Here is a 115293-nt window from a genome sequence, read left to right as displayed (position 1 = left end):
CGTCGATGGCTTGCTTGCCCAAAATGATGAGGCCGGGTTGCTCTTTGTCCACCAGCGCCTTGAGCAGCTTGGCCACGGCCAGCGGTTGCAGTTCGGCCTCGGTTTCGACCAAGATGGCGCGGTCGGCGCCGATTGCCATGGCCGTGCGCAGGGTTTCCTGGCACTGGGCGGTGCCGCAGGAGACGGCGATCACCTCAGTGACCAAGCCTTTTTCTTTCAGGCGCACGGCCTCTTCGATGGCAATTTCGTCAAAGGGGTTCATGCTCATTTTGACGTTGGCAATGTCCACGCCGGTGCCATCGGATTTGACACGCACTTTCACGTTGTAGTCCACCACGCGCTTGACCGGTACGAGAATTTTCATGGTTGGGGGTTCTGTATTGATTAAAAATAAAAGTGCAAGCTCTGTTTAATCCAGCTTGGCACCGGAGAGCTTGACCACCCGCTCCCAGATGGGCGCATCTTTTTGAAAGGCGGTGGAAAACTGCTCGGGGGTATTGCCCACCGGAATAAACCCCATCGTCTGGATGCGCTGGCGGATCTCTGGCAGGGCAATGATGGCCCGCACTTCTGCCGTGACCTGTTGCAGCACATCAGTGGGTGTGCGTGCTGGGGCACTCATGCCAAGCCAACCACTGATCCGAAAAATTTCGTCTTTGATGCCTTGCTCAATCAAAGTCGGTGTTTGGGGCAATGCCGCCATGCGTTGTTCGCCAGTGACGGCCACGACCTTGACCCGGCCCGAGTCAATATGGGGCTTGGCCGCTTGCAAACTGGCAAAGGCCATGTCGATTTGGCCTCCGGCCAAGTCTTGCATCATGGGGGCTTCGCCTTTGTAGGGGGCATGGGTCATATCGGCCGCCAGGTTGTGGCTGATCCACGCACAAGCCAAATGGGAGTACGAACCACTGCCCCAGGAGCCATAGGACAGTGCGCCCTTGTTGCGCGTGATATGGTTCCACAGGTCGGTGGCGTTGTTCACTGGCAGCTTGGGATTGACCAACAAGGTGACGGGGGCCAGCGCAATTTGTGTCATCAGTGCCTGATCGCGCTGTGGGTGGTAGGGCAGCTTGGTATACAAAAACTGGTTGATCAACATGGTGGTGCCCAGCGAGATCAAGAAGGTGTAGCCATCAGGCGCAGACTTGAGGGCAAAGTCCGTCCCGGTCACGCCACTGCCTCCGGGGCGGTTGTCTACCAACACGGGCTGCCCCATCCGGGTGGCTAATTTTTCTCCGATAGAACGGGCCAAGATGTCGGTGGCCCCACCGGGGTTAAACGGCACAATCAGTTTGATCGGTTTGTTGGGGTAATCGGTTTTTGCCCAAACGGGAACGCCCAGCAGGCTACTGCCAGCCAAAGCGCCCGCTTGCAACCATTGGCGGCGGCGGATATTGAGATGTTCCATTTTTGTCTCCTTGGGATTTTTATTACAGGGGGCCGTGAGGGTGTCACCTGAAGGTGCAGGCGAGCAGAATCAGTGCGTTTGCGTTCAGCGCAGCATGGTGGTGAGCCGCTCGCTGATAAGTGCATGCGCTTGGGCCATGATGTCGTCGATCAGTTGCTGGACGGTGGGTATATCGTGGATGAGTCCGGCCACCATGCCGCAAGACCAAGCCCCCGCCTCCATCTCGCCTTGCTGCATGATGCGGGGATAGACCCCTGCTACTTCGGGCAAGATGTCTTCAAACCGCAGGCTGGCCCCCAAGGCACGTTCTTTGTCGAGCAGACGTTCCACGGCGGCGTTGTTCAACACCCGCTCGGTGTTGCGCAACGGACGCATCACCAAGCGGGTATCGAGCTCGGTGGCAGCCACAATGGCTTGCTTGACATTGGCATGCACCGGCGCCTCTTGGGTGGCAATAAAGCGGGTGCCCATGTTGATGCCCTCGGCCCCCAACGCCAGTGCCGCCACCAAAGAGCGGCCATCGGCCATGCCGCCAGAGGCAACAAACGGGATCTTCAGTGCCTGTGCCGCACGCGGCAACAAGATGAAGTTGGGCACATCGTCCTCACCGGGATGACCGCCACACTCAAAGCCGTCTACGCTGATCGCATCGCAACCAATAGCCTGCGCCTTCAGTGCATGGCGCACCGAGGTGCATTTGTGAATCACCTTGATGCCGGCCTCTTTCAGTGCTGGCAACCATTGCTGTGGGTTGTTGCCTGCCGTTTCCACCACCTTGACGCCGCCATCGATGATGGCACGCACATAGCCCGGATAGTCTGGCGGCTGCACCGAGGGCAAAAAAGTCAAGTTGACGCCAAAGGGCTTGTCGGTCATAGCGCGGCAGCGCGCAATTTCTTGGGTGAGCAACGCTGGGGTGCGTTGGGTCAGGCCCGTAATGATGCCCAGCCCGCCCGCATTGGACACCGCTGCTGCCAGCTCGGCCAAGCCCACATGGTGCATTCCGCCCTGGATGATGGGGTGTTGGATGCCCAAAAGTTCAGTGATGCGTGTTTTCATGGCGGGTTACTCCACGGCAATGTGTTGTGCATGGGCCGTTGGCGGCAAGGTCAATATGCCTTGGGCCTGCAATGTTTGTAATTGTTCTTCTGGTAGTTGCAGCAGTTGTTGCAGCACTTCGCGCGTGCCTTCACCCAGCGTGGGCGGCGCTTGGCGAATAGGCAGGCGCTCGCCATCGAGCCGATAGGGTGGTGCAAACACTGGGGTACTGCCCACCACCGGGTGTGGCATATCACGCAACAAGCCGCTGCGTCGGGTGCGCTCGCTGGTGAGGGCTTCGTGCAAACCCACCACCTTGCCGCAAGGAATACCCGCTACTGTCAGGCGCTCGAGCAGCACATCGCGCTGGCCGGTACGGATGATTTCTTTGAGCAAGGGCAGCAACTCACGCCGGTTTTGCGCCCGGTTGACATTGGTGGCAAAACGCGGGTCGTCCACAATGTCGGGGCGCAAAATCACTTGGCGGCAAAACTTGTCAAACTGGGCATTGGTGCCCACGGCGATGATGAGCGGCCCATCTGCTGCGTCGTACATGCCATAGGGCACGATGGAAGGATGGGCATTGCCGTAACGCTCCGGGTCGTGGCCCAACTCCAGGGCATCTAGCCCGTAGTAGCCTGTCACAGTGATGCCGCAGTCGTACAGCGCCATCTCAATCAAGCGGCCCTTGCCCGTGCGTTCGCGGCGAAACAAGGCCGCCAACACCGCTTGGGCTGCATACATGCCAGTCATTAAATCCACCACCGCCACGCCAAACTTCAACGGCGGTTGGCTGGCCTCGCCATTGAGGGCCATGAGCCCAGCTTCGGCCTGAATCACCAAGTCGTAGCCAGGGCGCTTGGCCTCGGGGCCGCTGCTGTCGTAGCCGCCCACCGCGCAATACACCAAGTCGGGCTTGATGGCCCGCAGTTGCTCATAGCCCAAGCCGAGCTTTTCGGCACCGCCAGACTTGAAGTTGTGGATCACGACATCGCACTGTGGCAACAGATCGTGGATGATTTTTAGCCCTTCAGGGCTTTGCAAATCCAGCGTGATCGACCGCTTGTTGCGGTTCATGCTGTTGTAGTAGGTGGTTTCGGTTTTGCCAATGCGCAAGCCCCAGTCGCGGGTGTCGTCGCCCCGCCCCGGATGCTCTACCTTGATGACCTCCGCGCCAAAATCGGCCAGCACCATACCGCACATTGGCCCGGCAAAGACGCGCGAAAGATCCAGCACGCGCACCCCGTCCAGAGGGAAATCCATATCGGTCATCACAGTTTGTCTCCTATAGCCTGCCAGCCCCTTGCTGGCGTAGGCGGGTGAAATCGGGTTGGCGTTTTTCTAGAAAGGCCTGAATGCCTTCGTGCGACTCTGCGGTCGCTTGCGAATGCACCATCGACTGCGCTTCCAAATCCAGTTGTTGCTCCAGGGTATTGCGTGGTGCTTGGCGGCACAGTTCTTTGATACGCCCCATCGCCCACTCTGGGCCAGAGGCTACTTGACGGGCCAATGCCAAAGCATCTTCCAAGGCACGACCGGGCGGAGCCAGCCGATTGACGGCCCCCAGTGCATGCAGGCGCTCACCACTGAGGCGCTCGCCCGTCAGGCACAACTCGGTCAGCACCTGGCGCGACACCAACTCGGCCAAAAAAGCGGTAGCCCCACCATCAGGGGTGAGGCCCACCTTCACATAAGCCACCGAGAACACCGCATCGCTGGCGGTCACCAGCATGTCGCACGCCAGCGCCAATGACAACCCCGCACCCGCCGCAGCCCCTTCCACCGCAGCAATCAGGGGCTTGGGGCAATCACGCATCGCTCGGATCAGGTCGTGTAACCCCTCAATTCGGGTGCGGCGCTCCTGGGCTGGCAGTTCGCGGCGCGTAGCCAACTGACGCAAATCTCCGCCAGAGCAAAAATGCCCGCCCTCGCCAGTCAAAACAATGGCGCCCACAGTGGTATCGGCTGCCGCTTGGCGCAGGGCCGCGATCATGGCCGTGTAAAAATCCACCGACAGTGCATTGCGGGCGGCCACATTGTTGTTAGACAGTACCCACACTGCCCCCTCACGGCGGCTCAACAGGGCTGGACTCATGGCAATGCTCCAGTTCAGAGCGACTGGCCCAAAGCCATAAAACGTGCCAAATGGTGGTCTTCATCGCCCAATTGGTGGTCGATCATCACCAACCGTTTGGCATAGTGGGACAGGGGCAACTCCCACGTCATGCCAATTCCACCATGCAGCTGGATGCTCTCTTGAGCCACCAGAGTGCCGATGCGGCCCAGCGTGTATTTAGCCGCCGACAGCGCCCGCTCACGCTGGATGCGATCATCCTCGTCAATGGCCGCTGCCGCATTGATCACAGCAGAACGTGCCTGCTCCACTTCAATGAGCACATCCGCCATGCGGTGTTGCAGCGCCTGAAAGCTACCAATGGGCTTGCCAAACTGCTTGCGGGTTTGCAGGTATTCGAGGGTGCTTTTTTTCGCCACATCCATGGCGCCCAAGGCTTCGGCACACAGGGCCAGAATGCCGTAGCCCACGGCCCGCTCCAGCAGAGCCATGCCCTGATTGGGCGCCCCTAACAGGGCGTCCGCCCCCACCTGCACGTTGCTCAGTGTGATTTCTGCGGCACGGCCCCCGTCCATACGGCCATACCCTCGGCACGCCAAACCCACAGCATTGCCGGGCACCAGAAACAGCGAGATACCCGCTTCGCTGTCGACTGCGCCCGAGGTGCGGGCCGACACCAGCAATAAGTCGGCCTGATCGCCAAACAACACCACTGCTTTTTGGCCTGTCAGCAACCAGCCCTTGTCATTGGCAATCGCTTGGGTGGTGACATAGGCCAGCTGGTAATGCGAACCAGGCTCATCGTGTGCCAATGCAGCCACTGTGCTGCCACCCATCAGGCTGGCAAGGTGTGCTTTTTGGGCCGCAGTACCTGCGGCCACCAGCGCCTGCCCCACCATCAGCGCCCCCAAAAAAGGCTCCACCACCAGCCCTTGCCCCAAAGCCTCAAACACCACAGCGATGTCAAAGCCTGCCCCGCCAAAGCCCCCATCGGCCTCGGGAAACAAAGCGCCAATGGCCCCCAACTCAGCAAATTGCTGCCACAGGGCTGGGCTATGGCCTGTCTCGCCATAGGCGACCGTGTTGCGGGTCTCAATACCGTATTGTTCGGTCACAAAACGGTGCAGGGTATCCGCCAGCATGCGGCGGTCTTCGGTGTGTTCAAAGTTCATCGCAACAGCCTCACAGTCCCAAAATCATCTTGGCGATGATGTTTTTCTGGATTTCATTGGAGCCGCCAAAAATCGACAGCTTGCGGTAGTTGAAATAATTGGCCGCTGCCGTGGCAGCTTCCTTGGGCCCCACGGGGGTGGCGCTGTCGTCTGTGTACTGAGCCTCCTCCACAAATGGCAGCGCATACGGCCCCATGGCACGGCGAATCAGCGACAGCAGTTCTTGGCGGATCTCGGTGCCCCGAATCTTTAGCATCGAGCTTTCGGCCCCTGGCACACCACCACCGGCCACAGCCGCAATCACGCGCAGGTTGGTGGTTTTCATGTTCTCCAGATCAATTTCCACCTTGGCCATGCGAGCGGCAAACTGTGGGTCTTGGGCCAAGGGTTTGCCGTTTTTATGCACTTTGGCAGCAATCACCTTCAGTTTTTCCAATGCTGCAACAGAAAACCCAACCCCGGCAATGCCAGTGCGCTCGTAGGTGAGCAGGTATTTGGCGTAAGTCCAGCCCTTGTTTTCTTCACCCACCAGGTTTTCTACCGGCACTTTCACATCGGTAAAAAACACTTCATTGACTTCGTGGTCGCCATCGAGCGTACGGATGGGGCGCAACTCCACGCCGGGTGTGTTCATGTCTACCAGCAAAAAGCTGATGCCTTCCTGTGCCCGTGCTTCCCGGTTGGTACGCACCAGACAAAAGATCATGTTGGCGTGCTGGCCCTGGGTCGTCCAGGTTTTCTGACCATTGACGATGTAATGCCCGCCTTGGCGCACGGCAGTGGTCTTGACCGAGGCCAAATCGGAACCAGCACCGGGCTCAGAATAGCCTTGGCACCACCAGTCCTCGCCACTGAGAATGCGCGGCAACCAGTAACTTTTCTGTGCTGCATTGCCAAACTTGATCAGCACGGGCCCCAGCATATTGACACCAAAGGGCACAATGCGCGGGCCACCAGCGAGTGCGCATTCGGTGTCAAAGATGAACTTCTGCACGGCCCCCCAGCCGGGGCCGCCGTACTGTACGGGCCAATGGTTGGCATACCAGCCCCGCGCATTGAGTATGGCGTGCCAATCGTCCTGATCTTGCTTGCTCAGGCGTTGGCCTGCCTTGACCTTGTGGGAGATGCGGGCGGGCAGTTTTTCTTGTAGGAAGGTTTGCACTTCGGTGCGAAAGGCTTCCTCGTCGGGGGTGAAATGCAGATCCATGTGGGGTTCCTCAGAAAATTTCGAACAGGCCAGCCGCACCCATGCCACCAGCGATGCACATCGTGACCACGGCATACTTGGCCTTGCGCCGACGCCCCTCCAACAACACATGGCCCACCAAGCGTGCGCCAGTCATGCCAAAAGGGTGACCGATGGAGATGGCACCACCATTGACGTTCAGGCGCTCATCGGGAATACCCAGCCGCTGCTGGCAGTAGATGGACTGCGAGGCAAATGCCTCGTTCAGCTCCCACAGGTCAATGTCGTCCACCTTCAGGCCGTGGCGCGCCAACAACTTGGGCACGGCAAACACGGGGCCAATGCCCATTTCATCGGGTTCACAACCAGCCATGGCCATCCCCCGAAAAGCACCCAGTGGTTGCAAACCCAAACGCTCGGCCTGTGTGGCCTCCATGAGCACGCAGGCGGCAGCACCATCAGACAGTTGCGAGGCATTGCCCGCCGTGATGAACTGCCCCGGCCCTTTGACCGGCTGGAGCTGTGCCAAGCTCTCATAGGTGGTGCCGGGGCGGTTGCAATTGTCGGCAGTGGCCGTCACTTCGCGCTGGCTGACGGCGCCGGTGGCCTTGTCGGTCACGGCCATCACGGTGGTGCAGGGCACAATCTCATCGGCAAAGCGGCCTGCCGCTTGGGCCTGTGCTGTTTTGCGTTGGCTCTCCAGCGAGAAACGGTCTTGGGCTTCACGGCTGATGCCGTAGCGGTGGGCCACCACATCGGCGGTGTCGATCATCGCCATATACAAATCCGGCTTGTGCTCGAGCACCCAAGGATCGATGCCCGTGTCCACACCAGTGCCCTCGCTGCGGCGCAAGCCCGAAATACTCTCCACCCCTCCGGCAATCATGGCCGGGGCACCGTCCACCATGATGTGGTGGGCGGCCATAGCAATGGCTTGCAAACCCGAGGCACAAAAGCGGCTGACCGTTGCTCCGGCAATGCTCAGGGGCAGCCCGGCGCGCAACACACTGGCACGTGCCACATTACGGCCCGTGCGTCCCTCAGGGTACCCACAGCCCAAAATGGCATCTTCAATGAGGGCAGGGTCTATACCCGAACGCTCTACTGCGGCCTTCACGGCATAAGCGGCCAAGGTGGTGCCGGGGGTAATATTGAACTCACCCCGGTGCGACTTGGCTAGGGGCGTACGGGCGGTAGAGACGATGACGGCTTCACGCATGGGATATCCTTTTCGTTTATTCGCGGTGGTTCAGGCTGTCAAAGTTGGCCCCTTGGGCCACCAAGGTTTCCAACAGTGCTGCGGGCTGCCAAAACCAAGCATCCTCTTGGGCAAACTCACGCAGATCGGCCAATACCTTGTCCAGCCCGACCATGTCGGCGTATTTCATGGGGCCACCACGAAAGCGCGGAAAGCCATAGCCCGACAAAAAGGTCACATCCACATCCAACGGGCGCAGGGCAATGCCCTCTTGCACCACCTTGGCGCCTTCGTTGACCATGGCAGCCATGTAGCGGCGGATGATTTCGTCCGCCGTGAATGGGCGTGGGGTTATGCCCTTTCTGGTCCGTTCGGCATCGACGATAGCCAGCACTTCAGGGTCGGGTACCCCCGTGCGCGCCCCCTGTGGGTACAGATAAAACCCCCGCCCGGTTTTTTGCCCAAACCAGCCGCGCTCACACAGGCGGTCACTGATTTCTACATAACGGGCGCGCGGATCACGGGTGGGGGCACGGCGCTTGCGGGCCGCCCAGCCAATATCCCCTCCGGCCAAATCCACCACCTGAAACAACCCCATGGGATAGCCAAAGGCCCGCAACGCCTCATCAATCTGGTAGGGGCTGGCACCATCTTCCATCAAGTAATCTGCGGCTTGCCGATACACCGCCATGATGCGGTTGCCAATAAAACCATCGCACACCCCAGCCCGCACAGGGGTTTTCTTCATCTTTTTAGCCAATGCAAAGGCGGTGGCTACTACGTCAGCCGCCACCTTGGCGGGCACCACAATCTCCAGCAGCTTCATGATGTTGGCCGGACTGAAAAAGTGCAACCCAACCACATCTTGCGGACGGCTGGTCACAGCGGCAATCGCATCAATATCAAGGTAAGAAGTGTTGGTAGCCAACACGGCACCGGGCTTACACACGCGATCCAACTCCTGGAACACGGTCTTTTTGACGTCAAGATCCTCAAACACGGCCTCAATCACCAGATCTACCTGCCCAATGTCGTCATACGAGGTGCTCGGGGTGTAACGTGCCATCACCGCGGCTTTGGCCTCTGCGCTCAGGCGGCCTTTGGCGATCAGGCCGTCATAGACCTTTTCCACATGGGCCTGACCACGGGCAATGGAGGGGGCATCGCGTTCAATCATGGTCACCTGCAACCCTGCATCCAGCGCCGCCACCGTGATGCCCGCCCCCATCGTGCCACCACCAATAATGGCAATGTGGGCCAAGGGGCGCGGGGTTGCTGCCTTGGCTTCTGGGATCTTGGCGGTTTCACGTTCCGCAAAAAAGGCGTGGATCAGGCCCGCACGCTGGGGGCTGTCTAGGCATTGCAGAAACAAGGCTCGCTCTTGCTTTAACCCCTCGTCAAAGGGCAAATCAATGGCCCCTTGAATGGCCTCCAGAATTTTCAGTGGAGAGAACAACCCCGGTGTCTTTTTGGCGGTGTGGGCCTTGAGCACATTCAGCGCCGCTTGGCTGGCAGCCTTGTTGATCAGCGCGCCTGCATCACGGGTACGGCGCACCGGGGCTTTTTGTGCCAACAGGGTCTGGGCATAAGCCAGCCCGGCAGCGCGCACATCGTGGCCCCCATCCAAATCATCGATCAGACCCACCGCCAAGGCTTCTTGGGCTCCCATGTGGCGACCACTGAGCATCAGCTCTGCTGCGGCCTGCACACCGATCAGGCGCGGCGTGCGTTGCGTGCCCCCCGCACCGGGCAACAGGCCCAAGTTCACTTCTGGCAGCCCCAATTTGGCGGCAGACAAACCCAGACGGTAGTGCGCAGCCAGCGCCACCTCCAACCCACCACCGAGGGTTGGGCCATGCAATGCGGCAATCACCAGCTTGGGGCTGGCTTCGATTCGGTTGCAAAGGTCGGGCAGTAGCGGGGGCTGTGGGGGTTGACCAAATTCACGGATGTCAGCCCCAGCAATAAAGGAGGTGCCTGCCCCCAATAGCAACACGGCCTGGACAGCAGCATCCTGTTCCGCCTGCTCTAGGGCAGCCCATAGCCCTTGGCGCACCGCCACGCCCAAGGCATTGACGGGTGGGTTGTCAATGGTCACCACCAGCACGCCACCTTCGCGGGCCGTGGTGACAACGCAAGCGGGAATGGCAGTGCCCATGCAGATGTCTCCTGTATTGATGTTCTGGAGAGTGATTGTTGATGCGCGAGCCAGTCTTGACAATCACAGCATCCATTGACAGACTGTCAAAAATTTTTTGACAAATAAAACCATGGACTTGGCCTCTCTGACCTTGCTGGTCGACATCATTGATGCGGGCAACTTGAGCCAAGCGGCACGCAAGCTCAAAATGACCCGGGCCAATGTCAGCTACCACCTGCACCAATTGGAAAAATCGGTGGGAGTGCAATTGGTGCGGCGCACTACCCGCCGTGTAGAGCCCACCGAGTTGGGCCTGCGGCTGTATGCACATGGCCGCAGCATTCACAATGAGCTGCTGGCCGCCCGCGAAACCATCACCACTTTAGGCCAGGGGCTGCAAGGGCGGGTGGGCTTGAGCGTGCCCAGCGGCTATGGGCAAATGGTGGTGTCTGACTGGTTGATTGACTTCAAACGCCTGTACCCCGGCATCGTGCTCGATGTGCTGTTTGAAAACCGGGTCGATGACCTGATCCGCGATGAAGTCGATATTGCCATTCGGGTTTTGCCAGAGCCGCCCGACGCATTAGTCGCCCGAGAACTGGGGCTGGTGCGTTATCTGGCTTGCGCCTCGCGGGGGTTTGCCCAGCAGCACGGCCTGCCAAGCACGCTTGAGCAATTGCGCACCATGCCGTTGATTACTTCGGCGGTGGTGGGGCGTCAGTTGCGCCTGCGCGCCTATCGTGGTGGCACCCGCGAAGAAGTGATGCTTGAGCCCACGCTCATCTCTGAGCATTTTCCATTTTTGCGCCAAGGCATTTTGGCCGGGCTGGGCATAGGGCTGGTGCCCGATTATGTGGTGCAAGACCAGATTGCTACCGGCGACGTGCTCACCATGCTGGACGACTACCGACTGAGCATTTTTGGCACCCGTATGTACCTGCTCACCATGCCCAATCGGCACCAGACGCGTGCCGTGCGTACCTGTATAGACTACCTGTTGGGCCGGGCCTTGCCGGCCCCTTCTCAGGCTGCTGGGCGAGCGTAGGTTGCCGTAAAGGTGGCCTTTTCTAGCGTGTGCGCATTGATCATAAAACCAGCCAATGCTGCAGAGGCATCGTCTGGAATGTCCAAACGCGGCACGCTCAATGCGTGAACGGTGAAGATATAGCGGTGTGGTGCATCGCCGGGCGGTGGGCACATGCCACCCCAAGCATAGGCACCATAGTCATTGCGTATCTGCCGGGCTGGAGCGGGCAGGTTGGCACCACCTTGGGCGCCAGCATGGGCTGCCAAAGTGGTTGTGCCCGCAGGCAAATCCACCACCAACCAGTGCCACCAGCCCGAGCCGGTGGGGGCATCGGGGTCATACACCGTGAGGGCAAAGCTTTGGGTGCCCACTGGGGCGCCGCTCCACTGCAACACCGGCGACTGGTTCTGGCCCGCACAGCCAAAGCCATCAAACTCGAACTGGGGTGGCACGCTGCCACCGCTGGGAATGTCGGGGCTGCTCAGGGTAAAGCGGGTCATGGGCTACTCCTTGAAAAAGTCTGAGATTCGGCAATTTAACGCACAATTGAGCCACCTTTTCAGCGGAATTTTTCTTATGTGTGGCATCGTTGGCGCCGTCTCCTCGCGCAATATCGTTCCTGTGTTGGTACAAGGGCTGCAACGGCTGGAATACCGGGGCTACGACTCCTGTGGCGTGGCCGTACACACGGCCAGCCTAGACGGTGCCACCAGCGGTGGTTTGCAGCGCGCCCGCAGCACGGCTCGGGTGGCCGAGTTGCTAGAGCAGGTGCAACAGGTGCCGGTGCAGGGCGCTACGGGAATTGCCCACACCCGTTGGGCTACCCACGGCGCTCCAGTAGAGAGCAATGCCCATCCCCATTTCAGCTATGGCCCCACCGCCGAGGCCCACCGCCAGCCCACAGCCTTGGGCCGAGTAGCCTTGGTACACAACGGCATCATTGAAAACCATGAGCCGCTGCGCGCCGCCTTGCAAGCACAGGGGTATGTGTTTGCCAGCCAAACCGACACCGAAGTCATTGCCCACCTGATCGACAGCCTGTATACCGGTGATTTGTTGGCTGCGGTGCAAGCCGCCGTGGCGCAGTTGCACGGCGCTTTTGCCATCGCCGTGCTGCACCACGACGAGCCGCACCGCGTTGTGGCAGCCCGTGCTGGCTCACCCTTGGTACTGGGTGTAGGACAAGAAGGACAAGAGCATTTTGTTGCCAGCGATGCAATGGCCTTGGCCGGAGTGACGGACCAGATCATCTATCTGCAAGAGGGAGATCTGGTCAATTTGCAACCAACCGGCTACAGCATTACCACCCGGGATGGACAGCCACTGACAACGGCAGAGCGCCCCGTGCGTACTGTCCATGCCCACAGTGGTGCCGCAGAGTTGGGGCCATACCGCCACTACATGCAAAAAGAAATTTTTGAGCAGCCCCGTGCCATTGCCGACACCCTGGACGGCATCACCCGCATCGTGCCAGCCCTGTTTGGCCCAGAGGCAGCGCAGGTGTTCCGTCAGATTGATTCGGTGTTGATTTTGGCCTGCGGCACCAGTTACTACAGCGGCTGCACGGCCAAATACTGGCTCGAATCTATCGCCCGCATTCCGACACAAGTGGAAGTAGCCAGCGAATACCGCTACCGAGACTCGGTGCCCAACCCGCGCCAACTCATCGTCACTATCAGCCAGTCCGGCGAAACCGCCGACACCTTGGCGGCCCTGCGCCATGCGCAAAGCCTAGGCCACCCACATACGCTCACCATCTGTAACGTGACCACCAGCGCAATGGTGCGGGAATGCGCGCTGGCCTACATCACCCGTGCTGGGGTAGAAATTGGTGTCGCCAGCACCAAAGCCTTCACCACCCAACTGGCTGGGCTGTTTTTGCTCACCTTGGTGCTGGCCCAAACCCAAGGCCGCCTCAGCGCCGAACAAGAGGCGGCGCATTTGCAAGCCATGCGCCACCTGCCGGTGGCCTTACAGGCGGTGCTGGCACTGGAGCCACAGCTCATTGGCTGGGCCGAAGACTTTGCCCGCATGGAAAATGCGCTGTTTTTGGGCCGAGGGCTGCACTACCCCATTGCCCTGGAGGGAGCACTCAAGCTCAAGGAGATCAGTTACATCCACGCCGAGGCCTACCCCGCCGGGGAGCTCAAACATGGCCCGCTGGCCTTGGTGACCAGCGCCATGCCGGTGGTCACAGTAGCCCCCAACGATGCGCTACTGGAAAAGCTCAAAAGCAACATGCAGGAGGTGCGCGCGCGCGGTGGGGTGCTGTATGTGCTGGCCGATGCCGATACCCGCATTGAGAGCAGCGAGGGTATCCATGTCATCCGCATGCCCGAGCATTACGGTGCGCTGTCTCCGCTCCTGCACGTCGTGCCGCTGCAACTACTGGCCTACCACACCGCCTGTGCCCGTGGCACCGATGTAGACAAGCCACGCAATCTGGCAAAAAGCGTGACGGTGGAGTGAGCAGACCCCAAGGGCAAAAGGATGGGTGATCATAGGCTGGCCGCTCTTGTCTCATCGCCTGGAGAAGCCCCCACAGGCGCAGCCACTTGCCCTGGATAGACGCCCTCTTGATACACCTCGTCAATCAGCGTGCGCAGCAGCAGCAAGTCGGGGGAACGGTCATGCAACCGGGTGCTCATGATGATGGGTGAGACGGCACTGGGCTCCATCAAGGGCCGGTAGAGCACATCCTCACGGCGCAGCTTCTGCACCCCTGATGGCACCACACACAGCCCCATTCCAGAGGCCACCAGCCCCAGCGCCGTCTGCATTTCATTGACTTCATGCACCGTGCCCGGCTCAATGCCCAAGTCGTGGCAAATGGACAACACCTGATCGGCATAGCTGGGCCGGGGTTGGCGCGGGTAAATCAGCAAGGGATAAGGCTTGATAGCGGTCAGACTCAGGGGGCTGCTGTCGCTGGCCAGCGGGTGTTCGCAGGGCATCGCCAACACCAACGGTTCTTTGCGCAGCACCTCACGTTTGACATTGGGGCTTTCCAGCCGAATGCGCCCAAAACCCACATCAATGCGCCCGGCATTGAGGTCTTCAATTTGCTGCACTGACGTGCGCTCCAACAACACCAGCTCGGTATGTGGTTGCGTGGCCCGAAACATGCGCACGATGTGCGGTAAGGCGCCATACATCGTGGAAGCCGCAAACCCCAACACCAACCGTTTATCGGTTTGGGCAATGCGCCGCGTCATGGCAATGGTCTCGTGGAACTGCTCCAACAGCCGCACTGCACGGGCATAAAAGAACCGCCCAGCCTCGGTCAAGTGCAGTGGTCTGGCCTCACGATCGATCAGGGGCTGACCAATCGCTTCTTCTAGCTGCTGTATCTGCCGACTGAGCGGCGGCTGCGAGATATGCAACCGCTCAGCCGCACGGGTAAAGCTGCGCTCTTCAGCCACAGCCACAAAGTATTTGAGGTGTCGTAAGTCCATGCGATACCTTTTAGGTATGAAGTCGGTTGAAAACAGTCTTTGCCCTGTTTATATCTTTATTCATAAGATATTTACTGCGCGCATTAACTTTGATCAAAAAAAGCAATAGTAAAGATCGTATCAGGGTAAACCCTGCACTGATCTGACCATGCGGCAGGAAGCCCCCAGACAAGCACAAAAGGAGACACGATGAGTACCCCTGCACCCAACGCCAGCGTGCAAGAGCGATTGGATCAAATGTTGGTGGAAGACCCCAGCCAGCATATCTACAAACTGCACCGCTCTGCATTTACCGATGCAGAATTGTTTGATTTGGAGATGAAGCACATCTTTGAGGGCAACTGGATTTATCTGGCCCACGAGAGCCAAATCCCCAACCCCAACGACTACTACACCACCTATATTGGTCGCCAGCCCATCATCATCACCCGCAACAAACAAGGTGAGTTGAATGCGGTGATCAACGCCTGCTCGCACCGTGGTGCCACACTGGCCCGCAGCAAAAAGGGCAACAAAGCCAATTTCACCTGCACATTTCACGGCTGGACATTCAATAACAGCGGCAAATTGCTCAAGGTAAAAGATTCGGCAGACGCGGGTTATCCCGAACATTTCAATAAAGAAGGTAGCCACGACCTGAAGAAAATCGCTCGCTTTGAAAGCTATCGCGGTTTTCTTTTTGGCAGCCTGAATGAAGATGTTAAACCCCTGACCGAGTTTTTGGGTGAATCCACCAAAATCATCGACATGATTGTCGACCAATCCGCCCAAGGTTTGGAAGTGCTGCGCGGCTCCTCCACCTATACCTTTGACGGCAACTGGAAACTGCAAGCCGAAAACGGTGCCGATGGCTACCACGTCACTTCGGTGCATTGGAACTACGCTGCCACCACCAACCACCGCAAGCAAGCAGCAGCCGGTGATGGCATCAAAGCCATGGATGCTGGCAACTGGGCCAAAAATGGCGGTGGCTTCTACTCATTTGAGCATGGTCACATGCTGCTGTGGACACGTTGGGCCAACCCGCAAGACCGCCCGGCCTACCAGTACCGCGATGACCTGATTGAGCGTTGCGGCGAGGCCCGCGCCGATTGGATGATCAGCCACTCGCGCAACCTGTGCCTGTACCCCAATGTCTATTTGATGGACCAGTTCAGCTCGCAAATTCGTGTGCTGCGCCCCATCTCGGTGGACAAAACCGAAGTGACCATCTACTGCATTGCCCCCAAGGGTGAATCGGCAGAAGCGCGTGCCCACCGTATCCGCCAGTACGAAGACTTCTTCAACGCCTCGGGCATGGCCACCCCCGACGACTTGGACGAGTTCCGCGCCTGCCAAGAAGGCTTTGCCGGTATCGACCTGGCTTGGAACGACATGACCCGTGGGGCCACCCACTGGGTGCATGGCCCCGATGAGGCCGCCAAAGAGATCGACCTGCAACCCAAGCTCAGCGGCATCAAAACCGAGGACGAAGGCTTGTACACCGAACAGCACCGCTACTGGCTCGAGGCCATGCAGCGGGCCGCAGCCGCCGAGAAAACCCAGAAATAAGCGCAGACGGAGCCATTGACATGACAATGACGACAGAACAAGTCCAAGCCTTTTTGTACCGCGAAGCCCGCCTGCTCGATGACCGCCAATGGGACGAATGGCTGGCCTGCTACAGCGAGAATGCCGAGTTCTGGATGCCCTCGTGGGACGATGACGGCGAGTTGACACGCGACCCACAAAGCGAAATCTCGCTCATTTACTACCCCAACCGCAGTGGTTTGGAAGACCGCATCTTCCGTATCCAAACCGAGCGTTCTTCGGCCAGCACCCCGCTGCCACGCACGCTGCACCAAACCAGCAATGTGGAAATCCTGTCGCAAGACGGCCAGCAACTCAAGGTGCGTTTTAACTGGCACACCCTGAGCTTTCGCAACCACACCACCGACAGCTACTTCGGCACTTCGGAGTACACCTTGGACGTGTCGGGCGCGCAGCCAGTGATTCAGCGCAAGTACGTTGTTCTGAAGAACGACTACATCAGCCACGTCATTGACGTCTACCACATTTGAGCCTTGGGCCGGGGCTTGGCCCCGGCCTGTCCAATACCATGAGCCACCATATTGCGCTTCAATTTGAAGATGGCGTGACCCGCTTCATTGAAGCCTCGCCCACCGAAACCGTTGCCGATGCCGCCTACCGCCAAGGCGTGAACATCCCCCTCGATTGCCGTGATGGTGCCTGTGGCACCTGCAAGTGCTTTGCCGAATCGGGTCAATACACCCAAGGCGAATACATTGAAGATGCCCTGACCGACGAAGAAGCGGCCCAAGGCTATGTGTTGAGCTGCCAAATGCGTGCCGCCAGCGATTGCGTACTGCGCATTCCGGCTTCGTCAGCAGCTTGCCGCACCCAGCAAGCACACTACGAGGCCCACATCCGCGAAGTGCGTGCGCTGTCGCCCAGCTGCATCAGCCTGACCATTGAGGGCGAAAGCCTGAAAAAACTGGCTTTCTTGCCGGGGCAGTACGTCAATTTGCAAGTGCCCGGCACCGAGCAGACACGCGCTTACTCGTTCAGCTCGTTGGTGCAAAACGGTGCGGTGTCGTTTTTGATTCGCAATGTGCCCGGTGGCTTGATGAGCAGCTACTTGAGCCAGCAAGCCCAACCTGGTGCGGCCATCAGCCTGACTGGCCCGCTTGGCAGCTTCTACCTGCGCGATATTCAACGTCCGTTGTTGCTGTTGGCCGGTGGTACGGGCTTGGCACCGTTCACGGCCATGCTAGAAAAAATTGCCGAGCAAGGGGGCAGCCCGCATCCCTTGCACCTGATTTATGGCGTGACCCACGATGCCGATTTGGTGGATGTGGACAAGCTGCAAGCCTTTGCCGCCCGCATCCCCCACTTCACTTTTGCTACCTGCGTGGCCAGTGCCGAAAGTGCCCATCCACAAAAAGGCTATGTGACGCAATACATCACGCCCGCGCAATTGCACGACGGCAATGTGGATGTCTATCTGTGTGGCCCACCGCCGATGGTGGAGGCGGTGAACCAGTTCATGCGCCAACAAGGCATTCAGCCCGCCAACTTCTATTACGAGAAGTTCTCCGCCAGTGCCTAAGCACCCCGTGCTTTTCTTTCTGACCAGGCCCGCACTGTGGGCCTTTTGGTGATGGAGTGTGTAATGAGCCTACGTTTTCAGGACAAAGTAGCGGTAGTGACGGGAGCTGCCCAAGGCATAGGCCGGGGTGTGGCCCTGCGCTTGGCAGCTGAAGGGGCTGCGCTGATGTTGGTAGACCGCTCTGAACTGGTCTATGAGCTGCGCGACGAGCTGGCCCACCGTTCCCCACAAACCAGCGTGCAGGTACTCACCGCCGACATGGAGCAAGCGCAGGACTGCCAACGCACCATGCAAACAGCCAAAGCGCATTTTGGCCGGATTGATGTGCTGGTGAACAACGTGGGCGGCACGATTTGGGCCAAGCCGTTTGAACACTACCAAGTGAGCGAAATTGAGGCCGAGGTGCGCCGCTCCTTGTTCCCCACGCTGTGGTGCTGCCATGCCGTGCTGCCTTATATGTTGGAGCAAGGCCAAGGGGCCATCGTCAATGTGTCGTCCATTGCCACGCGCAGCATCAACCGCGTGCCCTATGGCGCGGCTAAAGGCGGCGTGAACGCCCTGACGGCCTGCTTGGCCTTTGAAACCGCGCAACGGGGCGTGCGCGTCAATGCCATTGCCACGGGCGGCACCGAAGCCCCACCCCGGCGCATTCCGCGCAATGCGGCGGAGCAGACCGAGCAAGAAAAGATTTGGTACCAACAAATCATCGACCAAACCGTGCAGTCCAGCCTGATGAAACGCTACGGAACCATTGATGAACAAGTGGGTGCCATTTTGTTCTTGGCCTCGGACGAGGCAGCTTACATCACCGGAACCACCCTGCCAGTGGGGGGCGGCGACTTGGGCTAAGTCCACTGCATAGGTTTCGTTTGATACCGGGGCTGTGCGCCAAGGCTCCGGTTTTTTTCATGTGCATAAACTTTATAAAGAGAGACAAACATGCAAAAAGTTGATGTCCACAGCGTCGTCGACCATGCCAAATTCAATGGCTTTCACTGGATGGTGATGTGCCTGTGTGCTTTGGTACTGATTTTTGATGGCTACGACCTGTTCATCTTTGGCGCGGTGTTGCCTGCCATCATGAAAGAGTGGGGTTTGACGCCCTTGCAAGCGGGTGCTTTAGGCAGCTACGCCTTGTTTGGCATGATGGCTGGGGCCATGTTTTTTGGCCCTTTGGCCGACAAAATTGGCCGTAAAAAGGGCATTGCCATTTGCTTTGCGCTGTTTTCTTGCGCCACCATCGTCAACGGCTTTGCCCGCACCCCGACCGAGTTTGGCATTTTTCGTTTCTTGGCCGGGCTAGGCTGTGGTGGCCTGATGCCCAATGCCGTGGCACTGATGAACGAGTATGCGCCCAAGCGTCTGCGCAGCACGCTGGTAGCCATCATGTTCAGTGGCTACTCTTTGGGTGGCATGTTGGCCGCCGGGGTGGGCATTTATGTGCTGCCCGAGTTTGGCTGGCGCTCGATGTTCTTTGTGGCTGCCGTACCGCTGATTGCACTGCCCTTCATCATGTTGATGCTGCCCGAATCGTTGGGATTTTTGGTGCGCCAAGGCCGCCACGACGAAGCGCGCCAACTGCTGGGCCGGGTCGAACCCAGCCGCACTTTTAACACCCAAGATGAGTTGGTACTGGTAGGCGGTGGCAAGGGGGGTAGCGCCTCGGTGCTGGAGCTGTTCCGTGAAGGTCGTTTGCTGGGCACACTATGCCTGTGGCTGGCGTTTTTTTGCTGCCTGTTGATGGTGTATGCGCTGGGGTCTTGGTTGCCCAAGCTGATGGCCAATGCCGGTTACAGCCTGGGCTCTAGCCTGAGCTTTATGTTGGCGCTCAACTTCGGCGGCATGGCTGGCGCCATTTTGGGTGGCTGGCTGGGCGACCGCTTCAACTTGAGCAAAGTGATGGTGGGCTTCTTCTTGGCAGCAGCTGTGTCTATCAGCTTACTGGGCTTCAAGAGCTCTATGCCAGTGCTGTATCTGTTGATCTTTGTGGCCGGTGCTACCACGATTGGTACGCAAATCCTGTTGTACGCTGGCACGGCCCAATACTATGGCCTGTCCATCCGCTCTACCGGGCTGGGTTGGGCCTCGGGCATTGGCCGCAATGGTGCGATTGTTGGCCCCCTGTTGGGCGGTGCCTTAATGACAGCCCAATTGCCACTGCAACTCAACTTTATTGCCTTTGCCATTCCGGGGGCCATTGCGATGGTGGCAATGGTGGTGTTCAGTGTGCGTGAGAGCCGCCAGCCCCACGGCACACTGACTGCTGTGCCTGCCACAGCCAACTAACTGGCCCAGCCCAACGGCAGTTGGGCTTTGCATCCTTGCCCCCACCCGTTCAGCGGCTGGGGGTTTTTTCTTGGGTTCTTGCCGGTAGGTATGTCCGGCGACAGGACGGGTCAAGTGAGCTTACGTCAGGATTTTTCTCTCTCTGCTTTGACTGCCGGTTTGCTGGCGGTCATCATTTCTTATGCCGGGCCGCTGGTCATTTTTTTCCAAGCCGGGCAAAGCGCACAGGTGTCGCCTGAGATGATGTCCTCGTGGGTCTGGGCCATCTCGTTTGGCGCAGGCTTGTCGGGGCTGTTGCTGAGTTGGTGGCTCAAAGTGCCGGTGGTCACGGCGTGGTCGGCACCGGGCACAGCGTTGCTGGTGACGCTGTTTCCGGCCATCACGCTAGAGCAAGCGGTGGGGGCTTATTTGTTGTCGGGTCTGGTGATGTTGCTGATGGGCTTGTCGGGTTATTTTGACAAGCTCATCCAATCGATTCCCAAGGGCATTGCCAGCGGCATGATGGCGGGCATTTTGTTCCAGTTTGGGGTCGGGGCTTTTCAGGCCGCCAAAACAGCCCCAGTGCTGGCACTGTCCATGATTGGCATCTACTTGTTGTTTCGGCGCTTGCTACCGCGCTATTGTTTGGTGATTTTGCTGCTGGCGGGTTTGGGCCTGGCGGTGCTGCTGGAGGGGGTGAGCCTGTCGGGGGTACCGTGGGCTTTGGCACAACCCACCTTTATCACCCCAGAATGGACTTGGGAAGCCACCTTGAGTTTGGCCGTGCCCTTGGTGCTGGTGAGCGTGACCGGGCAGTATTTGCCCGGCATGGCTATTTTGCGTAGCGCGGGTTACAGTACGGCTGCGCGGCCCATCATCGTGTCTACCAGCATGGCCTCTTTGGTAGTGGCTTGTTTTGGTGGCATCAACATTGTGATTGCAGCCATTACGGCGGCCCTGTGTACCGGCAAAGATGCCCACGAGCAAGCCAATCAACGTTACATCGCCGGTATGGCGAATGGCCTTTTCTACCTGATTGGGGGCAGTTTTGCCAGCAGCATCATTTGGCTGTTTGCTGCTTTGCCCCAAACCTTGATTGCCGTGCTGGCCGGTTTGGCGCTGATGGGAGCCATTGCTGGCAGTTTGGTCAATGCCATCAACGAGGTTGACCACCGCGAAGCCTCCATCATCACCTTTTTAGCCACCGCCTCAGGCATGACGCTATGGGGTTTGGGTTCGGCTTTTTGGGGGGTGTTGATTGGCGGCGTGGCCTACGTGCTCTTACACCAACCTTGGCAGCAAAAGCCTGCCCGTTAGGTGGGCAGGCGCATGGCGTACAAGCTGTGCAGCACAGCGCGCAACTTGGCTGGCTGCACAGGTTTGTGCAACAGCAGAAAACCGCTGGCACTGGCTTCGCGCAGGCGTTCAGGGGCAGTATCGCCGGTCAGAATGGCCGCTGGTATCGGCAAGCGCAGTGCCTGCCGCACAGCGGCAATGGCCTCACTGCCTGTATGGCCCGCTTGCAGCCGGTAGTCGGCCAGCACCATATCGGGCGCGTGGGCCTGCTGCTGTAGTAACGCCACGGCCTCTTGGGCGCTGGCGGCCGTCCAGACCATACAGCCCCAGCGGGCCAAAACATCTGTCATGGCCTGCCGGATAGCGGGCTCATCATCAATCACCAGCACCGTACACTGGAGCACGGGTGTATCTCCATCTGGCGCGGTGGCAAGCGGCAGTGGCAGGGCCGGCTGCACCATGGGCACACTGACCCAAAAGGCAGAGCCCCGGCCCACACAGGAGCGCAACGTGATCGGATGGTCCAGCACGCGGCACAAACCACGCACAATCGCCAGCCCCAGCCCCAAGCCCTTGCGCTGGTCTCGCTCGGGGTTGCTCAGTTGGTAAAACTCCCGGAAGATGGCCTGATGGTATTGGGCAGGAATGCCCGGCCCCGTGTCATAGACCACCAACGCGACCCGCCCCTGTTGCTGGCGGCAACCTACCAGCACACGGCCCCGCTCGGTATGGTGAATGGCATTGATGATCAGGTTGCGCAAAATACGCCCCAGCATCTGGGCATCGCTGTAGGTGTGCAATCGCGTGGTGGCAAAGTTGAGTCGAATGCCCTTGTCCTGCGCAATCGGCCACAGTTCTTGCTCTAGGGCATCAAACAAATCTTGTACCGCCAACACCTGCCGTTGCGGCTCAAACAGCCCAGCCTCCAGTTTAGAAATTTCTAACAGGGCATTGAGCAACTCTTCCAACGATTGGGCCGAAGTGCCCAGATACTCCACCACCTGTTGCGCCCGCACAGGGTCGCGCTCGTGGCGCAGTGCCTCCACAAACAGCCCCACCGCGTGCAATGGCTGGCGCAGATCGTGGCTCGCAGCGGCCAAAAATTTGGATTTCGCCAAATTGGCGTCTTCAGCCCGGCTGCGGGCCTCTTCGGCCACTTGTTTTTCGGCCATCAGTTGTTGCACCAGCTCCTGCTTCTCCAGTTGCAAGCGGATAGAGCGAATCAGCACTTTGGAGATCTGGCGTGCCCCCAACAAAATGTTGGCTAAATAGAGCACACAGATCAACCCCATGATGAAAAAGTCCCCGCCTTCCACCATGAAGCGACAGGCCATCGGCAACACCGTGGGAATCACCGAATACTGTGCGGGCGGCCAAGAAGCATAAGCCGGTATCGAACCTGCGGCCAGCCCGGCCAAAATCACCGTGAGAAAAATCAGCGCCAGCACCGACTGTGGAAAAAAGAAAAACCACCCGGCCAACCCCCAGATCAGCCCAGAACACAACGTGGCACTGGTGAGCACATAGCGCCAAGGAGCCTCGTCGCCCTCGGTATCTCGGTGCCGATAGGCCAACACCACAGCAGCCCGCACCAACGTAATCAAAAGCAGCGTTCCCCACCATCCCCAGAGCAAGGCATGGTCTGCAAGGTGGCGCAAACTCCAAGCCACTGCCGTAGCCAACAGCACGTTGGTGCTCAGCGTCGCGGGGGTATTGCGAAAGAGGACTTGGATCTGCTCTGCCAACACCTGTTGTGCCACCACAGGGCTGCTGGCCGGCTCAGTACGCATCAATACTCCATGCGGGCATTGACCACCGCAGTTGCGGGCTTGCCAGATGCACTCGCCCGTGGCAACACTGGGGCGGCATACAGGCGTAGCGATAGAGACATGGGACAAAAGGCATTCCACCACCGATTATCCGGGGATTGCTTAGGGTAGCTTGGCGCACCCACCCCAGACAGGCGGAGAAAATGGCTGCTTATTGCCACTTTTACAGTAACTCACCATTGCCACTGCCCACCATGTCTGAAGCTTCCAACCTCCGCCCCCTCTGGCTCAACCAACTGTTACAGGGCACCCATGCACTGGCCCCAGAGGCCACCTGCACCGAAACCCATATCTCTTGGGTCGTGCTGGCTGGCGGGCAGGCCGTCAAGTTCAAAAAGCCGCTCGATATGGGCTTTTTGAATTTCAGCACACTGGAGCTGCGCCGCCATGCCTGCCTAGAAGAGCTGCGCATCAATGCCCGCACAGCCCCCCAGTTGTACCAATCCGTGGTGGCTGTGCTGGGGCCACAAACCTCTCCTCGCTTGGTGCCATTGGCACAACTGAACGCACAAGAGCAAACCGAGGTGCTGGAGTACGGCGTGCAAATGCAGCGATTTGGTGCAGACCAGCTGCTGGCCCAGCAACTGGCAGCGGGCACCTTGCACACCAGCCACCTAAACGCCCTGGCCGAACAGGTTGCACAATTGCACCGCCAAGCCGCCGTGGCGCCAGCAGGCAGCCACTGGGGCAGCCCCATGCTCGTGCGCCAACAGTCCCAGGCCAATCTGGACGCCTTGGCCCGCCTACCACTGAACGAAGCCGACCGGGCTACTCTGGCCGCCCTGAGCGATTGGACGCAACAAGAAGGCGAGCGCCTGATGCCCCTGTTCAGCCAACGCCAAACCCAAGGCCATGTGCGTGAGGGCCACGGTGATCTGCACTTGGGCAATTTAGTGCTGTTGCATGAAACACCACAACTGTTTGATGCCATTGAGTTCAGCGAGGCGCTGCGCTGGATCGATACCATGGCCGATGGTGCTTTCTTGGTCATGGATCTGCACGCCCAAGGCCGCCCCGATCTGGCATGGCACTTCCTGAACGCCTGGCTAGAACAGTCGGGCGATTACGCAGGCTTGCCACTGTTGCCGTGGTATCTGGTCTATCGGGCCTTGGTGCGGGCGATGGTGGCAGGGTTTCGTCTGGGGCAAGTCCAAAGCGAGGCAGCCCAAGCCGAAGTTTGGCAAGAAGTGCGCCGTTACATGGCGCTGGCCGATCAGCTGCGCCAGCCGCGTGCGCGCTGGCTGTGGCTGGCCCACGGTGTCTCGTGGTCAGGCAAAAGCCGCCACAGTGCGCAACTGGTAGCCCAGCGCGGCATGGTGCGCCTGCGCGCCGATGCCGAACGCAAACGCCTGTTTGGGCTGGCGCCCACCGCCTCCAGTGCCGGTGCCACACCCCAAGGCATCTACACCCCCGACGCTACCCAGCGCACTTACGAACAATTGGCACTGCTGGCGGCACAAGTGTTGCAGGCCGGCTTTCCTGTGTTGGTAGATGCCACCTTTTTGGCACAACGCCATCGGGCACAACTGGTCGCAGTGGCCGCGCAGCAACAGGTGCCTTGTCGCATTTTGGCCTTTGATGCCCCGGCGGAGGTGCTGCGCGAGCGCGTACAACGGCGTCTGGCCAAAGGCGGCAACGCCTCTGAAGCCACCGTAGAAGTGCTGCAAGCCCAACTGGCTGCTCGTGAGCCCTTGGATGCCCAAGAACAGGCGCTGGCCGTGTGGGCTGACACCACCCAAACCTTGGACTGGAACGCCTTGTTGCCTGGTACTGACTGAGCCAGCGTTCAGCCAACCCCCAGCGTAGGAAACAGGTAGAGCAAGCCGCTGGTCATCACGACATAACGCAGCAGCTTGCCCACCGCCATATAGGCTACACAGGGCCAAAAGGGCAAGCGTAGCCAACCGGCCAATAGGCACAGCGGGTCACCCACTGCGGGCAGCCAACTGAGCAGGCAAGCCTTGGGGCCAAAGCGGCGCAGCCAGACACGGGCAATACGCTCGTGGCGTGAGCGGGGCTGGCGTTTGTCTGGTGCAGCGGCCTGCCCTGCGTGGTGGTGCTGGCGTGCCAAACGCCACGCCTTGTGCGCTCCCAAGCCCAACCACCAGTTCAAGGCTCCCCCCAGCGTGTTGCCCACTGTAGCCACCGCAATGGCCGGCCAAAACAGTGCTGGATTGAGCTTGATCAGGCCAAATACCACCGGCTCCGACCCCAATGGCATCAGGGTGGCCGAGATAAACGAAACCACAAAGACCGTGCTCAGCCCCAACTGTGGCAGCGCCAACAGTTCCAACAGGTGTTGCAGCCAGTTTTCCATGATGGGCGCGAGTGTAGTGGCGTGCAGTGCCCGCTTCTGCCCAAAATTTAAGCAGCTACAATTCTGCCTCCTTTTTCAGCAGATGCTGCCCGATTCTTCCTGCCATCCCCCCCATGCACATTGGCCCCATTCCTTTGGAAAACCGTCTGTTTGCTGCCCCGATGGCAGGCGTGACCGACCGGCCCTTTCGCCAACTCTGCCGGGCCTTGGGGGCAGGTTATGCGGTCAGTGAGATGGTCACATCGCGCAAAGACCTCTGGAACAGCCTGAAAACCTCGCGCCGGGCCAACCACGACGGTGAACCCGGCCCCATTGCAGTGCAAATTGCAGGCACCGATGCCGCCATGATGGCGGAGGCCGCCGTCTACAACATCGACCGTGGCGCGCAAATCATTGACATCAACATGGGCTGCCCCGCCAAAAAGGTGTGCAACAAATGGGCTGGCTCAGCATTGATGCAAAACGAAGCCCTGGCGGTAGAAATTGCGGCTGCCGTGGTGCAGGCCTGCCTGCCACACGGCGTGCCCGTGACGCTCAAGATGCGTACCGGTTGGTGCCAACAGCACAAAAATGCCGTGGCGTTGGCGCGCCAGTTGGAGGCCGTGGGCATCCAAATGCTGACGGTGCATGGCCGCACCCGCGAGCAAGGCTACAAGGGCGTGGCCGAATACGACACCATCGCAGCCGTTAAGCAGGCGGTGCGGGTGCCAGTGGTCGCCAACGGCGACATCGACAGCCCAGAAAAAGCCCGCGATGTGTTGGCGGCTACGGGTGCCGATGCACTGATGGTGGGCCGTGCCGCCCAAGGGCGGCCTTGGATCTTTCGCGAAATCGGCCATTTTTTAGCCACCGGCCAACACCTGCCCCCCCCCACCGTGGCCGAGGTGCGCCACCTTCTGCTGGAGCACCTGCAAGACCACTACCACCTCTATGGTGAACTGACAGGCGTGCGCAGCGCGCGCAAACACATTGCCTGGTATGTGCGTGGGCTGCCCGGTGGCGAGGCACTGCGCCAGCACATCAATACGGTGGACGACTGTGCCACGCAAGCGCAGGCCGTGGCCGATTATTTGGATGCCTTGGGCCAGCAGATGGAGCATCTGCCGGTGGCCTGTGCCTCTCTTTCCGAACCCGAAGAACTGCCTGCATGAGCAAACCTACCATTGAAGAATGCGTGCGCGACAGTCTGCAAGACTACTTTCGCGACCTCGACGGCGAAACCCCGGTCAATGTGTACGACATGGTGCTACACCTGGTCGAGAAACCCCTGTTAGAGGTCATCATGGCGCAAGCCGAACAAAACCAGTCGCGCGCTGCCCAATGGCTGGGCCTCAACCGCAACACCCTGCGCAAAAAGCTGGTAGAGCACCAACTGCTTTGAGCCCTCAGGCTCTGATTTTTTGATTTTTTATTCCCAACCCCTGACGCCCAAAAACCATGAGAGCACTCCTTTCCGTCTCCGACAAAACCGGCATTGTCGAATTTGCCCAAGCCCTGCACACTTTGGGTGTGCAACTGCTGTCCACGGGTGGCACAGCCAAACTGCTGGCCGATGCGGGCCTGCCTGTGACCGAAGTGGCCGAAGTCACCCAATTTCCAGAAATGCTCGATGGCCGCGTCAAAACCCTGCACCCCAAAGTGCATGGTGGCCTGCTGGCCCGCCGCGACTTGCCCGCCCACATGGCGGCACTGCAAGAGCATGGCATCGACACCATCGACCTGCTGGTGGTCAACCTCTACCCGTTTGAAGCCACAGTCGCCAAAATCGGCTGCACACTGGCCGATGCCATCGAGAACATCGACATTGGCGGCCCTGCCATGGTGCGCTCGGCTGCCAAAAACTGGCAAGACGTGGGGGTTGTGACCGATGCCAGCCAATACCCCGCCGTGATTGACGAGCTGCAAAAGCTGGGCAAGTTGTCTAATCAACTGCGTTTTGGCCTGTCGGTGGCCGCCTTTAACCGCATCAGCCAATACGATGGTGCCATCAGCAACTATCTGTCGAGTGTGCAGTTTGAAGAAGAAAAACTGAGCGAAGACTATGTGCCACAAATGGCGGTGTTCCCCGGCCAAGCCAATATGTACACCGTCAAGGTACAAGACCTGCGCTATGGCGAAAACAGCCACCAGCAAGCCGCTTGGTACCGCGATGTGAATCCCCCCGTCGGCTCCTTGGCCACTGGCGTGCAATTGCAAGGCAAAGAACTGAGCTACAACAACATTGCCGATGCCGATGCGGCTTGGGAATGCGTCAAGAGCTTTGACGAGCCTGCCTGTGTGATCGTCAAACACGCCAATCCCTGCGGCGTGGCCGTGGGCCAAGACCCGCTGGAGTGCTACACCAAAGCCTTCCAAACCGACCCCACCAGCGCCTTTGGCGGCATCATCGCCTTTAACCGCCCAGTCGATGGCGCTGCCGCCCAGGCCGTGTCTAAGCAGTTTGTCGAAGTGCTGATGGCCCCTGGCTTCACTGCCGAGGCGCTGGAAGTGTTCAAGAGCAAAGTCAATGTGCGCCTGATGCAAATTACCCTGCCCAACAACTATGGCAGCGTGCGCAACGCCATCGAAACCAAGCGTGTGGGTTCGGGCCTGCTGCTGCAAACGGGCGACAACCATGTGCTCACACTGGCCGACCTGAAAGTGGTCACCATCAAGCAACCCACCCCCAGTGAGCTGCAAGACCTGCTGTTTGCCTGGAAGGTGGCCCAATACGTCAAGAGCAATGCCATTGTTTTCTGCAAAAACGGTATGACGATGGGCGTAGGCGCAGGCCAAATGAGCCGCCTCGACTCGGCCCGCATTGCCAACATCAAGTCCCAAGCCGCCGATCTGTCGCTGGAAGGCACCGTGGTCGCCAGTGATGCCTTCTTCCCGTTCCGCGATGGTCTGGATGTGGTGGTGGAAGCCGGTGCTACCTGCATTGCCCAGCCCGGTGGCTCCATGCGTGACCAAGAGGTGATTGATGCTGCCAATGAGCACGGCGTAGCCATGGTCTTTACGGGCGTGCGCCACTTCCGCCACTGAGCGGACGGGCCATCGCTGCCCTACACTCGCACGCATGAGTTCACTGATTTTGGGAATCGAATCCTCGTGCGACGAAACCGGGGTGGCCTTGGTGCGCAGCACCCCCGGTGCGGCGGTGCCCACCTTGCTGGCCCATGCCCTGCACAGCCAGATCGACATGCACCAAGCCTATGGTGGCGTGGTGCCCGAACTGGCCAGCCGCGACCATATTCGCCGTGTGTTACCCCTGACCGATGCCGTACTGACCGAAGCTGGGCACCGGCTGGCCGGTATAGATGTGGTGGCCTACACGCGTGGCCCCGGCTTGGCCGGTGCGCTCTTGGTAGGGGCCGGTGTAGCCTGTGCGCTTGGTGCGGCACTGGGCAAACCCGTGCTGGGCGTCCACCACCTAGAAGGGCACCTGCTATCGCCCTTCTTGAGCGCCGACCCTCCAGAGTTTCCTTTTGTGGCACTGCTCGTGTCGGGTGGGCATACCCAATTGATGCGGGTAGATGGTGTGGGCCAATACACGCTGCTGGGCGAAACCATTGATGATGCTGCTGGCGAAGCCTTTGACAAGTCAGCCAAACTGCTAGGCTTGGGCTATCCTGGCGGGCCTGCGTTATCGCGTTTGGCAGAACAAGGCCAAGCCGATGCCTTCAAACTGCCACGTCCACTGCTGCACAGTGGCAACCTCGACTTTTCTTTTGCAGGCCTGAAAACCGCCGTACTGACCCAAGCCAAAAAACTGGGCCACGATCTGGAGGCCCGCAAGGCCGATCTGGCTGCCAGCACACAGGCCGCCATCGTCGATGTGTTGGTCAAAAAATCCCTCACGGCGCTAAAAGAGTCGGGGTTGCGCCGTCTGGTGGTGGCTGGGGGCGTTGGTGCCAACCGGTTGCTGCGTCAACAGCTCGATGCGGCTTGCTCCCGACTTAAAGTGCGCGTGCATTACCCCGAACTGCACCTGTGTACTGATAATGGCGCAATGATTGCTTTGGCTGGTGCCATGCGCTTGCAAGCCGGTCAACAGCAAGCCACCACCGTCTACGCTTTCGATGTACGGCCCCGCTGGCCTTTGGATGCGCTGCAGGAGACAGCCTGATGCCCGATCCCACCCCCATGCAGTTGGTGGGCACCATACTGTTTGCGCTGGCGGTACTGCACACCTTTTCCACCAAGTTCTTTGAGCACCTGGCACACACCCAGCCGCGCCATGCGGGCATCTGGCACCTGCTAGGCGAGGTGGAGGTGGTGTTTGGCTTTTGGGCCATGGTGCTGATGGTGTGTATGTTTGCCATGAACGGGCAGCACGAGGCCACACAATACCTAGATACGCGCAACTTTACCGAGCCGATGTTTGTTTTCGCCATCATGGTGATTGCTGGCACCCGGCCCATACTGCAATTTGCCGCCATGCTCGTGCAATGGGTGACACGGTTCATTCCACTGCACCATCGCATGGCGATGTATTTTGTGGTGCTAACGCTGGTGCCGATGCTCGGCTCTTTTATCACCGAACCGGCAGCCATGACGTTGGCTGCGCTGATGTTGCGCGACATGGTGTTTGCACGCAACGTATCGAGCAGGCTCAAATATGCCACGGTGGGCGTGCTATTTGTCAATATCTCTATTGGTGGCACCCTCACCCCATTTGCGGCACCGCCTGTGCTCATGGTTGCCAGTCAGTGGAACTGGGATTTGTGGTTCATGATCGGGCATCTGGGCTGGAAGGCTGCCGTGGCCGTGCTCGTCAATGCCGGTTGCGCCATGCTGTTGTTTGGCCGTGAACTGCGTGGCTTGGGCAAGTTAACGGCATCCACCACGCCTGAAGTGCCTTGGCAGGTGGTTCTGGTGCATCTGGCTTTTTTGGTGGGGGTGGTGGTGTTCTCACACCATCCTGCGGTGTTTATAGGGTTGTTGCTGTTTTTTCTGGGCTTTACCACCGCCTACCAGCGCCACCAAGACCCTTTGATCCTGCGTGAAGCCCTGCTGGTGGCCTTCTTTCTGGCCGGGCTAGTGGTGCTGGGTGGCTTGCAACAATGGTGGCTCCAGCCTGTGCTGATGGGGATGGATGCCACTACGGTCTTTTTTGGCGCCACCGCCTTGACCGCCATCACAGACAACGCAGCCCTTACCTACCTTGGCTCACTGGTAGAGGGTTTGAGCCAAGAGTTCAAGGTGGCGCTGGTAGCGGGGGCAGTGACTGGGGGCGGCCTCACCGTGATTGCCAATGCACCCAATCCAGCAGGGGCATCCATCCTGCGTGGCTACTTCGAGGACAACGCCATTCATCCTTTGGGGCTGCTGGTGGCAGCATTACCCCCCACACTGGTGGCGGTGCTGGCCTTTCGGGTGCTTTAATTGCCCCTCGCCTTTGCGTTGCCATAGGCGGGGCCGTGCTTTACCGCAAGTTCATCCGGGTATTGTGCAGCCGACAACATGGCACCGCACAATCAACGCTCTTGCAACGGCAGCCCGCACCTCCATGACCTTGTTTCCTCCTAGTTGCGTTTTCCGTCCTGTGGTGTGCTGGACAGGTGCAATGTTGCTGTCTGCCACATTGGCAGGCTGTGCCACCACCACAACGACATGGCCCACCGGCCTACCCGACTCCCCCCTGCCCACAGCCTGGGGCAACGCCGCCACAGCCACCACAGCCCCCCCCTCAACACCAACCTGGTGGTGGCAGCAGTTGGGCGACACCTCGCTCAACGCACTGATTGAGCAAGCTCTACAGGCCAACCCCAGTGTGCTGCAAGCCCAGGCTGCGCTGCAACAAGCCCGCGCCCAAGCGCAGGTGCAAGGCGCAGGCTTGGCACCCAGCGTGGATGCCAGTGCCTCTGCACAACGCAGCAAATCCAACGGCAACACCAACAACCGTTTTCAGGTGGGGCTGGATGCCAGTTGGGAATGGGATGTGTGGGGCCGACTGGAGGCTGGCCTGCAGGCCAGCCAAGCCGATGCCCGTGCCAGCCAAGCCAGCTTGGCCCAAACCCAAGTCACACTGGCTGCCGAGGTGGTACTCCACTACATCAATGTGCGCAGTTTGCAGGCCCGGCTGGGCATTGCCCAGCGCAACCTGGCAAGCCAGCGTGAAACCTGGCAACTGACCGACTGGCGTATGCAAGCGGGCCTAAGCACCTCACTGGTGCTGGAGCAAGCCCGGGCCAGCATGGAGCAAACCGCCGCACAAATTCCACAACTCCAGACCGACCTGGCCCAAACCCAGCACAGTCTGGCGGTACTAACAGGGCAGCACCCCACCGCACTCCACACACTGCTGGCCGATGTTCGCCCCGTGCCCCAACCTGCGGAGGATCTGGCACTGGCCCTGCCCGCCGAAACCCTGCGCCAACGCCCCGATGTACGGGTGGCTGAAGAGCGCATTCGCGCTGCTTTGGCCCGCGTGGAGCAGGCCGATGCCGCCCGTTACCCGAGTTTTCGCCTCGGTGGCTCCATTGGCCTGAGCGCGCTCAGCCTGGGCTCGCTGGGCAGCGGCGCTGCTGTTACCAACGCGCTCTTGGCCAGCATATCGGCACCCTTATTGGATGGAGGCGCAGCCCGTGCCCAAGTGCGCGTGCAAGCAGCCGCCTTAGAACAAGCGCGTAGGGCTTATCAAGCCACGGTACTCACCGCACTGCAAGAGGTAGAAGACGCGCTGGTAGCCCTGCGTGGCGACCGCGAACGTCTGCAACGCCTGCAAGCGGCTGCCGAGGCCGCACAAAACGCTGCCCTGCTGGCCCAGCAACGCTACGGCAGCGGCCTGATCGATTTTCAATCGGTGTTAGAGACCCAGCGCACCCTGCTCTCTACCCAAGACAGCGTAGCCAGCACCGAAGCCAGCGTAGCCGCTGACCACGTACGCCTATACAAAGCACTGGGCGGCGGCTGGACACCCTCCTGAGCGCCACAAAAGACCCTTGCCCTGCTTCTGTTGTTCTGCACTGCCCCTTTTTGCCTACCGCCATGACTGCCCCTAACGCCCACAGCACCGTGACACCCCCACCCCCCGCTGCGGCTGCCCCTGCCGTTTCTGCCACAGGCCTACAAGCCCTGCTGGGCGCCCGTGCCAGTCGCCGCTGGTGGCAACGTGCCCCACTGTGGCTGGGTTTAGCCGCTGTGGGGCTGGCTGCACTGGGCTACCCATACTGGCAGCAACGCCAACAGGCCCAAGCAGCACCCCGCTTTGTCACGGAAGAATTGCGCCGGGGCGACATCACCTTGAGTGTGGCTGCCAATGGCACTTTGCAGCCCACACGATCGGTCAACATTGGCAGCGAACTGTCGGGCACCGTGCGCCGGGTGCTGGTGGATGTGAACGATCAAGTGAAAAAAGGCCAGTTGCTGGTAGAGCTGGACACGGCCAAACTCTCAGCCCAAGTGCTGCGCTCTCGGGCCAATTTGGCCTCAGCCCACGCCCGTCTAGCCCAAGCCAGCGCCACCGTACAAGAGGCCCGCGCCAATCTGGCCCGCCTAGAGGAAGTGGCACGGCTGTCTGGGGGCAAAGTGCCCTCCGAGGCCGAACTCGACACCGGTCGGGCCAACCTTGCCCGTGCTCAAGCAGAAGAGACCAGCGCCCATGCCAGCGTTGAAGATGCCAAAGCAGCCCTGTCTACCGACGAGACCAACTTAGGCAAAGCATCTATCCGCTCGCCCATTGATGGCGTAGTGCTGTCACGCACCGTAGAACCGGGCAATGCGGTGGCAGCCTCGCTGCAAGCCGTCACCCTGATGACTGTGGCCGCAGACCTGACGCAGCTGGAATTGCAAGTCAATGTAGATGAAGCCGATGTGGGTGCAGTACGCGTGGGCCAAAAGGCCAGCTTTACCGTCAGCGCCTATCCTTCACGCAAATACCCCGCCAAGATCACCCGTGTGGCCTATGGCTCCACCAAAACCGACAACGTTGTCACCTACATCACTTGGCTGGATGTGGACAACCACGACCTGAGCTTGCGTCCGGGCATGACAGCCGCCGCCACCATCACCGCCACCGAACGCACCGAAGTGCTGCTGGTGCCCAATACCGCCCTGCGCTTCACCCCCCGCACCCCCGACAGCAACACCGACAAACCCGCAGGCAGTGGTGGTGGGCTGGTCTCGCAATTGATGCCGCGCCCCCCCCGCCCTCAGGGCCAGGGCGGCGGACGCAAGGCGGGTGAGGCTGGGGGCAATGCTGGACGGATGCGCCAGATCTGGATTCTGAAAAACGGCGTGCCCGAAGCCGTGCAAGTACGTGCGGGCATCAGCGATGGCCGCCTCACAGAAGTCAGTGCCGAGGGGCTGGAGCCGGGCATGGCCGTGATCACCGACCAGCGCAGCAGCAAGGCCGCGCCATGAATGACCACACCACCAGTACACCCCTGATCCGGCTGCGTGGCATCACCAAGGTCTATGGTGAAGGGACGCTGGCCTTTCAGGCTCTCAAAGGGGTAGATTTGGATATCGCCGAGGGCGATTTCGTTGCCATCATGGGGCCCAGTGGCTCGGGCAAATCCACCGCCATGAACACCCTAGGCTGCCTAGACCGGCCCAGCACTGGCGAGTACCTGTTCCGGGGCGAGCATGTAGAGGCTCTCAGCCGCGACCAACGTGCGCTGCTGCGACGGCGTTATTTTGGCTTTGTGTTTCAGGGCTTTAACTTGCTGGCCCGCACCTCGGCACAAGAAAACGTAGAGCTGCCGCTGCTTTACCGGGGAGAAAATGCCGCCACCCGCCACACGGCCGCACAGAAGGCGCTGGCCTCGGTGGGGCTGGCAGGCTGGGAACACCACACCCCCGCCGAACTCTCCGGTGGACAGCAGCAACGCGTGGCCATTGCCCGGGCCATCGTCACGCAACCTGCCGTGTTGTTGGCCGATGAGCCTACTGGCAACCTCGACACCCAACGCAGCCACGAAATCATGGAGCTGCTCTGGCAGCTCAACCACGAACAGGGCATTACGGTGCTGATGGTGACGCACGAGCCCGACATGGCCGCCTATGCCCGGCGCATCGTACATTTTGTCGATGGTCTGGTAGCCAGCGATACGCCCAATGCGCACCCCGCTGGACTGCGTGCCACGGAGGCTTGCTGATGCTGTTCAATACCTTGCTGCTGGCCTTGCGCTCTATCCGGCGCAACCTGATGCGCTCCTTTCTCACCATTCTGGGTATCGTCATTGGTGTCAGTGCCGTCATTACGATGGTGACGCTGGGCAATGGAGCCACGTTGGCAGTCCAGAACCAAATTGCTGGGTTGGGCACCAACTTGCTGCAAGTGCGCCCCGGCCAACGCATGGGGCCGGGTGGCAACTGGGGCGTGCCCTCGTTTAAAGATGTGGATGCCGATGCCATTGCACAGCAAATTGGCGGCATTCTGGCCGTGGCCCCCGAAGGGCGCACCAACACCACCGTGGTGGCCGGGGGGCGCAACTGGACAAGCAGCGTCATTGGCAGCACCAATGCTTGGCTGCAAACGGGCAACTGGAGCGTGCGCTGGGGCCGCGAGTTTTCTGAGGATGAACTGCGCGCCGGGGCGGCGGTGTGCTTGATTGGTGAAACCATTCGGCGCGAACTGTTCGGCACTGGTGATGCCGTGGGTGGGCAATTGCGCGTCAAGCAAATGTCATGCGAAATCATTGGCGTGCTAGCCGCCAAAGGCCAAGGTGCTTTTGGCAATGACCAAGACGAAGTGGTGCTGCTGCCCCTCAAAACGCTGCAACGGCGTGTGACGGGCAGCACGCGCGTGCAGACCCTGCTGGTATCGATGCAAGACGATAGCGACCCCGAGCGCGTCAAATCCAGCCTCACACAACTGCTGCGCGAACGGCGCAAGCTGGCCGCTGCCGACGAAAACAACTTCAACATCCTCGACACCCAGCAATTGGCCGAAACCATGTCGGGTACCACCAAGGTCATGACCATGCTACTCGGCGCAGTGGCCGCCGTCAGCCTGCTGGTGGGCGGCATTGGCATCATGAACATCATGTTGGTGAGCGTGACCGAACGTACCCGCGAAATCGGTCTGCGCCTAGCCATTGGTGCCCTAGAGCGCGAAGTGCTGCTGCAATTCCTCATCGAAGCCGTGGTGCTGTCCAGCCTGGGCGGCATCATCGGCATCGTGCTAGCTACAGGTGCTTCGCTGGTGTTGGCGGGGGTGATGGACGTGCCCTACGTGTTCAATCTGGGTGTGAATGTGCTGTCGTTTGTGTTCTCGGCAGGTATCGGGGTGATTTTTGGCTACTTCCCAGCCCGGCGGGCAGCACGGCTTGATCCGATTGATGCCCTGCGCCACGAATAGACACCGTATTGGCACAAAATCGCCCCTGCTGCGGCACTAACATCGCCGCCAGCTTCCCCTGCTGTGGTTGCCACCAAGCACCCACGCTCTCCAGACCACCAAGAAAGCCATTCTCATGCCCTCTCCGGTTTATGCTCCCTTGTCTTTGTCTGCGGGTGCCTTGCGCGGCACCATTGCATCTGCCCTGGCAGCTCTGACACTGGCGGCCCTGCCCACCGCCTCTTGGGCGCAAACCACCCCCACCCGACCCGTGGCCCCCGCCAGCACGGCCGCGCCTATCAAACTGGCACTGATCGAAAGCCTCTCTGGCCCCTTTGCCAACACTGGCGAGGCCGTGTTTCGCAATATCGTCTGGGCAACCGAGCGCGTCAATGCACGCGGCGGCGTGCAGCTGCCCGCCAACGCCGGAGGCCCGCGCCCACTGGCCATACAACGCTATGACAGCAAGGGCCAGAATGAAGAAGCCCTATCGGCCCTGCGCGCGGCGATTGACGATGGCGCTCGCGTGATTTTGCAAGGTAACTCCTCCGCCACGGCAGCCGCGCTGCTCGATGCCATCAACAAGCACAACAGCCGCGAGCCCGACAAGCGGGTGCTGTTTTTGAACTACTCTGCCGTCGATCCGGTACTGACCAACGAAAAATGCAGCTTCTGGCATTTTCGCTTTGATGCCCATGCCGATATGCGCATGGCGGCGCTGATGGACGTGGTGCGCGCCGACAGCGCCCTAAAAAGCGTCTACCTGATTGGTCAAGACTACAGCTTTGGTCAGGCCGTGCTGCGCGAAGCCAAGCGCCAACTGGCTGCCCAACGCCCAGAGGTTGCCATTGTGGGTGACGAACTGCACCCAATAGGCCGCGTCAAGGATTTTGCCCCCTACGCCGTCAAAATCAAATCCAGTGGCGCGCAAGCGGTCATCACTGGCAACTGGGGCAATGACCTGACCCTGCTGGTCAAGGCAGCACGCGAGGTGGGATTCAATGGCACGTTCTACACCTTCTATGGCAATGCACTAGGGGCACCAGCCGCTTTAGGCGATGCGGGTGTCGGCAAAGTGGTAGCCGTAGCCGATTGGCTGCCCAATGTGCCCGGTGCCGCCAGCGAAGGCTTCTACCAATCTTTTCGCCAGCGTTTCCCACAGCCACAAGATGACTATGTACACATGCGGATGCAGCTGATGGTCGAGACCTTGGCCCAATCCATCGAGCGCGCCGCCAGCACCGACACCGTAGCCGTGGCACGGCAAATGGAAAATGCCAGCGTGCAACTGGCAGGCCGCAGCGGTGCCATGCGTGCCGCTGACCACCAGTTCCAGCAGCCTCTGGTAGTGGGCCTGATGGAAAAACAAGGCCAGTCTGGCGTCAAGTTTGATGTTGAAGGTTCGGGTTATGGCTTTCGCGTGCTGCGCGACATACCCGCCAGCCAGACGCAGCAACCACACCGCTGCACCATGCAACGCCCCTGACGCTATTATTTTCTTACCAAGTGGTTTTTGATTTCTTATAGTGAAAAGATAAATTCTTGGGAGTAAAAAAAATTCCCATATCACGAAAATGTCATGCCACTATGAGAAAAACAATTCTAAGCCATTGATTTTTATTAGCAAATTCTTATGTCTTGTATAAGACATAAGAATTGCACAAGTCTTCTATAAGACTTAAAGTAAACCCCAATGGCCCAGCAATGTAAGCCAACCCCTTTTAACCCGATTCAATCAACCCTTGGAGTTCACTCATGTCCCAAAACCTGACCCGCGAACAGCAAATTGCCGCCCTGGAAAAAGACTGGGCCGAAAACCCCCGCTGGAAGGGTGTCAAGCGTGGCTACAGCGCCGCTGACGTGGTTCGCCTGCGCGGTAGCCTGCAACCAGAATACACATTGGCCCAACGCGGTGCCAAGGTGCTGTGGGACAAAGTGAACGGCGGTGCCAAGAAGGGCTACGTGAACGCTTTCGGCGCCATCACTGCTGGTCAAGCCATGCAACAAGCCAAGGCTGGTTTGGAAGCCGTGTACCTGTCGGGCTGGCAAGTCGCTGCCGATGGCAACACTTCCGAAACCATGTACCCCGACCAGTCGCTGTACGCTTACGACTCGGTGCCCACCATGGTGCGCCGCATCAACAACACCTTCAAGCGTGCTGACGAGATCCAATGGTCGCGTGGCATCAACCCCGGCGACGAAGGCTTTATCGACTACTTCCTGCCCATCGTGGCAGACGCTGAAGCCGGTTTCGGTGGCGTGCTCAATGCCTTCGAACTGATGAAGAACATGATTGCCTCCGGTGCCGCCGGTGTTCACTTTGAAGACCAACTGGCTGCTGCCAAGAAGTGCGGCCACATGGGTGGCAAGGTGCTGGTTCCTACCCGTGAAGCCTGCGAAAAGCTGATCTCGGCCCGTTTTGCCGCTGACGTGATGGGCGTGCCCACCCTGATTCTGGCCCGTACCGACGCAGAAGCCGCCAACCTGATCACCTCCGACTACGACGAAAACGACAAGCCCTTCCTGACTGGCGAGCGCACCCAAGAAGGCTTCTTCCGTGTCAAGAACGGTCTGGAGCAATCCATCAGCCGTGGCGTGGCTTACGCCCCCTACGCTGACTTGGTGTGGTGCGAAACTGGCGTGCCAGACATCGGCTTCGCCCGCGAATTTGCCCAAGCCGTGCTGGCTGCCAACCCTGGCAAGCTGCTGTCGTACAACTGCTCGCCTTCCTTCAACTGGAAGAAGAACCTCAACGACAGCCAAATCGCTTCCTTCCAAGAAGAACTGTCGGCACTGGGCTACAAGTACCAGTTCATCACCTTGGCTGGCATCCACGTCAACTGGTACAACACCTTCAAGTTTGCCAAGGCCTACGCTGGCGGCGAAGGCATGAAGCACTACGTTGAAATGGTGCAAGAGCCTGAATTCGCAGCCCGCGAACAAGGTTACACCTTCGTGTCGCACCAACAAGAAGTCGGCACTGGTTACTTCGACGACGTGACCACCGTGATCCAAGGCGGCTCTTCCTCCGTCAAGGCCCTGACTGGTTCTACCGAAGAAGAACAGTTCCACTGATCTGAGTCGTCTGCCCTGCTTGCCTACCAGCAGGGCGGAAGAGACAGCCACAGCAAGCCACCCCTTGGGGTGGCTTTTTTCTGCACAATGCAACCATGAATCGCTTGCAAACATCGAGTGTTGTTGGGGGGCTGCTCATGGGGGCTTGGGCCGCCGGGCTATCGCCAGCATGGGCAGCCACCCAGTTGGAATGCCAAGTCACCTACGCCGGCACCACAGAAACCATCATCGCCCAGCCCACCGACAACCCTTACACAGTCGCCGCAACGGACATTGCTGGGCGTTTTCGTTTCAAGCCGGTACTGGTAGCCCAAGCCAACCAACTGCGCTATGTGAGCATTTATGTCTATCAGCAAACTAGGCACCAGCCCACATTGATACAACAAGCCAAATACCTCCCCCCCTACCCGCTCCCTGGGCCTACGGGGCACATCGCCCTCACAGGTGAACAGCGCCTGTATGCCGGAACAATGGAGCGTGAACTAATGTACCAATGCACCTTGGCGGAGGCGAAGCCATGAAATGGGCACTGGCTTTGCTATTGGGCATAGCGTGCGGTCTGGCACGGGCAGAGACGCCTTCGTTTTCTTTGGTGTTTGCGGGCGATACCACCTTGGACGATGCAGCCGGGGCTTTGATTGCACGCGGGGGTGATCCACTGGCCCATGTCGCGCCACTGTTTGCCAAGGCCGACTTGCGTATTGCCAATTTGGAATGTGTGGTGGCCACCACCGGCGAGCCGGGGGATAAAAACTACACCTTCCGCGCCCACCCACGTGTATTGCCGGTATTGCGCCGCCACTTGGATGGGGTCACGTTGGCCAACAACCACTCGGGCGACTATGGCCGGGCAGCCTTTGCCGAAATGCTGGGCTTGCTCAAGGCGGCTGACTTGGCCCAAACAGGGGGTGGTCACAATTTAGGCCAAGCCCATACACCGTGGTTGGTAGAGCGTGCTGGTTTGCGCATAGCCCTGTTCAGCTACAACGAATTCATGCCGCGCAGTTTTGAGGCCGACCACGATGCTCCCGGCATTGCTTGGAGCGAAGACGAGCAGGTGGTGGCAGATATTGAGCGTGCACGCCAACAGCATCGGGCCGATCTGGTTTTAGTCTTCATGCACTGGGGCTGGGAAAACGAGTTGACGGCCAACCACCGGCAACGGCAACTGGCCCGTTTGCTGATGGATGCCGGGGCAGACGCCATCATTGGCGGGCACCCCCATGTGACCCAAGACGTGGAGTTGTACCAAGGCAAGCCTATCATCTACAGCGTGGGCAACTTTGTCATGAAAGAAACCGACAACGAACGCCAGCGCCAAGCATGGGTGTTGCGTATGACCTTCGATGCGCAAGGAGCCAGCGGATTTAGCACCCACCCGGTGCGACTCGATGCCAACGGCATTCCGCACCCGGATCACCCACACCCCAGCCCCTGCTGGCAGCGGGGCCAACACCAGCCGGGGTGGTGCATGACTCCCCAGCACTGAGCCTTTTCATCATAGGCAACGGCGGTGGATTTAACGCTGCGCCAGCAAGTTGGTCATCGCTTGGTCTTTTTCTTGCCACACACCATCAAGCCAGGTCTGCAACTGCGCCCGCTGTTTACCCCCGGCTTTGAGCAATTCGGGCGGAATAGGTCGCAACTGCACCTGCACCACCACATCGCCCAAACGGCCACACATGGCATCGACAAAGCTGGGCACCTTGTCTGGATAGACAATGGTGACGTCGATCAGACCATCCAACAGATCACCCAATGTGCCCAATGCCATCGTCACCGCCCCCGCTTTGGGCGCGAGCAGGTGCTGGTAGGGTGATTCTTGCTGTGTCTTTTTGGCTAACGTAAAGCGCGTACCCTCGGCAAAACTGGTCACGGTGGTGGGTACATGGCGAAACTTTTCGCAGGCCACCTTGGCATCGCGCAAGTCTTTGCGCGCCGTACCACCTCCACTGCCCCGGCGCATGAACGGAAAATCCAGTGCCCACCAAGCCAAATTCAAAATTGGCACATAGAGCAATTCACGCTTCAGAAAGAACTTCAGCATGGGCACACGCCGGTTGAGCACCCGTTGCAACACCAAGATATCCATCCAACTTTGGTGATTGCACACCAACAGATACCAGCCGTCTGCACGCAAACCCGGTGCCAACGCTACCTGCCAGTGGCTACGGTTAACGCTGCCGAGCCAAAAATTGTTTAAATCAATCCACAACGCTGGAATACGGTTCAAGATACGATCTGTCCAGCGGCGTACTGGCGCTAAGGGCACCAAGAGCTTGAGCAGGGCCAGTGGCACCATCAGGGCACAAAAGAGCAGGCTGTTGCACACCAGCACCAACGCGGCAAAACAGAACTTCAGGGCAGCAAGCATGGCAGAACAACACAGAAAAGGCACCACAGCCGCAAGCACCACAGCGGCACCTGCACAGCGGGGCATCAAAGAAGGTTAAGGCAGGCAGCCACCGTCACTCCGGCAGGCCTGCACCCACACTCAAAGGGTCTTGAACACTTCGCGGGCCACGGCGATGGTGTCGTCAATGTCTTGGGCTGTATGGGCCGCACTAACAAACCCGGCCTCGTAGAGTGCGGGGGCAATATAAACACCCCGATCCAACAAACCATGGAACAGCCGATTAAAGCGTGTGCCATCACTGCGCATGACTTGACCATAGTTGCTGGGCAACTCGGGCAGCAAGAAAAAGCCAAACATGCCGCCTTCACAATCGGCACTGAACGGTACGCCTTCGGCAGCGGCAGCAGCCGTCAGCCCATCGACCAAACGGCGCGTGGATGCAGACAAGGCATCAAAAAACCCTGGCTGACTAATGGCGTGCAGCGTGGCCAGCCCGCAAGCAGTAGCCACCGGGTTGCCCGACAAGGTGCCCGCTTGGTACACCGCACCCAATGGGGCCATCTGCTCCATCAGCGCCCGCTTGCCACCAAAGGCCGCCAGCGGCATGCCGCCACCAATCACCTTGCCCATCACCGTGAGATCGGGTTCAAAACCCGGAATGTCGCGGGCATACACGCTTTGCGCCCCGCCCAATGCCACCCGAAAGCCGTTCATGACCTCATCAAAGACCAGCAAAGCCCCATATTGCGTACACAACTCACGGCAACGGCGCATAAACGGCACGCTCGCACGGACAAAATTCATATTGCCCGCAATGGGCTCAATCATCACGCAAGCCAAATCGGCACCGTGCAGTGCAAAGGCTTCTTCCAGTTGGGTGATGTTGTTGTACTCCAACACCACCGTGTGCTGCACCACTTCAGGCGGGACACCGGCGCTGGTAGCACTGCCAAAGGTAGCCAACCCCGAACCGGCCTTGACCAGCAACGCATCGGCATGGCCGTGGTAGCAGCCTTCAAACTTGATGATTTTGCTGCGCCCAGTGGCACCACGGGCCAGCCGGATGGCACTCATGCCCGCCTCAGTGCCTGAGCTGACCAGCCGCACCATCTCCAGCGAAGGCACAAGGGCAATGATGGCCTCGGCCAGTTCAATCTCGCGCTCAGTGGGCGCACCGAAAGAAAACCCTTCTAGCACCGCCTTTTGTACGGCCTCCAGCACCGCTGGATGACCGTGGCCCAAAATCATCGGCCCCCAAGAGCCGATGTAATCGATAAATCGCTGGCCATTGGCATCCCACATATACGCCCCCTGGGCGCGTTCGATAAAGCGAGGGGTGCCACCCACGGCCTTGAAGGCACGCACAGGCGAGTTCACGCCCCCTGGGATCACGGCCTTGGCGCGTTCAAACAGGGGCAAATTGCAATCAGTGTTGTGTGTCATGGGAAGGAAAGACAAAGCCATCGACAGAGTGAGAATCGGTGCCGTCGCTATCGGCATCGGCGGGCGTTGTATCGTCGTCGGTCACCACCCAAAACAGCCGGTCGGGCACGACATGTCCCATGCCAGGACGAAAGCCATTTTCTAGGCACTGGTCTAGGTAACCCAGTGCCTCACCACAGGCTTCGCCCAAATCGCTGCCCGTGGCCAGCAAGGCGGCCAGTGCCGCCGACAGCGTATCGCCCGCACCAATAAAAGTGCCATCAAACAGCTCAAAGGAGCCACTACCCAGCACTACCTCGGGCGAGGCCAGCACGTTTTCTACCATTTGCTGGGGTTGTGGGATGCCAGTCACTAGCGTAAAGGGTGTCCCCATTTGGGCCGCAGCGGCCGCAATGTCGCGGGCGCTGGGGCTGTGCTCACCCTCCCAGTCAGGCAGCAACCAACGCCACAACGTACTGTGGTTGCCCACCAGCACCGAAGTCTGGGGCAGCAACAATTCCCGAAAGGCATCCAGATAACTGTCTATCAAGCTCTCCTGCCACCAAGACAGATCGGGCAAATAGCACACCAGTGGTACTTCAGCATAGTCGGCAGCCAGTGCCGCAATGGTGCCGATGTTCTCGGGGCTACCCACAAAACCAACCTTGATGAGGCGGATGGGCACATCCTCCAGCACGGCGCGGGCCTGCTCTAACACGGCCTCATCGTCCAGACTGAAGTGATCAAAAATGTTGCGCGTGTCGCGGGCATAAGCCCCCGTGAGCACCGCACAGGGATGGCAGCCTACCGAGGTCATGGTGCTGATGTCAGCCGCCAAACCACCGGCACCGCTGGGATCGCTGGCGTTAAACACCATGACGCAAACCGGATGCTGTGCCAAGGCCGAAGGATCGCTTTCAGGAGGGGGAGATGCTGTCATAGGCCCGTTTCACAAAGGGTGGCACGGAAACTGCAATCCGCAGGATGGACTAGATACAATCATTGCATTCTACGTGAATGCCCTTTAAGCTGTGCCCGCCCTCCAGTGGACGGGTGCGGGGGCTGTAGCCCTCATTACCACGGTGTTACAGCTTGGTTTATTTTTCCATCGGGAGCGGTGACAATTGACTACAACTGGTACAACTTTCAAAGTGCTCGTGGTGGATGACAGCAATACCATTCGGCGCAGTGCAGAGATATTTCTCAAGCAAGGTGGTCATGAGGTTTTACTGGCCGATGACGGTTTTGATGCCCTGGCCAAGGTCAATGATTACCAGCCGCAGCTGATTTTCTGCGATATTCTGATGCCCAAGCTCGATGGCTACCAGACGGTGGCTATCATCAAGCGCAATGCCCGTTTTGCCAACACGCCTGTAGTGATGTTGTCCTCGAAAGACGGTGTTTTTGACAAAGCACGCGGGCGCATGGTGGGCTGCCAAGAATATCTCACCAAACCCTTTACCAAAGACCAGCTGCTGCAAGCGGTGCAACAGTTTGGTAATTCCAATCAAGGAGCGATCTAATGCCCATCCAAAAAGTGCTGGTTGTCGATGATTCCAAAACTGAATTGATGTTCCTGTCAGATTTGTTGCACAAAAAAGGCATGCAGGTTCGCACGGCAGAAAATGCCGAAGAAGCCTTCCGGCGCCTGGCAGAGGAAAAACCCGACCTGATTTTGATGGATGTGGTCATGCCTGGCCAAAATGGCTTTCAGCTCACACGGGCGATCTCGCGCGACCCACAATATGCCGAAATCCCAATCATCATGTGTACCAGCAAGAACCAAGAAACCGACCGCGTCTGGGGGATGCGCCAAGGCGCCCGTGGCTACATTACCAAGCCAGTAGATGCCGCCGAGTTGCAGGCCAAAATCGACGCCCTGAACTGACCATACCGCGTCGCTTATGGCCAACAGAGAAGCCCTGCGCGATCTCCAGACCCGACTCGCCACCCGCTTACAGGCAGCCAAAAACGAGGAGCTTGCTGTCTCCTCTTGGTTGGCTGTGCAATCTGGTGGGCAGTTTTACCTGCTCCCACTGGGCCATGCCGGGGAAATCTTTCCTTGGTCTGCACCACAGATGGTGCCTTACACCCAGCCCTGGTTTTTGGGCGTTGCCAATCTGCGCGGCAGCCTTTTTGGCGTGGTCGACTTGGCCATCTTCCTCGGTGGCAACCCCGTACGCACCGAGCAGGCCCTGACCGAAACCAGCCTGTTGGCGTTCAATGCCGCACTGGAAGTCAATGCAGCACTGCTGGTAGACCGACTGGCTGGGCTGCGGGGTCTTGATGCCTTCGTGACCTCAGAGCCTCCACCAGACGATGCACCGGCTTTTTTGGGCAACCTCTACACCGATGCCCACGGCACTCGCTGGCAGGAGTTGAACCTGCAACAGTTATCGCAATACCCCACCTTTTTGAGCATCAGCGCTTGAGTCTTACTTGAAGGTTTGCCCCCATGTCCGTCGTCACCAAACTTGGCAGCATGTTCAGTCGCCCGCCTGCAAAACCTGATGTAGCTCTGGAGCAGGATTCACTGGCTGGGGCCTCACTCGACAGCAATCTGCGTGAAGTCTTTCCGGGCGAATCGCTCAACAGCGTCCAGGTAGACCACGATGGAGGGTTCGCCCCTGAGGCCGACCATGCCCATTCTGGCGAGCTCATCGAGCTACCGCTGTTGGGCAAGGCGGTCGCCGCCAGTCATCAACGCCGCTTGCTGATTTTGCTGGCCATTGGTGTGGTGGTGGTGGCCTTGATTGCAGGCTGGGTGCTACGCCAGGCAGACCGTGCAGCACAACAGCTGGCCGCTACGGGGCAGGCGCTGATGCAGTCGCAGCGGCTCGCCAAGTCGGTGTCGCAAGCCTTGGTGGGCAGTACGCAGGCTTTTCCGGATGTGCAAGAAAGTGCGGGCGTGCTGGCGCGCAACGTGCGCGCCCTCAATGAGGGCGATGGTGAATTGGGCGTCCAGTCTTTGGGTGAGCCATTCAAACCAGAGTTGGAAGCCATCGCGCCGCTGATTGAGCGGGCAGATCACAATGCTGCTGTGGTGATGGGCCAGCAAAAGATCCTGACCCAAGTGGGTGATGCGCTGCGTACCGTCAACCGCCAATCGTCCGATTTGCTGGAAATTGCCGAAACCATTGTGGCACTCAAAATTCAGCAAAATGCTTCGGCTGCAGAAGTGTTTGGCGCTGGACAGCTGGTGATGTTGACCCAGCGTATTGGTAAATCGGCCAACGAATTCCAGACCACCGAGGGCGTCAGCCCAGAAGCGGTGTTTCTGCTGGGCAAAGACTTGAACTCCTTCAAGGAAATTTCCCAAGGTCTTTTGGATGGCAGTGCTGAATTGCGCCTGCCTGCCTCTCGCGATGGTCAAACCCGCGAACATCTGCAATCGCTGATCAAGTTATATGAACAGACACGGGTGCAGGCCAGCGCCATTCTGGGTAACTTGCAAGGTTTGGTGTCGGCCCGTGAAGCCCAAACCGCCATCATTGGTGACAGTGAACCCCTGCGCCGTCAGTTGGAAGCCCTACAAACCAAACTCTCGGCCCAAACAGGCATGGGTATGGGCCAATTGGCTGCGCTGGTGCTGGCCGGTGTGTTCGTGCTGCTGTGCGGTGTGGGTATTTCACGGGTGCAACTGCTAGACAGCCGCAACCGCCAGTTGGCCGCTGAGCAACAAAACAAAAACGCCCAACGCCAAGAACAAGAAGCCAAGCGCATCAACGATGCCAACCAAGCTGCTACTTTGCGGCTCATGAACGAGCTGCAATCGGTGGCTGAAGGGGATTTGACGCAAGAAGCGACTGTGACCGAAGACATCACAGGCGCGATTGCCGACTCAGTGAACTACACGGTGGAAGAACTGCGCGTGCTGGTGGGCAGCGTACAAAACACGGCCACCCGTGTGGCCCAAACCACAGCCCAAGTCGATAGCACGTCCACCGAGCTGCTGGCCGCCTCCACCGAACAGCTGCGCGAAATCCGTGAAACAGGCCGCTCGGTACTGGAGATGGCCTCGCGCATTAACGAAGTGTCCACGCAAGCGCAAGAATCGGCCACGGTGGCGCGCCAATCGCTGCAAGCGGCTGACTCGGGTTTGCAGGCGGTACAAAACGCCATTGGCGGTATGAATGCCATCCGCGACCAGATTCAAGAAACTTCCAAGCGCATCAAACGACTGGGTGAATCATCCCAAGAGATTGGTGAAATCACTGAACTGATTTCTGACATTACCGAACAAACCAACGTGCTGGCCTTGAATGCTGCTATTCAGGCCGCGTCTGCTGGCGAAGCAGGCCGAGGCTTCTCGGTGGTGGCAGAAGAAGTGCAGCGTCTGGCGGAACGCTCCGCAGATGCGACGCGCCAGATCTCGGCGCTGGTGAAAGCCATTCAGACCGACACCCAAGATGCGGTGGCAGCTATGGAACGCTCCACCCAGGGTGTGGTGGAAGGGGCACGTTTGTCCGACAGCGCCGGTACTGCACTGTCTGAAATTGACCATGTGTCACGCCGTCTGGCCGAGCTGATTGAGCAAATTTCTTCAGCAACCTCCAGCGAAGCCACGCTGGCTAACGAGGTAGCCGAGAACATCCAGCACATCTTTGCCGTGACCGAGCAGACCGGTGAGGGCACGCGCACCACCGCCCAGCAGGTGCGTGAACTCTCGCACATGGCGGAAGAACTGCGCCAATCGGTTGCCCGGTTCAAGATCGCTTGAGCTCCAAGGCCAGCTGTTGAACATCCCCTGAACAACCCTATGGCTCTGTGTGGCCGGGAATGAATGCATGTCAATGATTGAGGCCAACCAAGCACCGGCCACAGAAGTGAGCCAAGGCGAACAAGATTTAGGGCCATTGGCCTGGGTGCTAGAAGAGCTACGCAAGTCTCTGGATGGTGCTGTCAAGGCTTTGCGCCGGTTTGTCCATGATGCCGAAGTAGCCCAAGAGTCTGATCTGGCGGCACTCGATGCCAGCTCGCTGCGCATGGCTCGCCAGCAATTGCACCAAGCCAGTGGCGCGCTGGAAATGATTGGCATGGCCCCACCAGCACTGCTGTTGCGCTCTATGGAAGCAGCTGTGCAACGCTATGTGCAGCGGCCCGAGTTGTGCAGCGATGAAGCGGCGGCCACCTTGGAACGCGCCAGCTTTGCGCTGAGCGAATACCTCGATACGGTGCTCACGGGCAAAGTGGTGTCAGCGGTGGCCCTGTTTCCCCAGTACCGTGATGTGCAAACGCTCGCGGGTGCCGAACGCTCTCACCCTGCTGATCTCTGGCCAGTAGAACGGCGCTTTCGTGAGCCAGCCACCGCCGTAGAGGCTGCGCCTATGGGCTATGGGCCAGAGGCACGCTCACGCCTTGACCAAGCCGTACTCAAAATAGTCAAAACCGGCAGCCCCGAGGCGGCACGCGATCTGCGCCATCTGTCCGTGGGGTTGGCTGCAGGAAGCACCGACAAATCGGTGCGTACCTTCTGGAAGATCTTGCGCTGGCTTCTTTGAGGCCTTTGCCTTGGGCCTGTTTGCGGCAGATGTGTATGCCAAGCGGGCTGCCTCGCGGGTGTTGATGCAATACGCCACACTGGCCAAGGGAGACACCAACCTCACCGACAGACTGGTGCAAGACCTGCTGTTCTTCTGCGCACAGGCCAAGCCCTCGCCAGCAGCCCAAACCCCTGCCTTGGAAGCGGTGCGCCAAACCTTTGCACTCCACCGTTTTGTCCCTGTCGATTACGAAACCCGGCGGTTTGGTCACTTTGATCCAGCAGTGTTGGCACAGGCACGCAAGCGCATTGCCACTGCCACTGAAACCTGGTCGGCACTGGCCGGTGGTGATCGCAACAAGCTCAAGCCTGCCGCAGACCAATTTAGTCTGGTCTGCGACTCGCTGCGCAAACTCCATCCCAAGAGCGAGCCTTTAGCCCAGGCACTTTCCAAGGTGGTGGAAGGCACCCTGCGTTCTGCCGAACCCCCTCCACCAGCTCTGGCTATGGAAGTAGCCACATCGGTGTTGTACCTGCAAGCCACCTTTGAGGAGCTCGACACTGCCGAAGAGCACATGGCGCAACGCGCACGGCGGCTGGCCGAACGGCTGGACAATGTGCGTGCGGGTGCCGAACCAGAGCCCCTTGAACACTGGATGGAAGAACTGTACCGCCGTGTCAGTGACCACCAAACGATGGGCAGTGTGGTCGATGAACTGCGCGTGACGCTGGGCGAGGCCGAGCGGGCTATGGATCAGTTCTTCCGCAAGCCCGAAGACACCAGCCCACTGACCGTAGTGCCCGGACAGTTGTCACAAATGCGTGGCGTGTTGTCAGTGCTGGGTCTAGACCAAGCATCTCTGGCGGTGGTGCGGATGCGCGACACCATCGAACGTCTGCTGCTCAAAGAGGTGCCCGACCCCACCGAGCGCAGCCAAATCTTTGAAAAGCTGGGCAACAGTCTGGGCGCCTTGGGCTTTCTGATCGATATGCTCAGCTACCAGCGCACCTTGGCGCGCAAGCTGTTTGTCTATGACGAAGAACTGGGCGAACTGCGCTCCCTGATGGGACGCACCCGCACCCGTGCCAACGACGACGACGACGAAGAAACCACACACAAAATCGAGGAACGCGCTCCGGTACCGCTGCCTGATGTGGTGCCCAGAACCCCCCCCGTTCTCCAAGCCGTGGCACCTGCACCCAGTGCCCCAGTGGCTGCCGTTACATCCCCCCCCACCCCGGTTGCTCCCCCTGCAACGGTCAACCCCACCCCACCCCCCGTATCTGCCCCCACAGCGGCTGCTGCGCCTATAGCAGCACCTGCCCCAGCCACAGTGATTGCTGTGCGCGCTCCAGTGGATATGGACGACGAGTTGCTGGACGTCTTCCTAGAAGAGGCCAAAGAAGTGGTGGGCAACGGTCTGGCCGCTATCACGGCGTTGGCAGACAACCCCGGAGACTTGAGCGAACAAACCACCCTGCGCCGGGCATTCCATACCCTCAAGGGCAGCTCACGCATGGTAGGGCTGAACGATTTCGGCGAAGCTGCCTGGTCCATGGAGCAACTGCTCAACGCTTGGCTGGCCGAGCAAAAGCCGGTACAAGCACCGCTATTGCAACTCTCAGGGGATGCGCTGCGCGCCTTTGATCGCTGGGCCAGTGATATTAGCCAAGGGCGCTTTGATGGTTGGCAAGCAGCACCGTTCTGTGCCTCTGCCGATGCGCTGCGACTGGAAAACAAAGTCATCCCCCTGACCCTCTCCACCAATAGCCCAGCGGATGCTGCGCCCGCATTGGTGACAGAGCCTACCGTAGACAGCACAGCGCCTGTCCCACCAGTACAGGCAGCCACCGCCACACCAGAACTGCCGACACTGACCCTGGAGGCATTACCGGAGGCTTGGCCAGAACTGTCGGTCACGATGCCACAAGCTACGGCTTCGGCCTCTGCAGGCCCGTTGGATTGGGCCACCACCGAGCCAGCACCGCTGACCACCGACCTAGCTGCCGCAGAACCAGCATCGGCAGCCTTGCCAGAGATCGTGGCCGAAGAGATCGATTTCTCGCAATTCGCTGCGGCCCTCGATGCCACAAACACAACACCGGCCACGTCTCACACCAGCGCAGTGAACCAAGCGGCAGCAGAGGCCCAAGCCCGTGCGGAAGCCGAGGCCTTGGCCCGCGCCGAAGAGGAACAAGCCCGCGCTGCCGCTCAGGCAGCGGCAGAAGCCCAAGCCCGTGCCGAGGCTGAAGCCTTGGCCCGCGCCGAAGAAGAGCAAGCGCGCGCTGCCGCTCAAGCAGCGGCAGAGGCCCAAGCCCGTGCGGAAGCCGAAGCCTTGGCCCGCGCCGAAGAAGAGCTAGCCCGTGCTGCCGCTCAAGCAGCGGCAGAGGCCCAAGCCCGTGCCGAAGCTGAAGCCTTGGCCCGCGCCGAAGAAGAGCAAGCGCGCGCTGCCGCTCAAGCAGCGGCAGAGGCCCAAGCCCGTGCGGAAGCTGAAGCCTTGGCCCGCGCCGAAGAGGAACAAGCCCGCGCTGCCGCTCAGGCAGCGGCAGAGGCCCAAGCCCGTGCGGAGGCCGAGGCCTTGGCCCGCGCCGAAGAAGAGCAAGCGCGCGCTGCCGCTCAGGCAGCGGCAGAAGCCCAAGCCCGTGCCGAGGCTGAAGCCTTGGCCCGCGCCGAAGAAGAGCAAGCGCGCGCTGCCGCTCAAGCGGCGGCGGAGGCCCAAGCCCGTGCCGAGGCCGAGGCCTTGGCCCGCGCCGAAGAAGAGCAAGCCCGTGCTGCCGCTCAAGCGGCGGCAGAAGCCCAAGCCCGTGCCTTGGCCCGCGCCAAGGAAGAACAAGCCCGCATTGAGGCGGAAGAACAAACCAAGCAGATTGGCTCGCTACGCATAGGCACAGCCCTATACAACGTCTATGTTGGCGAAGCACAAGAATGGGTGCGTCGCCTGACCAGAGGACTGCAAGATTGGGCCCAAGCGTTGGATGAGCCCATCTCTGATACCGCAGTGGCCTTGGCCCACTCACTGGCTGGCAGCTCGGCCACGGTTGGGTTCTCATCGTTGTCAGAAACAGCCCGGCTGCTCGAACATGCCATATCGCATGTACAACTGCAACACAAGGGCGAGCCTGAACAGGCCCAAGCATTCTTGGCGGCAGCGCAAGACATAGACCGCATGTTGCAACAATTCGCTGCCGGTGTGTTGGAAACGCCCAACCTGCAGGTACAAGAAGACTTGCGCCATATCCTAGAAACGGAAGTCATCAACACCCTGTCGCCCCCACTGGAGGATGCACTGGCCGCGCTGGCCGAATTGGAAGAACAAGAAGCCCGTGCCGCCGCAGAACAAGCACAGGCCGACGCGCGCGCCCGCAGCTTTGCCAATGACACCAGCGCCTTGACACAAGTGCCATTGCAGGACTTTGAACTGGAAGCAACACCAGCACCAGAGCTACAGACACCTGCACTGCACACCCCAGATGGCGATCAACAGGTCGATGATGCGATTGCCAACGCCATGGCGCTGGATACCGAGCACGACGATGATATTGATGTCCTCGACGTCATTGACCCTGACCTGTTCCCCATCTTTGAAGAAGAAGCACAAGAGTTGCTGCCACACTTGGGAGCATCTCTGCGGCAATGGTCGGCACGCCCTGGCAACATGGCCGCCCGCAGTGAGTTGCTCCGGGCCTTGCACACCCTCAAAGGCAGCTCCCGACTGGCAGGAGCCATGCGCTTGGGTGAGATGGCGCACCGTCTGGAGTCGGCCATCGAACAACTCGATGTAGAAACTGTCACCAGCGAAGAAATTGAGCCTATGCTGGCCCGGTTGGACAGTTTGCAGGCCAACTTTGAGGTATTGCGCGTCATCAGTGCCCAAGGGCCAGCCGAAGCGGTGGTTGTGCCAGCCCCTGAAATCACAACCAGTGCAGCCACACCACCAAGCACCACAACGCCCACAACCCCTGCCGCACAGCCACTGGCGGCACCAGCGCGCCTGCAAACGGTCAAAGCGGCTCCATTGCGGGCTGCGGCACAACAGTCGGTGCGTGTGCGGGCCCAGTTGCTAGATCGATTGGTCAATCAGGCGGGCGAAGTCATGATCAGCCGCTCGCGGCTGGAATCACGCATTGGTCAGATCAAAGGATCGTTGGCAGATCTCTCGGTCAACCTCGACAAACTGCGTCAGCAATTGCGTGACATTGAATTGCAGTCCGAATCGCAAATGCAATCTCGGTTGGCACAAACCAAAGAGATGGCAGCCGGGTTTGACCCCTTGGAGTTTGACCGCTTCACCCGTGTGCAGGAATTGACCCGGATGATGGCCGAATCGGTCAATGACGTGGCCACCGTGCAGCGCAATTTGCAACGCTCGATGGATGGCGCCGAAGACGAGCTGATTGCCCAAGGCCGCCAAGCACGCGAGCTGCAACGCGACCTGCTGCGCACGCGGATGATGGAGTTTGAGAGCATTGCCGAACGCCTGTATGCCGTTGTGCGCCAGGCGTCCAAAGAAATGGGCAAGCAGATCAAGCTCGACATTACTGGCGGCTCGATTGAAATGGACCGGGGGGTACTCGACCGTATGACCCCAGCGTTCGAGCACTTGCTGCGCAATTGTGTGGCCCACGGCATTGAACTGCCCGAACAGCGCCAAGCTGTAGGCAAACCGATGATCGGCACCATTGCCGTGCATTTACGCCACGAAGGCAACGACGTCTCGGTCGAGTTCCGCGACGATGGCGCAGGTCTGAACCTGCCACGCATCCTCGCCAAGGCCCAAGAGCAAGGGCTGGTGGCCCCCGGTGCCCAAATCACCGACAGCGAAGCCGCCAACCTGATTTTTATGCCCGGCTTCACCACAGCGGTCAGCCTGACCGGCATTGCTGGGCGTGGCATTGGCATGGACGTGGTGCGCTCCGAGATCAAAGCGTTGGGTGGCCGCATTGAAACCAGCACCGAAACGGGCAAAGGCACTGCCTTCCGCATGGTGCTGCCGCTGACGACTGCGGTGACGCAGGTGGTGATGCTGCGTGCGGGCAACCTGTCGTTTGGTGTGCCTGCCAACTTGGTCGAAGTCGTGCGCCGCACCACAACCACCGACCTAGAGCAGGCTTACCAGCATGGCCGCTTCGATGTTGCCGGGGAACAGGTGCCCTTCTTCTGGGCCGGTGGTTTGCTGCAAGCCTCTTTGCATAGCGAAGAAACCCACGGCAAAACCCGTCCAGTCGTGGTGTTCCGCAGCGCCTCACAACGGGTAGCCTTGCATGTGGACGAAGTGCTGGGCAACCAAGAAGTAGTGGTGAAAAACCTAGGGCCACAACTGGCCCGCTTGCCTGGCTTGGCCGGCATGTCCGTGCTGGCCTCGGGTGCCGTGGTACTGATTTACAACCCCGTGGCGCTGGTCACAGTGTATGGCGATCAGGTTCGTACCGCTTTGCAAGCCGTCTCTCCAGCCGTGCAAGCCGGTACTGCCGCAGCGCCAACCATCGCCAAGCCTGTGGCAATGGCTGCCACCCATCAAGTGCCACTGGTGCTGGTGGTGGACGACTCCATCACGGTGCGCCGCGTGACACAGCGCCTGTTGCAACGCGAGGGCTACCGCGTCGCTTTGGCTGCCGATGGCTTGCAAGCATTGGAGCGTTTGCAGGAGGAACGGCCCACGGTCGTGCTGTCCGATATCGAAATGCCGCGCATGGACGGTTTCGATTTGGCACGTAATATCCGCATGGACGAGAAGTTGCAAGACCTACCGATCATCATGATCACTTCACGCATTGCGCAAAAGCACCAAGAACACGCGATGGAACTGGGCGTGAACCACTATTTGGGCAAGCCCTACTCGGATGAAGAATTGCTGAGCCTGATCAAGCACTATGCCCAACTGGCAGCAGAGGCCCAAGTGGTGGTGAGTTGAACAACGTAGCTTTGGTGCTCTTGTCGCTGATCGCGGTTGGTGGACTGGTCTTGGTGGGGTTCACTTGGCTACTGCAAAGGGCTTTGCCTGCGTCATGGCCCCAAGCCAAACGCTGGAGTGTGGCTATGGTCACCACTCCATCGGTTTTTTTTCTGGTGATTTTGCTGTTGTCTGGCTCGGGCTTTTTACAAGAGCAATTGGGCCAGTGGCTGCTGCCTTAAAGGCAGCACAGGTTACCCAGCAGCCTTCACCACCGCATAACGCGCCAAAGTGCGCAACCGAGCAGCATCATGCTGCACCAAGGGCCATGGGTAGGTGTGCCCCAGCACCACACCGGCTTGTTCCAACTCTAAGGGGCGAGCCAACCAAGGGGCATGCAGAGCCGCAGTGGGCAAGTGGGCCAACTGGGGTATGTAGCGGCGAATGAACTTGCCATCAGGGTCAAACTTTTGGCTTTGACTGACCGGGTTGAAAATGCGAAAGTACGGCTGGGCATCACAACCGCTGGAGCTGGCCCATTGCCAGCCACCATTGTTGGCGGCCAAATCAAAATCGTTGAGCTGCTGGGCAAAGTAGCGTTCGCCCCAGCGCCAGTCCAGCCCTAAATCTTTGGTGAGAAAGCTAGCCACCACCATGCGCAGGCGGTTGTGCATGTAGCCCGTTTGGTTGAGCTGGTGCATGGCGGCATCCACCAGCGGATAGCCAGTGCGCCCTTGGCACCAAGCGGCAAACTGTGCTTGGGCCTGGGGGCCAGTTTCCCATTCAATCGCATCGTAGGCTGGCTTAAAGCTGCGTTGTACCACCTGTGGATAGTTGGCCAAAATCTGAAAGTAAAAATCGCGCCAAATCAGCTCATTCAACCAACTGGCCGCTCCTGCATTACCTTGGCTAGCCAGTGCATGGGCCGTACGGGCCAATTGCCGAATGGAAATGGTGCCAAAGCGCAAATGGGTGCTGAGGTAGCTTGGCCCTTTGAGGGCAGGAAAATCCCGCGCCGTAGCGTAGTGGTGGATGCGCTGCAAAAAATCGTCAAACAATTGTTGAGCACCACTGCTTCCTGTGGGCAGGCGGAGTTGGGCCAACCCTGCTGGCGCAAACCCCAGCTCGGCCAAACTAGGCACAGGCTGGCAATAAGACGCAGGCCGGGGCACCAAGGCTTGGGCATAAGGTTGCACCGGATGGTCGGCCAGCCGTGCCGCATCCACCCGGCGCAGCCACGCATTTTTGTACGGCGTAAACACGGTATAGGGTGTGCCGCCTTGGGTGAGCAACTCGGTGCGCTCAAAAATGCTGTGGTCTTGAAAGGTGTGCATAGCCCGACGTTGCAAGATCAGGGCGGTGCGTACTTCAGCATCACGGGCTAGAGCGGCGGGTTCATCATCGTGGTGGGTAAAGACAGCGTCGGCCTCTAGCGCCTGCGCCAATGCCGGAATCTCAGTGCGGGCGCTGCCGTGGCGCACGATCAGACCGCCCGCAGCCTGCCCGGACAAGGTACGCAACTGCTGATCTAACTCCCGCAGAGATGCCTGAATAAACTCCACCCGGCGGTCAGCACGGGGCAGGGTATCCAGAATATCGGTATCAAAGACAAAAACGCAATGCACCTGTGCACATTGGCACAAGGCGTGGTGCAGGGCAGGGTGGTCTTGCACGCGCAGATCGCGGCGGAACCAGACCAATCCAATAGAGTAAGGGGTAGGCATGTTCACCGTTAAAATCGGGGGTATATGTCCACCGATTTTGCGCCTACCAACCTGACGCACCATTTCCTGATTGCAATGCCCGGACTGGACGATCTGGCCTTTGGCCGCAGCGTGGTCTATCTGTGCGAACACAGCGATCGCGGCGCCTTGGGGCTGATCATCAACAAACCCACAGACCTCACCCTACAAGGGCTCTTTGACAAGATCGACTTGGGCTTGCAACGCAAAGACTTGGCAGATACCCCGGTGTTTCTGGGCGGGCCTGTACAGACCGACCGGGGTTTTGTGCTGCACGACCCCATGCGCCAAACGGCCCCTCCCAATGACGAGTCGGCCTATGCGTCCACCCTGCACATTGCCGCCGGGCCAGTGGATATGACCACCTCGCGCGATGTGCTGGAGGCGCTGTCCAACGGGGCCGGGCCACGCCGGGTGTTGGTGGCGCTGGGCTACTCTGCTTGGGCTGAAGGCCAACTCGAAACGGAGCTGGCCGAAAACAGCTGGCTCACCGTAGAGGCGGATTTGTCCATCATTTTTGACACCCCGGTAGAGCAGCGTTATGACCAAGCCCTGCGCCTATTGGGCATGCAAGCCTGGCAATTGGCACCGACTGCGGGGCACGCATGAACAACCCGGTAGTGCCCATACCGGCACAACTGCAAACCTTTTTGGCGTTGGATTTGGGTCTCAAGCGCACGGGGGTGGCTGTGGGCAACCGCTTGTTGGGCACCGCCACACCGCAAACCACTATCCGCGCCGAAGGCGATGCCCGCTTTACCCAAGTGGCGCAGCGCATTGCTGAATGGCAACCCGATGCGCTGGTGCTTGGGGTGCCCTACCATCCTGATGGAGCCAGCCACGACAACACCGCCCGCGCCCTCAAATTTGGCCGCCAGTTGCGCGGTCGATTTGGCCTGCCAGTGTTTGAAGTGGATGAACGCTACAGCACCACTGAGGCCCATAGCAGCGGTGCGCGCGATGCCGATGCGGCCTCAGCCTGCATCATCTTGGAACAATTTTTCCGGAGCCTTGCATGACCCATTCCCCTGCTGCGACCAATGAGGGCAGTTTGCTGCTGGATGCCGAAGCCCTGTACACCGAACTGCTGCGTGGTGTGCGCGCCCTGTCTGGCCCGCACACCCGCTTAGTGGGTATTGCCTCGGGTGGTGTCTGGCTGGCGCAACGCTTGCAAGCCGATTTGGGCTTGGATGGCCCGGTAGGAGTGCTGTCTTCGGCATTGCACCGCGATGATTTTGCCCAGCGCGGGCTAGCCACCAGTGCCCAAACGCAACTGGCTTTTGACGTCAATAAAGCCGACATTTTGCTGCTGGATGATGTGCTGCACACGGGCCGCACCGTGCGTGCCGTGCTCAATGAGCTGTACGACTATGGCCGCCCAGCGCGGGTGCGTTTGGCGGTGCTGGTCGAGCGCAGCGGGCGCGAACTGCCCATCCAAGCTGATTTTGCTGCGGCCAAGGTGGCCCTGCCCCCTACCCAGTCGCTGGCGCTGGCGCAAACCGACAGCGGCAGTTTCCATTTTCATGTTCAAGAGGTCTGAGCCGTGCTGCACAAGCGCCATCCCCAACTCAATCGCCACGGCGAACTGATGCATCTGCTCTCTATCGAGGGCTTGCCACGCGATATTCTCACGCACATCCTCGACACCGCTGCCAACTTTGTGTCAGTGAATGACCGCGAGGTCAAAAAAGTGCCGCTGTTGCGCGGCAAAAGCGTGTTCAACCTGTTTTTTGAGAACAGCACCCGCACCCGCACCACCTTTGAGATTGCCGCCAAGCGCCTGAGCGCCGATGTGTTCAACTTGGATATTGCCCGCAGCTCTACCGCCAAGGGTGAAACCCTGCTCGACACCATCGACAACCTGTCGGCGATGGCGGCCGATATTTTTGTGGTGCGCCACAGCGAATCCGGCGCGCCCTACCTGATTGCCCAGCATGTAGCCCCGCATGTGCATGTGGTCAACGCGGGTGATGGCCGCCACGCCCACCCCACGCAGGGCTTGCTGGACATGTACACCATCCGGCACTACAAAAAAGACTTCAGCAACCTCACGGTGGCCATCGTGGGCGATGTGCTGCACTCGCGTGTGGCCCGCTCCGACATCCACGCCCTGACCACCTTAGGTGCGGCAGAGGTGCGCGTGGTGGGGCCGCGCACCTTGGTGCCGGGCGATTTATCGCACATGGGCGTGCGCGTGTTCCACACGCTAGAAGAAGGCATTAAAGATGCCGATGTCATCATCACCTTGCGCCTGCAAAACGAGCGCATGAGCGGTGCGCTGTTGCCATCGAGCCAAGAGTATTTCAAGAGCTTTGGTCTGACCCCCGAGAAGCTGCGCTTGGCCAAACCCGATGCCATCGTCATGCACCCCGGCCCTATCAACCGAGGGGTAGAAATTGACTCAGCGGTAGTGGATGGGCCACAAAGCGTCATCTTGCCGCAAGTTACCTTTGGTATCGCAGTGCGTATGGCAGTGATGTCGATTGTGGCGGGCAACGACGCTTGAGGAAACAACCATGAAGATCCTGATTCAAAATGGCCGCGTCATCGACCCCGCCAGCGGCTTGGACAAACAGTGCGACATCGCCATTGCCGCTGGGCGCATCATTGGCGTGGGCAAAGTAGCCCCTGATTTTGCCCCGCACCGCGTCATCAACGCCAGCGGCTGCATTGTGCTGCCCGGTTTGGTCGACTTGGCCGCTCGCCTGCGCGAGCCCGGTCAAGAACACGCGGGCATGTTGGAATCTGAAATGGCTGCGGCGGTGGCCGGGGGCGTGACCAGCTTGGTGTGCCCACCCGACACCGACCCGGTGCTGGACGAGCCGGGCTTGGTCGCCATGCTCAAGTTCCGTGCCGAAAAACTGCACCAAGCACGCCTGTTCCCACAAGGTGCGCTCACACGCAATTTGGCTGGTGAAGTGCTCACCGAAATGGCCGAACTGACCGAAGCCGGTTGCATTGGTTTTGGTCAAGCCGAGGTGCCGCTGGCCAGCACCCAAGTGCTGCAACGGGCGTTGCAATATGCCGATACTTTTGGCTATACCGTTTGGCTGCGCCCCCAAGAGATGCACCTGGGCAAAGGCGTGGCCGCCAGTGGCCCACTGGCGACGCGCTTGGGGCTGTCGGGTATCCCGGTCGCGGCAGAAACCATTGCCTTGCACACCATTTTTGAATTGCTCAAAAGCACCGGAGCACGTGTGCATTTGTGCCGCATCAGCAGTGCGGCGGGGGTCGAGTTGGTGCGCCGTGCCAAGGCCGAGGGCTTGCGCGTGACTTGCGATGTCAGCATCAACTCGCTGCACCTGAGTGACCACGACATTGGCTTTTTTGACAGCCGCGCCCGCCTGTCGCCCCCCCTGCGCCAGCAGCGCGACCGCGATGCACTGCAAGCGGCGCTGCTCGATGGCACGATTGATGCGCTGGTGTCTGACCACAACCCCGTGGACGAAGATGCCAAAACCCTGCCCTTTGCCGAGGCCGAACCCGGCGCTACTGGGCTAGAGTTGCTGCTCAGTTTGGCGCTCAAGTGGTCACGCGACAGCGGCGCTCCCTTGGCGCGGGCACTGGCAGTAGTCACCAATGAGCCAGCCCGCGTGCTGGGCCATGCCTTGGGCACGCTGCAAGCCAGCGTAGGCCAGCTGGTAGAAGGCGGCGTGGGTGATGTGTGTGTTGTCGATCCAGAAGCCTACTGGTCAGTGCAGGGTACTGCTTTGCGCAGCCAAGGCAAACACACCCCCTTTGGGGGCTACGAACTGCCCGGACAGGTGCGCTATACGCTGGTGGGCGGTCAAGTGGCCTTTGAGCGCGGCTAACGCTGCTCAGGCCTCTCGCGCAAAAGTCACCACATGGTCGGCTTGGGCGCGAATGCCTATCCACTCGCCCAAAGCATGGTTGTGGTGGCTGGGCACATGGGCCAGCACGGTCTGGCCGCTTTCCAACCGCAGGGTGTAGAGAAATTCTGCACCCCGAAACGCCTTGCGCACAATTTGCGCCCTGGCCAAAGCGTGGTCATCGTGGACGATATCGTCGGCACGCAACAACACATCACACTGACCGTTGGGGTAGCTCGATGGCAAAGGACATTCGGTCAGATTGGCTAAATCGCCCAACGGCGTATGCACCACCACGCCGCTAGACTGTTGCTCTAGCGTGGCCGGAATAAACACCCCATGCCCAATAAAATCTGCCACGAAACGGGTGGCAGGACGATGGTACAGGGTGTAGGCATCATCCCATTGGTGCAGTTGCCCTTGGTGCATCACACCAATCACATCACCAATGGCAAAGGCTTCCAATTGGTCGTGGGTGACAAACAAGGCGGTGGCCCCTGCTTCCTTCAAAATGGCACGCACCTCATGGGCTAACCGCTCGCGCAGCTCTACATCGAGATTAGAAAACGGCTCATCCAACAACATGAGCTGTGGGCGCGGAGCCAAAGCACGGGCCAAAGCCACACGCTGCTGCTGTCCGCCCGATAGCTCATGCGGAAACCGCTGCTCGCTGCCTTCTAGGCCTACCAATTGCAGCACTTCTTTGACCCGTGCCTCCTGCTCCGTACGGGGCAACGTATGGATTCCAAAAGCTACATTGCGGCCCACATTGAGGTGGGGAAACAACGCATAGTCCTGAAACACCATGCCCATGCGGCGCTGCTCGGGTGGTAAGCTGCACGCAGGGCTGCCCACCAATTGGCGGTTGAGATGGATACTGCCCGCACTGACTGGCTCCAGCCCCGCCACTGCCCGCAGCAAGGTGGTTTTGCCACAGCCCGAAGGGCCAATCAGCACGCCAATATCGCCAGCGCGCAGGCCCAAGGTGACACCGCGCACCGCAGCCTGTGCTTGGGCGCCGTAGCGCACCTGAAGTTGGGAGAGGGCCAAAAACATGCTGTCGATTGTAGGCGGGCCAAATGCTTAAAATTCGCATTTGCATTGCTGCGCGGGCCTGTAGCTGCCGTCCGCTTCTCCACAGGATTCCACCTTGCACCGTTTTATTGCCTCCCTGCGTTCTTTTCCTTTGCTGGTGCTGGCAATCTGGCTAGCCTTGCCAGTGCTGGCCTTGTTGGCCGCTTGGTGGCCCTGGGCAGGGCAAGCCGGTGCCACAGCGACTGTGCTGCGCGAGATGGCCTCGACCGTATTGCCCGGTTATGTGGGCACCACCGCTTGGCTGGCCTTGTGGGTGGGTATCGGTGCAGCGGTGGTGGGCACAGCCACCGCTGCGGCTGTGACGCTGTTTGAGTTTCCGGGGCGGCGGCTGTGGGAGTGGCTGCTGCTGCTGCCCTTGGCCATGCCCGCTTACGTCACAGCCTACGCCTATACCGACTTCTTGCAATTTAGCGGCCCGTTACAAGTCTGGCTGCGCGAGACCTTGGCGCTAGAAGGCCGTTTGTTGCCAGAAGTGCGCAGCGTGTGGGGAGCTATCTGGGTCTTTATTTTTGCGCTCTACCCCTATGTGTATCTGCTGGCCCGCACTGCACTGAGCGAGCGGGCAGCACACCTGATGGAAGCAGCACGTCTGCTGGGTGCCCCGCTTTCCCGACGCATTGCCACCATTGCCCTGCCACTGGCTCGCCCAGCCGTGGCAGCCGGGGTGGCTCTGGTGCTGATGGAGACTTTGGCCGATTTTGGTGTGACCAGCTACTTTGGCATCCAAACCTTTACCACCGGCATCATCAAGGCATGGTTGTCGCTGGACAACCGTTTGGCAGCAGCCCAATTGGCCACCATGCTGCTGGCGATGGTGCTGCTGCTGTTGTGGCTGGAGCACCGCGCCCAACAGCGCATGCGCTTCACCACCAAAGGCGTTGGGCGGGCGGGTTCTGCCGAGGCCCAGCCCGTGGCCTTGCGCGGCGCAGCTTTGGTGCTGGCTTGGATGATTTGCGCCGTGCCAGTGTTCATGGGATTTTTTGCCCCTGTGGCTTTTATGCTGCGGCCTTTGGCGTCAGACTGGTCGGTGCTGCCGTGGGAACGATTTTTGGAATGGGCGTGGAACAGTGTGCGCTTGGGAGGCATCACAGCAGGGCTGGCCGTGGCCGTAGCACTGGCCTTGGCGTTTGCCGTGCGCCGCCGCCCTGATAGGCTCACACGCGGCGTGGTGCAACTGGCCAGTTTAGGCTATGCCGTGCCGGGTGCGGTGGTGGTGGTGGGCCTGTTATTGCCCGTAGGCTGGTTACAAGCCGCTTGGCCCCACCTGGGCTTGGGTGCCGTGCTCACCACCACGGCTGTGGGCATTGTGTGGGCTTATCTGGTGCGCTTTTGCGCAGTGGCCTTGCAGTCGGTGCAAAGTGGCTATGCGCGCATTCCACCCAGTCTGGATGACTCGGCACGAATGCTGGGGGCTGGCAGTCCACGGCTGCTGTTGCAAGTGCATTGGCCGCTGTTGCAACGCTCTACAGCCGCGGCAGCCTTACTGGTATTTGTCGATGTCATGAAAGAATTGCCTGCCACTATGGTGCTGCGCCCGTTTAACAGCGACACCTTGGCCGTGGTGGCCTACCAGTTGGCACGCGACGAGCGTCTGGGCGAGGCAGCCCTGCCCTCACTGGCGTTGGTGGCCGTAGGCTTGGTGCCAGTGATTTTGCTCAGTCGCACTTTGCGTGCACGAGAGGCTGTTGCTCCACCTTGCTAAACACAGGGGGGGTTGGGTCATCAGCGCCCGCGTTGCGTGGCAGGCGCAATGGCATCAGCACGCACCCCAGCACCGCGCACCTCAATGCGCACTTCATCCAACAGCGTGCCACGGGCATCGGTCAGGGTGATGCGGTGCCGCCCTGGCCACGGCATCCAATTCCAAGATGGGCCTTGGCCCAGCGGTTTATCGTTAAGGTGCCAGCGCAGTTGAGCGGCATTTTTGCCCGCAGCCGAGGCATTAAGGTGCAGGCGCTGGTGCTTCGGGGGAATATCTGGGTCTAAGGCCAAGATGGTGCCCGCTACCGGGTTGGTGATGCGAATCGCCTGGTCTGGTAGTGCCAGCGCACCAGCAGCGCCAGCACCGGTATCTACCGCAAACAACGCCTGCTGTGTACCTGCCACAAACCATTCTGACCGAGCAGCCTCTAATGGCGTGCTTGCAGCCCCGCCCGGCAGCAGGCCAAACTGCACAGGCACACGCACCACGCCCGCAGGAGGCATGGGGGCCAAGCTGGATTGACGCTGGTGCAAATAGCCCATGATGGCCGCCCAAATCGGTGCTGCGCCACTGCTGCCACTGACATCGTGCATGGCTACGCCGCTGGCGTTGCCCACCCAAACCCCCACGGTGTAGCGTGCCGACCAGCCCACTGCCCAGTTATCGCGCATATCCTTGCTGGTACCCGTTTTCACGGCGCTCCAAAACCGGGTAGCTAACACGCTATCTGTGCCAAAGGTGCGGGCGCGGGCATTGTTGTCCGACAAAATATCGCCAACAATAAACGCCGCCTTGGCATCCAACGCCTGCTGCCATGCAGGGGTCTGAGGTTGCCTGGGCAGTAAGGCAGAAGCCACCGGGCTAGAACGCCCACCATTGGCCAACGTACGAAAGGCATTGCTCAAGTGCAACAACGCCACTTCACTGCTGCCCAAGGCCAAGCTATAACCAAAATAGCCGCCACTTTCACGCAGTGGTAAGCCCACGGCCTGCAACTGCGCAAAAAATGCATCCGGCGACACCATCACCAGCGTACGCACGGCTGGCACGTTCAGCGAGGCAGCCAACGCCGTGCGCACCGACACCCAGCCTTTGAACTGGCGGTCGTAGTTTTGCGGGATATACAAGCCACTGGCGGTGGGGAGATGCGCAGGAGAGTCTTCAATCAGTGAGGCCGCTGTCAACCGCCGCTGGGCAATGGCCTGTGCATACAAAAATGGCTTGAGCGTAGAGCCCGGTTGACGCAGGGCCAGCACGCTATCCACCTCCGCCGCTTGGCTCAATGGGCCTGAAGATCCCACCCACGCCAGCGCCTGCCCGCTGGCGTTGTCCAACACTACCACAGCGCCATCCTCCACATTGCGACCTTGCAACTCGCGCAGGTGCTGGGTCAGGGTGTGCACAGCAAAGCGTTGCAAGGAGGCCCGCAGGGTCGTAGTGAGTTGGGCAGGCACTGGGCCCGTGCTGGCCGCTTGGGCCACAGCACGCCGGGCAAAGTGCGGCGCCACCCCCTCACTGGCAGCCCAACTGCGCCGTGACAGGCTGGCACTGGCAAGCAACTCCAACCCCAGGCAATCTTGCTCGGCTGCCGACTTGAGCGGTGTGTGGGCCTGCATAGCCCGCCAAACACCACAGGCACGCTGCCCCACCAACGCAGCTTTGGCGTTGGGCGCACGCACCAAGGCCGCTGCAATGGCAGCCTCACGCTCATCCAGCCCATGTGCGGCCTTGCCAAACAGGGTGCGACTCAGGGCGTCAATGCCCACCACTTCACCACGGAAGGGCACCAAATTGAGATAAGCCTCCAAGATTTGGTCTTTGCGCCAGCGCCGCTCCAGCACCTGGGCTGCCACGGTTTGACTGAGCTTTTCGGTCACGGTTCTGCGGCCTGCACCGGGCGGCCCCTCGGCATCGAGCAATCCTGCCAGTTGCATGGTGATGGTGCTAGCGCCCCTGGTGCGCCGATGCCAGAGATTGCCCCAAGCGGCCGCCGACACCGCTTGCCAGTCCACCCCACTGTGCTCATAAAAACGCCGGTCTTCTGACAGCACCAAAGCCGTACGCAAAGCAGGCGAAACATCCGCCAGCGCCAACCATTGGCCTCGACGGACTTGGTGGTCAGTACGCAGGCGTTGCAGCACCTCTCCTTCCCGCGAGAGCACCAAGGTTTCTGAGGGCCGAAACTGGCGCTGCACTTCATCAAAACTGGGCAGAGCGCAGGCCGCTCCAGAGCACAGGCCCGCCAACAGTAAGGCGGCCACACGGCCCACCACATGAGGGCTTAATGGGTGGAATAGGTGCAGCAGCTTGAGAATGAGAAAAATAGCAAACAAGATGGCGCGGCGTGAGGGATTCGAACCCCCGACAGCCCGGGTAGAAGCCGGGTACTCTATCCAACTGAGTTAACGCCGCAGCAGGCGGGATTCTACGGCCTTGTAGCCCCAGTTGGATGGAGGTCACAAAATTGTTGCAGTGCAACAAAAAATGCTTGGAAAGTTGCCGGAAAACACCTAAAGTGGCAGCCATGATCTCGACCAAAGACTGGCTCAAGGCATCCTGGGACGCTGGCATTGATCTGCTGCGCCCAGTGAGTGACCGGGAAACCGGCGATGCAGCATGCCCCCCCCTACCCATCACCCGGCCTACCCTGGTAGTGCCTATACGCTCACTGGGCCCCACCTACAGAGAGCGCATTGCCACCCATCTGTTGGCGTTGGAGCCGGGCGACCGTTATTTGCGCTTTGGCTATCCTGCCAATGATGCACAAATCCACCGTTATGTAGCGCAGCTGGACTTTGAGCGCGATGAAATTTTTGGTGTCTACAACCGACGCCTAGAATTGATTGCAATGGCCCATCTGGCACTGGCCCAGCATCCAGAGCATGAACAGTGCGCCGAGTTTGGCGTCTCTGTGCTGCGCAAGGCGCGGGGACAAGGACTGGGCGCACGCCTATTTGAACGCGCCACCATCCACGCCCGCAATGCCGGGGTGCGTTTGGTTTTCATCCACGCCCTGTCAGAAAACACGGCCATGCTCAAAATCGTGCGCAATGCAGGGGCTGTCATTGAACAAGACGCCGGAGAGTCTGAGGCCTACCTCACTTTGCCACCTGCCAGCCTGGATTCGCGCATGACCGAACTGGTGGAACAACAATGGGCCGAGCTGGATTACCGGCTCAAACAGCAAGCACAACAGTTCCGGCACTTTCTGGCAGGGGTGCAAGAAATACGGCAAGGAGTACAAGCAGCACGCCACCAATCGGCGGAATAAACAGCACGGTGGGAGAAACACCCACCAAAAGATACCCGAGACGGCAGCCATCCGGTATCCTACCCACTCCTTCCACTACTGCACGTCCTGCATCCAAGGCTGTGTCTGATCCACACTCTGCGCGTTGGCCCGACAGGGAAGAAAAACGCACTTTCCTGCAAAAGCTGGTCGAGTTTATTCACCCTGGGCCAGACTCCAGGGCTGAGCTGCTGGAAGTCCTGACCGAAGCCGAGAGCAATGCGCTGATCGATGCCGAAGTGCGCCTGATGCTTGAGCGCGTCATTGGCCTGACCGATGTACGCGCAGGCGATGTGATGGTGCCAGCACCACGCATGGATATGCTTTCAGTCGATGCCTCGCTGGATGCACTGCTGCCCACCATCATCGGAGCCGGACACTCTCGTTTTCCGGTGTACCAAGGCGAACGCGAAAACATCGTTGGTATCCTGATTGCCAAAGACCTGCTCAAATTGCAGCACAGCCCACAACTGTCTGTGCGTGATCTACTGCGTCCGGCCATGTTTGTGCCCGAAAGCAAGGGGCTCAACGATCTCCTGCGTGAGTTTCGTGGCAATCGCAACCACATGGCCGTCGTCATCGATGAGTTTGGCCGGGTTGCTGGGCTCATCACCATTGAAGACGTGCTGGAACAAATTGTGGGCGAGATCGAAGACGAGTTCGATCTGCCCGAAGACCAGGGCGATATCCTCACCCTGCCCGACAAAACTCACCGCATCAGTGGCGACACCCCCATTGCACGGTTGACCGAAGCCCTAGGGGTGGCATTGTGCAGCACCGATACGGCCCTGAGTTTTGAGACCATCGGTGGCCTGATCGCCCACGAAATGGGCCATGCCCCTCGGCGCGGAGAGCAAATGCAGTTGTCAGGCCTGCAATTTTCTGTGCTGCACACCCGCGGTGGGGCTGTGCGCTGGTTGAAAGTCACTCCGGCAGCAACGCCACCCACTCTCCCGTGATAGCGCCAACGACAGCACGGACAGCAAACCCGTGGGTTCGGGGGGCATTGGCCCTGTGTGCAGGCGGGGCACAGGCGGCTTCGCTGGCTTGGCCAGGCAGTGGTCAACCTTTGTGGTGGTTGCAACTGGCATCCATCGCCGTATTGGCTTGGCTAGTGCGCCCGCCTGTGCCTTGGCGTCAGGCCGCACGGTACGGGGGCATTTTTGCAACCACATGGCTGGCAGGCACCTTTTGGTGGTTGTTTATTTCTATGCACACCTATGGCGGATTGGCAGCGCCATTGGCCGTGTTGGCCGTGCTGGCACTGGCCGGTTTTTTAGCCAGCTACTATGCTGGGGCACTGGCCCTGTTTGCCCAATTGGCACCACGCCAGCACCGAGGGCTGACAGCACTCGCCTTTGGCAGCGTCTGGCTTTTAGCAGAATTGGCCCGTGGCACTTGGTGGACAGGCTTTCCCTGGGGTGCTAGCGGTTATGCCCATGTAGACGGCCCACTGGCCGCGCTAGCGCGCACAGTAGGGGTGTATGGCATTGGCTTTGTGACGGCGGCAGTGGGCATGCTGATGGTGCAGACCCAACGCACCGACCTGCACCGCCTTCGTGCCTGGCTGCTCGGATTGGCTCTGCTCGGTGGGCTGGGCCTGCTGCATTGGCAACGCGATTGCGCCATCGATCTGTGTGCATCCACCTCAGCGCCACAGCCCCCCCCTATCACCTTGGCCCTCTTGCAAGGCAACATTCCCCAAGATGAAAAATTTCAGCCCGGCAGCGGCGTGCCATTGGCACTACGTTGGTATGCCCGCGCTCTGAAGAGTGCTCAGGCAGACCTGGTGATTGCCCCAGAAACGGCCATCCCCTTGCTGCCACAGCAATTGCTACCTGGCTATCTGGAGGGGCTAGAGCAACACTACCGCTCTGGGGCACAAGCAGCCTTGTTGGGCATCCCGCTGGGAGATATGCGCCAAGGCTATACCAACTCGGTGATTGGCTGGCAGCTTGGGCAACAGACCGCTTACCGCTACGATAAACACCATCTGGTGCCTTTTGGCGAATTTATCCCGCCACTGTTCAAGTGGTTTACCGAGATGATGAACATCCCATTGGGGGACTTCAACCGGGGCGCGTTGGCCCAACTGCCCATGCACTGGCGCGGGCAACGCATTGCCCCCAATATCTGCTACGAAGACTTGTTTGGCGAAGAACTGGCCGCCCGCTTTGCCCACCCCACCCAGGCACCCACAATTTTTGTCAACTTCAGCAACATTGCTTGGTTTGGTGACAGCCTAGCCATCGACCAACATTTACACATCAGTCGAATGCGGGCGCTAGAGTTTGAGCGTCCCATGGTGCGTGCAACCAACACCGGCGCCACCGCCGTCATTGACCACCGAGGCAAAGTCACATACCAAGTGCCACGCCTGACGCGCACCATACTGACCGCACAGGTGCAAGGGCGTGATGGCCCCCCCACGCCCTATGCCTTCTGGGCGGCACGTTGGGGCTTGTGGCCCCTGTGGGCAGGGGCTACTCTGGTACTGTTGCTGGCATGGCGCACACAACGGTCTGCCACAAGGCCCTCACTGGCGGGATAATGGAGGGTTGACACCGCCCGCAGGCGGACTACAAAGCAGAGAAACCGAAGCGGCATGGCCGCTGTTGTGGAGCACGATTGAACATGGCAGATTCCTTTTCCTATGAACAACTGATTGCCTCGGGCGAAGGACGGCTGTTCAGCCCCGACAGTGGCCGTCTGCCGCTGCCCCCTATGCTGATGTTCGACCGCATCACCCATATCGATGCCGATGGCGGCGCCCACGGACTGGGCCGCATCGTGGCCGAGTTGGACGTCAAACCCGATCTGTGGTTCTTTGCCTGCCACTTCCAAGGCGATCCGGTCATGCCCGGCTGCTTGGGGCTGGATGCGATGTGGCAATTGATTGGCTTTTACCTCACTTGGCTGCAACTGCCGGGCCGGGGTCGTGCCTTGGGTGCAGGTGAAGTCAAGTTCACCGGCGAAGTCGGGCCAGATGTCAAATTGGTCACCTACGAAATCGACATCAAGCGCGTGATCAAGCGCAAGCTGAATATGGCCATTGGCGATGCCCGTCTGTTGGCCGATGGCAAAGAAATTTATGTCGCCAACGACCTGCGCGTAGGGTTGTTCATGCGTGAGGGCGAGGGCAAGGAGACCGCAGCATGAGCAAAAAACGGGTAGTCATCACAGGCACGGGCATTGTCTCGTGCATTGGCAACGACCGGGCCACAGTCGTGCAATCCCTGCGCGAGAGCCGCTCTGGCATTCGCGCGATGCCCGCCTTTACCGAGTTGGGGCTGCGCACCCAAGTGGCAGGCATTCCGCACATCAACCTCGAAGAACGCATCGACCGTAAGCAATTGCGTTTTATGGGTGATGCAGCAGCCTACGCGCACATCTCTTTGCAAGACGCCATTGCCCAAGCGGGCCTCACACCCGCGCAAGTCTCGCACCCGCGCACCGGCTTGATTATGGGTTCGGGCGGTGGCTCTCCTGCCAACCAAATCGAAGCCGCCGATGTGCTGCGCAGCAAGGGCATCCGCCGCGTCGGGCCTTACCAGGTCACACGCTGCATGAGTTCTACCGTGTCGGCCTGCTTGTCGACCAATTTTGCCATCAAGGGCATCAACTACTCCATCACCTCGGCTTGCAGCACGTCGGCCCATTGCATTGGCGCAGCCGCGCAGCAAATTGCTTGGGGGATGCAGGATGTGATGTTTGCTGGTGGTGGCGAAGAACTGAGCTGGGGCATGGCCTTGCTGTTTGATGGCATGGGTGCCATGTCCAGCAAGTACAACGAAACCCCCGAGAAAGCCTCGCGCGCCTACGATGCCCACCGCGATGGCTTTGTCATCGCTGGAGGTGGCGGCGCGGTGGTGTTGGAAAGTCTAGACCATGCTTTGGCCCGTGGCGCGACCATTTTGGGCGAAGTGGTCGGTTTTGGTGCCACTTCGGATGGCGAAGACATGGTAGCCCCCTCGGGCGAGGGTGCCATTGCCTGTATGCGCCAAGCCATTGAGGGCTTGGATGGCCCGATTGATTACATCAACACCCACGGCACTTCCACCCCAGTGGGTGATGTGCCTGAACTGCGGGCCATCCGCGCTGTGTTTGGCGATGCCATTCCGCCGTTTTCGTCCACCAAGTCGCTCACCGGGCATTCGTTGGGCGCTACCGGGGTGCAAGAGGCCATTTACTGCCTGTTGATGCTGCAAGACGGCTTTATCGCTGGTTCTGCCAACGTCGAGACCTTGGAGCCTGCCGCCGAGGGTATGCCGCTGGTCACCGTCACGCGCAACGCACCCATCCGCACTGCTCTGTCCAACAGCTTTGGCTTTGGTGGCACCAACGCCAGTTTGGTGCTGCGCCGCTGGGAGCCATAAACCGCTCACTCAGCCTTTGCGGTCGCTCCTGTTATGGCCTGCCTGCGCACCACGGTGCAGGCAGGCTTTTTGCTTTTTGGCCACAAGCCCAGCCTCATGGGCTCGGGGTAAACGATAGGTTCATCAAAATTCAACCAATTTCTGATCTATGTGGGTACCAATTTCTCATAAGATGGTGTACCGCCCAACAGGCGGACAGGGGTCATCCGCCCAACCGGCGGGGCCTGAACCATCATCTGGAAAGCTTACTCATGCACATTTCCTCTCCCATCTCGCGCCGCTGGTTTGCTGGCGTCGTGCTGTCTGCCATGTCTGCCGTTGCAATGGCCCAAGCCGCCAAACCCCATGTGGTTGTGCTGGCTACCGGCGGCACTATTGCTGGTGCAGGCGCATCGGCAGCCAATAGCGCCACCTATGCAGCCGCCAAAGTCCCCGTAGACAAACTGCTGGCGGGCCTGCCTGAGTTGAGCAGCGTTGCCAAGGTCTCTGGTGAACAAGTGTTCCAGATTGCCTCCGAGAGCTTTACCAACGAGCATCTGCTCAAGCTGGGCCAACGTGTCTCTGCTCTGAGCAAGCAGGCCGATGTGGATGGCATCGTCATCACCCACGGCACTGATACGCTGGAAGAAACCGCCTACTTCCTGAACTTGGTAGTGCGCACCACCAAACCGATTGTGGTGGTGGGCTCCATGCGTCCCGGCACGGCTTTGTCGGCAGATGGCGCGCTCAACCTGTATGACGCCGTGAGCGTGGCTGCCAGCAAGGATGCCACAGGCAAGGGCGTGCTGGTCACGATGAACGACGAGATTCAGAGTGGCCGTGATGTGAGCAAGAGCATCAACATCAAGACCGAAGCCTTCAAGAGCCAATGGGGGCCGCTGGGCATGGTGGTAGAGGGCAAGAACTACTGGTTCCGCGCCCCGGTCAAGCGCCACACCATGACGTCTGAATTCAACATCGACGACATCAAAGCCCTGCCTGCGGTAGATATTGTCTTTGGCTACAGCAACATGAACACCACTGGCATTGAAGCTTATGGCAAAGCCGGCGTGAAGGCGCTGGTACACGCTGGCACCGGCAATGGCTCGGTGGCTGCACAAGCGGTGGACTCGCTCAAGGCTCTGCGCGCCCAAGGCGTACAAATTGTGCGCTCGGCCCGCGTGCCCGACGGCTTTGTGCTGCGCAATGCCGAGCAACCTGACGACAAATACGACTGGGTTGTTGCCCACGATTTGCGTCCCCAAAAAGCCCGCATCTTGGCGATGGTGGCCCTGACCAAAACCAATGACAGCAAAGAATTGCAACGTATCTTCTGGGAATACTGATCTTCCAAGATAGGATGTTGCGTCCCTTCCAAGCAGTTGTTTGGAAGGTGAGCAGGCCAAAGGGCAACACGCCCCGAATGTGCCATTTGACAAGGCCAGCACCCCCAAAGGGTGCTGGCCTTTGTTGCTGCAAGCCGCGCAATCTGCGCCCGTATCACCCGCCCCCTAAAATCATGGGCTGCACACACGCGGTGGCACCACCCTCGCGCGCCTTTTTACCCTTTCTTATTGCCCGGCCCTGGCCCCGCCAGCGGGCCTCTCAAAGCCATGTTGACCTTCCAGCAAATCATCTTGAAGTTGCAGTCCTACTGGGATGCCCAGGGCTGCGCACTCCTGCAACCCTACGACATGGAAGTGGGCGCTGGCACCTCGCACACCGCCACCTTTTTGCGCGCCGTTGGCCCCGAACCTTGGAAGGCAGCGTATGTGCAACCCAGCCGCCGCCCCAAAGATGGCCGCTATGGCAACAACCCCAACCGCCTGCAGCACTACTACCAGTACCAAGTAGTGCTCAAACCCGCACCCGCCAACATTTTGGAGCTGTATCTGGGCAGCCTAGAGGCGCTGGGCTTTGACCTCCAAAAGAACGACATCCGTTTTGTGGAAGACGATTGGGAAAACCCCACGCTGGGCGCTTGGGGCTTGGGCTGGGAAGTCTGGCTCAATGGCATGGAAGTGACGCAGTTCACCTACTTCCAGCAAGTGGGCGGCATAGACTGCAAACCCGCCACTGGCGAGATCACCTACGGCCTTGAGCGTCTGGCGATGTACCTGCAAGGCGTAGACAACGTCTACAACCTGCAATGGACAGACACCCTCAAATATGGTGATGTGTACCACCAAAACGAAGTCGAGCAGTCCACCTACAACTTTGAGCACTCCGACGCCGATTTTCTGTTTACCGCCTTCAATGCCCACGAAAAGCAGGCCCAATACCTGATGGAGCAGCAACTCGCCCTGCCCGCCTACGAGCAAGTGCTCAAGGCCGCACACAGCTTTAACCTGCTGGATGCACGCGGTGCCATCAGCGTGACCGAGCGCGCCGCCTACATTGGTCGCATCCGCAACTTGGCACGGGCCGTGGCGCAAAGCTACTACGAAAGCCGTGAACGCCTGGGCTTTCCGATGGCCCCGCGCGAGTGGGTCGCACAAATCCAGAAAAAATCCGCCTGAAGACGGGAGAACCCCAACATGACCACACAAAACCTGCTCGTCGAACTCTTTGTCGAAGAACTGCCCCCCAAAGCCCTGCAAAAGCTGGGCGATGCCTTTGCGGGCCTGTTGTTTGAGCAACTCCAAGCCCAAGGACTGACCTCTGCCGACACCGTGGTCACGCCCTATGCCTCGCCACGCCGCTTGGCTGCGCACATCAGCCACATTTGGCTCAAGGCCGAAGACAAGCCCGTGCAAGTCAAGCTGATGCCCGTGGCCGTGGGTCTGGATGCCCAAGGCCATGCCACCCCCGCCTTGCTGAAAAAACTGGCCGCCATCGGGGCCGACATTGACCCCACCGACCCCGCTGCCGTGGCAGCCAGCTTGCACCGCGCTCCCGATGGCAAAACCGAAGCCTTGTTCTATCACAGCCTTGTCACTGGGGCCACGTTGGACATCGGCCTGCAAAAAGCCTTGGATGAAGCCATTGCCAAGCTGCCTATTCCCAAAGTCATGACCTACCAATTGGAGCGCGACTGCGAGCTGCCTGGCTGGAGCAGCGTGCATTTTGTGCGCCCAGCCCACGGCTTGGTGGCACTGCATGGCAGCACCGTGGTGCCCGTCAAGGCGCTGGGCTTGCAGGCAGGTCACAGTACCCAAGGGCACCGTTTTGAAGCCACTGTGTCGCCCGTGGCAATTCCAGACGCCGACAGCTACGCCACCACCTTGGCGCGCGATGGCGCTGTGATTGCCAGCTTCACCGAGCGCCGCGCCAACATCGCCCGCCAACTGGCCGCAGCAGCCGAGCGCATCGGCAACGGCGTGCGCCCCATTGACGATGCCGCCTTGCTGGATGAAGTCACGGCGCTGGTGGAGCGCCCCAACGTGCTGGTATGCCAGTTTGAAGCAGAATTCCTCGACGTGCCGCAGGAATGCCTGATCCTCACAATGAAGGCAAACCAAAAATACTTCCCACTGCTGGATGCTGCGGGCAAGCTCACCAACCAGTTTTTGGTGGTCAGCAACATCAGCCCCGAAGACGCCAGCGCCGTGGTGGGTGGCAACGAGCGCGTGGTGCGGCCCCGTCTGGCCGATGCCAAATTCTTCTTTGACCAAGACCGCAAAAAGACGCTGGCCTCGCGCGTGGAATCTTTGGGCAAAGTGGTGTACCACAACAAACTCGGCACCCAAGGCGAGCGCGTGCAGCGCGTGCGCGCCATTGCCCATGCCATTGCCCAAGCTTTGGGCGATGCCGCCCTGCCCCAGTGGATAGACCAAGCCGCCTTGTTGGCTAAAACCGACCTGGTGACCGACATGGTGGGCGAGTTCCCCGAACTGCAAGGCATTATGGGCCGCTACTATGCCCTCAACGATGGCTTGAGCACCGACGTGGCCGATGCCATTGAAGACCACTACAAGCCCCGTTTTGCCGGCGATACCTTGCCACGCAACACCACCGGCGTGGTGGTGGCGCTGGCCGACAAGCTCGAAACCTTGGTCGGTATGTTTGGCATTGGCAACCTGCCCACCGGCGACCGCGACCCGTTCGCGCTGCGCCGCCATGCCTTGGGCGTGATTCGCATGTTGGTGGAAAAAGACCTGCCGTTAGACTTGGGCACACTGCTGGCCAGCGCCGTTCCGGCCTTTGGCGACAAAATCCAAGACGCCACCCCGGCTCTGGCCGACTTTATCTATGACCGTCTGGCAGGCTCCTTGCGCGAGCAAGGCTACCGCGCCCAAGAGGTGGAAGCCGTGCTGGCCCTGCGCCCGCAACGTCTGGCCGAAGTCGCCAAGCGCCTCGAGGCTGTGCGCGCCTTTGCCGCCCTGCCCGAAGCCCCCGCTTTGGCCGCTGCCAACAAGCGCGTAGGCAACATTTTGAAGAAGGCCGGCGAAGTCGATGCCCATGTCAACCCGGCACTATTGCAAGAGCAAGCAGAACAAGACTTGTTTGCTGCCTTGCAACGCTTTGTGCCCGAGGCCAATGCGCAATTTGATGCGGGCGACTACACCACCAGCCTACAGACGCTGGCCGTGCTGCGCGCACCTGTCGATGCCTTCTTTGATGATGTGATGGTCAATGCAGAAGAGCTGGATCTGCGCCTGAACCGCCAAGGTCTGCTCAAAACCCTGCACGAAGCCATGAACCGCGTGGCCGACTTGTCACGTTTGGCCGCTTGAGGGCAAAACAGGCATGGCATTGACGGCACAGCAACGCATAGCATGGTGGCTGTTTGCGCCCCCTGCACTGTTGGCCGGATTGCGCTGGCTGTTGCAATGGCAAGAAGGGCGCGGCCCAACCATCACCGCGCTACCACTGTCACCCTTTGCTGGGGCGCAGCCCTTGTCGGCCATGCTCTGGCAGTTGGCTGGGCCATTGTTGGCCTTGCTGGTGCTAACGCTCGGCCTGTGGCTGGTGCGGCGGCGCTGGGGCTGGCACACCGTGCAACGCATGCTGTTGGGGTTGTGGGTTGCCGTTTGTTTGGTGGGCTGTGCAGCCTTGCTGTGGCGGCCCTACAACCTACAAGGCTTGCAACCCTTGGCCCCGGTGCAAGCACAAGTCTTGGGCAGCCATGCCAAACTTCCCAATCTGCGCAGCACCGGTGGCACCGAGCTGGTATTGCGCATCGCCAACCTAGAGCCTTTGCAACAGGTGCTGATCGACGATCCACAGGCGGCCCAATGGCAACCTGGGCAAACCACATTACTGTTGCAATGGGCGCAGGGACGCCATAGAGGCTTGTTTATCACGGGTTGGCAGGTGCTTGCCCCCACAGCGCCAGCAGCTACCACACCTGCGGCTTTGCTCCCATAATCTGGCCCATGAAACTCGCCATTCTTGACCGTGACGGCACCATCAACGCCTTGGGCGAGGATGAGTTCATCACGTCCCCTGCTGACTGGAAACCCCTGCCCGGCGCTTTGGATGCCATTGCCCGACTCAACCATGCGGGCTGGCATGTGGTAGTGGCTGCCAATCAGCCAGGGCTGGGGCGTGGCCTGTTCGACATGGTCACGCTCAATGCAGTGCATGCGGCCATGCACAAACAACTGGCCGCTGTAGGAGGGCGCATTGACGCGGTGTTTTATTGCCCCCACGCCCCCGATGAAGGTTGTCATTGCCGCAAACCCGCTCCGGGCCTGCTAGAGCAGATTTGCGAGCGTTATGGTGTCGACCCAGACAAAGTGTGCATTATTGGCAGTTGCTTGTCACACATGCAGGCAGGTGCCGCTGTGCATGGCATTCTGCACTTGGTTTGCACCGGCCAAGCCGCCGGAGTAGACCCCAGCGCACCGCTGCCCCCCGAATGGCCCGCCGGTGTCCAAACCCATACCAGCATGGTGGCGCTGGTGGATCATTTGCTGGCTCCCCCCAAACCCCCAGCCACCACTGTGCTGTCTGCCAACTCCGTATAATCGGCCACTTCCGAGGAGCGTTGCAGCGCCCCCAGCACAGCGGGGCGTGAGGCTCGGAACCCACCCTAGCAACGACGCTCATCCACTTCCGGTGCGGTGAGCTTTTCTTTTCTGCAATTTCCGTGTCGGCCAGTGGTTTGTTCACCCCTGTTTGGAGCCGCCCATGAATGCACCTTCTTCCACCTTTGCCAACGCCGATTGCGCGATTGCCGACATCACCTTGGCCGCTTGGGGCCACAAAGAAATTCGCATTGCCGAGACCGAAATGCCCGGCCTGATGGCCATCCGCGAAGAATTTGCCGCCAGCCAGCCCCTCAAGGGCGCGCGCATCACCGGTAGCTTGCACATGACCATTCAAACGGCGGTGCTGATTCAAACGTTGGAAGCACTGGGCGCACAAGTGCGTTGGGCCTCGTGCAACATCTTCAGCACCCAAGACCACGCCGCCGCTGCCATTGCCGATGGTGGTACGCCCGTGTTTGCTGTCAAAGGTGAATCGCTCAAAGACTACTGGGACTACACCCACCGCATTTTTGAGTTTGGCGCAGCCGGCACCCCCGGCGAAGGCCCGAACATGATTTTGGACGATGGCGGCGATGCCACCATGCTGATGCACTTGGGCCAGCGCGCCGAGAAAGACCTGTCCGTTTTGGACAAGCCCACCAGCGAAGAAGAAACCATCCTGTTTGCCGCCATCCGCGCCAAACTGGCGGTAGATGCCACTTGGTACACCCGTAAGTCGGCTGACATCATCGGCGTGACCGAAGAAACCACCACCGGCGTCCACCGCCTGAACGAGATGTCGGCCAAGGGCACGCTGCTGTTCCGCGCCATCAACGTCAACGACTCCGTCACCAAGAGCAAGTTTGACAACCTCTACGGCTGCCGCGAATCCTTGGTGGACGGCATCAAACGCGCCACCGATGTGATGATTGCCGGCAAAGTCGCCTGTGTGGCCGGTTATGGCGATGTGGGCAAGGGCAGCGCCCAAGCCCTGCGCGCCCTGAGCGCCCAAGTCTGGGTGACCGAGATTGACCCCATCAACGCCCTGCAAGCCGCGATGGAAGGCTACAAAGTGGTCACGATGGAATACGCCGCCGATAAGGCCGACATCTTCGTCACCACCACCGGCAACCGCGATGTGATTCGCCACGAACACATGGTGGCGATGAAAGACCAAGCCATCGTCTGCAACATCGGCCACTTTGACAACGAAATCGATGTGGCCTCGATTGAGCAATACGAGTGGGAAGAAATCAAGCCGCAGGTAGACCACATCAAGTTCCCCGATGGCAAGAAAATCATCCTGCTGGCCAAGGGCCGTTTGGTCAATTTGGGCTGCGCCACCGGCCACCCCAGCTTTGTCATGAGCGCCTCGTTTGCCAACCAAACCATCGCCCAAATTGAGCTGTTCACCAAGCCCGAGCAATACCAAGCCGGTAAGGTCTATGTGTTGCCCAAGCATTTGGACGAAAAAGTGGCCCGCCTGCACCTGAAAAAAGTGGGTGCCATGCTCACCGAGCTGACCGATGCCCAAGCCGCCTATATTGGCGTACCGAAAAACGGCCCCTACAAGGCCGACAGCTACCGCTACTAAGCCAACCAGAGAGTGTGACCCGCTATGCGTGCAGATGTTTTTTTGGTAGAAAAAGGCCATGCCGCCACGCGCTCGCAAGCGCAGCGGCTGATTGCAGCCGGGGTGGAGTGGCGCTTGTCGTCCTTTGCGCCGTGGCAAAAAGTGGCCAAAAACGGCGATGAAATCCCAGTCATGGCCGAGTTGCGGTTACTCGATAGCGCCGAGGCCAAATACATCTCGCGCGGTGGTCTCAAACTCGAAGGGGCGCTGGCCGCCACGGGCTTTTCCGTGGCCGGGCTGCGCTGCTTGGATGTAGGCCAAAGCACCGGCGGCTTTACCGATTGCCTGCTGCAACAAGGCGCAGCCCAAGTGATTGGCGTGGACGTGGGCCACGGCCAGTTGCATGAGCGCCTGCGCCAAGATGCGCGGGTGGTCTGTGTGGAAGGGCTGAACGCCCGCCACCTGACCGCCGAGAGCCTGCAAGCGGCCTGCGAATTGGCGCTGTCTGAAGTGGTGGAAGAAGACCCCGAAGACAACGACACCCAGCCCGTGGCCCCGTACAGCTGGATGCGCAATGGCGGTGTGGTCGATGAAGCCTACGACGACAGCGATGATGCCAAAGAGCACGATATCGAAGCCTTCAAAGCCGAGCGGGCCGCCAAACAGCAAGCCCGTCAAGCGGGCACGCTGCCGGTGCAACACCGTCGCCGTGCTGGGCTAGAAGACGTCAACATCACGCCGGAGTTTGACTTCATCACGGGTGATTTGTCGTTTATCTCTTTAACCTTGGTGCTACCGGCCTTGGTGCCCTTGCTGGCTCCCGGTGGCACGCTGCTGATGTTGGTCAAACCGCAATTTGAACTGCAACCCGGCCAAGTGGGCAAGGGTGGCATTGTGCGCGATGCCAGCCTCTATCCGGTGGTGGAGCAGCGCCTCCGCGAGGCTTGCGCCAGTGCTGGGTTGCCAGTGCAAACGTGGCTAGATAGCCCGATTGCTGGCGGTGATGGCAACCGCGAATTCTTTATTTCTGCTCGGAGGGCGGCATGAGCGCATCCAAACCCCTTTCTTCTGCTGTTAGCGCATTGCCGCTGAGTGTGGAATTTTTCCCACCCAAAACTCCCGAGGGGGCTGAGAAGCTGCGTGCCGTGCGCCAGCAACTGTATGCACTGCGGCCCGAGTTCTGCTCCGTCACCTACGGCGCGGGCGGCTCGACACAAGACGGCACGCTGCAAACCGTACAGGCCATCTTAGACGAGGGCCAACAAGGCGCTTCGCATTTCACCTGTGTGGGCGCTTCGCGCGACTCGGTGCGCGAAAAGCTGGCCCTGTTCCAATCGATGGGACTGCGGCGCTTAGTGGCCTTGCGCGGCGATTTGCCCAGCGGCTACGGTGGTATGGGTGAATTTCGCTATGCCGCCGATCTGGTGGCTTTCATCCGCGCCGAAACCGGCGACCACTTCCACTTGGAGGTAGCAGCCTACCCCGAGATGCACCCACAAGCCAAATCCCCAGAAGCCGACTTGCAAGCCTATGTGGCCAAAGTCAAGGCCGGGGCCAATTCGGCAATCACACAATTCTTTTTCAATACCGATGCCTATTTCCGCTTTGTCGATGACGCACACCGGCTAGGCGCTGACATACCCGTGGTGCCAGGCATCATGCCCATCATCAACTCCAGCGGCATCTTGCGCTTTGCCGATAGCTGCGGGGCAGAGGTGCCACGTTGGATTCGCCTGCGCCTGCAATCCTATGGCGACGATACCGCCAGCATCAAAGCCTTTGGCTTGGATGTAGTCGCCCAATTGTGCGAACAACTGCGCCAAGGCGGGGCACCTGCTTTGCACTTTTACACCATGAACCAAAGCACAGCCACACTGGAAATTTGCCAGCGCCTCGGCCTAGCACAGTGATGTTTTTTTACCCAGCCAGCATGGTGCTTGACGCATGTCAAGCACCATCCGGGCGTAGCGTTTTCCAATCCAGCCTAGGGAATGTTCCCTGGTTTTTCCGGATTTCCTTCATGAAAAAAACTACCCTGGTCGCCGCCCTGCTGGGTACCGTGTTGTCGTCCTCCGCGTTTGCACAACCAATCACCGAAGGCTCCTGGATGGTGCGTGCCCGTGCTGTGCATCTGGACAGCAGCAACGGCGACTCGACACCTCTGGGCCTGTCCGTCAACAACAAGTGGCTGCCAGAAGTTGATTTCACTTACTTCTACACCAAAAATCTGGCTGTCGAGTTGATCCTGACCGTGCCACAAAAACACACCTTGTACTCCAATGGTGGTGCTATCGGCTCCTTCAAGCACCTGCCTCCCACCCTGACAGCACAGTACCACTTTACCGATCTGGGCAAGATCAAGCCCTATGTGGGCGCTGGTGTCAATTACACCCGCCTGTCGAGTGTGAACTTCGCGCCTACGGTGGCCGCCGCCCTCAACCCCTCGGTAGACAAGAACAGCTGGGGCTTGGCTATTCAAGCCGGTGTTGATATTCCACTGGGCAACAATCTGTACCTGAATTTGGACGTGAAAAAGGTGCAAATCCGTACCGATGTGTCCTCTTTTGGCAAGAATGTGGGTGAATTCAAGGTCGATCCCGTACTGTTCGGCATCGGTCTGGGCTGGCGCTTCTAAGCCCCCCACTGTTGGCCTGTCCATCCCGCCTTGTGCGGGATTTTTTCTGGGTATGGGGCACCTATCCACTGCGCTACCATCAGCGCCCCTGCTTTTTTGGAAAGGCCCTGGCGCATGTCCCTGTTGCCAACTATCCGATGGTGGCGGTGTCGCCCCGTGCAACTGCTGATCTATGCTTTACTGACGCTGGGAGCAGGCATCGCCAGCGCCAACGACTCCACCACGCCACCGCCGCCGGAGGAAGACTCCCCCAGCGCCACCACCACCCCACCGCCCCCGGCTCTAGGCCTCAAGGTGCCTGACGCTGGAGCATTGGTCGTGCCGGTGCAAAGCGATCTCATCGGCACCGACAGCACAGGCAAAACGGCACCAGAAGCTACCGGCTTGCCCCAAGTAGATTTGCAGTTTCCGCAGGAATATGGCTTGGCCTCTTGGTACGGCGCCAAACAGCATAAGAAACGCACCGCCAGTGGCGAATTATTCGACATGCACGATTTCACGGCGGCCCACCCCACCCTGCCCTTTGGCTCCAGGGTGTGTGTGCGCAGCGCCCTCACCGGGCGTGAGGTCGTCGTGCGCATCAATGACCGGGGGCCACATGGTGGCAAGCGTGTCATCGATATCAGCCGCGCGGCGGCTGAAGCCTTGGGCATGGTTCAGCTTGGCACCAAGCCTGTGACCCTGCATACCTTGCCCGACGACGATAGCACTTGTCCACCACCGGAGTCAGACTAAGCGGCCCACCTCTAGCTGCCCGACTCTAAGGTGTGGGCAGCATTGCGGTCTTGCCCCAACCACTGCACCATTTGCGGCAACGCCTCCTTCAACGTTTCTTTCAGCGTGTAGGGTGGGTTGATCAAAAACATACCACTGGCTGGCAAGCCTGGGCGTTTGCTCTGACCTTCTAGGGTTTCGGTGATTTTGCTGGACTTGACAGTGAGTGTGGCGTGCAGCCAACTCTTGCCCGCCTTCTGGGCCATCGTCTTGAGGCGCCGGGGCAAATCATGCGCTTCGGGGCGTGGAATGATCGGATACCAAATCGCATAGGTGCCCGTAGCAAAACGCTTGAGACCATCCTGCACCATATCGAGCACCTTGCCATAATCGGTCTTGATCTCGTAACTCGGATCGCACAACACCAGCGCACGCCGCGATGGTGGGGGCAAAAACTTCTTCACCCCTTCAAAACCGTCTTCGTGCAGCACAGCCACCTGGCGGCCTGCCTCCAGTTGGGCCACATTGCCCACCAAGGCACGCATGTCTGAGGGGTGCAACTCAAACAGTTTGAGTTTGTCGTGGCTGCGCAGCAGCCGCTGGATGATGAAAGGCGAACCCGGATAGATCTTGGTGCTGGCACCCGCGTTAAAAGAACGTACCAAATCGATATAGGACTGCAATGCCGGAGCCAATGGCACATGGGCCGCACCCGGCACCGTCAAGCGTTGGATACCATCGGCAGCCTCGGCGCTGGTTTTGGCGTAATCTCCATCAAGACGGTACAGGCCCGCACCCGCGTGGGTGTCCAGCACCATCAGGGCGGCCTCTTTTTCGGTCAGGTGTTGCAGGGCGGCAATCAGCACAGTGTGCTTGAGCACATCGGCATGGTTGCCTGCGTGGAAGGCATGGCGATAACTGAACATGGCCCTATGGTAACGATCACTGCGCTGGATCAGCATTTTTTCATCGTTATCATGGATGATGGCGCTTTTTTACGGCATCTGCGCTGATTGTTCTTGATGCCCTTTTCTTTTGCCCTCTGGTAGCCGCCACCATGTCCGAACCCTCCCCCAGCACCCCCGTATCCGCCATTTACCATGCGGATGCTTTGCCCCCGGGGACACGCTTGGGTGAGTTCGAGATTCTTGCGCTGCTGGGCGTGGGTGGTTTTGGCATGGTGTACCAAGCCTTCGACCACTCCCTGCACCGCTCTGTGGCGATCAAGGAATACATGCCTGCAGCGTTGGCAGGGCGTGCGCAAGATCTGTCTGTGGCAGTGCGGGCGCTGGCCGATGTGCCCGCCTTTGAAGCCGGGCTACGCTCCTTCATGGGAGAGGCGCGGATGCTGGCCCAATTTGACCACCCTTCATTGGTCAAGGTGTTTCGCTTCTGGGAGGCCCACCATACCGCCTACATGGTCATGCCGCTGTACAGCGGCATGACTTTCAAGCAAGCACGATTACAAATGCGTGCCCCCCCCTCCGAGGCTTGGCTGCGCCAAGTGCTGTGGTCGGTATTGGGCGCCCTGCGCACACTGCATGAGGGGCACACGCTGCACCGTGACATCTCGCCCGACAACATCTTCTTGCAAGATGCTGGCCCCCCAGTGCTGCTAGACCTTGGCGCAGCACGCCACGCCATCAACGACCGTGAGCGCAAGCACACCGCCGTACTCAAGGTCAACTACGCGCCCATTGAACAATATGCCAGCGGAGATGCCGACCTGCCGCAAGGCCCGTGGAGCGATCTGTACTCACTGGCCGCCGTGGTCTATGGGTGCCTGTGCAATGACATGCCCGAGCCATCCACCCTGCGGGCCATTCGTGACCGCATGGTGCCCTTTGCCCGTGTAGCCCGTACTGTGGGGCAACAGTTTGGTCAGGTCTACTCACCGGCCTTCGTCAATGGCATCACGCAAGCCTTGGCACTGCGCCCACAAGACAGGCCCCAAAGCATCGATGCCTTGCTGCAACTGCTGGAGATGACAACTGCCCCAGCCCCACTGGGTGCCTTTGACTTTCGGGCCGCTTTGGGAGACATTTGGGTGGAGCCCACCGACCAGCCCAACGCCGGCCCAATTCCAACGGTAGACCTGTCTTCACCCAAGGCCGTCAGCGCCGGCCCAATCCCCGCCCCCGCAACCTCCTCGCACAGCCGCCCAATGGCCGATGCTGGCGACACCATCTTGCTAGAGGACGTGCAGGACACCCTGCTCATGCATGGGCCAGACACCCTCATCCAAGAGATGCCCCCCGAACCTATCGGGCTGGAGTCGAGTTGGCCCGAGCGGGCCTCACGGCGCCCCCACACCACCAGCACACCAGCTGCGGCCCCTACCAAGGCTGGGCGCCGCTGGGTAATATGGGCGGCCGTGGCTGCGGTGGCGGTGGCAGTGACTGCCGGGATCGGAGCGTATGCAAGCCGCAGCCCAGCCAAGGCCACAGCCCCCGTCGAAGACATCATCACCGAGAAGGCAGACCCCGTTCCCACGCCCGCTCCAACCACCACGCCAGCGCCCCCGCCTGAACCAGCAGTCCCCACCGCCGAAGTGCTGCCAGAAGGCCCAGCGCCAGCCTTTGTTGAGAAAACCGACCCACGGGCACTGTCGCAAAACGCCCCGCCCAAACCGCCTCCCAACCGCAAGCCCACCAGCACAGCCACGGCCACTGCAACTACCACACCGGCCCCAGCCCCAACAGCCCCGGCGGCAGAAGCCCCTGTAACCCACGCCCCCAGCCCCCCCAAGCCTGCGCCAGCGTTGTGCGAAGACAGCGGTGTATTAACCCGCAGCATGTGCCTGCGCCGGGAGTGCCGCCAACCCGCTTTTGTCAATTTGCCCGCCTGTGTGGAGTTTCGCAAGCAGATGGAGCCGCTGGAAGTACGTTCATCCAATTAAGACTACCCGTCAAATAGCCTGCGCTATATAATCGCGGGCTTCGCAGCGTTTGCGCGACTCCGCGGCGAAGGGTAATCAGTGGTTCAACACCTGCTTTGCCTATACCACCTAAGAGGTTTCCTCCAGAGAAACACCGACCGTGGAAAAGAGTCCCCAGGACGCCAGCCCCTGTTCAGGCTGGTCAAACCCTCGAAAGAAACACAGCATGAAAACTTTCAGCGCCAAGCCCGCTGACGTGCAGCACGAGTGGTTTGTGATTGACGCCACCGATAAGGTGCTCGGACGGGTAGCCAGCGAAGTTGCCCTCCGTCTGCGCGGCAAACACAAAGCCATTTACACACCTCACATCGATACTGGTGACTTCATCGTCATCATCAACGCTGCCAAGCTCAAGGTCACCGGTACCAAGAACCTGGACAAGGTGTACTACCGCCACTCTGGCTACCCCGGCGGCATCACAGCCACCAACTTCCGTGACCTGCAAGCCAAGTTCCCTGGCCGCGCACTGGAGAAGGCTGTCAAGGGCATGTTGCCCAAGGGCCCACTGGGCTATGCCATGATCAAAAAGCTGAAGGTGTATGGCGGTGCCGAGCATCCGCACAGCGCCCAACAGCCCAAAGTGCTGGAAATCTAAGGAGCCGAGATGATTGGTGAATGGAACAACGGCACTGGCCGTCGCAAATCCAGCGTAGCCCGTGTATTCCTGAAAAAAGGCACTGGCAAAATCACGATCAACGGCAAGGACGTCCAAGCCTACTTCGGTCGCGAAACCTCCATCATGATTGCCAAGCAACCGCTGGTACTGACCAACCATGTCGAGACCTTCGACGTGCAAGTCAATGTCCACGGTGGTGGTGAATCCGGCCAAGCCGGTGCTACCCGCCACGGCATCACCCGCGCCCTGATCGACTACGATGCCACGCTCAAGCCCGCACTGAGCCAAGCTGGTTTCGTCACTCGTGACGCCCGTGAAGTCGAGCGTAAGAAGGTCGGTCTGCGTTCTGCACGCCGCGCCAAGCAGTTCTCCAAGCGTTAATCCGCTTTTTTGCCTGCTACCCAAGCCGCCCAAGGTTCGCCTAGGGCGGCTTTGTTGTTGGTGGGGTCTCAGTAATGACCCTAGGCAGATGGATGGCAAGTGCCGTCCGCCTGAATGGCCGACTGTTTTTAAGTAGTATTTGGGTGCGTTCCCAAAATCCCGGAGATTCCCCATGAGTGCTGTAGCCCAAGCCCCCCAAACCGAAGAAATGCCCGCACCCATCCTCTTTACCGACAGTGCCGCCGCCAAAGTAGCCGACCTGATCGCCGAAGAAGGCAACCCCGACCTCAAACTGCGTGTATTTGTGCAAGGTGGTGGCTGCTCGGGTTTTCAGTATGGTTTCACCTTTGATGAAATCGTCAATGACGACGACACCACTATGACCAAGAATGGCGTCTCGCTGCTGATTGATGCCATGAGCTACCAATATCTGGTGGGTGCCGAGATCGACTACAAAGAAGACTTGCAAGGCGCACAGTTCGTCATCAAAAACCCCAATGCCACCACCACTTGTGGCTGTGGCTCGAGTTTCTCCTGAGTAGGCACTCCAAAAGGAGTGCAATTTGCTACCTGCTGGATGAAAATGGGGACATCCTGAAAAAAGGCTTCATTTTTGCGATGATCTGCCGTTATAGCAATACGAGACGGCGATAAAGCCTTCTGTGGGGCCGCCGGTTTTTACCCATCATTGCTACGGGGCATCGCCATGCAAATTCCTCCCGTTGACCGATCACCATCGTGGCGCACGATCAGCTCTGATCTGTCTACCACCGGCGCGTCCGGGGCCGTGCCCGTGCGCCCCATCAACAATCCCAACCCAGTTGAATCGATGGATCGGCTCGGTGAGGGGGCCATCGTCAAAACACCCGACAAGCCCTCCGACACCGATGGGCCTAACCGCGACTGGACAACACCAGAAGAGAAAAAACTGGTGCAGGAGCTGCCTCCAGAACCGGAGCCAGAGCCCATTTACAAGCAGTTACTGGACTTTATCCAGTCCATGTGGCGAGCCAGTGGCACCGCCATCGAGATGGCCCAAGAGATCAACAAAATGACCTTGCAAGAGCGTATGGCCTTGCAAGCCAAGAACGATGCCGACCTGACCTACTCCGACCCCAAGGTCAAGCGCACTGGGGGGCTGTAGTGGCCCTGAGTGCCTGGGTCACGGCACGTTGGCAATCCCACTACTGACATGGCCTGCTGGTACATGGCGAGCCGCAGAGGTCACATGGCCGGTTTGGTCATCAAAGAAAAAATCCGGTTCAAACTCACGCAAAAATTCGCCCTTGGGCAGGCCGCCCAAAAACATGGCTTCATCTACGGCAATGTTCCAATCCATCAGGGTGCGGATGGCGCGTTCGTGCGCCGGGGCGCTGCGTGCTGTGACCAAGGCCGTGCGTAAGCGCATCCCACTGCTGCCGCTGGCCTGCTGCAAGCGGTGCAAGGCGGCCAGCAAGGGCTTGAATGGGCCTTCGGGCAAAGGCTGGGCCGCTTTGTCGCTCTCGTGGCGCTGAAAGGCATCGAGTCCTTGGGCTTGAAACACGCGCTCGGCCTCGTCTGAGAACAGCACGGCATCACCATCAAACGCAATACGCACTTCTTGCGGATGGGCGTTGCCTGCTTGGGCTGATTCAGTCAACACCCGTGCAGCAGGGTAGCCCAAGTGCAGCGCCTGGCGCACATCGGCCTCATTGGCAGACAAAAACAAATGTGCCCCCAAAGGCCGTAAATAACCGAAAGGCTCACGCCCTTGGGTAAAAACACCACGCTGCACACTGGGTAACCCGTGGGCTTGGCAAGAACGGAACACCCGCAAACCACTGACGGGATCATTGCGCGACAACAGCACCACCTCGACCCGTGCCTGCTCTGGTGTATTAAAAGCCAGCAGCTTGCGCACCAGCGAAAAAGCGACCCCTGGGGATGCGGCCACCTCTAGGCGCTCGCGCTGCAAGGCCCGGTAAGCGGCATCGTTATCACGGTCAAAAACCGTGTTTTCCTCCTCAAAATCAAACAAGGCCCGCGAAGAAATAGCGACCACCAACTGGTTTTGCAAAGAGGCACTCATGGCTTAGCAACAGTTATTTGACAAATTGGTTGAGTTGAATGATGGGCAATAGCACGGCCAGCACAATCAGCATCACCACCAGCCCCATCGTCACAATCAGCACAGGCTCCAAGATGGTGGCTAACTGCATGGAACGGCGCTGCACCTCGGCAGAGAGTTGCTGGGCTGCCCGTTGCAGCATTAGAGGCAACTGCCCCGTCTGCTCACCCAACCGGGCAAACATGGCTACCAACCCCGGAAAACGCTTTTTCTGGGCCAATGCCGACGCCAACGGCGCACCCTCACGCACCAGCACCAGCGCCTCCAGTGCATCGGCGCGCATAGCGCGGTTGTTCAGTGTCTCTGCCGCCGCCTGCAAAGCCTTCAAAATGGGAACTCCCGCACCAGCCAACATAGCCAAGGTGCTGGCAAAACGAGCGGCGTTATAACTGCGTGCCAAGCGCCCCAACAAAGGCAATTGCAACCAAGCCGCATCTACCTTTTGTCGGAATACCTCCCCCGCCAGCATCCAGCGCCAACCTACAGCCCCCAAAAGCAGCACCAGTAGCAATGCCCCACCGTACTGGCGCACTGCGCTACTCAAAGCCAACATGGCCACCGTGAGAAAGGGCAAAGCCCGTTTGGTGCCAGCAAACACGCTCGCTACCTGGGGCACAACATAGGTCACTAAAAACAGCACAATTACCAGGGCCAACAAGGTCACGATGGCGGGATAGAGTGCAGCCCCCATCAGCTTGGCGCGCAAGGCTTGGCGTTCTTCCAGATCATCGGCCAGACGTTCCAGCACCAGCCCTAGGCTGCCACTGGCTTCTCCCGCACCAATGACGGCACTGTAAATATCAGAAAACTCCTGTGGGTGCTGTTGTAAAGCGCGGGCAAAGCTAGCGCCTGCATTCACTTCGGCCCGTAAAGCAGCCAGCAAGTGGTGCTGGCGTTCGTCTTCGGCCTCATCGGCCAAAGCGGTGAGTGCCCGCTCCAACGGCAGACCAGACACCACCAATCCCGCCAATTGGCGCGTCCACACCGCCAAACCCGTGGCATCAAACACCGGACGGGTCAAAAGCCGCTGGCTCCATGATGGCGTACTGCCACCCACAGAGCCGACTTCCACCAGTGCCACGGCCAAGGGCACCAGAGCTTGGGCACGCAACTGGCTGCGTGCAGCCTTGGCCGTATCGGCCTCCAGCACACCAGTGCGGGTCTGGCCCTGGGCATCCAGGGCTTCAAAAGAAAAAGCGGGCATAGGCAGCAGTTGGGCGTTCAGGACACAGCGTCAAGCCGTGCATGGTAGCGGCTGACGCCCCCAACCTTATGACCAGACGCTGCCTTGCAGGCACATGCACGCCCGCCACACCCCACCAATCATGGGCGGGAACTGTGGCGAATACTCAAAAGCTTTCCCAGTCGTCCTCGGCTGCTTTGGTTTTACCAGGTGCTGGCTTCATCAATGCGGCGGGCTTACTGGCTTGGTGTGGCACCGCTGGTTTGGGGGCTGCAGCCACCCGAGGTGCCGCACCGGTGCGGGGCAATGGTGCTGCCACGGGTGCTGCCCGTAACGCAGCTTGGCGCGGAGCGGCATTTTGCGCGCTGAAGTCCAACTTGAACACACTCACCGCCTGCACCAAGTCTTGGGCCTGTGCCTTCAGGCTGGCAGTGGCTGCAGCCATTTGCTCGACCAACGCCGCATTTTGCTGTGTGGCATGGTCCATCAGTGTGACTGCCTCGCCCACCTGGGCTACACCGTTGGCCTGCTCACTGCTGGCAGCACTGATCTCGCCCACAATATCGGTCACATGCTTAATGGCACTGACCACTTCGTTCATGGTCTCACCCGCCTTGTCCACCAACACTGTGCCGTATTCGACCCGCTCCACACTGGCATTGATCAAGCTTTTGATTTCTTTGGCTGCATCTGCCGAACGGCCAGCCAAACTGCGCACCTCAGAGGCCACAACGGCAAAACCGCGTCCTTGCTCACCAGCACGGGCCGCTTCTACTGCGGCATTCAAGGCCAAAATATTGGTTTGAAAGGCAATACCATCAATCACACTGATGATGTCGGCAATCTTGCGGCTAGACTCATTGATATCTTTCATGGTCTCCACCACCTGCCCCACCACTTCGCCGCCCCTGACGGCTACATTTGAGGCATTCACAGCCAATTGATTGGCTTGGCGGGCGCTGTCGGCATTTTGTCGCACCGTAGAGCCTAATTCTTCCATAGAAGCAGCCGTCTGCTCCAGAGCACTGGCTTGGCTTTCAGTGCGGGTAGACAGATCGCTATTGCCTTGGGCAATTTCACTCGATGCGGTAGCAATGCCATCGGTGCCAGTGCGCACTGCACTGACAATTTTTACCAAGCTGTCATTCATGGCCTTCATGGCCGCCATCATTTGCCCAGTTTCATCATTGGATCTGACTTCTATTTTGCTGGTCAAATCACCTGCTGAAATGGTGTTGGCAAAGTTTCCGGCAAACTTCAACTGGTGAATCAAATTACGGGCAATGACAAAAATCATCCACCCCACCACAATACCAATCAGGCATGTCACTACCACAGACACCCAAATGGCAGAAGAAATCTCAGACCGTCCTTCTTGAGCCACCTCTTTAGATATAGTATCACTGAGCTTCATGTGCTCAACAAAAGAATCTCGCAATTTGATTTCGTTGGGCTGATTTTTAACGATCAGATCGCGCGCTTCATCAAATAAATTTCCACGCGACATCTCCAGAACACCCTGCACCCCTTTGTAGTAAACCTCTAATGCTGCCCGATGTTGATCCAACATTTTTCTATCGGCAGAACCAGAAGCAAACACTTCGTAACCCTTGAGAGACTCCTTCACATTCTCATAATCTGCCTTGATATATTTTTCAATATCAGATTTTGCATTATCATCTGCACTCAAAACATGCAATGATGTATGTGCTCGCAGTTGGCCAAATTCATCAATAGCTTTGGATAATACCAACACACTGGGAACCGTATTGAAATTACCTTTATTGGTAACTTCATAAACCTTGTTCATCTTCAGATGACCAATAAACCCGACCAACATCAGGCCGATCAAAGACAAACAAAGTGTCAAATACAAGCGTTTTGCGATGGACATCGTTGCAATGCTCCCAGTGCTGCAAATGGACATCGCGGGGCCAGCCCGCGATGTAATCAAGGTTTTTTCTACTGCTTACTTCATGAATTCGCTGGTGATCAGCTCATCAATCGCCTTGTTGCCCACGGCCTCTGAAGACACCAGCTTCTCTTGCACCAAAACAGGAAGCCCAGCCTTCAAGGATTTAATGTGGGTTGCACCGGGGGTGGGATTGGAAAAGTCGTTGCGCTTGAGCTGGGCCTTGGCCACTGGCAGGCTGATCTTGGCTTCTTCAGACATCAGCTTGGCTGTTTCTTCTGGATTGGCAATAACCCAAGTACGTGCCTTTTCATAAACCCGAATCACACGCTTGACGGTGTCTGGATACTTGCTCACAAACGACTCATTGGCATTCAAGAAACCAAAGCTAGAAAAATCAGGATTACGGTACAAGACCTTGGTTCCCGCTTCAATGGTAGAAGCTGCCTGATGGGGGTCTAATGCCATCCAAGCATCTACCTCCTTATTTTCAAGTGCTTTGCGTCCGAGCGAGTGCGCCAAATTGACAATCGTGACATCGGCTTTACTCATGCCATTCATATCCAATGTCCGAAGGAAGAAGTTATACGCATCTGTGCCAGGGGTGGCTGCAATCTTCTTGCCTTTCAAATCTTTGACACTGGTGATGGTCGAATCTTTCTCGATGGTAAGTGCCACCCAATCTGGCTTGGAAAACACATACACAGCCTTGAGCGGTGCTCCATTGCTGCGTGCCATCACAGCAGACAATCCGGCAGCCGAACCAAAATCAATGCTGCCTTTTTTCAGAAAATCAATCGCATTGCTGCTACTAGGACTGAACACCCACTTGACTGGAATATTGTCTTTTTTGAATTCTTCTTCCATCCAGCCCATCTTTCGCACTACCAAACTGGTAGGAGAATAGCTCGCATAGTCTACCCGAATTTCTTTGGGGTTTTCGGCAGACGCAGAAAATGGTATGACCGAGAAAACACCAGTAACAACCAAGCCTAGCACTTTTCCGTAAACTTTCATATTTTCCTCTTTTCTGGTTTGTACCGCACTAGATCTATGCGGATTGCTGAAACAGCAGGTTTGCATTCAAAAACAGCAGCCACAAAAAAACTTGGAACTAATTTCCTTTTTTGCTTCTCCAAGGTCTACCACAAGTAATGATTAAAAAATAGGCACCTGTGGTGCTCTGTAGCATAACGCAATTCCAGTATCAGAATGTCCTGATTCATCATTCATCTCATGCTGATTTCATTTAAGAAATTTCTGATTCAGAATTACAACCTCCATTCTTTGTGATAACACATGGTGTTTCTTGCAAAAATCATGTAGGCATTCTTGGGGAAAGCCATCAGAAAATTCATGGCTACCACTCCAATAGATAAAACGATTTATTCTTATTTATATTTAATTTATCACTCCAAAAAAAATCAGGCTCCATTGGAGCCTGATTGGGAATGTGTGCAGACTATTACTGTCTGATTTGGGCTGCAGCAATGTCCAGTGACCGCAGACGCAATGCTGGGTCAAACACATCACAGACCAACATGAACTCATCGGCCTGCGTTGTCTGCCACAGTGCATCAAATCCAGCCCGAACCGCCTCAGGGCCACCAATGACAGCCGCTGCCAAGAAGTCAGCAATACCAGCCTGTTCTTGAGCACTGATCTGGGCACCAAAGTTCTCTACTGGGGGCTGCAAACGCCCGCGCCGTCCGGTCAGAATGCCCAGCACACGTTGATAGGTGCTACTGGCCAGATAAGCCGCTTCCTGATCCGTAGGGGCGGCAATGACTGGCACACCAACCACCACATAGGGCTTATCTAATGCAGCTGATGGCCGAAACAATCGCCGGTACAGCTCAATTGCCTGAAGCAACATACGCGGGGCAAAATGGGAAGCAAACGCATAGGGCAAGCCCATCTGCGCTGCCAGCTGTGCCGAAAACAGGCTAGATCCCAGTAGCCAGAGGGGCACTTGGGTACCCGCTCCAGGCATAGCCACAATACGCTGGCCGGGTTGCACCGGCCCCAAAAGGCGCTGCACTTCGGCCACGTCGCGTGGAAAATCCTCTTCCATTTCAACACGGTCGCGGCGCAAAGCCCGCATGGTAGGGCCATCTGTGCCGGGGGCACGGCCCAGCCCCAGATCAATGCGACCGGGGTACAGCTCGGCTAAGGTGCCAAAAGCCTCAGCCACCACCAGTGGAGCATGGTTAGGCAGCATGATGCCACCGGAGCCCACACGGATGGAGGTGGTCTGTCCTGCAATATGGCCCACCAGCACCGCAGTGGCCGAGCTGGCAATGCCAGGCATGTTGTGGTGTTCAGCCACCCAATAACGTCGGAATCCGAGTGCCTCGACATGCTGGGCAGTACGCGAGGCAATATCCAAAGCTTGGGCCACGGTGCCGCCTTCACGGACGGCCACCAGATCCAGCATGGACAGGGCAGGGCGATGAAAAGTAGTCATGGTGCCATTGTGGCGCTTGTGCGCAGACACCATACAAGCCACTGGCCTAGTTACTGCCCCGCAGATGTGGGCTTTTGCGCATTCACAGGATTGGCAGCGGCCGCACTGGGCGTGGCCTGTGCAGCCGATGGTGACGCGCTTTGGGCGGCCTTGAGCAGCATGGCCGACAGGTCGGCACGGATTTTTTCTGCTTGGGATTGCAAGGGGGTGGGGTTGGTACTTTCAGTCATTGCGCGAATCTACCACCAATGGCAGGCCAAGCACAGACATCTGTGGCCTGTAAGCTCGTGGCCAGCAATGCGGGCAGCTCCTGCACCAGTTGTGGCTTGTGGGCCACGGGCACCCCTGCCAACGCAAAAGCATACCGGGCTTGCTCTACAGCATCCAGCCCTGTCAGCACAATCAACTGACTGCCTGCAAACTGTGGGTGCGAACGCCAGCGGCTGATCAATGTGCTGCCGTCAATGCTGGGCAACACAATATCGACCAAGAGCACTTGGGGCTGCAATTGCCCTGCCATGACCAAGCCCACAATGCCATCGTCTGCCACATACAGTTCCACTTGGGGAAAATGGTGGTGGAGCAACTGCCGAACCAGATTTTGGATATGGACGGAATCCTCGATCAGCAACACCTTGGGCCTACCAACGCCCTTGCAGGCTACCGAGGAGAGGTGATCTGAAGCGACTGCCGCCACCGAAGGCGGCTGCACTGCCGAGCGCACCACCGTCAGTGGCGTCCCCAGCGGGTTGGGTGCCTGACGCTGGGCCAGCCACCGTTGCACCGAAGCCCGCGCAATGCGCCGATGCCCACCCGGTGTTTTCCAGGCCTCAAGTTCGCCCCGGTCGACCATCAACTGCACAGAACGCACAGCCAACCCCAGCGCCTGCGCTACATCGCGGGTACTGCAACTTTCGGGCAATAAAGAAACTTGCTCTATGCGGGCCATTAGAAAATTCTATCATTTCTAAATCTATTTTTTGATAGATATGATAAAATTACCAGTGTACCGTGTCTCTACTTTCCAAAAAACTGCATCATGGGCAAGCGCATATTGATTGTCGAAGACCATGCCGATATTCGCCGGCTGATCCGCATGACCCTGGAATTCGAAGACCATGAGATCCATGAGGCAGCCAATGCAGATGAAGGCTTGGCCCAGGTGCGTCTTGTCCGTCCTGATTTGCTGCTACTGGATGTCATGATGCCGGGCAGCATGGATGGTTTGGATCTGTGTCGTTTGGTCAAGTCAGACCCAACACTGGGCCAGCCCAGCGTCATTCTGCTCACAGCGCGTGGACAAAGCCAAGACGTGGAGGTAGGCATGGGGGCTGGAGCCAATGCCTATTTGCTCAAACCCTTTAGTCCACTCAAACTGATAGAGACCATCAACAGCTTAGAAGACTGATGTCCATGTCCCAAGCCGTGCGCACGCCGGAGGCAACACAATTCGATGCGGCAGCCGCTGACCAAATGGAGAAAATCATCTCTGATTTGGGGCGCATGTACCACGAACGCAACGAAGCCCTTCAGGAGGTGGCCCGCGCCCACCACGAGGCGCTGTTTCGGCTGGCGATGGCAGCAGAATACAAAGATGACGACACGGGTGTACATATCGTGCGTATCGGGTTTCTGGCCGAGGCACTGGCCCTGTATCTAGGGCAGTCGGTGTCGTATGCCACGCTGCTGCGCAAGGCGGCACCGATGCACGACATCGGCAAAATCGGCATTCCAGACAACGTGCTCAAAAAACCCGGCCCGCTCAACCATACTGAGCGTGAGGTGATGAACCAGCACCCCGCCATCGGCGCCGATATTTTGGGTAAGTCGCGTATCGCCCTGTTCCAGATGGCCTCCGAAATCGCCTTGGCCCACCATGAACGCTGGGATGGTCGGGGCTATCCTTCAGGGTTGGTCGGTGAGAGCATCCCCCTGTCTGGACGCATCGTCACAGTGGTGGACTTTTATGACGCCCTGACGATGGACAGGGTGTACCGCAATGCCTTCAGCAATGAGAAGGCGCTGGAAATGCTGCTGTCGGAGCGGGGACGGGCTTTCGATCCAGCCGTGGTGGACTGCTTTATGGAGCACAGCGACGCGCTGTGGGCATTGCGCCAGCGCGTCACTCTGCATCGCATGACTTTTGCCGATTTGGTCACCGACAACCCCTTGGGACGCTAAGCATCCAACTCGCTCTTGCACCTGTTTGGGTGACTCCGATATTTTCAATTTCTGTTCTGTTCATTGGCCCGGCACCAACAGGCCATTGACTTCTTCTGCGGCCTCCCCATGAAAGCTTCCGCGCCCTCTGCCCATGTTGCCAGTCGGCACCGCACGCCCCGCCATGCAGTGATGGTCTACGGCTTCAGCCTGTTTGTGTTGGTTGTAGTGTGGACTACTGTGGTCACGGTGCTGTACTGGCAGTGGCAGGCTACACAAGAGACCGAACTGCGCCAAAACATCAACATGGCCCGCGCCATCAAGGAACATACTTTGCGGGTCTTAGAGACGATGGATCAGGCCGTGCTACGCCTGCAAACCCTGGCGGCCGAGCACAAGCCACAGCCACAGGACTACCTGCGCACGGCCAACGAGACCGGCTTGGTGCCCGACATCATGACGCAATTGTCATTTGTCGATGCAGAAGGGTACTTTCAGGGCAGCAACCTGGATCCCGACGGCAAACGCAGTGGCAAGATCTCACTCAAGGATCGCGAACATATTCGGGTACACCTGCAACCGCGTGAAGCCGATCCAACCTCACGCGAGCTATGGGATGGCCTGTTCATCAGCAAACCTTTGCAAGGCCGTGTGTCTGGGCAATGGACCATCCAGCTCTCGCGCAAAGTAACCGGGCTGGATGGGCATACCGTGGGGGTGGTAGTGGCTTCGCTCAATCCCGTACATCTGTCCAATGTTTACAGCAATGTGCAACTGAGCCCAGGGGCGGGTTTGATGCTGGCGGGGCTGGACGAGATCATCCGGGTGCGGGTGATTGATGGCATGAGCTCTGGCGTGGGTGAGCGCACCCCTGCCGCGCTGGCAACTGCCATTCTGGAAAATCTGGATGGCACCATCATTGGCACTGGCAACGATGGCGTCGAGCGCATCGTGGGCTACAGCCGGGTCGGCAATTACCCACTCACCGTCATCAGCGGCACCACAGTAGAGGAAGCTTTTAGCCGCTGGCGGGCCAATCGCAATGTGCTGCTGGTAATGTCCACCTTGGCCAGCCTGTGTGTGGTGGCTTTTTTGGCACTTTTTCGCAGCAGCGTTCGTGAACTGGCACAAAGCCATGAGGCATTGGTACACAGCGAGGCCATAGCCCAACAGGCCAGCCAAGCCAAAAGCGAATTTTTGGCCGCCATGTCCCATGAGCTGCGCACCCCCCTGACCAGCATCAAGGGATTCTCAGAACTGATTGCCCTGCGCAGCAAAGACACAGCCATTATTGAGCAAGCCGGTCTGATCAGCCATGCCGCCACCCACCTCAATAGCCTACTGACCGAAATTTTGGATCTGGCCCGGATTGAAGCCAATGCCATGCCCACCCACCCTGTGCCCGTGGTGCTGCACGATGTCCTGCATGAAGTAACTGCCCTGTTTGAAATCAGTGCCTTAGCCAAGGCATTGCATCTGCATTGCTCTGTGGCCCCTGGAGTGCCCGAGCGCATGGTGACCGACCCGCTCAAGCTCAAGCAAATTTTGAACAATCTGCTGTCTAACGCCGTCAAATTTACGGAGCAAGGGCATATCGACTTGCATGTCGAACTCGATAGCACCGGACAATCTTTGCTGCTGCATGTGCGCGATACCGGCCCAGGCATTGCCCCCGAACTGCACGAACGCATTTTTGAGCGTTTTCGCCAAGGCAATGCCCGCACCAGTTATGAGCATGGGGGCACTGGGCTAGGCCTAGGGTTGTCACGCGGACTGGCACAACTGCTCGGTGGCACTTTGACACTGCAATCCACCACTGGGGCGGGTGCCTGCTTCACGCTGTCGCTGCCGCTGGTGCTTCCAGAGGCGCTGCCCACCACGGTCGCAGCCACCACCAGCGCCTGATCAACGCAGGCGTGCTAGGGCTGCACTGGCCGTCTCGGCAATGCGTGTCAGAAAATCGGTGCCCATCGTGGCCTCAAAGCGGTGTGGGTCCTCTGAGGCCAGCACCAACAGGCCAAAGGCCGGGGTGGCGTGCTCCATCGGGCCATCGCGCAGCGGCAACAGCGCCAGCGATTGCACCATGTCGCCATCACGCAACCAGCCCACCGGCTCAAAGCCCAAATTGGGGCCGCAAAAAGGCATGGTCAGGGAGGAGGCAAAGGCGCGCACGTCGTGGCTGGCACCCATGGCAAACGGTGCATTGGCGTAGGCCTGAGAGACGCCCCAGATACGCATGGCAGCTTGGGGTACCTCAAACTGGCGCCGAATGCCTTGCACTACCATCTCAGGCAAAGAGGGCGGATGCGTGACGCGTTGCAGGTCACAGGCCCACTGGTGCAGGCGCTGGTCAATCGACATGTTTTGCTGGCCGTTGTGCACCATGTCCAGAATGCGCTGCTCCAGATCGGCAATTTTGGCGCGCAGGCGCTCGGCTTGGCGCTCTTGCAAACTGACGGCCCGATGCCCATGCGGGCTGATGATCTGCACGTTGGTCAGCAACTCGGCATGGCGCTCAAAAAACCCCGGCGTCTCCATGAGGTAATCGGCAATGTCCTCTTCGGTGATCGGGGCCATAAAAGGGGTGGGGTCGTGGGCAGTCATAGGGTGTCAAAGGGTATCGGGTAGTTCGATCTGACCTTGAAAAACGAAGGTGGCCGGGCCGGTCATCAACACCGCATCAGTAGGCTGACCGCCCCAGGCAATGCTCAAGCGCCCACCGTGGGTATCTACATCCACCCGTGCATCTAGCAAACCCAGGCGGATGCCAGCCACCACCGCAGCGCAGGCGCCGGTGCCACAAGCCAGCGTCTCGCCTGCACCACGCTCATACACGCGCAGGCGAATGTGGTCGCGGGCCACCACTTGCATGTAGCCCGCATTGACCCGCTGCGGAAAGCGCGGGTGGTGCTCAATCAACGGGCCGGTGGTGGCGACGGGGGCCGCATCCACATCGGCCACAATCTGTACGGCATGGGGATTGCCCATCGACACCACACTCACCATCACTGTAGGGCCCCCGTTGCCCAGCTCCAACGGCCAGTGCTGTCCTTGGCCTTGCTGTTGGGGTTGTAGACCACTGGCCTCAAAAGGCACACGGGCGGGCTCTAGCACCGGGCAGCCCATATCCACCGTCACACGGCCATCGGGCGTCAGCTGGGGGGCAATCACGCCAGAGCGGGTTTGTACGCGGATAGTGTCCTTGTCTGTCAACCCGCAGTCACGCACATAGCGGGCAAAACAGCGCGCACCGTTGCCACATTGTTCTACCTCACCCCCATCAGCGTTGTGGATCACATACTCAAAATCGATGCCCGGCCCCGGCGAGGGACGCACCGTGAGAATTTGATCAGCACCCACGCCAAAGTGGCGGTCACCCAGCAGGCGGTAGTGCGCTGGCGTCAGGCCCAGACGGCCTTGGGTTTCGTCGAGCACGACAAAGTCGTTGCCCGCACCTTGCATCTTGGTAAAGCGGATCTGCATAGGGGGCCATTATCGTTGCAGGCTTGGCCTGACTGTGATGTGCTTCAGTGCAGTTGCAACACATCCACCCTAGGCACCACACCCAACCTTGCCGGTAGCCCGATAGTACCGACCCCCGTGGTAACAAAGAGTGTCCCAGCCGGCGTGCTATAGCGGCCCGCATACCAGCCGTAGGCACTGATGCCTGGCAACACGCGGTGTTGCGTGATCCACGGCAGGGTGATCTGCCCACCGTGGGTATGGCCGCTGAGTACCAATGTGGCAGCATCTGTGGGCAATAAGGCGGCGGTATCAGGCTGGTGCGCTAGCACCAGCCGAGGCCGGTTGGGGGGTGCTGATGGCAACAAACGGGCAATATCGGTGCGCGGGTCAGCCCCCCACAAATCGCCTAAGCCCACAATCTCCCAACCCTTGAAAGAAATCGCTTGGCCCTCCAGCAGCTGCACACCGTGGGTTTGCAAGGCGGTGCGCAACACGGAGGTCAGTGGTGGGCCCGGAGACTCGGTATCGTGGTTGCCCAATACCGCCCACACCGGATGGCGCAACTGGGCCAATGGAGCCAAAGCAGTTTGCAAATCCAATGGTGGGTCATAAGTCCAGTCTCCTGCCACCACCACTGCATCAACTGCTTGGGCATTGAGCACTTCCACCAACCGCTCCAACTGCCAACCACGCACAAACAACCCCAGATGCAGATCAGCCACCAGCGCCAGCCGCAAAGGTGGGCTGCCTGCGGGCAAGGCCAGCGGGTGCGTGCGCACCACCAATAAGCGTGGCTCGACCAAGGCGCCCCAAGCTGCTACTGCCAGCACCACCAGCCCCAGCCCATGCTGCCCACGCCGCCCTGCCGACCGATGCAGCCCTATCAGCATCCCCAGCAACCAAGGCAACAAAGCCCACGATGCCCAGAAAATCCACAACTTAAACCAGACCACCACCACTCGCCCAGGCTCAGTCCAACGCCCCTGCAAATCCCACCCTGCCAACAGAGCCGCCAGCAAACACCACCATGCCCCCAGACGGTAAGCAGCCCCAAGCACAGAGCCACTGCGGGCAGATATGAACAAGGAAACTAGCAACTCGACTTCCTCCGCGCCCTAAAGGGCAGAGACTCCCTCTACAGACGTGCGATGCCCCGCACGGACGCTGGATTGGCTCAGGATATTTTTGACTGCATTCTTATCCCGATGGTGCCCACAGCCACAGTCCACACAACCCCCGTGCTTTACTCCAAGGTTTGCGATACCTTTCGGCCTCGAATCGTGCCATGCACTGCGATGCGTACAGTCTTGCGACGACAACGCTTGATTTGGCGTTGCCCACAGCGATGCCATCGTCTTAGTCAAAGCAGGTGCCATCTTTGATTTTGCTTTTGGGCAGGGAGCGCGCACCTAAGACACGGAGGCGGTCGCCAGCCAAAAATTTGACGCAACAGCGGCAAACCTTGGTGCTCATGGGGGCAACGCTTTGTGTCCGCATTGTCTCAGCATTTTCAACCCCTAGTGCGGCCTCTTGGCTACAGGCCTTTCCTCGCCGGCATCCATACCAATCTTGGAGCATTGGATGACCAGAGAGCCGCGAAAAACAAACCAACAGACATCGCATAGCAACACCACCTTGCCCATAATGCAGGCCATGATCCGCCCCAGTCAGCTCCTCCATCCACCCCACACCCCCGCCCCCATCCGCGATGCAGCCACCGTGTTGCTGTTGCGCGACAGTCCCGAGGGCTTGCAGGTGCTCATGACCCGCCGCTCAGACCACGCCAGCTTTGCACCAGGGGCTTATGTCTTTCCTGGTGGCGGCATTGATGCGTTGGATGCGCAATCCCATGCCGCAGCTGCTAGACGCCCTACACAAAACGATCTGCACCTGACCCAGGCCATCGCGGCCATCCGCGAAAGTTTTGAAGAACTGGGCATCTTGCTGGCCCGCCATGCCGATGGCCGCATGGCGGATGACCAAGACATTGCCCGCCTCCACCGCCATGCCCCCTTTGCCGCCCAATGTGCAGCACAAGGACTGACATTGGCCGCCGACACGGTGTATGTGCTGGCGCATTGGACTGGCGCGCGTGAACTGAGCAAACGCTTTGCCGTGCCTTTCTTGGTGGCCCGTATGCCCGAAGGCCAGACACCCATTGCCGATGAACAAGAGCAATTTGAGCCGGTCTGGGTCTCGCCCCAACAGGCGCTCGAACGCCATGCTGCAGGGCAGTTCTTCATGATCTTTCCTACCATCCGCACCTTAGAGCGATTGGCCCGTTTTGCCAACGCAGATGCTGTGCTGGCTGCTGTGGCCCACGAGCAAGCACTGTGGGTCTGCTGCCCACGCGGCGGCCTACTGGCTGGCAAAGAAGTGCACTACATGGAGGACGAGCCCCCCTTTGGCGAGCTGGCTTTGGTGTGCCCTGATGGTCAAGTGCTGCACCCGCTGGACTGGCAAAGTGCCACCCCCGTACCGCTGCTGCGCAATGTGCAGCGCCTCACGGCCCCCAACCCCGGCTTTATGACTGGCCCCGGCACCAACAGCTACCTGGTGGGCGACCCCAGCACCGGCTATATCGCCATCGACCCCGGCCCCGCCGACCATGCGCATCTCGATAAGCTCTGGCGTGCCGCTGGGGGAGACATTCGCGCCATTGTCTGCACCCACTCACATCCTGACCACTCGCCTGGTGCCGCCCCCTTGCAAGCCCTTTGCACCCAGGCCGGGCGGGCCGCGCCACCAATTCTGGGTTTGCCCTCTGCACCCACCGCCCGCGCCGCCAGTGCCTTTACCCCCGATGCTGTGTTGCAACACGGCCAACAACTCACACTGACGGGGCCCACAGGTGAAGTGCGCCACACGCTGCAAGCCGTACACACTCCCGGCCATGCCGCCAACCACCTGTGTTTGCTACAAGAAGAAGATGGCCTGCTGTTCTCTGGAGATCACATTCTCAATGGCAGCACCACCGTCATCGACCCACCCGATGGCAACATGGCCGACTATCTAGACTCGCTCGATCGGCTCGATGCCCTGTGCCTGCAATACGAGGTGGAGTTCATCCTGCCTGCCCACGGCTATGTATTGCACAACGCACGCGGTGCTATAGCCCAACTTCGAGCCCATCGGCTGGCCCGCGAGGCCAAAGTGCTGGCTGCCATGCAGGCACTGCCTGATGGCACAGTGCAAGACTGGGTGGCCCATGCCTATGCCGATGTACCTCCACGGTTGTGGCCGGTGGCCCAACGCTCATTGTTGGCCCATGTCGAACGCATTCGAAGTATGGAGCCGGGCAATGACTGAAAACATCCCCACGGGGCTGGTACGCCTATCCAAGCGTTTGGCACAGCAATTGGGCTGCTCACGCAGTACCGCCGAGCAATATATCGAAGGAGGCTGGGTGAGCATCGATGGCCGCATCGTAGAACTCCCCGGTGCCCGCGTGGCTGCGCAGCAAACCGTCACACTGGCCCCTGATGCCAGCCTGCTGGAGTTGGCTCCCGTTACGCTGCTGTTGCACAAACCACCAGGCTTTGAAGCAGGCCTAGGACAAGAAGCAGGAGCCAGCGCCCACGGCAGCCGTAGCCAAGGTGCGCCTTCGGCCATCACGCTACTGAATGCCGCCTCGCACCTGCCTGAAGATGCATCGGGCACGCGCGTGCTCTTGCGCCATTTCAAGCAATTGCAGTGCTTTACGCCCCTGCCGACGCCCGCCAGTGGTTTGGTGGTGTATACCCAAGACCCACGCATTGCACGCAAACTGGCCGAAGACATCGAGACCCTAGAACAAGAATGTGTGGTGGAAGTGGCAGGCCAAATGGCCGACGGCGGACTGCAAAAGCTCTGCCACGGCCTGAGCTTCAATGGCCGCCCGCTCCCCCCAATCAAAGTGAGTTGGCAAAACGAAACCCGGCTGCGCTTTGCACTCAAAGGCATCCGCCCCGGACAAATTCCGGCCATGTGCGAAGCGGTAGGTTTGCGCGTGCTGGCCATTCGGCGCATCCGTCTCGGACGTGTCCCACTGGCCAAAGTGCCCGAAGGCCAATGGCGCTACCTGCAATCCTGGGAAAAATTCTGAAAAACCTCTCCTCTGAGGGGCTATGGAGGAGGCACTGGACTGGTGCCTCCGATAATGCGCCGCATGGTCATGTTTGCAGAAGGCATTCTCAAGCTCCACTGGAATCAATCGGTGCCTGTGGATGTGGCACACATTGCCCAGAACATGGGCATAGTGCTAGCCCACAGCCCTAGCCCAACGGCGGCCTGTGCCCACCTACAAATCAGCCTACAAAACCAACCTTTGGTCACGCTGGGGCAGCACCACCACCATGAACGACAACGCTACGCCTTGGCCCAGGCGCTAGGGCATGTGGCATTGCACCACCTGCGTCCCGGCTTAGAGCGCAGCATAGAGGTGTCTGATGATTTTTCTATGGATATGCAAACCCGCACCGAGCGTGCAGCCCACCAGTTTGCCCTGCGCCTGCTCATTCCCGAATCCGTACTACGCTTCTGTGTCCAAGACCTGGCCATGAGCGACTTACTAGAGTTGGCCCATGTCTTTGACGTACCTGCAGCACTCATGGGCTGGCGCCTGATGGATTGGCCCCTACCCGCCCCCAGCCCCCCTTCCGCTTCGGCCCCATAAGCCACTCGCACCCCAACCGCGCAGATGCCTCTATCTCCTCTTTGAAAGCACAGTCCACGCACCATGCCACACCATGCCGTACTGCGCTGCAGTGTTGGATGCATGTTTTTGCTCCTGTGCCTGCTACTGGGTGGCATCTCCTGCACCGCACAAGCCTCGCCGCTACCAGTGCAGCGCGAAATGTTTGTCGACCACCACGGTCAGATGTCTTTTGAGCAGGTACAACAACAGGCATTTGCACCGGCACCAGAATTTTTGTCACGGGGATACACCAAAAGCGCACTCTGGCTGCGGGTCACAGTACCGCCCAGCACCGAGCCTCGGCTGGTGGTCTCGGTGCGGCCCTCCCATATCGATCAGTTACACCTCTATCGGCCCGCTGCCCCTTCCGCCCCAACCGACGCCCCCTGGGAAATTCGCCAAGGTGGTGATCTGCTGGCTTACCAACAACGCGAACGCCCCGACCTGACCTACAGCTTCTGGCTATACCCGGCTGCACCACAACAAGCCACCGTGTTTTACGTTCGGCTGCAAAGCAACACCGTACAGGCACTGAATGTACAAGTCCGTACCGAAGCCGATGCCCAACACTTTGAAAGCTTGCAATACCTGTTGGTGGGCGCCTACATCTGCCTGCTACTGGTGCTGGCCTGGATAGCCCTGATGCGGGCACTCATTAGCAAAGACGGCGCTTGGCTAATCAATGGCCTGCTGCAACTGGCTGGTATCGTGCTCACGCTGGCCTTTACGGGTTCTTTGGCCCGATACATCCTGCCCGCACAGCCCTATTGGGTAGACCGCGCCTCCATGCTGGCCGCCTGCGTACACCTGACCTTGGCTTCCCTGATGTATGCCAAGATCAATGCCATTTTTGATGGCAACAGGCTGATCTTTTGGTTGCGTACAGCCGTGGTATTGATACTGTGCTGGGAGGTATGGCAAATTTTTTGGGGTGATCCGCGGCTGGCAATGAAGCTCAACACCAATGCCGTGCTGTTTTATACCCTCATCGGTCTGGCAGATCTGCTGCTGTTCAATATCAACGATCGGCCATTGCGCTGGACTATCCGTGTGTTCTACGGCCTACAAATCAGCTACCTCATTTACCTGTTGTTGCCCATGCTGGGTGTCGGTCAATCAGGCGCGCTGCATGTGCTGCCCAGCACCCTGTTGGTCAACCTGTTTGCTGCTGTGATGCTGCATCTGGTGCTCATGCGCCGAGATGTTCTACAACAACGGGAATACGCCCTGCTGCACGGCCAAATACAGGAGACCCAACGCCGTTTTCAATGGGAACAACAAAAGCTCCAAGAATCGGCCACCTTCATCAACATGCTGTTGCATGAGCTCAAAAGCCCTCTGGCCAGCATCCGCCTGTCGGCCTTGACGCTACAACGCAAACTGGAAGATACCTTTGGTCGGCAACGGCTCGTCCGCATCCAGCAAGCAATTGACAGCATGGATGCTGTGCTCGAACGCTGCCGACAAGTAGACCGGCTCGAACAAGGTCATACCAGCGAACACCCAGAAACACTGGACTTGGTTGCACTGCTGCACGACTACCAGCGCCAGCATAAAAATGCCCATCGGTTGGTGCTGCAACTGCCAAGCAACTTGCCTGTGCAGGCAGACAGCCTGAACGTCAAAACAATGTTCAGCAACCTGCTCGACAATGCCTTGGCCTACTCACCACCAGACAGTCTGGTAGAAGTCCAACTGCTCAGTTCAAAAACACCGCCACGCTGGCATCTGGTGGTGCGCAACCTGCCTGGGCGCGCTGGTTATCCTGATGCCCAGCAGATCTTCCAAAAGTATTACCGTGCCAATGCAGCCCACCACGCCACCGGTTCAGGCTTAGGTCTGTACTTGGTACAACAAATCGCCCAACGCGGTGGTGGGCAGGTTCAGTACCGGCAAGATGGCATGTGGATCACATTCACGCTGGAGTATCCCCGTTGTTAAACGCTCACCCTGTCCATGCCCATGCTGACCACCCTTTGTCTATTGTGGTGGTAGAAGACAATGAATTGCTGCAAGAAGAATTGCTGGCATTTCTAGAACGACCCGGATGGCAATTGCGGGGCGTAGACTCGGGCGAACAACTCGACGCCGCACTGAACGAGGAACCCGCCGATATCCTGATTCTTGATCTGAACCTGCCTGAAGAAGACGGATTGAGTATCGCTCAACGAATGCGTGCCGCAATGCCCCACATTGGCATCGTCATGTTGACAGCACGCAAACTGTCCCAAGACAAAATCTCAGGCTATGAATCGGGTGCCGATGTCTATCTGACCAAACCCGCCAACATCAACGAATTGGAGGCTGTGATTGCCAGCCTGGCACGCCGGGTACAACGCTCCCCCCAAATCGAACTGGTGCTTGACCTGGGCCACCAGCAGTTGATACGGTCTGAGCAACAAAGTTTGTCACTCAGCATGACAGAAATCCAGCTGTTGCGAGAATTGGCGCTGGCCCCCCAACGGCGCATGGACACCGACATGCTGCTCCAGCGCATCAACCAACAAAGCAACAGCCACCTGAACCGTGAAAACCTCGCCGTGCTCATCAGCCGATTGCGCAGCAAAATGACCCAAATGCTGAACCTATCCCACAGCATCAAGGCCATCCGGGGGTTTGGCTACCAGCTCAACTCCAGAATCGTGGTGCGAGCCCCTTGATCAGGCCAATGCCCGCTGGATAATGATTTTCTGCACATCGCTGGTGCCTTCGTAGATTTGGCAGACACGCACATCCCGGTAAATGCGCTCCACCGGAAAATCATTGACCACGCCATAACCGCCCAGTGTTTGGATAGCAGCACTGCACACCCGTTCGGCCATCTCACTGGCAAAGAGTTTGGCCATCGCTGCCTCTTTCAGGCAAGGACGACCGGCATCGCGCAAACTGGCCGCATGCCAAATCAGCTGGCGTGCCGCCTCTAATTGCGTAGCGCAATCAGCCAAACGAAAACCCACTGCCTGATGATTAAAAATGGCGGTGCCAAAGCTCTCGCGTTGCTTGGCATACTGCACTGCCAGCTCCAAGGCACTACGCGCCATGCCTACGCTTTGTGCGGCAATGCCAATACGCCCACCTTCCAAAGCAGAAAGGGCGATTTTGTAACCCTCGCCTTCCGCGCCAATCAGGTTGTCGGCTGGAATACGGCATTGGTCAAAATTGATCTGTGCCGTATCGCTGCTGTGCTGGCCCAGTTTGTCCTCTAGGCGTGCCACCACATAGCCAGGGGTGCTGGTGGGCACGATAAAGGCGCTCATGCCTTTTTTGCCAGCCGCCTTATCGGTCACGGCAATCACGATGGCCACTTGGCCGTTTTGACCGCTGGTAATGAACTGCTTCACACCGTTGATGACATAGCCATCACCCTCACGGGTCGCCGTAGTGCGCAACGCCGAAGCATCAGAGCCTACATGGGGCTCCGTCAGGCAAAACGCGCCCAGCATCTCGCCACGGGCCAAGGGTGTGAGCCACTGGCGCTGCTGTTGGGCATTGCCATAACGCATCAAGATGGCATTGACTGGGCAATTGGTCACGCTGATGGCAGTGCTGGTGCCGCCATCGCCCGCCGCAATCTCTTCCAACACCAGCGCCAGCGTGACATAGTCGAGGTTGGCTCCGCCGAGTTCTTCGGGCACGCAAATGCCGTAGGCTCCCAGTGCTGCCAGCCCTTGGTGCGCTTCTTTAGGAAAGTGGTGCTCCTTGTCCCAGCGGGCAGCATGGGGCCAGAGCTCGCGCTGTGCAAAATCGCGCACAGCATCACGAATCATCTCCTGATCTTGGGTCAGCAGCATGGGGGTCTCCTGAGCCTAGAACTTACAGCAGCTCAATGGCAACCGCTGTGGCTTCCCCGCCACCAATGCACAAGGCAGCCACGCCTTTTGTCAGGCCACGGGCTTGCAGTGCATAAATCAACGTCACTATGATGCGCGCACCACTGGCCCCAATAGGGTGGCCCAAAGCACAAGCGCCACCGTTCACATTCACTTTGTCATGCGGCAGGTTCAGATCGTGCATCAACGCCATAGGAACCACGGCAAAGGCTTCGTTGATCTCCCACAAATCCACATCGGCAGCACTCCACCCTGCTTTGGCTAGCACCTTTTGTGTGGCCCCAAGGGGGGCCGTGGCAAACCATTCTGGCTCTTGGGCGTGGGTGGCATGGGCCACGATACGCGCCAGCGGCTTGGCACCGAGTTGTTGGGCTGTAGAGGCGCGCGCCAACACCAATGCAGCCGCACCGTCGTTAATGCTCGAACTGGAAGCGGCCGTGATGGTGCCGTCTTTTTTGAAGGCAGGCTTGAGTTGGGGAATTTTGTCGAGCTTGATTTTGCCCGGGCCTTCGTCTTTGGAGACGACAACCTCACCTGCGCGTGTTTGCAGGGTGACAGGGGCAATCTCGGCCGCAAAAGCGCCCGAGGCAATGGCGGCTTGGGCGCGTTGCACACTGGCAGTAGCAAAAGCATCTTGCTGCGCTTTGCTAAAGCTGTATTTGGCGGCACAGTCTTCGCCAAACGTACCCATCGAGCGGCCCGGCTGGTAGGCATCTTCGAGGCCATCGAGCATCATGTGGTCAAAAATGCGGTCGTGGCCGATGCGATAACCGCCCCGGCCTTTTTGCAGCAGGTAGGGGGCGTTGGTCATGCTTTCCATGCCACCGGCCACCATCACATCGTGTGTGCCGGCCAACAACATATCGTGGGCAAACATGGCCGCCTTCATGCCCGAGCCGCACATTTTGGACAGCGTGACCGCTCCAGCTTCTTTGGGTAATCCGCCCTTGAAGGCGGCTTGGCGTGCCGGGGCTTGGCCTTGGCCTGCCATCAGGCAATTGCCAAACAACACTTCGCCCACGGCAGAGGGGGCCACGCCGGCACGGGCTACGGCGGCGGCAATAGCAACACCACCCAAATCATGGGCAGCAATGCCAGAAAAATCACCCTGAAAAGAGCCCATCGGGGTGCGGGCTGCGCCCAAAATAACAATGGATTCGGTAGTTGGGGATGTCATAGTGTTGTCTCCTGTAGTTTGGTTTTGTATTTTTGGGCGTATTTAGCAACGGCCTTCGGCCACCCCTGCTATGGCGGCACGGTAGAGGCTCTCAAACCCCTCGTTGCTGCTGACAGACATGTGCAGGTTGTTGATCAGCCCATCTTTCAGGCCATAGCACCAGCCGTGCAGCGTCACTTGCTGGCCGCGTGCCCAAGCATCTTGCAGCACCGTGGTTTGGGCAATATTGACCACCTGCTCAATGGCATTGAGTTCGCACAAAGCATCATGGCGGGACTCGGGGGCCATGCGGGCCAGCAAATCACGGTGGCGGTCACGCACGTCCTTGACGTGGCGAATCCAGTTATCGGCCAAGCCAACGCGAATATCTTCTAAAGCCGCCAGCACGCCACCGCAACCGTAGTGACCCACCACCATCAGGTGTTCCACCTTGAGTTGATCCACTGCGTATTGGATGGTAGACAGGCAATTGAGATCGGTGGGCACCACCACATTAGCCACATTACGGTGCACAAACACTTCACCCGGCTCCAAGCCAGTGATTTGATTGGCAGGCACCCGGCTGTCAGAGCAGCCCACCCACATATAGCGCGGCTTTTGCTGCGCCATCAGGTTGGTAAAGAAGCCCGGCCGATCCCGCTCCATCTGCGCTGCCCAAGCACGGTTGTTGTCAAACAGTTGGCTAATGGAGGGGTTATGCATCACGGGACTCCTTCAAAGTAGAAAATTAACAGGTCTCGGCAAACAGCTCTCGGCCAATCAGCATGCGGCGGATTTCGCTGGTGCCAGCGCCAATCTCATAGAGCTTGGCATCACGCCACAAACGGCCCAAGGGATACTCATTGATGTAGCCATTGCCACCAAAGATCTGAATGCCATCGCCCGCCATTTTCGTGGCTTGTTCAGCACACCACAAAATCACGCTGGCACAGTCCTTACGCACTTGGCGGACATGGTCAGTGCCCAACATGTCCAGATTCTTAGCCACGGTATAAGCAAACGAGCGCCCCGCTTGCAGCACGGTGTACATGTCAGCCACCTTGCCTTGGATAAGCTGAAACTCGCCAATACTCTGACCAAACTGCTTACGGTCATGGATGTAAGGCACCACGTTGTCCATCACAGCCTGCATGATGCCCAGCGGGCCACCGGTGAGCACAGCACGCTCGTAATCCAAGCCGCTCATCAGCACCTTGGCCCCGCCATTGACGTTGCCCAAAATGTTCTGCGCGGGCACCTCCACGTTTTCAAACACCAGCTCGCCCGTGTGGCTACCGCGCATCCCCAGTTTGTCCAGCTTTTGCGCAATACTGAAGCCCTTCATGCCCTTTTCGATCAAAAAGGCCGTGACGCCACGCGCCCCCAACTCTGGCTCGGTCTTGGCATAAACCACCAACGTATCCGCATCGGGGCCATTGGTGATCCACATCTTGTTGCCATTGAGCAGGTAGTAGCCCCCCTTGTCTTCGGCCTTCAACTTCATGCTGATAACGTCAGAGCCTGCACCCGGTTCACTCATCGCCAAGGCACCAACATGCTCACCGCTGATCAGCTTGGGCAGGTACTTTTGCCGTTGTTCGGCATTGCCATTGCGGTTGATTTGGTTCACACACAGGTTCGAGTGTGCGCCATAGCTCAAGCCCACCGAAGCACTGGCACGAGAAATTTCTTCCATCGCCACCATGTGGGCCAGATAGCCCATGTCAGCACCACCGTACTCCTCAGACACCGTGATACCCAGCACGCCCAAGTCGCCCATCTTGCGCCACAAATCCATTGGGAACTGATCGCTATGGTCGATTTCGGCAGCACGGGGAGCGATTTCGGCTTGGGCAAAGTCGCGCACAGCATCGCGCAGGGCATCAATGTCTTCGCCCAGTTGAAAGTTGAGGCCGGGCAAGTTGGCGGGAAGGCTCATCGCAATGTCTCCTGATGTGTAGGTATGAAAGGAAGAAAAGATGCTCGAAACGATTCAGTAGCGCACATCTGGACGGCCTGTGACCGCCATCAAGGTGCAATGCATGGTGGCTACCAACTTCTCTTGGCCATCCGCCAAGGCATACGCCCGACCCTCAGCCACAGTGATAGTGCGGCCCGGCTTGAGCACCCGGCCTTCCATGCGAAAGCGTTTGCCCAGCGCCGGAGCCAGCAAATTGATCTTGAACTCAATGGTCAGCACCTCGGCATCGGCAGCCATGAGAGTGAAGGCGGCGTAGCCACAAGCAGAATCTAGTGCGGTAGACACCATGCCTGCATGCAAAAAGCCATGTTGCTGGGTTAATGCCGCTGCCCAATCCAGCCCGATATCCACAGCACCGGGCGCCACATGCTCCAACCGCGCACCCAAAGTATGCATCGCCTGCTGACGGGCAAAGCTGTCACTCACCCGCTGGAGATATTGAGGATCACGTGGCTCAAAAACAGCTTCTGCCATGCCAGCTCCTGAATTACGTTTACGTAAACGTCAATTATGGCTGATTTTTGTCCATCTTCGCTAGCAGCGCACGGGCTTCTTTTTCGTGCTCCTTGATTTCGTCAAGGTTCGCTTGCAAATCGGCCATCTGCTCTTCCAGCTGGCAACGATGCCCCGCCAGCACACTGAGAAACTTGCGCAATTGCACGCCAGTGTCGCGGGGGCTGTCATACAGATCAATAATTTCTTTCGCCTCGGACAGCGACAGTCCCAAACGCTTGGCCCGCAGCGTCAACTTCAGACGGGTACGATCACGGTTACTGTAGAGACGATTACGACCGCCAGGGCCAGTGCGCTCCGGTTGGAGCAGACCCATGTCCTCATAGAAGCGCATCGCACGGGTCGTGAGGTCAAACTCTTTGGCAAGGTCGCTGATAGTGTAAGTAGTGGCCATGGTAATGTGTCTGAAAGACCGGACGTGCGGGGATAGGCAGCCCTCGGCCATGCAATAGGCATCGCGCAGGCGTGGGTGGTGTGCGCGCTTTGATGCCAATGTTACAAGGCATCGTCAGTATCAGTAACTGCGCCCCGCCTTAAACATCGCGTGTTGGCGACGTTGCAAAGTCGTAGAGGCGCCCAGTCGGGCCATGGCGGCACCGGCATGAGCATGGGTAATGGCCAACCCCAAGGCATCGGCAGCATCGGTGCCTGGCAAACCAGGTAGCTCCAACAAACGGCGCACCATCTCCTGCACTTGAGACTTGGCTGCACGACCGTGCCCCACAACGGCTTTCTTCATCTGCAGTGCGGTGTATTCAGCCACCGGCAAATCACAAGCCACCAATGCCGTAATACAGGCACCGCGCGCCTGTCCCAGCAAAAGCGTCGACTGTGGATTGACGTTGACAAACACAATTTCTACCGCGGCGGCATCTGGCTGGTAACGCGCCACCACCTCGCCAATCCCGTCGAACAACACCTTGAGCCGCCCCGGCAAATTCCCCAGTGCTAAACCTGTCGTGCGAATAGTGCCACTGGCCACATAACTAGCAGCCTGCCCCTGCACATCAATGACCCCGAAACCGGTGGTTTGCAAGCCAGGATCAATGCCCAGAATGCGCATGACCTGCTGCCAAGGAAGGCGCCACCAACAGCGCGCGCAACTCAGCCAATACCTGCGCTCCCGGAGGACGCACACCACGCCAAATGGCAAAAGCTTCTGCGGCCTGCTCTACCAACATTCCCAAGCCATCACGGGCCTGGGCACCGTGGGTGCTCGCCCAATCCAAAAAACCTTGGGCCGCAGGGCCATACATCATGTCATAAGCCAGCGCCCCAGAACGCAACACGGTTGCTGCTACTGGCACGGCATCACCCACCAAACTACTGGCACTGGCATTGATCACCAAATCAAAATCAGCCTCTAACGCCAGTGGGCTTGTAGCAAGTAATTCGGTATGGTTGGCTACAGCCAACGCCGCATGGGCGGCCACCAGCGTCTGGGCACGCGACAACGTTCGATTAGCCACCACAACACAGCGCGGCTTGGCCGCCAACAATGGCCCCAATGCACCTGCTGCGGCACCACCCGCACCAATCAACAACACATCGCGCCCGGCCAAATCGAAACCCGCGTTCTGCGTCAAATCTGCCACCAAACCCAAGCCATCGGTATTGTCAGCGACGATGGCTCCTGCGCTAAAAGTCAGCGTATTGGCCGCTCCAGCCAACAGCACACGCTCGCTGCAATGGCTAGCCAGACCTGCCGCCTCTAACTTGAATGGCACTGTCACATTGCAACCACAGCCCCCCGTAGCCGCAAAATCGTGAACGGCCTGGGCAAAACCTGTCAATGACACCAAACGGCGCTCATAACGCAGCGCCTCTCCTGTCAACTCAGCAAAACGGGCATGTATCCAAGGTGAACGGCTATGCTCTACCGGATTGCCCATCACACAATAAAGATCAGCATTACCACTCATTGCACATGGGTCTCCAACGTCTGATCACGCGTAAACTTGAAGCGTGACACCACAGCAATCTGATCGGCCTGACTACGCATAGCCTGACCAAAAGGCTCAAAAGGCCCAGCGGCTCGAGCAATCGCCTCGGCACGACGATCGAGCAAGGAATTGCCAGAACTCTGCACCACCTCTGTCTCCAGCACACGACCATCATGATTCACGGTCACAATCATGGTCAACTCACCATAGATTTTTTGCCCATTCCTCTCCGGAAAGTTAGCCGTCCCTTTATCCTCTACCTTGCGGCGCATCGTATCGTAGTAAACGGCATAAACTTCATTGCGCGTGGCAGGACTGATGTAACGCTTCTTGGGTCGGGCATTCTCATCATTGATGCGCTTTTCAATCTCAGCCAACAGCTTCAACAACTGACGGCGTTTTTCTTCCTGCTCTTCAGGCGCACGGCCAGCAACCACATTTTGTGGATCAGAGGGTGGCAAGGCCGCCAGCTGTTGGCGCAACTGTGCCAACAGCCGCATCTGCTGTACCTGTAAAGCATCTAACTGGCGTTGTGCCTCTTCGTAGTCATCACCTACCTTGGTCAAAGCCGAATAAGGCAACGGACTGCTAGCCCGCCCTTGGGCAGCCTCTCCCCCCCCTGCCAAGGCATGTTGAGCAATCGCCTGCGCTTGGTCAGGACGCTCATCTGAACGGGCATTGACCAGAATCACCTCCAGAGGCGTATCCTGAAATACCCGATGAAAAGCTTCAGGGTGAACAAAACGCACTGTCAACAGCCCTGCATGCAGGGCAACCAACATTGTCAGTGCCCACTGCAACGTGTTGAAGGAAGAAAAAAAGGCTGGTGATTTCACGGAGGCAGATTATCCGACGCTGGGCGCCATCGGCACACTGTTTTCTGCGTCTGCATCACTCAGATCTACAGCAATCGCAATCGGCCCTGCAGTAGCGGCATCCTCTTCGTCCTCACCTTCTGCAGCCATTGCAGAAGAATCCACAGGGTTGTCTAAACGCTCCAACACCGTGCCATGCACATCCAATGCCATTTCATCAATGGCACCCAACTTGACACGCAAACGAGCGCCGCGTGGCAAATTCTGTGCCCCCAAAACAGCAAAGACCAATGGCAAGGTATCGGCACGGACTAAACAATCGCCACCAGGCACATCCTTGATGACGGTGGCTTCGAGCTCGGTGATTGCATTTTGCTGCAAATATTTGAGCGTCCAAAAACGCTCCATACTGGCCTGATAACTGTTGTAGGCACCATAAGTAGCATCAAAACTGCTAATGATAGAAAACAACTCGGCACTTTTGGGTTTGAAAGGTGCGGCCAGTGCAGCCATGTTGCCGTGGCGCACACAGGCAATAATCTGCCATTGATTGACCAAATCGACATAACGGCGCAACGGCGATGTAGCCCAAGCATAGCTCTTCACACCAATACCTGCATGGGGCAATGCCTTCGTGCCCATACGCACCTTGACCCCTGGTGCCATGCTAGCCTGACTGCGGTAGATACCAGGCACCCCCAACTCTGCCAACCAAGCACCCCAAGTACTGTTAGCCACAATCGCCGCCTCCGCCACGATCAGATCCAGGGGTGCGCCACGCTGACGGGTCGTGATCTGTACGGTCTCAGAACCATCAGGCTCAGCGCCGTCGTTGCCCTGCAAACGGAAGTTGTAATCGGGTCGATTAAAATTTTCCGGCTTACCGCGTACCACTTCCCGTTGGGCTTTGAGCTGCTTGGCCAATCGGTACAAAAATGCCAATTGCTCGCGCAAACAAAGCAATGCTTCTGGCGTCTCTGGAACCTGCACAGATGGATCGGTCAACCACCCTTCCGTCACAATATGGTCGAGTCGATCGTGGCGTAAATTGACCGCCACCGGCACACGCTCCAGCTTCGTTTCCGTCCCAATGATTTCAAGGCTCTCCTCATTGATCGTGACGTACAAAGAGACTGCCGGGTTGGCACGCCCCTCATCCAAGGTATAGATCTGCACCACTGCATCGGGCAACATAGTGATCTTGTACCCTGGCATATACACCGTAGACAAGCGATTGCGCCCCAACTGGTCTAGTGACGATCCCGGCACCATCGCCAAACCGGGCGCAGCAATATGAATACCCAACACCACCGTTCCTGTCCCTAACCCCTGAACCGACAACGCATCATCAATTTCGGTGGTATGCGAATCGTCAATGGAATAGGCCTGTACCGGAGCCAGCGGCAAATCTTCTGGTGGTTGGGGTGCCTCTAGGGTGGGGAAACCTGTACCCTTAGGAAAGTTATCAAACAAGAACCGCTGCCAATGGAATTGGTATGCAGAATCTATGGCTCCCGCTTGCTGTAACAACACCAGAGGAGCGGTATGGGTAGACCGGCTGGCCTCCACTACGGCCTTGTACTCTGGCGCATTCTTGTCAGGCTTGAACAGGATTTTGTACAACTGATCACGAATTGGTTGTGGACAATCCCCTTGCCCCAAAGCCTGTGCCCAATCAGCCACCTGCTGCAAAATGGCTTTTTTCTTTTCAATGGCCGCCAAAGCCTGTTGCAAAACATCTGCCGACGCCTTTTTGAAACGTCCTTTGCCCGCCCGCCGAAAATAGTGCGGAGACTCATGCATACAGAACAAGGCACCCGCCTGCTGAGCCAATGTAGCCTGCTCAGAAAAATAGTCGCGCGCTAAATCGGCAAAACCAAACTCCTCTTCAGGGGCAAACTCCCATGCCAAATCCAGTTCGATACTGGAAGCCACGGCCTGTGCTTGAAGCATCAGCTCTGTGGGAGAGGGCTTATCAAACTTCAGCAGAATGTGGGTAGCCTTGACTTTGACCCGTTTGCCAGACTCAAGCTCCACTTGAGCCGAAGTATCAGTTTCAGAGAGGATACGACCGGCCAAGAATTTGCCGGAATCTTCAAACAATGCATGCATGGTCATATTCTCCCATGCACTCACCGAAAAGATGCGATTTATTAGAGCAGGCGCAAAAAAAGCGAACCCCCTCTGACCGTAGAGATCAGAGGGGGTAGCTTGAATAATGAGCCTGACGATGACCTACTTTCACACGGGAACCCGCACTATCATCGGCGCGAAGTCGTTTCACTGTCCTGTTC

General features: G+C 58.8%; 103 protein-coding genes, 1 tRNA gene and 1 riboswitch. Of the genes, 63 read left to right on the top strand and 41 right to left on the bottom strand.

Annotated features, from left to right (window positions below; all coding sequences use genetic code 11):
- The 9 genes from ACYVB2_RS13815 to ACYVB2_RS13775 form a co-directional block, all read right to left on the bottom strand.
- A partial coding sequence (locus ACYVB2_RS13815) for an electron transfer flavoprotein subunit beta/FixA family protein (RefSeq protein ID WP_382433952.1) occupies positions 1-364 on the bottom strand: 364 nt, incomplete at its 3' end.
- 45 nt (positions 365-409) lie between these two features.
- Entirely contained in the window at positions 410-1408 is a 999-nt protein-coding gene (locus ACYVB2_RS13810) for a Bug family tripartite tricarboxylate transporter substrate binding protein (RefSeq protein WP_382433950.1), read from the bottom strand.
- An 84-nt stretch (positions 1409-1492) separates the two neighbouring features.
- Positions 1493-2467, bottom strand: a complete 975-nt coding sequence (locus ACYVB2_RS13805; RefSeq protein WP_382433948.1) for an NAD(P)H-dependent flavin oxidoreductase — start codon at positions 2465-2467, stop codon at positions 1493-1495.
- A gap of 6 nt (positions 2468-2473) precedes the next feature.
- Positions 2474-3718, bottom strand: a complete 1245-nt coding sequence (locus ACYVB2_RS13800; protein ID WP_382433946.1) for a CaiB/BaiF CoA transferase family protein — start codon at positions 3716-3718, stop codon at positions 2474-2476.
- 13 nt (positions 3719-3731) lie between these two features.
- Entirely contained in the window at positions 3732-4541 is an 810-nt protein-coding gene (locus tag ACYVB2_RS13795) for an oxepin-CoA hydrolase, alternative type (protein WP_382433944.1), read from the bottom strand.
- A 14-nt stretch (positions 4542-4555) separates the two neighbouring features.
- A complete protein-coding gene (locus ACYVB2_RS13790) occupies positions 4556-5692 on the bottom strand; it encodes an acyl-CoA dehydrogenase family protein (protein ID WP_382433942.1) in 1137 nt (378 codons plus the stop codon).
- A gap of 10 nt (positions 5693-5702) precedes the next feature.
- Positions 5703-6899 carry an acyl-CoA dehydrogenase family protein gene (locus ACYVB2_RS13785; protein ID WP_382433940.1) on the bottom strand — a complete coding sequence of 399 codons (1197 nt, stop codon included), beginning with the start codon at positions 6897-6899 and terminating at the stop codon, positions 5703-5705.
- A 10-nt stretch (positions 6900-6909) separates the two neighbouring features.
- A complete protein-coding gene (locus tag ACYVB2_RS13780) occupies positions 6910-8097 on the bottom strand; it encodes an acetyl-CoA C-acyltransferase (RefSeq protein ID WP_382433938.1) in 1188 nt (395 codons plus the stop codon).
- Between the two features lie 16 nt (positions 8098-8113).
- Positions 8114-10234: a 3-hydroxyacyl-CoA dehydrogenase NAD-binding domain-containing protein gene (locus ACYVB2_RS13775; protein WP_382433936.1), complete on the bottom strand. Its 2121-nt coding sequence runs from the start codon at positions 10232-10234 to the stop codon at positions 8114-8116.
- 112 nt (positions 10235-10346) lie between these two features.
- Between ACYVB2_RS13775 and ACYVB2_RS13770 the strand changes: the two genes are divergently transcribed.
- Complete coding sequence (locus ACYVB2_RS13770) at positions 10347-11261, top strand: LysR family transcriptional regulator (protein WP_382433934.1); 915 nt, start codon at positions 10347-10349, stop codon at positions 11259-11261.
- Here the strand turns inward: ACYVB2_RS13770 and ACYVB2_RS13765 are convergent.
- Positions 11240-11743 (bottom strand): YbhB/YbcL family Raf kinase inhibitor-like protein, encoded by a 504-nt coding sequence (locus tag ACYVB2_RS13765; protein WP_382433932.1) that lies wholly within the window; start codon positions 11741-11743, stop codon positions 11240-11242. The two genes, ACYVB2_RS13770 and ACYVB2_RS13765, sit on opposite strands and share 22 nt — an antisense overlap.
- A 76-nt stretch (positions 11744-11819) precedes the next feature.
- Here ACYVB2_RS13765 and glmS point away from each other — a divergent pair, with 76 nt between their 5' ends.
- Complete coding sequence (gene glmS / locus ACYVB2_RS13760; protein ID WP_382433930.1) at positions 11820-13712, top strand: glutamine--fructose-6-phosphate transaminase (isomerizing); 1893 nt, start codon at positions 11820-11822, stop codon at positions 13710-13712.
- Positions 13713-13741: 29 nt separating this feature from the next.
- Here the strand turns inward: glmS and ACYVB2_RS13755 are convergent, their stop codons facing one another.
- Complete coding sequence (locus ACYVB2_RS13755; RefSeq protein WP_460536997.1) at positions 13742-14698, bottom strand: LysR family transcriptional regulator; 957 nt, start codon at positions 14696-14698, stop codon at positions 13742-13744.
- 189 nt (positions 14699-14887) lie between these two features.
- Here ACYVB2_RS13755 and benA point away from each other — a divergent pair, with 189 nt between their 5' ends.
- The 6 genes from benA (at position 14888) to ACYVB2_RS13725 (ending at position 21389) form a co-directional block, all read left to right on the top strand.
- Complete coding sequence (benA, locus tag ACYVB2_RS13750; protein WP_382433926.1) at positions 14888-16249, top strand: benzoate 1,2-dioxygenase large subunit; 1362 nt, start codon at positions 14888-14890, stop codon at positions 16247-16249.
- A 20-nt stretch (positions 16250-16269) separates the two neighbouring features.
- Entirely contained in the window at positions 16270-16758 is a 489-nt protein-coding gene (benB, locus tag ACYVB2_RS13745; protein ID WP_382433924.1) for a benzoate 1,2-dioxygenase small subunit, read from the top strand.
- A gap of 38 nt (positions 16759-16796) precedes the next feature.
- Entirely contained in the window at positions 16797-17807 is a 1011-nt protein-coding gene (gene benC / locus ACYVB2_RS13740; RefSeq protein WP_382433922.1) for a benzoate 1,2-dioxygenase electron transfer component BenC, read from the top strand.
- 63 nt (positions 17808-17870) lie between these two features.
- Positions 17871-18656 carry a 1,6-dihydroxycyclohexa-2,4-diene-1-carboxylate dehydrogenase gene (locus ACYVB2_RS13735; RefSeq protein ID WP_382433920.1) on the top strand — a complete coding sequence of 262 codons (786 nt, stop codon included), beginning with the start codon at positions 17871-17873 and terminating at the stop codon, positions 18654-18656.
- Between the two features lie 90 nt (positions 18657-18746).
- Positions 18747-20093 (top strand): MFS transporter, encoded by a 1347-nt coding sequence (locus ACYVB2_RS13730; RefSeq protein ID WP_460536991.1) that lies wholly within the window; start codon positions 18747-18749, stop codon positions 20091-20093.
- Between the two features lie 114 nt (positions 20094-20207).
- Positions 20208-21389 carry a benzoate/H(+) symporter BenE family transporter gene (locus ACYVB2_RS13725; protein WP_382433917.1) on the top strand — a complete coding sequence of 394 codons (1182 nt, stop codon included), beginning with the start codon at positions 20208-20210 and terminating at the stop codon, positions 21387-21389.
- Here the strand turns inward: ACYVB2_RS13725 and ACYVB2_RS13720 are convergent.
- Positions 21386-23158, bottom strand: a complete 1773-nt coding sequence (locus tag ACYVB2_RS13720) for an ATP-binding response regulator (protein ID WP_382433915.1) — start codon at positions 23156-23158, stop codon at positions 21386-21388. The two genes, ACYVB2_RS13725 and ACYVB2_RS13720, sit on opposite strands and share 4 nt — an antisense overlap.
- A 233-nt stretch (positions 23159-23391) precedes the next feature.
- Between ACYVB2_RS13720 and ACYVB2_RS13715 the strand changes: the two genes are divergently transcribed.
- Positions 23392-24975 carry a bifunctional aminoglycoside phosphotransferase/ATP-binding protein gene (locus ACYVB2_RS13715; protein WP_460536987.1) on the top strand — a complete coding sequence of 528 codons (1584 nt, stop codon included), beginning with the start codon at positions 23392-23394 and terminating at the stop codon, positions 24973-24975.
- 8 nt (positions 24976-24983) lie between these two features.
- Here the strand turns inward: ACYVB2_RS13715 and ACYVB2_RS13710 are convergent, their stop codons facing one another.
- Positions 24984-25514 carry a YqaA family protein gene (locus ACYVB2_RS13710; RefSeq protein WP_382433911.1) on the bottom strand — a complete coding sequence of 177 codons (531 nt, stop codon included), beginning with the start codon at positions 25512-25514 and terminating at the stop codon, positions 24984-24986.
- 113 nt (positions 25515-25627) lie between these two features.
- Here ACYVB2_RS13710 and dusB point away from each other — a divergent pair, with 113 nt between their 5' ends.
- The 13 genes from dusB (at position 25628) to ACYVB2_RS13645 (ending at position 40345) form a co-directional block, all read left to right on the top strand.
- A complete protein-coding gene (gene dusB / locus ACYVB2_RS13705) occupies positions 25628-26665 on the top strand; it encodes a tRNA dihydrouridine synthase DusB (protein ID WP_382433909.1) in 1038 nt (345 codons plus the stop codon).
- Positions 26662-26895, top strand: coding sequence for a Fis family transcriptional regulator (locus tag ACYVB2_RS13700; protein WP_382433907.1), 234 nt, complete (start codon positions 26662-26664; stop codon positions 26893-26895). The genes dusB and ACYVB2_RS13700 overlap by 4 nt, the downstream gene beginning before the upstream one ends.
- Before the next feature lie 56 nt (positions 26896-26951).
- Positions 26952-28538: a bifunctional phosphoribosylaminoimidazolecarboxamide formyltransferase/IMP cyclohydrolase gene (gene purH / locus ACYVB2_RS13695; RefSeq protein ID WP_382433905.1), complete on the top strand. Its 1587-nt coding sequence runs from the start codon at positions 26952-26954 to the stop codon at positions 28536-28538.
- 34 nt (positions 28539-28572) lie between these two features.
- Positions 28573-29622, top strand: a complete 1050-nt coding sequence (gene tsaD, locus ACYVB2_RS13690; protein WP_460536981.1) for a tRNA (adenosine(37)-N6)-threonylcarbamoyltransferase complex transferase subunit TsaD — start codon at positions 28573-28575, stop codon at positions 29620-29622.
- Positions 29622-30881, top strand: coding sequence for a putative Na+/H+ antiporter (locus ACYVB2_RS13685; protein ID WP_382433901.1), 1260 nt, complete (start codon positions 29622-29624; stop codon positions 30879-30881). Before tsaD ends, ACYVB2_RS13685 begins: the two co-directional genes overlap by 1 nt.
- 181 nt (positions 30882-31062) lie before the next feature.
- Positions 31063-32424: an efflux transporter outer membrane subunit gene (locus ACYVB2_RS13680; protein WP_382433899.1), complete on the top strand. Its 1362-nt coding sequence runs from the start codon at positions 31063-31065 to the stop codon at positions 32422-32424.
- 62 nt (positions 32425-32486) lie between these two features.
- Positions 32487-33860 carry an efflux RND transporter periplasmic adaptor subunit gene (locus tag ACYVB2_RS13675; protein WP_382433897.1) on the top strand — a complete coding sequence of 458 codons (1374 nt, stop codon included), beginning with the start codon at positions 32487-32489 and terminating at the stop codon, positions 33858-33860.
- Positions 33857-34597 carry an ABC transporter ATP-binding protein gene (locus tag ACYVB2_RS13670; RefSeq protein WP_382433895.1) on the top strand — a complete coding sequence of 247 codons (741 nt, stop codon included), beginning with the start codon at positions 33857-33859 and terminating at the stop codon, positions 34595-34597. The genes ACYVB2_RS13675 and ACYVB2_RS13670 overlap by 4 nt, the downstream gene beginning before the upstream one ends.
- Entirely contained in the window at positions 34597-35802 is a 1206-nt protein-coding gene (locus ACYVB2_RS13665; RefSeq protein ID WP_382433893.1) for an ABC transporter permease, read from the top strand. Before ACYVB2_RS13670 ends, ACYVB2_RS13665 begins: the two co-directional genes overlap by 1 nt.
- A gap of 115 nt (positions 35803-35917) precedes the next feature.
- Positions 35918-37267 (top strand): branched-chain amino acid ABC transporter substrate-binding protein, encoded by a 1350-nt coding sequence (locus ACYVB2_RS13660; RefSeq protein ID WP_382433891.1) that lies wholly within the window; start codon positions 35918-35920, stop codon positions 37265-37267.
- Positions 37268-37536: 269 nt separating this feature from the next.
- A complete protein-coding gene (gene aceA, locus ACYVB2_RS13655; protein WP_382433889.1) occupies positions 37537-38856 on the top strand; it encodes an isocitrate lyase in 1320 nt (439 codons plus the stop codon).
- A 95-nt stretch (positions 38857-38951) separates the two neighbouring features.
- Entirely contained in the window at positions 38952-39377 is a 426-nt protein-coding gene (locus tag ACYVB2_RS13650; RefSeq protein ID WP_382433887.1) for a hypothetical protein, read from the top strand.
- Positions 39374-40345 (top strand): CapA family protein, encoded by a 972-nt coding sequence (locus ACYVB2_RS13645; protein ID WP_382433885.1) that lies wholly within the window; start codon positions 39374-39376, stop codon positions 40343-40345. The genes ACYVB2_RS13650 and ACYVB2_RS13645 overlap by 4 nt, the downstream gene beginning before the upstream one ends.
- A 30-nt stretch (positions 40346-40375) precedes the next feature.
- Here ACYVB2_RS13645 and ACYVB2_RS13640 read toward each other — a convergent pair whose 3' ends face one another.
- From ACYVB2_RS13640 to thiD, 3 genes are all read right to left on the bottom strand, one after another.
- On the bottom strand, positions 40376-41230 hold the full coding sequence (locus tag ACYVB2_RS13640; RefSeq protein ID WP_382433883.1) for an acetyltransferase: 855 nt from the start codon (positions 41228-41230) through the stop codon (positions 40376-40378).
- 120 nt (positions 41231-41350) lie between these two features.
- Positions 41351-42655 (bottom strand): glutamate-1-semialdehyde 2,1-aminomutase, encoded by a 1305-nt coding sequence (gene hemL, locus ACYVB2_RS13635; RefSeq protein ID WP_382433881.1) that lies wholly within the window; start codon positions 42653-42655, stop codon positions 41351-41353.
- On the bottom strand, positions 42639-43574 hold the full coding sequence (thiD, locus tag ACYVB2_RS13630; RefSeq protein WP_382433879.1) for a bifunctional hydroxymethylpyrimidine kinase/phosphomethylpyrimidine kinase: 936 nt from the start codon (positions 43572-43574) through the stop codon (positions 42639-42641). Before thiD ends, hemL begins: the two co-directional genes overlap by 17 nt.
- Positions 43575-43758: 184 nt before the next feature.
- Here thiD and ACYVB2_RS13625 point away from each other — a divergent pair, with 184 nt between their 5' ends.
- The 7 genes from ACYVB2_RS13625 to ACYVB2_RS13595 all read left to right on the top strand — a co-directional run bounded on the left by ACYVB2_RS13625 (position 43759) and on the right by ACYVB2_RS13595 (position 54249).
- Positions 43759-44157, top strand: coding sequence for a response regulator (locus tag ACYVB2_RS13625; protein ID WP_382433877.1), 399 nt, complete (start codon positions 43759-43761; stop codon positions 44155-44157).
- Positions 44157-44522 carry a response regulator gene (locus tag ACYVB2_RS13620; RefSeq protein WP_382433875.1) on the top strand — a complete coding sequence of 122 codons (366 nt, stop codon included), beginning with the start codon at positions 44157-44159 and terminating at the stop codon, positions 44520-44522. Before ACYVB2_RS13625 ends, ACYVB2_RS13620 begins: the two co-directional genes overlap by 1 nt.
- Before the next feature lie 16 nt (positions 44523-44538).
- Positions 44539-45066, top strand: a complete 528-nt coding sequence (locus tag ACYVB2_RS13615; protein ID WP_382433873.1) for a chemotaxis protein CheW — start codon at positions 44539-44541, stop codon at positions 45064-45066.
- A 23-nt stretch (positions 45067-45089) separates the two neighbouring features.
- Complete coding sequence (locus ACYVB2_RS13610) at positions 45090-47354, top strand: methyl-accepting chemotaxis protein (protein ID WP_460536969.1); 2265 nt, start codon at positions 45090-45092, stop codon at positions 47352-47354.
- A gap of 67 nt (positions 47355-47421) precedes the next feature.
- Positions 47422-48135, top strand: a complete 714-nt coding sequence (locus ACYVB2_RS13605; protein WP_460536966.1) for a hypothetical protein — start codon at positions 47422-47424, stop codon at positions 48133-48135.
- A gap of 10 nt (positions 48136-48145) precedes the next feature.
- Positions 48146-54028, top strand: coding sequence for a hybrid sensor histidine kinase/response regulator (locus ACYVB2_RS13600; protein WP_460536963.1), 5883 nt, complete (start codon positions 48146-48148; stop codon positions 54026-54028).
- The gene (locus ACYVB2_RS13595; protein WP_382433867.1) at positions 54025-54249 is read left to right on the top strand and encodes a hypothetical protein; all 225 of its coding nucleotides are present in this window, start codon (positions 54025-54027) and stop codon (positions 54247-54249) included. Before ACYVB2_RS13600 ends, ACYVB2_RS13595 begins: the two co-directional genes overlap by 4 nt.
- 12 nt (positions 54250-54261) lie before the next feature.
- On the opposite strand, the gene ACYVB2_RS13590 is transcribed toward ACYVB2_RS13595, so the two are convergent.
- On the bottom strand, positions 54262-55731 hold the full coding sequence (locus ACYVB2_RS13590; RefSeq protein ID WP_382433865.1) for a cryptochrome/photolyase family protein: 1470 nt from the start codon (positions 55729-55731) through the stop codon (positions 54262-54264).
- 24 nt (positions 55732-55755) lie between these two features.
- Here ACYVB2_RS13590 and ACYVB2_RS13585 point away from each other — a divergent pair, with 24 nt between their 5' ends.
- The 5 genes from ACYVB2_RS13585 to ACYVB2_RS13565 are packed head-to-tail and all read left to right on the top strand — an operon-like array spanning position 55756 to position 59561.
- Positions 55756-56358, top strand: coding sequence for a YqgE/AlgH family protein (locus ACYVB2_RS13585; RefSeq protein ID WP_382433863.1), 603 nt, complete (start codon positions 55756-55758; stop codon positions 56356-56358).
- On the top strand, positions 56355-56768 hold the full coding sequence (ruvX, locus tag ACYVB2_RS13580) for a Holliday junction resolvase RuvX (RefSeq protein ID WP_382433861.1): 414 nt from the start codon (positions 56355-56357) through the stop codon (positions 56766-56768). The genes ACYVB2_RS13585 and ruvX overlap by 4 nt, the downstream gene beginning before the upstream one ends.
- Positions 56765-57289, top strand: a complete 525-nt coding sequence (pyrR, locus tag ACYVB2_RS13575) for a bifunctional pyr operon transcriptional regulator/uracil phosphoribosyltransferase PyrR (RefSeq protein ID WP_382433859.1) — start codon at positions 56765-56767, stop codon at positions 57287-57289. Before ruvX ends, pyrR begins: the two co-directional genes overlap by 4 nt.
- 3 nt (positions 57290-57292) lie before the next feature.
- Positions 57293-58255, top strand: coding sequence for an aspartate carbamoyltransferase catalytic subunit (locus ACYVB2_RS13570; RefSeq protein ID WP_382433857.1), 963 nt, complete (start codon positions 57293-57295; stop codon positions 58253-58255).
- 10 nt (positions 58256-58265) lie between these two features.
- A complete protein-coding gene (locus ACYVB2_RS13565) occupies positions 58266-59561 on the top strand; it encodes a dihydroorotase (protein WP_382433855.1) in 1296 nt (431 codons plus the stop codon).
- A 6-nt stretch (positions 59562-59567) separates the two neighbouring features.
- Here ACYVB2_RS13565 and ACYVB2_RS13560 read toward each other — a convergent pair whose 3' ends face one another.
- Positions 59568-60635, bottom strand: a complete 1068-nt coding sequence (locus ACYVB2_RS13560; protein ID WP_382433853.1) for an ABC transporter ATP-binding protein — start codon at positions 60633-60635, stop codon at positions 59568-59570.
- Positions 60636-60729: 94 nt separating this feature from the next.
- Here ACYVB2_RS13560 and ACYVB2_RS13555 point away from each other — a divergent pair, with 94 nt between their 5' ends.
- The gene (locus ACYVB2_RS13555) at positions 60730-62376 is read left to right on the top strand and encodes an ABC transporter permease (RefSeq protein WP_382433851.1); all 1647 of its coding nucleotides are present in this window, start codon (positions 60730-60732) and stop codon (positions 62374-62376) included.
- Positions 62377-62396: 20 nt separating this feature from the next.
- On the opposite strand, the gene pbpC is transcribed toward ACYVB2_RS13555, so the two are convergent.
- Both pbpC and ACYVB2_RS13545 read right to left on the bottom strand, forming a co-directional pair.
- Positions 62397-64649, bottom strand: coding sequence for a penicillin-binding protein 1C (gene pbpC / locus ACYVB2_RS13550; RefSeq protein WP_382433954.1), 2253 nt, complete (start codon positions 64647-64649; stop codon positions 62397-62399).
- Between the two features lie 62 nt (positions 64650-64711).
- A tRNA-Arg gene (locus ACYVB2_RS13545) sits at positions 64712-64788 on the bottom strand.
- 112 nt (positions 64789-64900) lie between these two features.
- Here ACYVB2_RS13545 and ACYVB2_RS13540 point away from each other — a divergent pair.
- The 15 genes from ACYVB2_RS13540 (at position 64901) to ACYVB2_RS13470 (ending at position 80878) form a co-directional block, all read left to right on the top strand.
- Positions 64901-65647, top strand: a complete 747-nt coding sequence (locus tag ACYVB2_RS13540; RefSeq protein WP_382433849.1) for a GNAT family N-acetyltransferase — start codon at positions 64901-64903, stop codon at positions 65645-65647.
- A 101-nt stretch (positions 65648-65748) separates the two neighbouring features.
- Positions 65749-66624, top strand: a complete 876-nt coding sequence (locus tag ACYVB2_RS13535; RefSeq protein WP_382433847.1) for an HlyC/CorC family transporter — start codon at positions 65749-65751, stop codon at positions 66622-66624.
- Positions 66621-68216 carry an apolipoprotein N-acyltransferase gene (lnt, locus tag ACYVB2_RS13530; RefSeq protein WP_382433845.1) on the top strand — a complete coding sequence of 532 codons (1596 nt, stop codon included), beginning with the start codon at positions 66621-66623 and terminating at the stop codon, positions 68214-68216. The genes ACYVB2_RS13535 and lnt overlap by 4 nt, the downstream gene beginning before the upstream one ends.
- An 83-nt stretch (positions 68217-68299) precedes the next feature.
- Complete coding sequence (gene fabA / locus ACYVB2_RS13525; RefSeq protein WP_382433843.1) at positions 68300-68824, top strand: bifunctional 3-hydroxydecanoyl-ACP dehydratase/trans-2-decenoyl-ACP isomerase; 525 nt, start codon at positions 68300-68302, stop codon at positions 68822-68824.
- The gene (gene fabB / locus ACYVB2_RS13520) at positions 68821-70041 is read left to right on the top strand and encodes a beta-ketoacyl-ACP synthase I (protein WP_382433841.1); all 1221 of its coding nucleotides are present in this window, start codon (positions 68821-68823) and stop codon (positions 70039-70041) included. The genes fabA and fabB overlap by 4 nt, the downstream gene beginning before the upstream one ends.
- A gap of 251 nt (positions 70042-70292) precedes the next feature.
- Positions 70293-71366 carry a type II asparaginase gene (locus ACYVB2_RS13515; protein ID WP_382433839.1) on the top strand — a complete coding sequence of 358 codons (1074 nt, stop codon included), beginning with the start codon at positions 70293-70295 and terminating at the stop codon, positions 71364-71366.
- Positions 71367-71633: 267 nt separating this feature from the next.
- Positions 71634-72539 carry a glycine--tRNA ligase subunit alpha gene (glyQ, locus tag ACYVB2_RS13510; RefSeq protein ID WP_382433837.1) on the top strand — a complete coding sequence of 302 codons (906 nt, stop codon included), beginning with the start codon at positions 71634-71636 and terminating at the stop codon, positions 72537-72539.
- A gap of 18 nt (positions 72540-72557) precedes the next feature.
- Positions 72558-74696: a glycine--tRNA ligase subunit beta gene (gene glyS / locus ACYVB2_RS13505; RefSeq protein WP_382433835.1), complete on the top strand. Its 2139-nt coding sequence runs from the start codon at positions 72558-72560 to the stop codon at positions 74694-74696.
- Between the two features lie 13 nt (positions 74697-74709).
- Positions 74710-75330, top strand: a complete 621-nt coding sequence (locus ACYVB2_RS13500) for a hypothetical protein (RefSeq protein WP_382433833.1) — start codon at positions 74710-74712, stop codon at positions 75328-75330.
- A gap of 8 nt (positions 75331-75338) precedes the next feature.
- A complete protein-coding gene (gmhB, locus tag ACYVB2_RS13495; RefSeq protein ID WP_382433831.1) occupies positions 75339-75932 on the top strand; it encodes a D-glycero-beta-D-manno-heptose 1,7-bisphosphate 7-phosphatase in 594 nt (197 codons plus the stop codon).
- Positions 75933-75938: 6 nt separating this feature from the next.
- Positions 75939-76019, top strand: a riboswitch (S-adenosyl-L-homocysteine riboswitch).
- A gap of 76 nt (positions 76020-76095) precedes the next feature.
- Positions 76096-77529 carry an adenosylhomocysteinase gene (gene ahcY, locus ACYVB2_RS13490; protein ID WP_382433829.1) on the top strand — a complete coding sequence of 478 codons (1434 nt, stop codon included), beginning with the start codon at positions 76096-76098 and terminating at the stop codon, positions 77527-77529.
- A 24-nt stretch (positions 77530-77553) separates the two neighbouring features.
- On the top strand, positions 77554-78555 hold the full coding sequence (locus tag ACYVB2_RS13485; protein ID WP_382433827.1) for a TlyA family RNA methyltransferase: 1002 nt from the start codon (positions 77554-77556) through the stop codon (positions 78553-78555).
- A complete protein-coding gene (gene metF / locus ACYVB2_RS13480) occupies positions 78552-79418 on the top strand; it encodes a methylenetetrahydrofolate reductase [NAD(P)H] (RefSeq protein ID WP_382433825.1) in 867 nt (288 codons plus the stop codon). Before ACYVB2_RS13485 ends, metF begins: the two co-directional genes overlap by 4 nt.
- 110 nt (positions 79419-79528) lie before the next feature.
- Complete coding sequence (locus tag ACYVB2_RS13475) at positions 79529-80143, top strand: OmpW/AlkL family protein (RefSeq protein ID WP_382433823.1); 615 nt, start codon at positions 79529-79531, stop codon at positions 80141-80143.
- Between the two features lie 114 nt (positions 80144-80257).
- Positions 80258-80878 (top strand): septal ring lytic transglycosylase RlpA family protein, encoded by a 621-nt coding sequence (locus tag ACYVB2_RS13470; protein WP_382433821.1) that lies wholly within the window; start codon positions 80258-80260, stop codon positions 80876-80878.
- A gap of 11 nt (positions 80879-80889) precedes the next feature.
- On the opposite strand, the gene ACYVB2_RS13465 is transcribed toward ACYVB2_RS13470, so the two are convergent.
- Positions 80890-81783 (bottom strand): 23S rRNA (adenine(2030)-N(6))-methyltransferase RlmJ, encoded by an 894-nt coding sequence (locus ACYVB2_RS13465; RefSeq protein ID WP_382433819.1) that lies wholly within the window; start codon positions 81781-81783, stop codon positions 80890-80892.
- Between the two features lie 131 nt (positions 81784-81914).
- Between ACYVB2_RS13465 and ACYVB2_RS13460 the strand changes: the two genes are divergently transcribed.
- The 5 genes from ACYVB2_RS13460 (at position 81915) to ACYVB2_RS13440 (ending at position 85936) form a co-directional block, all read left to right on the top strand.
- A complete protein-coding gene (locus tag ACYVB2_RS13460; protein WP_382433817.1) occupies positions 81915-83756 on the top strand; it encodes a serine/threonine protein kinase in 1842 nt (613 codons plus the stop codon).
- A 205-nt stretch (positions 83757-83961) separates the two neighbouring features.
- Complete coding sequence (gene rplM / locus ACYVB2_RS13455; protein WP_091458541.1) at positions 83962-84390, top strand: 50S ribosomal protein L13; 429 nt, start codon at positions 83962-83964, stop codon at positions 84388-84390.
- Between the two features lie 9 nt (positions 84391-84399).
- Positions 84400-84792 carry a 30S ribosomal protein S9 gene (gene rpsI / locus ACYVB2_RS13450; protein ID WP_382433815.1) on the top strand — a complete coding sequence of 131 codons (393 nt, stop codon included), beginning with the start codon at positions 84400-84402 and terminating at the stop codon, positions 84790-84792.
- 172 nt (positions 84793-84964) lie between these two features.
- Positions 84965-85330, top strand: a complete 366-nt coding sequence (erpA, locus tag ACYVB2_RS13445) for an iron-sulfur cluster insertion protein ErpA (protein ID WP_382433813.1) — start codon at positions 84965-84967, stop codon at positions 85328-85330.
- A gap of 168 nt (positions 85331-85498) precedes the next feature.
- A complete protein-coding gene (locus ACYVB2_RS13440; RefSeq protein WP_382433811.1) occupies positions 85499-85936 on the top strand; it encodes a hypothetical protein in 438 nt (145 codons plus the stop codon).
- 18 nt (positions 85937-85954) lie between these two features.
- On the opposite strand, the gene ACYVB2_RS13435 is transcribed toward ACYVB2_RS13440, so the two are convergent.
- The 7 genes from ACYVB2_RS13435 to ACYVB2_RS13405 form a co-directional block, all read right to left on the bottom strand.
- On the bottom strand, positions 85955-86860 hold the full coding sequence (locus tag ACYVB2_RS13435) for a 5'-nucleotidase (RefSeq protein ID WP_382433809.1): 906 nt from the start codon (positions 86858-86860) through the stop codon (positions 85955-85957).
- A gap of 13 nt (positions 86861-86873) precedes the next feature.
- Positions 86874-88103, bottom strand: coding sequence for a type II secretion system inner membrane protein GspF (gene gspF, locus ACYVB2_RS13430; RefSeq protein WP_382433807.1), 1230 nt, complete (start codon positions 88101-88103; stop codon positions 86874-86876).
- 145 nt (positions 88104-88248) lie between these two features.
- On the bottom strand, positions 88249-89976 hold the full coding sequence (locus tag ACYVB2_RS13425) for a methyl-accepting chemotaxis protein (protein ID WP_382433805.1): 1728 nt from the start codon (positions 89974-89976) through the stop codon (positions 88249-88251).
- 75 nt (positions 89977-90051) lie between these two features.
- Positions 90052-91011, bottom strand: coding sequence for an aliphatic sulfonate ABC transporter substrate-binding protein (locus ACYVB2_RS13420; protein ID WP_460536938.1), 960 nt, complete (start codon positions 91009-91011; stop codon positions 90052-90054).
- Between the two features lie 448 nt (positions 91012-91459).
- Entirely contained in the window at positions 91460-92461 is a 1002-nt protein-coding gene (locus tag ACYVB2_RS13415) for an LLM class flavin-dependent oxidoreductase (RefSeq protein WP_382433801.1), read from the bottom strand.
- Positions 92462-92511: 50 nt separating this feature from the next.
- Positions 92512-92691: a hypothetical protein gene (locus ACYVB2_RS13410; protein ID WP_382433799.1), complete on the bottom strand. Its 180-nt coding sequence runs from the start codon at positions 92689-92691 to the stop codon at positions 92512-92514.
- Positions 92688-93410, bottom strand: a complete 723-nt coding sequence (locus tag ACYVB2_RS13405; protein ID WP_382433797.1) for a helix-turn-helix domain-containing protein — start codon at positions 93408-93410, stop codon at positions 92688-92690. Before ACYVB2_RS13405 ends, ACYVB2_RS13410 begins: the two co-directional genes overlap by 4 nt.
- A 90-nt stretch (positions 93411-93500) precedes the next feature.
- Here ACYVB2_RS13405 and ACYVB2_RS13400 point away from each other — a divergent pair, with 90 nt between their 5' ends.
- The 3 genes from ACYVB2_RS13400 to ACYVB2_RS13390 all read left to right on the top strand — a co-directional run bounded on the left by ACYVB2_RS13400 (position 93501) and on the right by ACYVB2_RS13390 (position 96526).
- Positions 93501-93869: a response regulator transcription factor gene (locus ACYVB2_RS13400; RefSeq protein ID WP_460536933.1), complete on the top strand. Its 369-nt coding sequence runs from the start codon at positions 93501-93503 to the stop codon at positions 93867-93869.
- 5 nt (positions 93870-93874) lie between these two features.
- Positions 93875-94642 carry an HD-GYP domain-containing protein gene (locus ACYVB2_RS13395; protein WP_382433793.1) on the top strand — a complete coding sequence of 256 codons (768 nt, stop codon included), beginning with the start codon at positions 93875-93877 and terminating at the stop codon, positions 94640-94642.
- Positions 94643-94750: 108 nt separating this feature from the next.
- Positions 94751-96526 (top strand): sensor histidine kinase, encoded by a 1776-nt coding sequence (locus tag ACYVB2_RS13390; protein WP_382433791.1) that lies wholly within the window; start codon positions 94751-94753, stop codon positions 96524-96526.
- On the opposite strand, the gene ACYVB2_RS13385 is transcribed toward ACYVB2_RS13390, so the two are convergent.
- Genes ACYVB2_RS13385 through ACYVB2_RS13375 form a run of 3 tightly spaced genes read right to left on the bottom strand, consistent with a single transcriptional unit; the run spans position 96527 to position 99171 of the window.
- Positions 96527-97225, bottom strand: coding sequence for a DUF484 family protein (locus ACYVB2_RS13385; protein ID WP_382433789.1), 699 nt, complete (start codon positions 97223-97225; stop codon positions 96527-96529). It abuts the gene before it with no gap.
- 6 nt (positions 97226-97231) lie between these two features.
- Entirely contained in the window at positions 97232-98104 is an 873-nt protein-coding gene (gene dapF / locus ACYVB2_RS13380; RefSeq protein ID WP_382433787.1) for a diaminopimelate epimerase, read from the bottom strand.
- 44 nt (positions 98105-98148) lie between these two features.
- Positions 98149-99171, bottom strand: coding sequence for a metallophosphoesterase (locus tag ACYVB2_RS13375; RefSeq protein ID WP_382433785.1), 1023 nt, complete (start codon positions 99169-99171; stop codon positions 98149-98151).
- 568 nt (positions 99172-99739) lie between these two features.
- Between ACYVB2_RS13375 and ACYVB2_RS13370 the strand changes: the two genes are divergently transcribed.
- The 5 genes from ACYVB2_RS13370 (at position 99740) to ACYVB2_RS13350 (ending at position 105421) form a co-directional block, all read left to right on the top strand.
- A complete protein-coding gene (locus ACYVB2_RS13370) occupies positions 99740-101395 on the top strand; it encodes an MBL fold metallo-hydrolase (protein WP_382433783.1) in 1656 nt (551 codons plus the stop codon).
- Entirely contained in the window at positions 101388-102170 is a 783-nt protein-coding gene (locus ACYVB2_RS13365; RefSeq protein ID WP_382433781.1) for an rRNA pseudouridine synthase, read from the top strand. The genes ACYVB2_RS13370 and ACYVB2_RS13365 overlap by 8 nt, the downstream gene beginning before the upstream one ends.
- Positions 102171-102233: 63 nt before the next feature.
- Positions 102234-102740 (top strand): ImmA/IrrE family metallo-endopeptidase, encoded by a 507-nt coding sequence (locus ACYVB2_RS13360; protein WP_382433779.1) that lies wholly within the window; start codon positions 102234-102236, stop codon positions 102738-102740.
- Positions 102741-102842: 102 nt separating this feature from the next.
- The gene (locus tag ACYVB2_RS13355) at positions 102843-104702 is read left to right on the top strand and encodes a sensor histidine kinase (protein WP_382433777.1); all 1860 of its coding nucleotides are present in this window, start codon (positions 102843-102845) and stop codon (positions 104700-104702) included.
- A complete protein-coding gene (locus tag ACYVB2_RS13350; RefSeq protein ID WP_382433775.1) occupies positions 104696-105421 on the top strand; it encodes a response regulator transcription factor in 726 nt (241 codons plus the stop codon). Before ACYVB2_RS13355 ends, ACYVB2_RS13350 begins: the two co-directional genes overlap by 7 nt.
- Here the strand turns inward: ACYVB2_RS13350 and ACYVB2_RS13345 are convergent, their stop codons facing one another.
- The 10 genes from ACYVB2_RS13345 to ACYVB2_RS13300 all read right to left on the bottom strand — a co-directional run bounded on the left by ACYVB2_RS13345 (position 105422) and on the right by ACYVB2_RS13300 (position 115111).
- On the bottom strand, positions 105422-106552 hold the full coding sequence (locus tag ACYVB2_RS13345) for an acyl-CoA dehydrogenase family protein (RefSeq protein WP_382433773.1): 1131 nt from the start codon (positions 106550-106552) through the stop codon (positions 105422-105424).
- Between the two features lie 22 nt (positions 106553-106574).
- The gene (locus tag ACYVB2_RS13340) at positions 106575-107768 is read right to left on the bottom strand and encodes an acetyl-CoA C-acyltransferase (RefSeq protein ID WP_460536924.1); all 1194 of its coding nucleotides are present in this window, start codon (positions 107766-107768) and stop codon (positions 106575-106577) included.
- Between the two features lie 42 nt (positions 107769-107810).
- Entirely contained in the window at positions 107811-108470 is a 660-nt protein-coding gene (gene can / locus ACYVB2_RS13335) for a carbonate dehydratase (RefSeq protein ID WP_382433769.1), read from the bottom strand.
- Between the two features lie 25 nt (positions 108471-108495).
- A complete protein-coding gene (locus tag ACYVB2_RS13330; protein ID WP_382433767.1) occupies positions 108496-109686 on the bottom strand; it encodes an isovaleryl-CoA dehydrogenase in 1191 nt (396 codons plus the stop codon).
- Between the two features lie 54 nt (positions 109687-109740).
- Entirely contained in the window at positions 109741-110202 is a 462-nt protein-coding gene (locus ACYVB2_RS13325; protein ID WP_382433765.1) for a PaaI family thioesterase, read from the bottom strand.
- 34 nt (positions 110203-110236) lie between these two features.
- Positions 110237-110635, bottom strand: coding sequence for a MerR family transcriptional regulator (locus ACYVB2_RS13320; RefSeq protein WP_382433763.1), 399 nt, complete (start codon positions 110633-110635; stop codon positions 110237-110239).
- Between the two features lie 120 nt (positions 110636-110755).
- Entirely contained in the window at positions 110756-111304 is a 549-nt protein-coding gene (ruvC, locus tag ACYVB2_RS13315) for a crossover junction endodeoxyribonuclease RuvC (RefSeq protein ID WP_382433761.1), read from the bottom strand.
- Positions 111285-112163, bottom strand: coding sequence for a shikimate dehydrogenase (aroE, locus tag ACYVB2_RS13310; RefSeq protein WP_382433759.1), 879 nt, complete (start codon positions 112161-112163; stop codon positions 111285-111287). Before aroE ends, ruvC begins: the two co-directional genes overlap by 20 nt.
- The gene (locus ACYVB2_RS13305) at positions 112160-113020 is read right to left on the bottom strand and encodes an energy transducer TonB (protein WP_460536918.1); all 861 of its coding nucleotides are present in this window, start codon (positions 113018-113020) and stop codon (positions 112160-112162) included. Before ACYVB2_RS13305 ends, aroE begins: the two co-directional genes overlap by 4 nt.
- Positions 113021-113029: 9 nt before the next feature.
- Positions 113030-115111: a ribonuclease catalytic domain-containing protein gene (locus ACYVB2_RS13300; protein ID WP_382433755.1), complete on the bottom strand. Its 2082-nt coding sequence runs from the start codon at positions 115109-115111 to the stop codon at positions 113030-113032.
- Positions 115112-115293: the final 182 nt, after the last annotated feature.

The sequence above is a fragment of the Giesbergeria giesbergeri genome (assembly GCF_054779375.1).
This window is presented reverse-complemented; position numbering and strand designations above follow the sequence as displayed.

Bases quoted from the DNA above. Each gene is read 5' to 3' on its own strand.
- ACYVB2_RS13810 (WP_382433950.1), bottom strand. From the start codon at position 1,408: ATGGAACATCTCAATATCCGCCGCCGCCAATGGTTGCAAGCGGGCGCT.
- ACYVB2_RS13805 (WP_382433948.1), bottom strand. From the start codon at position 2,467: ATGAAAACACGCATCACTGAACTTTTGGGCATCCAACACCCCATCATC.
- ACYVB2_RS13800 (WP_382433946.1), bottom strand. From the start codon at position 3,718: ATGACCGATATGGATTTCCCTCTGGACGGGGTGCGCGTGCTGGATCTT.
- ACYVB2_RS13795 (WP_382433944.1), bottom strand. From the start codon at position 4,541: ATGAGTCCAGCCCTGTTGAGCCGCCGTGAGGGGGCAGTGTGGGTACTG.
- ACYVB2_RS13790 (WP_382433942.1), bottom strand. From the start codon at position 5,692: ATGAACTTTGAACACACCGAAGACCGCCGCATGCTGGCGGATACCCTG.
- ACYVB2_RS13785 (WP_382433940.1), bottom strand. From the start codon at position 6,899: ATGGATCTGCATTTCACCCCCGACGAGGAAGCCTTTCGCACCGAAGTG.
- ACYVB2_RS13780 (WP_382433938.1), bottom strand. From the start codon at position 8,097: ATGCGTGAAGCCGTCATCGTCTCTACCGCCCGTACGCCCCTAGCCAAG.
- ACYVB2_RS13775 (WP_382433936.1), bottom strand. From the start codon at position 10,234: ATGGGCACTGCCATTCCCGCTTGCGTTGTCACCACGGCCCGCGAAGGT.
- ACYVB2_RS13770 (WP_382433934.1), top strand. From the start codon at position 10,347: ATGGACTTGGCCTCTCTGACCTTGCTGGTCGACATCATTGATGCGGGC.
- ACYVB2_RS13765 (WP_382433932.1), bottom strand. From the start codon at position 11,743: ATGACCCGCTTTACCCTGAGCAGCCCCGACATTCCCAGCGGTGGCAGC.
- glmS (WP_382433930.1), top strand. From the start codon at position 11,820: ATGTGTGGCATCGTTGGCGCCGTCTCCTCGCGCAATATCGTTCCTGTG.
- ACYVB2_RS13755 (WP_460536997.1), bottom strand. From the start codon at position 14,698: ATGGACTTACGACACCTCAAATACTTTGTGGCTGTGGCTGAAGAGCGC.
- benA (WP_382433926.1), top strand. From the start codon at position 14,888: ATGAGTACCCCTGCACCCAACGCCAGCGTGCAAGAGCGATTGGATCAA.
- benB (WP_382433924.1), top strand. From the start codon at position 16,270: ATGACAATGACGACAGAACAAGTCCAAGCCTTTTTGTACCGCGAAGCC.
- benC (WP_382433922.1), top strand. From the start codon at position 16,797: ATGAGCCACCATATTGCGCTTCAATTTGAAGATGGCGTGACCCGCTTC.
- ACYVB2_RS13735 (WP_382433920.1), top strand. From the start codon at position 17,871: ATGAGCCTACGTTTTCAGGACAAAGTAGCGGTAGTGACGGGAGCTGCC.
- ACYVB2_RS13730 (WP_460536991.1), top strand. From the start codon at position 18,747: ATGCAAAAAGTTGATGTCCACAGCGTCGTCGACCATGCCAAATTCAAT.
- ACYVB2_RS13720 (WP_382433915.1), bottom strand. From the start codon at position 23,158: ATGCGTACTGAGCCGGCCAGCAGCCCTGTGGTGGCACAACAGGTGTTG.
- ACYVB2_RS13715 (WP_460536987.1), top strand. From the start codon at position 23,392: ATGTCTGAAGCTTCCAACCTCCGCCCCCTCTGGCTCAACCAACTGTTA.
- ACYVB2_RS13710 (WP_382433911.1), bottom strand. From the start codon at position 25,514: ATGGAAAACTGGCTGCAACACCTGTTGGAACTGTTGGCGCTGCCACAG.
- dusB (WP_382433909.1), top strand. From the start codon at position 25,628: ATGCACATTGGCCCCATTCCTTTGGAAAACCGTCTGTTTGCTGCCCCG.
- ACYVB2_RS13700 (WP_382433907.1), top strand. From the start codon at position 26,662: ATGAGCAAACCTACCATTGAAGAATGCGTGCGCGACAGTCTGCAAGAC.
- purH (WP_382433905.1), top strand. From the start codon at position 26,952: ATGAGAGCACTCCTTTCCGTCTCCGACAAAACCGGCATTGTCGAATTT.
- tsaD (WP_460536981.1), top strand. From the start codon at position 28,573: ATGAGTTCACTGATTTTGGGAATCGAATCCTCGTGCGACGAAACCGGG.
- ACYVB2_RS13685 (WP_382433901.1), top strand. From the start codon at position 29,622: ATGCCCGATCCCACCCCCATGCAGTTGGTGGGCACCATACTGTTTGCG.
- ACYVB2_RS13680 (WP_382433899.1), top strand. From the start codon at position 31,063: ATGTTGCTGTCTGCCACATTGGCAGGCTGTGCCACCACCACAACGACA.
- ACYVB2_RS13675 (WP_382433897.1), top strand. From the start codon at position 32,487: ATGACTGCCCCTAACGCCCACAGCACCGTGACACCCCCACCCCCCGCT.
- ACYVB2_RS13670 (WP_382433895.1), top strand. From the start codon at position 33,857: ATGAATGACCACACCACCAGTACACCCCTGATCCGGCTGCGTGGCATC.
- ACYVB2_RS13665 (WP_382433893.1), top strand. From the start codon at position 34,597: ATGCTGTTCAATACCTTGCTGCTGGCCTTGCGCTCTATCCGGCGCAAC.
- ACYVB2_RS13660 (WP_382433891.1), top strand. From the start codon at position 35,918: ATGCCCTCTCCGGTTTATGCTCCCTTGTCTTTGTCTGCGGGTGCCTTG.
- aceA (WP_382433889.1), top strand. From the start codon at position 37,537: ATGTCCCAAAACCTGACCCGCGAACAGCAAATTGCCGCCCTGGAAAAA.
- ACYVB2_RS13650 (WP_382433887.1), top strand. From the start codon at position 38,952: ATGAATCGCTTGCAAACATCGAGTGTTGTTGGGGGGCTGCTCATGGGG.
- ACYVB2_RS13645 (WP_382433885.1), top strand. From the start codon at position 39,374: ATGAAATGGGCACTGGCTTTGCTATTGGGCATAGCGTGCGGTCTGGCA.
- ACYVB2_RS13640 (WP_382433883.1), bottom strand. From the start codon at position 41,230: ATGCTTGCTGCCCTGAAGTTCTGTTTTGCCGCGTTGGTGCTGGTGTGC.
- hemL (WP_382433881.1), bottom strand. From the start codon at position 42,655: ATGACACACAACACTGATTGCAATTTGCCCCTGTTTGAACGCGCCAAG.
- thiD (WP_382433879.1), bottom strand. From the start codon at position 43,574: ATGACAGCATCTCCCCCTCCTGAAAGCGATCCTTCGGCCTTGGCACAG.
- ACYVB2_RS13620 (WP_382433875.1), top strand. From the start codon at position 44,157: ATGCCCATCCAAAAAGTGCTGGTTGTCGATGATTCCAAAACTGAATTG.
- ACYVB2_RS13615 (WP_382433873.1), top strand. From the start codon at position 44,539: ATGGCCAACAGAGAAGCCCTGCGCGATCTCCAGACCCGACTCGCCACC.
- ACYVB2_RS13610 (WP_460536969.1), top strand. From the start codon at position 45,090: ATGTCCGTCGTCACCAAACTTGGCAGCATGTTCAGTCGCCCGCCTGCA.
- ACYVB2_RS13605 (WP_460536966.1), top strand. From the start codon at position 47,422: ATGTCAATGATTGAGGCCAACCAAGCACCGGCCACAGAAGTGAGCCAA.
- ACYVB2_RS13590 (WP_382433865.1), bottom strand. From the start codon at position 55,731: ATGCCTACCCCTTACTCTATTGGATTGGTCTGGTTCCGCCGCGATCTG.
- ACYVB2_RS13585 (WP_382433863.1), top strand. From the start codon at position 55,756: ATGTCCACCGATTTTGCGCCTACCAACCTGACGCACCATTTCCTGATT.
- ruvX (WP_382433861.1), top strand. From the start codon at position 56,355: ATGAACAACCCGGTAGTGCCCATACCGGCACAACTGCAAACCTTTTTG.
- pyrR (WP_382433859.1), top strand. From the start codon at position 56,765: ATGACCCATTCCCCTGCTGCGACCAATGAGGGCAGTTTGCTGCTGGAT.
- ACYVB2_RS13565 (WP_382433855.1), top strand. From the start codon at position 58,266: ATGAAGATCCTGATTCAAAATGGCCGCGTCATCGACCCCGCCAGCGGC.
- ACYVB2_RS13560 (WP_382433853.1), bottom strand. From the start codon at position 60,635: ATGTTTTTGGCCCTCTCCCAACTTCAGGTGCGCTACGGCGCCCAAGCA.
- ACYVB2_RS13540 (WP_382433849.1), top strand. From the start codon at position 64,901: ATGATCTCGACCAAAGACTGGCTCAAGGCATCCTGGGACGCTGGCATT.
- fabA (WP_382433843.1), top strand. From the start codon at position 68,300: ATGGCAGATTCCTTTTCCTATGAACAACTGATTGCCTCGGGCGAAGGA.
- fabB (WP_382433841.1), top strand. From the start codon at position 68,821: ATGAGCAAAAAACGGGTAGTCATCACAGGCACGGGCATTGTCTCGTGC.
- ACYVB2_RS13515 (WP_382433839.1), top strand. From the start codon at position 70,293: ATGCACATTTCCTCTCCCATCTCGCGCCGCTGGTTTGCTGGCGTCGTG.
- glyQ (WP_382433837.1), top strand. From the start codon at position 71,634: ATGTTGACCTTCCAGCAAATCATCTTGAAGTTGCAGTCCTACTGGGAT.
- glyS (WP_382433835.1), top strand. From the start codon at position 72,558: ATGACCACACAAAACCTGCTCGTCGAACTCTTTGTCGAAGAACTGCCC.
- ACYVB2_RS13500 (WP_382433833.1), top strand. From the start codon at position 74,710: ATGGCATTGACGGCACAGCAACGCATAGCATGGTGGCTGTTTGCGCCC.
- gmhB (WP_382433831.1), top strand. From the start codon at position 75,339: ATGAAACTCGCCATTCTTGACCGTGACGGCACCATCAACGCCTTGGGC.
- ahcY (WP_382433829.1), top strand. From the start codon at position 76,096: ATGAATGCACCTTCTTCCACCTTTGCCAACGCCGATTGCGCGATTGCC.
- ACYVB2_RS13485 (WP_382433827.1), top strand. From the start codon at position 77,554: ATGCGTGCAGATGTTTTTTTGGTAGAAAAAGGCCATGCCGCCACGCGC.
- metF (WP_382433825.1), top strand. From the start codon at position 78,552: ATGAGCGCATCCAAACCCCTTTCTTCTGCTGTTAGCGCATTGCCGCTG.
- ACYVB2_RS13475 (WP_382433823.1), top strand. From the start codon at position 79,529: ATGAAAAAAACTACCCTGGTCGCCGCCCTGCTGGGTACCGTGTTGTCG.
- ACYVB2_RS13470 (WP_382433821.1), top strand. From the start codon at position 80,258: ATGTCCCTGTTGCCAACTATCCGATGGTGGCGGTGTCGCCCCGTGCAA.
- ACYVB2_RS13465 (WP_382433819.1), bottom strand. From the start codon at position 81,783: ATGTTCAGTTATCGCCATGCCTTCCACGCAGGCAACCATGCCGATGTG.
- ACYVB2_RS13460 (WP_382433817.1), top strand. From the start codon at position 81,915: ATGTCCGAACCCTCCCCCAGCACCCCCGTATCCGCCATTTACCATGCG.
- rplM (WP_091458541.1), top strand. From the start codon at position 83,962: ATGAAAACTTTCAGCGCCAAGCCCGCTGACGTGCAGCACGAGTGGTTT.
- rpsI (WP_382433815.1), top strand. From the start codon at position 84,400: ATGATTGGTGAATGGAACAACGGCACTGGCCGTCGCAAATCCAGCGTA.
- erpA (WP_382433813.1), top strand. From the start codon at position 84,965: ATGAGTGCTGTAGCCCAAGCCCCCCAAACCGAAGAAATGCCCGCACCC.
- ACYVB2_RS13440 (WP_382433811.1), top strand. From the start codon at position 85,499: ATGCAAATTCCTCCCGTTGACCGATCACCATCGTGGCGCACGATCAGC.
- ACYVB2_RS13435 (WP_382433809.1), bottom strand. From the start codon at position 86,860: ATGAGTGCCTCTTTGCAAAACCAGTTGGTGGTCGCTATTTCTTCGCGG.
- gspF (WP_382433807.1), bottom strand. From the start codon at position 88,103: ATGCCCGCTTTTTCTTTTGAAGCCCTGGATGCCCAGGGCCAGACCCGC.
- ACYVB2_RS13425 (WP_382433805.1), bottom strand. From the start codon at position 89,976: ATGTCCATCGCAAAACGCTTGTATTTGACACTTTGTTTGTCTTTGATC.
- ACYVB2_RS13420 (WP_460536938.1), bottom strand. From the start codon at position 91,011: ATGAAAGTTTACGGAAAAGTGCTAGGCTTGGTTGTTACTGGTGTTTTC.
- ACYVB2_RS13415 (WP_382433801.1), bottom strand. From the start codon at position 92,461: ATGACTACTTTTCATCGCCCTGCCCTGTCCATGCTGGATCTGGTGGCC.
- ACYVB2_RS13410 (WP_382433799.1), bottom strand. From the start codon at position 92,691: ATGACTGAAAGTACCAACCCCACCCCCTTGCAATCCCAAGCAGAAAAA.
- ACYVB2_RS13405 (WP_382433797.1), bottom strand. From the start codon at position 93,410: ATGGCCCGCATAGAGCAAGTTTCTTTATTGCCCGAAAGTTGCAGTACC.
- ACYVB2_RS13400 (WP_460536933.1), top strand. From the start codon at position 93,501: ATGGGCAAGCGCATATTGATTGTCGAAGACCATGCCGATATTCGCCGG.
- ACYVB2_RS13395 (WP_382433793.1), top strand. From the start codon at position 93,875: ATGTCCCAAGCCGTGCGCACGCCGGAGGCAACACAATTCGATGCGGCA.
- ACYVB2_RS13390 (WP_382433791.1), top strand. From the start codon at position 94,751: ATGAAAGCTTCCGCGCCCTCTGCCCATGTTGCCAGTCGGCACCGCACG.
- ACYVB2_RS13385 (WP_382433789.1), bottom strand. From the start codon at position 97,225: ATGACTGCCCACGACCCCACCCCTTTTATGGCCCCGATCACCGAAGAG.
- dapF (WP_382433787.1), bottom strand. From the start codon at position 98,104: ATGCAGATCCGCTTTACCAAGATGCAAGGTGCGGGCAACGACTTTGTC.
- ACYVB2_RS13370 (WP_382433783.1), top strand. From the start codon at position 99,740: ATGATCCGCCCCAGTCAGCTCCTCCATCCACCCCACACCCCCGCCCCC.
- ACYVB2_RS13365 (WP_382433781.1), top strand. From the start codon at position 101,388: ATGACTGAAAACATCCCCACGGGGCTGGTACGCCTATCCAAGCGTTTG.
- ACYVB2_RS13360 (WP_382433779.1), top strand. From the start codon at position 102,234: ATGGTCATGTTTGCAGAAGGCATTCTCAAGCTCCACTGGAATCAATCG.
- ACYVB2_RS13355 (WP_382433777.1), top strand. From the start codon at position 102,843: ATGTTTTTGCTCCTGTGCCTGCTACTGGGTGGCATCTCCTGCACCGCA.
- ACYVB2_RS13345 (WP_382433773.1), bottom strand. From the start codon at position 106,552: ATGCTGCTGACCCAAGATCAGGAGATGATTCGTGATGCTGTGCGCGAT.
- ACYVB2_RS13340 (WP_460536924.1), bottom strand. From the start codon at position 107,768: ATGACATCCCCAACTACCGAATCCATTGTTATTTTGGGCGCAGCCCGC.
- can (WP_382433769.1), bottom strand. From the start codon at position 108,470: ATGCATAACCCCTCCATTAGCCAACTGTTTGACAACAACCGTGCTTGG.
- ACYVB2_RS13330 (WP_382433767.1), bottom strand. From the start codon at position 109,686: ATGAGCCTTCCCGCCAACTTGCCCGGCCTCAACTTTCAACTGGGCGAA.
- ACYVB2_RS13325 (WP_382433765.1), bottom strand. From the start codon at position 110,202: ATGGCAGAAGCTGTTTTTGAGCCACGTGATCCTCAATATCTCCAGCGG.
- ACYVB2_RS13320 (WP_382433763.1), bottom strand. From the start codon at position 110,635: ATGGCCACTACTTACACTATCAGCGACCTTGCCAAAGAGTTTGACCTC.
- ruvC (WP_382433761.1), bottom strand. From the start codon at position 111,304: ATGCGCATTCTGGGCATTGATCCTGGCTTGCAAACCACCGGTTTCGGG.
- aroE (WP_382433759.1), bottom strand. From the start codon at position 112,163: ATGAGTGGTAATGCTGATCTTTATTGTGTGATGGGCAATCCGGTAGAG.
- ACYVB2_RS13300 (WP_382433755.1), bottom strand. From the start codon at position 115,111: ATGCATGCATTGTTTGAAGATTCCGGCAAATTCTTGGCCGGTCGTATC.